This is a genomic window from Streptomyces sp. SPB162, from assembly GCF_029504575.1.
GTDB lineage: Bacteria > Actinomycetota > Actinomycetes > Streptomycetales > Streptomycetaceae > Actinacidiphila.
Window position 1 is genome coordinate 3,967,747 of the sequence record NZ_JAQFII010000001.1, and the last position, 114,724, is coordinate 4,082,470.

At 70.6% G+C, this 114,724-nt stretch carries 95 protein-coding genes, 3 tRNA genes and 9 pseudogenes (1 of these 107 cut by a window edge); 64 read left to right on the plus strand and 43 right to left on the minus strand.

Going from position 1 to position 114,724, the window contains the following annotated elements:
• Positions 1 to 73: 73 nt before the first annotated feature.
• From M2266_RS18065 to rpmH, 8 genes are all read right to left on the minus strand, one after another.
• Positions 74 to 1,168 carry a ParB/RepB/Spo0J family partition protein gene (locus M2266_RS18065; RefSeq protein ID WP_277439117.1) on the minus strand — a complete coding sequence of 365 codons (1,095 nt, stop codon included), beginning with the start codon at positions 1,166 to 1,168 and terminating at the stop codon, positions 74 to 76.
• Positions 1,165 to 2,214, minus strand: a complete 1,050-nt coding sequence (locus M2266_RS18070) for a ParA family protein (RefSeq protein WP_277439118.1) — start codon at positions 2,212 to 2,214, stop codon at positions 1,165 to 1,167. The genes M2266_RS18065 and M2266_RS18070 overlap by 4 nt, the downstream gene beginning before the upstream one ends.
• 243 nt (positions 2,215 to 2,457) lie before the next feature.
• On the minus strand, positions 2,458 to 3,231 hold the full coding sequence (rsmG, locus tag M2266_RS18075) for a 16S rRNA (guanine(527)-N(7))-methyltransferase RsmG (RefSeq protein WP_277439119.1): 774 nt from the start codon (positions 3,229 to 3,231) through the stop codon (positions 2,458 to 2,460).
• Positions 3,232 to 3,324: 93 nt separating this feature from the next.
• Positions 3,325 to 3,843, minus strand: a complete 519-nt coding sequence (locus M2266_RS18080; protein WP_277439120.1) for a R3H domain-containing nucleic acid-binding protein — start codon at positions 3,841 to 3,843, stop codon at positions 3,325 to 3,327.
• 26 nt (positions 3,844 to 3,869) lie between these two features.
• Positions 3,870 to 5,009: a membrane protein insertase YidC gene (gene yidC, locus M2266_RS18085; protein ID WP_277439121.1), complete on the minus strand. Its 1,140-nt coding sequence runs from the start codon at positions 5,007 to 5,009 to the stop codon at positions 3,870 to 3,872.
• Between the two features lie 3 nt (positions 5,010 to 5,012).
• Complete coding sequence (yidD, locus tag M2266_RS18090; protein WP_277439122.1) at positions 5,013 to 5,345, minus strand: membrane protein insertion efficiency factor YidD; 333 nt, start codon at positions 5,343 to 5,345, stop codon at positions 5,013 to 5,015.
• Positions 5,342 to 5,713 (minus strand): ribonuclease P protein component, encoded by a 372-nt coding sequence (rnpA, locus tag M2266_RS18095; RefSeq protein WP_277439123.1) that lies wholly within the window; start codon positions 5,711 to 5,713, stop codon positions 5,342 to 5,344. The genes yidD and rnpA overlap by 4 nt, the downstream gene beginning before the upstream one ends.
• A 19-nt stretch (positions 5,714 to 5,732) precedes the next feature.
• Positions 5,733 to 5,870 (minus strand): 50S ribosomal protein L34, encoded by a 138-nt coding sequence (gene rpmH, locus M2266_RS18100; RefSeq protein WP_138351176.1) that lies wholly within the window; start codon positions 5,868 to 5,870, stop codon positions 5,733 to 5,735.
• A 397-nt stretch (positions 5,871 to 6,267) separates the two neighbouring features.
• Between rpmH and dnaA the strand changes: the two genes are divergently transcribed.
• The 12 genes and pseudogenes from dnaA (at position 6,268) to M2266_RS18160 (ending at position 22,295) form a co-directional block, all read left to right on the plus strand.
• On the plus strand, positions 6,268 to 8,028 hold the full coding sequence (gene dnaA, locus M2266_RS18105) for a chromosomal replication initiator protein DnaA (RefSeq protein ID WP_277439124.1): 1,761 nt from the start codon (positions 6,268 to 6,270) through the stop codon (positions 8,026 to 8,028).
• An 878-nt stretch (positions 8,029 to 8,906) separates the two neighbouring features.
• On the plus strand, positions 8,907 to 10,037 hold the full coding sequence (gene dnaN, locus M2266_RS18110; RefSeq protein WP_138351178.1) for a DNA polymerase III subunit beta: 1,131 nt from the start codon (positions 8,907 to 8,909) through the stop codon (positions 10,035 to 10,037).
• Between the two features lie 86 nt (positions 10,038 to 10,123).
• Positions 10,124 to 11,002 carry a phosphogluconate dehydrogenase (NAD(+)-dependent, decarboxylating) gene (gene gnd, locus M2266_RS18115; protein ID WP_277439125.1) on the plus strand — a complete coding sequence of 293 codons (879 nt, stop codon included), beginning with the start codon at positions 10,124 to 10,126 and terminating at the stop codon, positions 11,000 to 11,002.
• A gap of 28 nt (positions 11,003 to 11,030) precedes the next feature.
• The gene (gene recF / locus M2266_RS18120) at positions 11,031 to 12,164 is read left to right on the plus strand and encodes a DNA replication/repair protein RecF (RefSeq protein WP_277439126.1); all 1,134 of its coding nucleotides are present in this window, start codon (positions 11,031 to 11,033) and stop codon (positions 12,162 to 12,164) included.
• Positions 12,161 to 12,799: a DciA family protein gene (locus M2266_RS18125; protein ID WP_277439127.1), complete on the plus strand. Its 639-nt coding sequence runs from the start codon at positions 12,161 to 12,163 to the stop codon at positions 12,797 to 12,799. The genes recF and M2266_RS18125 overlap by 4 nt, the downstream gene beginning before the upstream one ends.
• 257 nt (positions 12,800 to 13,056) lie before the next feature.
• Positions 13,057 to 15,090, plus strand: a complete 2,034-nt coding sequence (gyrB, locus tag M2266_RS18130; RefSeq protein ID WP_277439128.1) for a DNA topoisomerase (ATP-hydrolyzing) subunit B — start codon at positions 13,057 to 13,059, stop codon at positions 15,088 to 15,090.
• A gap of 41 nt (positions 15,091 to 15,131) precedes the next feature.
• Positions 15,132 to 17,717, plus strand: coding sequence for a DNA gyrase subunit A (gyrA, locus tag M2266_RS18135; protein ID WP_277439129.1), 2,586 nt, complete (start codon positions 15,132 to 15,134; stop codon positions 17,715 to 17,717).
• A 2-nt stretch (positions 17,718 to 17,719) separates the two neighbouring features.
• Positions 17,720 to 18,428, plus strand: a pseudogene (locus M2266_RS18140) (DUF3566 domain-containing protein).
• A gap of 62 nt (positions 18,429 to 18,490) precedes the next feature.
• Positions 18,491 to 18,564 (plus strand) — tRNA-Ile (locus tag M2266_RS18145).
• A 200-nt stretch (positions 18,565 to 18,764) separates the two neighbouring features.
• Entirely contained in the window at positions 18,765 to 18,905 is a 141-nt protein-coding gene (locus tag M2266_RS18150) for a DLW-39 family protein (protein WP_269280271.1), read from the plus strand.
• A 150-nt stretch (positions 18,906 to 19,055) separates the two neighbouring features.
• Positions 19,056 to 20,981, plus strand: a complete 1,926-nt coding sequence (locus tag M2266_RS18155) for a VWA domain-containing protein (RefSeq protein ID WP_277439130.1) — start codon at positions 19,056 to 19,058, stop codon at positions 20,979 to 20,981.
• A 582-nt stretch (positions 20,982 to 21,563) separates the two neighbouring features.
• Positions 21,564 to 22,295, plus strand: a complete 732-nt coding sequence (locus M2266_RS18160) for a hypothetical protein (protein WP_277439131.1) — start codon at positions 21,564 to 21,566, stop codon at positions 22,293 to 22,295.
• A 12-nt stretch (positions 22,296 to 22,307) separates the two neighbouring features.
• Here M2266_RS18160 and M2266_RS18165 read toward each other — a convergent pair whose 3' ends face one another.
• Together M2266_RS18165 and M2266_RS18170 are read right to left on the minus strand one after the other, a co-directional pair.
• Positions 22,308 to 23,561, minus strand: coding sequence for a serine/threonine-protein kinase (locus tag M2266_RS18165; RefSeq protein WP_277439132.1), 1,254 nt, complete (start codon positions 23,559 to 23,561; stop codon positions 22,308 to 22,310).
• Positions 23,562 to 23,590: 29 nt separating this feature from the next.
• Positions 23,591 to 24,142, minus strand: coding sequence for a DNA-binding protein (locus M2266_RS18170; RefSeq protein WP_277439133.1), 552 nt, complete (start codon positions 24,140 to 24,142; stop codon positions 23,591 to 23,593).
• Between the two features lie 100 nt (positions 24,143 to 24,242).
• Here M2266_RS18170 and M2266_RS18175 point away from each other — a divergent pair.
• The 3 genes from M2266_RS18175 (at position 24,243) to M2266_RS18185 (ending at position 29,367) form a co-directional block, all read left to right on the plus strand.
• Positions 24,243 to 24,315: transfer RNA gene (locus M2266_RS18175), tRNA-Ala, on the plus strand.
• 86 nt (positions 24,316 to 24,401) lie between these two features.
• Positions 24,402 to 27,716 carry a BTAD domain-containing putative transcriptional regulator gene (locus tag M2266_RS18180; protein ID WP_277439134.1) on the plus strand — a complete coding sequence of 1,105 codons (3,315 nt, stop codon included), beginning with the start codon at positions 24,402 to 24,404 and terminating at the stop codon, positions 27,714 to 27,716.
• A 46-nt stretch (positions 27,717 to 27,762) separates the two neighbouring features.
• Positions 27,763 to 29,367 (plus strand): MFS transporter, encoded by a 1,605-nt coding sequence (locus tag M2266_RS18185; protein ID WP_277439135.1) that lies wholly within the window; start codon positions 27,763 to 27,765, stop codon positions 29,365 to 29,367.
• A gap of 127 nt (positions 29,368 to 29,494) precedes the next feature.
• Here the strand turns inward: M2266_RS18185 and M2266_RS18190 are convergent, their stop codons facing one another.
• Complete coding sequence (locus M2266_RS18190; protein ID WP_277439136.1) at positions 29,495 to 30,238, minus strand: DUF5324 family protein; 744 nt, start codon at positions 30,236 to 30,238, stop codon at positions 29,495 to 29,497.
• A 238-nt stretch (positions 30,239 to 30,476) separates the two neighbouring features.
• Here M2266_RS18190 and M2266_RS18195 point away from each other — a divergent pair, with 238 nt between their 5' ends.
• Both M2266_RS18195 and M2266_RS18200 read left to right on the plus strand, forming a co-directional pair.
• Positions 30,477 to 31,010, plus strand: coding sequence for a peptidylprolyl isomerase (locus tag M2266_RS18195; RefSeq protein WP_277439137.1), 534 nt, complete (start codon positions 30,477 to 30,479; stop codon positions 31,008 to 31,010).
• An 84-nt stretch (positions 31,011 to 31,094) separates the two neighbouring features.
• Entirely contained in the window at positions 31,095 to 31,943 is an 849-nt protein-coding gene (locus M2266_RS18200; protein WP_277439138.1) for a rhomboid family intramembrane serine protease, read from the plus strand.
• A 265-nt stretch (positions 31,944 to 32,208) separates the two neighbouring features.
• Here the strand turns inward: M2266_RS18200 and crgA are convergent, their stop codons facing one another.
• Positions 32,209 to 32,463 carry a cell division protein CrgA gene (gene crgA / locus M2266_RS18205; protein ID WP_277439139.1) on the minus strand — a complete coding sequence of 85 codons (255 nt, stop codon included), beginning with the start codon at positions 32,461 to 32,463 and terminating at the stop codon, positions 32,209 to 32,211.
• A gap of 260 nt (positions 32,464 to 32,723) precedes the next feature.
• Between crgA and M2266_RS18210 the strand changes: the two genes are divergently transcribed.
• From M2266_RS18210 to M2266_RS18235, 6 genes are all read left to right on the plus strand, one after another.
• Positions 32,724 to 33,386 carry a DUF881 domain-containing protein gene (locus M2266_RS18210; protein WP_277441250.1) on the plus strand — a complete coding sequence of 221 codons (663 nt, stop codon included), beginning with the start codon at positions 32,724 to 32,726 and terminating at the stop codon, positions 33,384 to 33,386.
• Positions 33,387 to 33,453: 67 nt separating this feature from the next.
• Entirely contained in the window at positions 33,454 to 34,176 is a 723-nt protein-coding gene (locus M2266_RS18215; RefSeq protein ID WP_277439140.1) for a class E sortase, read from the plus strand.
• Between the two features lie 82 nt (positions 34,177 to 34,258).
• Positions 34,259 to 34,453 carry a hypothetical protein gene (locus M2266_RS18220; protein WP_138351195.1) on the plus strand — a complete coding sequence of 65 codons (195 nt, stop codon included), beginning with the start codon at positions 34,259 to 34,261 and terminating at the stop codon, positions 34,451 to 34,453.
• On the plus strand, positions 34,450 to 35,088 hold the full coding sequence (locus tag M2266_RS18225; protein WP_277439141.1) for an aminodeoxychorismate/anthranilate synthase component II: 639 nt from the start codon (positions 34,450 to 34,452) through the stop codon (positions 35,086 to 35,088). The genes M2266_RS18220 and M2266_RS18225 overlap by 4 nt, the downstream gene beginning before the upstream one ends.
• On the plus strand, positions 35,085 to 36,581 hold the full coding sequence (locus tag M2266_RS18230; RefSeq protein ID WP_277439142.1) for a class E sortase: 1,497 nt from the start codon (positions 35,085 to 35,087) through the stop codon (positions 36,579 to 36,581). Before M2266_RS18225 ends, M2266_RS18230 begins: the two co-directional genes overlap by 4 nt.
• A gap of 44 nt (positions 36,582 to 36,625) precedes the next feature.
• Complete coding sequence (locus M2266_RS18235) at positions 36,626 to 37,318, plus strand: class E sortase (protein ID WP_277439143.1); 693 nt, start codon at positions 36,626 to 36,628, stop codon at positions 37,316 to 37,318.
• 76 nt (positions 37,319 to 37,394) lie between these two features.
• On the opposite strand, the gene pknB is transcribed toward M2266_RS18235, so the two are convergent.
• The 6 genes from pknB to M2266_RS18265 form a co-directional block, all read right to left on the minus strand.
• The gene (gene pknB / locus M2266_RS18240) at positions 37,395 to 39,368 is read right to left on the minus strand and encodes a Stk1 family PASTA domain-containing Ser/Thr kinase (RefSeq protein ID WP_277439144.1); all 1,974 of its coding nucleotides are present in this window, start codon (positions 39,366 to 39,368) and stop codon (positions 37,395 to 37,397) included.
• 178 nt (positions 39,369 to 39,546) lie between these two features.
• The gene (locus tag M2266_RS18245; RefSeq protein ID WP_277439145.1) at positions 39,547 to 41,010 is read right to left on the minus strand and encodes a penicillin-binding protein 2; all 1,464 of its coding nucleotides are present in this window, start codon (positions 41,008 to 41,010) and stop codon (positions 39,547 to 39,549) included.
• Entirely contained in the window at positions 41,007 to 42,407 is a 1,401-nt protein-coding gene (locus tag M2266_RS18250) for an FtsW/RodA/SpoVE family cell cycle protein (protein ID WP_277439146.1), read from the minus strand. Before M2266_RS18250 ends, M2266_RS18245 begins: the two co-directional genes overlap by 4 nt.
• A gap of 22 nt (positions 42,408 to 42,429) precedes the next feature.
• Positions 42,430 to 43,941, minus strand: a complete 1,512-nt coding sequence (locus M2266_RS18255; protein WP_277441251.1) for a PP2C family serine/threonine-protein phosphatase — start codon at positions 43,939 to 43,941, stop codon at positions 42,430 to 42,432.
• A gap of 61 nt (positions 43,942 to 44,002) precedes the next feature.
• The gene (locus tag M2266_RS18260) at positions 44,003 to 44,518 is read right to left on the minus strand and encodes an FHA domain-containing protein (RefSeq protein WP_138351203.1); all 516 of its coding nucleotides are present in this window, start codon (positions 44,516 to 44,518) and stop codon (positions 44,003 to 44,005) included.
• Positions 44,519 to 44,528: 10 nt separating this feature from the next.
• On the minus strand, positions 44,529 to 45,398 hold the full coding sequence (locus tag M2266_RS18265; protein WP_277439147.1) for a DUF3662 and FHA domain-containing protein: 870 nt from the start codon (positions 45,396 to 45,398) through the stop codon (positions 44,529 to 44,531).
• 425 nt (positions 45,399 to 45,823) lie between these two features.
• Here M2266_RS18265 and M2266_RS18270 point away from each other — a divergent pair.
• From M2266_RS18270 to M2266_RS18300, 7 genes are all read left to right on the plus strand, one after another.
• Positions 45,824 to 45,906, plus strand: a tRNA-Leu gene (locus M2266_RS18270).
• A 792-nt stretch (positions 45,907 to 46,698) separates the two neighbouring features.
• Positions 46,699 to 47,187, plus strand: coding sequence for a hypothetical protein (locus M2266_RS18275; RefSeq protein ID WP_277439148.1), 489 nt, complete (start codon positions 46,699 to 46,701; stop codon positions 47,185 to 47,187).
• A complete protein-coding gene (locus M2266_RS18280) occupies positions 47,087 to 48,730 on the plus strand; it encodes a hypothetical protein (RefSeq protein WP_277439149.1) in 1,644 nt (547 codons plus the stop codon). The genes M2266_RS18275 and M2266_RS18280 overlap by 101 nt, the downstream gene beginning before the upstream one ends.
• Complete coding sequence (locus M2266_RS18285) at positions 48,720 to 49,751, plus strand: hypothetical protein (protein ID WP_277439150.1); 1,032 nt, start codon at positions 48,720 to 48,722, stop codon at positions 49,749 to 49,751. Before M2266_RS18280 ends, M2266_RS18285 begins: the two co-directional genes overlap by 11 nt.
• A gap of 145 nt (positions 49,752 to 49,896) precedes the next feature.
• Entirely contained in the window at positions 49,897 to 50,181 is a 285-nt protein-coding gene (locus M2266_RS18290) for a hypothetical protein (RefSeq protein ID WP_277439151.1), read from the plus strand.
• Between the two features lie 238 nt (positions 50,182 to 50,419).
• A complete protein-coding gene (locus M2266_RS18295; RefSeq protein ID WP_277439152.1) occupies positions 50,420 to 50,593 on the plus strand; it encodes a hypothetical protein in 174 nt (57 codons plus the stop codon).
• A gap of 178 nt (positions 50,594 to 50,771) precedes the next feature.
• Positions 50,772 to 52,007: a VCBS repeat-containing protein gene (locus M2266_RS18300; RefSeq protein WP_277439153.1), complete on the plus strand. Its 1,236-nt coding sequence runs from the start codon at positions 50,772 to 50,774 to the stop codon at positions 52,005 to 52,007.
• Positions 52,008 to 52,082: 75 nt separating this feature from the next.
• Here M2266_RS18300 and M2266_RS18305 read toward each other — a convergent pair whose 3' ends face one another.
• The 5 genes from M2266_RS18305 to M2266_RS18325 all read right to left on the minus strand — a co-directional run bounded on the left by M2266_RS18305 (position 52,083) and on the right by M2266_RS18325 (position 57,054).
• Complete coding sequence (locus M2266_RS18305; protein WP_277439154.1) at positions 52,083 to 52,847, minus strand: crotonase/enoyl-CoA hydratase family protein; 765 nt, start codon at positions 52,845 to 52,847, stop codon at positions 52,083 to 52,085.
• On the minus strand, positions 52,844 to 54,478 hold the full coding sequence (locus tag M2266_RS18310; RefSeq protein ID WP_277439155.1) for an acyl-CoA dehydrogenase family protein: 1,635 nt from the start codon (positions 54,476 to 54,478) through the stop codon (positions 52,844 to 52,846). The genes M2266_RS18305 and M2266_RS18310 overlap by 4 nt, the downstream gene beginning before the upstream one ends.
• On the minus strand, positions 54,462 to 55,073 hold the full coding sequence (locus M2266_RS18315) for a TetR/AcrR family transcriptional regulator (RefSeq protein ID WP_277439156.1): 612 nt from the start codon (positions 55,071 to 55,073) through the stop codon (positions 54,462 to 54,464). Before M2266_RS18315 ends, M2266_RS18310 begins: the two co-directional genes overlap by 17 nt.
• A 61-nt stretch (positions 55,074 to 55,134) precedes the next feature.
• Positions 55,135 to 56,481 carry a carotenoid oxygenase family protein gene (locus M2266_RS18320; RefSeq protein ID WP_277439157.1) on the minus strand — a complete coding sequence of 449 codons (1,347 nt, stop codon included), beginning with the start codon at positions 56,479 to 56,481 and terminating at the stop codon, positions 55,135 to 55,137.
• Positions 56,482 to 56,487: 6 nt separating this feature from the next.
• On the minus strand, positions 56,488 to 57,054 hold the full coding sequence (locus M2266_RS18325) for a hypothetical protein (protein ID WP_277439158.1): 567 nt from the start codon (positions 57,052 to 57,054) through the stop codon (positions 56,488 to 56,490).
• 105 nt (positions 57,055 to 57,159) lie between these two features.
• Between M2266_RS18325 and M2266_RS18330 the strand changes: the two genes are divergently transcribed.
• On the plus strand, positions 57,160 to 57,684 hold the full coding sequence (locus tag M2266_RS18330; RefSeq protein ID WP_277439159.1) for a PadR family transcriptional regulator: 525 nt from the start codon (positions 57,160 to 57,162) through the stop codon (positions 57,682 to 57,684).
• Positions 57,685 to 57,870: 186 nt separating this feature from the next.
• Positions 57,871 to 58,446, plus strand: a complete 576-nt coding sequence (locus M2266_RS18335; protein ID WP_138351212.1) for a TerD family protein — start codon at positions 57,871 to 57,873, stop codon at positions 58,444 to 58,446.
• 69 nt (positions 58,447 to 58,515) lie between these two features.
• On the opposite strand, the gene M2266_RS18340 is transcribed toward M2266_RS18335, so the two are convergent.
• A complete protein-coding gene (locus M2266_RS18340; RefSeq protein WP_277439160.1) occupies positions 58,516 to 59,976 on the minus strand; it encodes an MFS transporter in 1,461 nt (486 codons plus the stop codon).
• Between the two features lie 143 nt (positions 59,977 to 60,119).
• Between M2266_RS18340 and M2266_RS18345 the strand changes: the two genes are divergently transcribed.
• A complete protein-coding gene (locus M2266_RS18345) occupies positions 60,120 to 60,560 on the plus strand; it encodes a MarR family transcriptional regulator (protein WP_277441252.1) in 441 nt (146 codons plus the stop codon).
• A 29-nt stretch (positions 60,561 to 60,589) separates the two neighbouring features.
• Here the strand turns inward: M2266_RS18345 and M2266_RS18350 are convergent, their stop codons facing one another.
• On the minus strand, positions 60,590 to 61,237 hold the full coding sequence (locus M2266_RS18350) for an NAD(P)H-dependent oxidoreductase (protein ID WP_277439161.1): 648 nt from the start codon (positions 61,235 to 61,237) through the stop codon (positions 60,590 to 60,592).
• A 138-nt stretch (positions 61,238 to 61,375) separates the two neighbouring features.
• Between M2266_RS18350 and M2266_RS18355 the strand changes: the two genes are divergently transcribed.
• Positions 61,376 to 61,813, plus strand: a complete 438-nt coding sequence (locus M2266_RS18355; protein ID WP_277439162.1) for a helix-turn-helix domain-containing protein — start codon at positions 61,376 to 61,378, stop codon at positions 61,811 to 61,813.
• A 33-nt stretch (positions 61,814 to 61,846) separates the two neighbouring features.
• Here the strand turns inward: M2266_RS18355 and M2266_RS18360 are convergent, their stop codons facing one another.
• A complete protein-coding gene (locus M2266_RS18360) occupies positions 61,847 to 64,504 on the minus strand; it encodes a SpoIIE family protein phosphatase (protein WP_277439163.1) in 2,658 nt (885 codons plus the stop codon).
• A gap of 241 nt (positions 64,505 to 64,745) precedes the next feature.
• Here M2266_RS18360 and M2266_RS18365 point away from each other — a divergent pair, with 241 nt between their 5' ends.
• The 3 genes from M2266_RS18365 to M2266_RS18375 all read left to right on the plus strand — a co-directional run bounded on the left by M2266_RS18365 (position 64,746) and on the right by M2266_RS18375 (position 67,480).
• Positions 64,746 to 66,197 carry a DUF2252 domain-containing protein gene (locus tag M2266_RS18365; RefSeq protein WP_277439164.1) on the plus strand — a complete coding sequence of 484 codons (1,452 nt, stop codon included), beginning with the start codon at positions 64,746 to 64,748 and terminating at the stop codon, positions 66,195 to 66,197.
• 67 nt (positions 66,198 to 66,264) lie between these two features.
• Positions 66,265 to 67,059 carry a hypothetical protein gene (locus tag M2266_RS18370; protein WP_277439165.1) on the plus strand — a complete coding sequence of 265 codons (795 nt, stop codon included), beginning with the start codon at positions 66,265 to 66,267 and terminating at the stop codon, positions 67,057 to 67,059.
• Positions 67,060 to 67,147: 88 nt separating this feature from the next.
• Positions 67,148 to 67,480: a rhodanese-like domain-containing protein gene (locus M2266_RS18375; RefSeq protein ID WP_277439166.1), complete on the plus strand. Its 333-nt coding sequence runs from the start codon at positions 67,148 to 67,150 to the stop codon at positions 67,478 to 67,480.
• Positions 67,481 to 67,515: 35 nt separating this feature from the next.
• Here M2266_RS18375 and M2266_RS18380 read toward each other — a convergent pair whose 3' ends face one another.
• From M2266_RS18380 to paaA, 6 genes and pseudogenes are all read right to left on the minus strand, one after another.
• A complete protein-coding gene (locus M2266_RS18380) occupies positions 67,516 to 68,673 on the minus strand; it encodes an acyl-CoA dehydrogenase family protein (RefSeq protein WP_277441253.1) in 1,158 nt (385 codons plus the stop codon).
• A gap of 85 nt (positions 68,674 to 68,758) precedes the next feature.
• A pseudogene (locus tag M2266_RS18385) lies at positions 68,759 to 69,818 on the minus strand (2Fe-2S iron-sulfur cluster-binding protein).
• Positions 69,819 to 70,391: a 1,2-phenylacetyl-CoA epoxidase subunit PaaD gene (gene paaD, locus M2266_RS18390; RefSeq protein ID WP_277439167.1), complete on the minus strand. Its 573-nt coding sequence runs from the start codon at positions 70,389 to 70,391 to the stop codon at positions 69,819 to 69,821. It abuts the pseudogene before it with no gap.
• Positions 70,385 to 71,101 (minus strand): 1,2-phenylacetyl-CoA epoxidase subunit PaaC, encoded by a 717-nt coding sequence (gene paaC, locus M2266_RS18395; protein ID WP_277439168.1) that lies wholly within the window; start codon positions 71,099 to 71,101, stop codon positions 70,385 to 70,387. Before paaC ends, paaD begins: the two co-directional genes overlap by 7 nt.
• Complete coding sequence (gene paaB, locus M2266_RS18400) at positions 71,098 to 71,385, minus strand: 1,2-phenylacetyl-CoA epoxidase subunit PaaB (protein ID WP_277439169.1); 288 nt, start codon at positions 71,383 to 71,385, stop codon at positions 71,098 to 71,100. Before paaB ends, paaC begins: the two co-directional genes overlap by 4 nt.
• Entirely contained in the window at positions 71,385 to 72,359 is a 975-nt protein-coding gene (gene paaA, locus M2266_RS18405) for a 1,2-phenylacetyl-CoA epoxidase subunit PaaA (RefSeq protein ID WP_277439170.1), read from the minus strand. The genes paaB and paaA overlap by 1 nt, the downstream gene beginning before the upstream one ends.
• A gap of 190 nt (positions 72,360 to 72,549) precedes the next feature.
• Here paaA and M2266_RS18410 point away from each other — a divergent pair, with 190 nt between their 5' ends.
• Positions 72,550 to 73,377: a DUF5819 family protein gene (locus M2266_RS18410; protein ID WP_277439171.1), complete on the plus strand. Its 828-nt coding sequence runs from the start codon at positions 72,550 to 72,552 to the stop codon at positions 73,375 to 73,377.
• 14 nt (positions 73,378 to 73,391) lie between these two features.
• On the plus strand, positions 73,392 to 74,720 hold the full coding sequence (locus M2266_RS18415; RefSeq protein ID WP_277441254.1) for an HTTM domain-containing protein: 1,329 nt from the start codon (positions 73,392 to 73,394) through the stop codon (positions 74,718 to 74,720).
• Between the two features lie 213 nt (positions 74,721 to 74,933).
• On the opposite strand, the gene M2266_RS18420 is transcribed toward M2266_RS18415, so the two are convergent.
• Positions 74,934 to 75,707: an RNA methyltransferase gene (locus M2266_RS18420; RefSeq protein ID WP_277439172.1), complete on the minus strand. Its 774-nt coding sequence runs from the start codon at positions 75,705 to 75,707 to the stop codon at positions 74,934 to 74,936.
• Between the two features lie 145 nt (positions 75,708 to 75,852).
• Positions 75,853 to 77,530 (minus strand): annotated as a pseudogene (gene paaN, locus M2266_RS18425) (phenylacetic acid degradation protein PaaN).
• Positions 77,531 to 77,651: 121 nt separating this feature from the next.
• Here paaN and M2266_RS18430 point away from each other — a divergent pair.
• From M2266_RS18430 to M2266_RS18440, 3 genes and pseudogenes are all read left to right on the plus strand, one after another.
• Positions 77,652 to 79,182, plus strand: a pseudogene (locus M2266_RS18430) (3-hydroxyacyl-CoA dehydrogenase).
• Between the two features lie 2 nt (positions 79,183 to 79,184).
• Positions 79,185 to 79,787, plus strand: a complete 603-nt coding sequence (locus M2266_RS18435; RefSeq protein WP_277439173.1) for a TetR/AcrR family transcriptional regulator — start codon at positions 79,185 to 79,187, stop codon at positions 79,785 to 79,787.
• A gap of 77 nt (positions 79,788 to 79,864) precedes the next feature.
• Positions 79,865 to 80,617 carry a hypothetical protein gene (locus tag M2266_RS18440; RefSeq protein ID WP_277439174.1) on the plus strand — a complete coding sequence of 251 codons (753 nt, stop codon included), beginning with the start codon at positions 79,865 to 79,867 and terminating at the stop codon, positions 80,615 to 80,617.
• Between the two features lie 48 nt (positions 80,618 to 80,665).
• Here M2266_RS18440 and M2266_RS18445 read toward each other — a convergent pair whose 3' ends face one another.
• Positions 80,666 to 81,148: an Lrp/AsnC family transcriptional regulator gene (locus M2266_RS18445; RefSeq protein ID WP_277441255.1), complete on the minus strand. Its 483-nt coding sequence runs from the start codon at positions 81,146 to 81,148 to the stop codon at positions 80,666 to 80,668.
• Between the two features lie 161 nt (positions 81,149 to 81,309).
• Between M2266_RS18445 and pdhA (M2266_RS18450) the strand changes: the two genes are divergently transcribed.
• From pdhA (M2266_RS18450) to M2266_RS18505, 12 genes and pseudogenes are all read left to right on the plus strand, one after another.
• Positions 81,310 to 82,476, plus strand: coding sequence for a pyruvate dehydrogenase (acetyl-transferring) E1 component subunit alpha (gene pdhA, locus M2266_RS18450; RefSeq protein ID WP_277441256.1), 1,167 nt, complete (start codon positions 81,310 to 81,312; stop codon positions 82,474 to 82,476).
• Positions 82,473 to 83,495 (plus strand): alpha-ketoacid dehydrogenase subunit beta, encoded by a 1,023-nt coding sequence (locus M2266_RS18455; protein WP_277439175.1) that lies wholly within the window; start codon positions 82,473 to 82,475, stop codon positions 83,493 to 83,495. Before pdhA (M2266_RS18450) ends, M2266_RS18455 begins: the two co-directional genes overlap by 4 nt.
• Complete coding sequence (locus M2266_RS18460; RefSeq protein ID WP_277439176.1) at positions 83,495 to 84,865, plus strand: dihydrolipoamide acetyltransferase family protein; 1,371 nt, start codon at positions 83,495 to 83,497, stop codon at positions 84,863 to 84,865. Before M2266_RS18455 ends, M2266_RS18460 begins: the two co-directional genes overlap by 1 nt.
• Positions 84,866 to 84,936: 71 nt before the next feature.
• Positions 84,937 to 85,877 (plus strand): annotated as a pseudogene (locus M2266_RS18465) (NTP transferase domain-containing protein).
• Entirely contained in the window at positions 85,874 to 87,364 is a 1,491-nt protein-coding gene (locus M2266_RS18470; protein ID WP_277439177.1) for a molybdopterin molybdotransferase MoeA, read from the plus strand. The pseudogene M2266_RS18465 and the gene M2266_RS18470 overlap by 4 nt, the downstream one beginning before the upstream one ends.
• Positions 87,365 to 87,644: 280 nt before the next feature.
• Positions 87,645 to 88,649 carry a potassium channel family protein gene (locus M2266_RS18475; protein WP_277441257.1) on the plus strand — a complete coding sequence of 335 codons (1,005 nt, stop codon included), beginning with the start codon at positions 87,645 to 87,647 and terminating at the stop codon, positions 88,647 to 88,649.
• Positions 88,650 to 88,659: 10 nt separating this feature from the next.
• Positions 88,660 to 89,616 carry an NAD(P)H-quinone oxidoreductase gene (locus M2266_RS18480; protein ID WP_277439178.1) on the plus strand — a complete coding sequence of 319 codons (957 nt, stop codon included), beginning with the start codon at positions 88,660 to 88,662 and terminating at the stop codon, positions 89,614 to 89,616.
• Between the two features lie 778 nt (positions 89,617 to 90,394).
• On the plus strand, positions 90,395 to 90,583 hold the full coding sequence (locus tag M2266_RS18485) for a hypothetical protein (protein WP_277439179.1): 189 nt from the start codon (positions 90,395 to 90,397) through the stop codon (positions 90,581 to 90,583).
• A gap of 86 nt (positions 90,584 to 90,669) precedes the next feature.
• Entirely contained in the window at positions 90,670 to 91,350 is a 681-nt protein-coding gene (locus M2266_RS18490; protein ID WP_277439180.1) for a PadR family transcriptional regulator, read from the plus strand.
• A 94-nt stretch (positions 91,351 to 91,444) separates the two neighbouring features.
• Positions 91,445 to 92,183: pseudogene (locus tag M2266_RS18495) on the plus strand (ABC transporter ATP-binding protein).
• Positions 92,180 to 95,032, plus strand: a complete 2,853-nt coding sequence (locus tag M2266_RS18500) for an ABC transporter permease (RefSeq protein ID WP_277439181.1) — start codon at positions 92,180 to 92,182, stop codon at positions 95,030 to 95,032. The pseudogene M2266_RS18495 and the gene M2266_RS18500 overlap by 4 nt, the downstream one beginning before the upstream one ends.
• Positions 95,033 to 95,158: 126 nt before the next feature.
• Positions 95,159 to 95,704 carry a bacterial proteasome activator family protein gene (locus M2266_RS18505; RefSeq protein ID WP_277439182.1) on the plus strand — a complete coding sequence of 182 codons (546 nt, stop codon included), beginning with the start codon at positions 95,159 to 95,161 and terminating at the stop codon, positions 95,702 to 95,704.
• 76 nt (positions 95,705 to 95,780) lie between these two features.
• On the opposite strand, the gene M2266_RS18510 is transcribed toward M2266_RS18505, so the two are convergent.
• Positions 95,781 to 97,502 carry a protein kinase gene (locus M2266_RS18510; RefSeq protein WP_277439183.1) on the minus strand — a complete coding sequence of 574 codons (1,722 nt, stop codon included), beginning with the start codon at positions 97,500 to 97,502 and terminating at the stop codon, positions 95,781 to 95,783.
• 208 nt (positions 97,503 to 97,710) lie between these two features.
• Between M2266_RS18510 and M2266_RS18515 the strand changes: the two genes are divergently transcribed.
• Complete coding sequence (locus M2266_RS18515; protein WP_277439184.1) at positions 97,711 to 99,267, plus strand: protein kinase; 1,557 nt, start codon at positions 97,711 to 97,713, stop codon at positions 99,265 to 99,267.
• 38 nt (positions 99,268 to 99,305) lie between these two features.
• Here the strand turns inward: M2266_RS18515 and M2266_RS18520 are convergent.
• The 3 genes and pseudogenes from M2266_RS18520 to M2266_RS18530 form a co-directional block, all read right to left on the minus strand.
• Positions 99,306 to 100,344 (minus strand): annotated as a pseudogene (locus tag M2266_RS18520) (phosphotransferase).
• A 15-nt stretch (positions 100,345 to 100,359) separates the two neighbouring features.
• Positions 100,360 to 100,776 carry a pyridoxamine 5'-phosphate oxidase family protein gene (locus tag M2266_RS18525; protein WP_277439185.1) on the minus strand — a complete coding sequence of 139 codons (417 nt, stop codon included), beginning with the start codon at positions 100,774 to 100,776 and terminating at the stop codon, positions 100,360 to 100,362.
• Between the two features lie 72 nt (positions 100,777 to 100,848).
• Positions 100,849 to 101,515: pseudogene (locus tag M2266_RS18530) on the minus strand (response regulator transcription factor).
• A gap of 309 nt (positions 101,516 to 101,824) precedes the next feature.
• Between M2266_RS18530 and pdhA (M2266_RS18535) the strand changes: the two are divergent.
• The 6 genes from pdhA (M2266_RS18535) (at position 101,825) to M2266_RS18560 (ending at position 107,758) form a co-directional block, all read left to right on the plus strand.
• Positions 101,825 to 102,961 (plus strand): pyruvate dehydrogenase (acetyl-transferring) E1 component subunit alpha, encoded by a 1,137-nt coding sequence (gene pdhA, locus M2266_RS18535; RefSeq protein ID WP_277439186.1) that lies wholly within the window; start codon positions 101,825 to 101,827, stop codon positions 102,959 to 102,961.
• A gap of 2 nt (positions 102,962 to 102,963) precedes the next feature.
• Positions 102,964 to 103,944 (plus strand): alpha-ketoacid dehydrogenase subunit beta, encoded by a 981-nt coding sequence (locus tag M2266_RS18540; RefSeq protein WP_277439187.1) that lies wholly within the window; start codon positions 102,964 to 102,966, stop codon positions 103,942 to 103,944.
• A gap of 56 nt (positions 103,945 to 104,000) precedes the next feature.
• A complete protein-coding gene (locus M2266_RS18545) occupies positions 104,001 to 105,380 on the plus strand; it encodes a dihydrolipoamide acetyltransferase family protein (protein ID WP_277441258.1) in 1,380 nt (459 codons plus the stop codon).
• Between the two features lie 149 nt (positions 105,381 to 105,529).
• On the plus strand, positions 105,530 to 105,724 hold the full coding sequence (locus M2266_RS18550) for a hypothetical protein (RefSeq protein ID WP_269269094.1): 195 nt from the start codon (positions 105,530 to 105,532) through the stop codon (positions 105,722 to 105,724).
• Positions 105,725 to 105,806: 82 nt separating this feature from the next.
• On the plus strand, positions 105,807 to 106,475 hold the full coding sequence (locus M2266_RS18555; protein WP_277439188.1) for a GntR family transcriptional regulator: 669 nt from the start codon (positions 105,807 to 105,809) through the stop codon (positions 106,473 to 106,475).
• 2 nt (positions 106,476 to 106,477) lie between these two features.
• Positions 106,478 to 107,758 (plus strand): MFS transporter, encoded by a 1,281-nt coding sequence (locus M2266_RS18560; RefSeq protein WP_277439189.1) that lies wholly within the window; start codon positions 106,478 to 106,480, stop codon positions 107,756 to 107,758.
• Between the two features lie 13 nt (positions 107,759 to 107,771).
• Here the strand turns inward: M2266_RS18560 and M2266_RS18565 are convergent, their stop codons facing one another.
• Positions 107,772 to 108,596, minus strand: a complete 825-nt coding sequence (locus M2266_RS18565; protein WP_277439190.1) for a maleylpyruvate isomerase family mycothiol-dependent enzyme — start codon at positions 108,594 to 108,596, stop codon at positions 107,772 to 107,774.
• Positions 108,597 to 108,730: 134 nt separating this feature from the next.
• Here M2266_RS18565 and M2266_RS18570 point away from each other — a divergent pair, with 134 nt between their 5' ends.
• Positions 108,731 to 109,507, plus strand: a complete 777-nt coding sequence (locus M2266_RS18570) for a carbon-nitrogen family hydrolase (protein WP_277439191.1) — start codon at positions 108,731 to 108,733, stop codon at positions 109,505 to 109,507.
• Between the two features lie 35 nt (positions 109,508 to 109,542).
• Here the strand turns inward: M2266_RS18570 and M2266_RS18575 are convergent, their stop codons facing one another.
• The gene (locus M2266_RS18575) at positions 109,543 to 110,052 is read right to left on the minus strand and encodes an LURP-one-related family protein (protein ID WP_277439192.1); all 510 of its coding nucleotides are present in this window, start codon (positions 110,050 to 110,052) and stop codon (positions 109,543 to 109,545) included.
• A 39-nt stretch (positions 110,053 to 110,091) separates the two neighbouring features.
• On the opposite strand from M2266_RS18575, the pseudogene M2266_RS18580 reads away from it, so the two are divergent.
• Positions 110,092 to 111,916 (plus strand): annotated as a pseudogene (locus M2266_RS18580) (NHL domain-containing thioredoxin family protein).
• Between the two features lie 41 nt (positions 111,917 to 111,957).
• Here M2266_RS18580 and M2266_RS18585 read toward each other — a convergent pair.
• Both M2266_RS18585 and M2266_RS18590 read right to left on the minus strand, forming a co-directional pair.
• A complete protein-coding gene (locus tag M2266_RS18585) occupies positions 111,958 to 112,182 on the minus strand; it encodes a DUF6458 family protein (protein ID WP_277439193.1) in 225 nt (74 codons plus the stop codon).
• 124 nt (positions 112,183 to 112,306) lie between these two features.
• Positions 112,307 to 113,596, minus strand: coding sequence for a M18 family aminopeptidase (locus tag M2266_RS18590; protein ID WP_277439194.1), 1,290 nt, complete (start codon positions 113,594 to 113,596; stop codon positions 112,307 to 112,309).
• A 305-nt stretch (positions 113,597 to 113,901) separates the two neighbouring features.
• Here M2266_RS18590 and M2266_RS18595 point away from each other — a divergent pair, with 305 nt between their 5' ends.
• Positions 113,902 to 114,724 carry the 5' portion of a hypothetical protein gene (locus M2266_RS18595; protein ID WP_277439195.1) on the plus strand. Its footprint extends 143 nt past the window's final position, so the window shows 823 of its 966 coding nt (coding positions 1-823); it begins with the start codon at positions 113,902 to 113,904; its stop codon lies beyond the right edge, outside the window.

The window sequence follows — 114,724 nt, forward strand, 5'->3', positions numbered from 1 at the left end:
CCAGGACACTGAGCACAAGCAAAGAGCGGGTGGTGTTCCGGTCGGAACACCACCCGCTCCCCTGAGGCACGGACTATTCGACGTCGTCGTCGGGTTCGTCTTCGAGCTTGCTCTCCAGTACCTTGCCTTCGCCGGGGGCCATCGTCCCCAGGATCCGCTCCAGATCCTCTATCGAGGCGAACTCCACCACGATCTTTCCGCGCTTCTGCCCCAGGTCGACCTTCACCCTGGTGTCGAAACGGTCCGACAGCCGCGTCGCGAGGTTGGTCAGTGCCGGGGAGACCCGCCGTCCGGCCCGCGGACCCACGGCCTTCTTCGTGCTCTTCGGCTCCGCGTTCATCAGGGTCACGATCTCTTCGACCGCCCGCACCGACAGCCCCTCGGCCACGATGCGGTGCGCCAGCAGATCCTGATCCTCCCCGTCCTCCAGGGAGAGCAGAGCGCGTGCGTGCCCGAAGGAGATCACTCCGGCCGCGACCCGTCGCTGCACGGGCGCCGAGAGCTTCAGCAGGCGCAGCGTGTTGGAGACCTGCGAACGCGAACGTCCGATCCGGTCGGCCAACTGCTCATGCGTGCAGGCGAAGTCGCGCAGCAGCTGGTCGTAGGCCGCCGCCTCTTCCAACGGGTTCAGCTGGGCGCGGTGCAGGTTCTCCAGCAGCGCGTCCAGGAGGAGCTTCTCGTCCTCGGTGGCCCGGACGATCGCCGGGATGTTCGCCAGACCGGCTTCCCGGCAGGCTCGCCACCGGCGCTCGCCCATGATGAGCTCATAGCGCTCGGGCCCTGCCTGTCGCACGACGACCGGCTGGAGCAGGCCCACTTCCTTGATGGAAGTGATGAGCTCGTTCAGCGCGTCCTCGTCGAACACCTCACGGGGCTGACGAGAGTTCGGCGTGATCGAGTCGATCGGCAACTCGGCGAAGTACGCGCTCGGCGCCGCGGGCGCCTCGGCTGCCGGTGGATCAGGTTCGGTTTCACGTGAAACAGGGATGTCCACCACCGGCGGAGCATCATGGGTTCTGGGGTTCAGACCGGCGACCTTGGTGGCCGCCAGCATGCTGCGGTCCGCTGTCAGAAGCGGTACCGCCGACGGCGATGTACTCGCCGATGACGGCGCCGCTGGGATCAGCGCGCCTAGACCACGGCCGAGCCCTCTGCGTCGATCACTCACTGGATCCCCTCCGACATGCTGTGCTGATCGTGCTCATTGGTGCCCTCAGCGCCACGCAAGGCCATCTCGCGCGCCGCTTCGAGGTAGGACAGGGCCCCGCTGGATCCCGGGTCGTAGGTCAGCACGGTCTGGCCGTAGCTGGGTGCCTCCGAGATCCGGACCGAGCGGGGGATGCTCGTGCGCAGCACTTCCTTGCCGAAGTGGGTACGCACCTCGTCTGCGACCTGGGCGGCGAGCCTGGTCCGGCCGTCGTACATGGTCAACAGAATGGTTGAGACATGCAGCTTGGGATTGAGATGAGCGCGGACCAGATCCACGTTCTTGAGCAGCTGCCCCAAGCCTTCCAGCGCGTAATACTCGCACTGGATCGGGATGACCACCTCGGCGCCCGCCACCAGGGCGTTTACGGTGAGTAGTCCGAGCGAGGGCGGGCAGTCGATGAGAACGTAGTCCAGCGGCTGCTCATAGGCCTCGATGGCTCGCTGCAGCCGGCTTTCCCGCGCCACCAGGGAGACCAGCTCGATCTCCGCGCCGGCGAGGTCGATCGTGGCCGGAGCGCAGAACAACCCCTCGACGTCGAGGACTGGCTGGACGACCTCGGAGAGCGGTCGGCTCTCCACCAGGACGTCGTAGATCGACGGCACATCGGCATGGTGGTCGATGCCCAGCGCCGTGGAGGCGTTCCCCTGGGGATCGAGGTCGATCACCAGCACCCGCGCGCCGTGCAAGGCGAGCGAGGCGGCGAGATTGACCGTGGTCGTGGTCTTTCCGACCCCGCCCTTCTGATTGGCCACCACCATCACGCGGGTCTGAGCCGGCCGAGGGAGGCCCTCGCCGGCCCGACCGAGCGCTTCGACCGCCAACTGGGCGGCGCGACCGATGGGGGTGTCGTCCATCGGGGGCAATGTTTCACGTGAAACATCACCCCCGAATGATTCCGAACGGGGACCGGGGACCGGATCGGTCATCGGTCCCGCGATGTTGGCGTCGGACCGCACGGATTCACTCTCCTCGACTACAGGCTCGCAATGCACAGAGCCTGCCATGCTTTCGGGGTCATGAACCAGCGAGGCCCGACTGCCTGTGGATGAATCCACCTCATGGGCCGACTTCGGGGGCTTCTTGGCGCGCGCCTCAGCCGCCGCACGACCGCGGCTGAGGACTCCTGGGAGCAGGGAGCGACGTTTCACGTGGAACACGATGCACAGCGATGTGCCCGTTATCTCGGAGACACTCCGAATTATGTCGTTTTGGCCGTTTGTATGGAGTAGAACGCGCTGCGGCGAGCTTCAGTGCCGACGTCGGCCGGTGCTCTTGGCCGCCCGGCTCGCCCGCGCCGCCTTCGCACGGCGCGTAGCCGCCCGCACCCCGCCGGGGCTCTCCCCGACCACGACGCGCACCACCGTCGACAGCGGATCCACCACGCCGTCGCCCACCTGCACCACGGAGGTCTCCACCGCCCCGAGTCGGCCCAGCGCGGCCCGAGCCGCCTTCAGCTCCTCCTCGGCCGTGTCCCCCTTGAGAACGGTCATCTCGCCGTGCGGACGCAGCAGCGGAAGACCCCAGCCGGCCAGCCGCTCCAGCGGCGCCACCGCACGGGCCGTCACCACGTCCACCGGCGGGAGCTTGCCCACCATCTCCTCGGCGCGCCCCCGCACCACGGTGACGTTGGAGAGCGACAGCAGCTTGACGACCTCGTCCAGGAACGTGGTCCTTCGCAGCAGGGGCTCCAACAGCGTGATGTGCAGATCCGGCCGGGCCAGCGCCAGCGGAATGCCCGGCAGCCCCGCGCCGGAGCCAACGTCGCACACCGTCATGTCCCGCGGAATCACCTCGGAGAGCACCGCGCAGTTCAGCAGGTGCCGCTCCCACAGCCGCGGCACCTCACGAGGACCGATCAGACCCCGGCGCACCCCCGCGTCGGCCAGCAGCTCCGCATAGCGGACCGCATCGGCGAAACGCTCGCCGAACACTGCCTGCGCCTGCTCGGGCGGTGCGGGAAGTTCCGCCGCCGCCTCCGCTGCTGCCTCCGTCACGAGGACTGTCCTTTCCGTCGATCCCATCGCCGCACGCCGGCGACTCCAGGCTTACAAGGATCGGCCCCGTCCGCGAGCGAACGGGGCCGACTGAGCCGTACAGGGCCGTGCTCGGCCCGATCAGACCGGGAGCACGACCACCCGGCGCTCGGGCTCCTCGCCCTCGGACTCGCTACGCAGCCCGGCGGCCGCGACCGCGTCATGCACGACCTTGCGCTCGAACGGCGTCATCGGGTCGAGCTTCACCGGCTGCCCGGTGCCCTTCGCCTCGTCCGCCGCCTTGGCACCCAGCAGCGCCAGCTCGGTCCGCTTACGGGCCCGGAAGCCACCGATGTCCAGCATCAGCCGACTGCGGTCGCCGGTCTCCCGGTGCACCGCGAGCCGGGTCAGCTCCTGCAGCGCCTCAAGCACCTCGCCGTCCCGCCCGACCAGCTTGTTCAGGTCGCGGCTGTTGGAGTCGCCGACGATCGAGACAGCAGCTCGCTCGCCCTCGACATCCATGTCGATGTCCCCGTCGAGATCCGCGATGTCCAGCAGACCCTCCAGGTAGTCGGCGGCGATCTCGCCTTCCTGCTCGAGGCGGGACAGGCGATCGGCGGAGCCGCCGTCGGTCACAGTGGTGCTGTTGCCTTCCGTCACGGATGGGCTCCTCATCAGGTTCTGCACTACTTCTTGGACGGGTGCTTGGGGCGCTGCGGACCCTTGCGCTGTCCACCCTTGGACGTTCTGGGCGAGCCGGACGCGCCGGAACCGCCGGAGGACGGCTTGGCGTCCCCGGGCTCCTTCTTCGTCAGGCTGGGCTTGTCAGCCGCCTTGTCCGGAGCGGCCGCGACCGACGATCCCGACGTCGAGCCGGCGGTGCCGGTGGTCGTCGTGCGGCGCGCCTTGGTCTGCCGCTTCGGCTGCTGACGGTTGGCGCGGGCGACCTCGACGGCCTCCTTGGCCGCGATCTCCTCCGGCGGCTCCACCAGCTTGCCCTTGGCCCGCAGCCGGTCCTGGCGCTGCTGGAAGGCCAGGCTGCCCGGCGTCGGGTTCCGGCGGATGACGAACATCTGCTGGCCCATGGTCCACAGGTTGGTGGTGAGCCAGTAGACGAGGACACCGACGGGGAAGTTGACACCCATCACGGCGAACATGACCGGGAAGACGTACATCAGCATCTTCTGCTGCTGCATGAACGGCGTCTTCACCGTCATGTCGACGTTCTTCGTCATCAGCTGGCGCTGCGTGTAGAACTGCGACGCCGACATCATCACGATCATGATCGCGGTGACGACCCGGACGTCCGTGATGGAGGCACCGAGCGCCGCGACCTTGTCGGCGCTCTCGGTGAACTTGGCCGCCAGCGGAGCGCCGAAGATGTGCGCCTGCTTGGCGCTGTCCAGCAGCGGCTGGTTGATCGAGCCGATCGTGTGGCCGTTGGCGATGCTGCTCAGCACGCGGTACAGGGCGAAGAAGAACGGCGACTGCGCGATGATCGGCAGGCACGAGGAGAGCGGGTTGGTACCCGTCTCCTTGTACAGCTTCATCATCTCTTCGGACTGTCGCTGCTTGTCGCTCTTGTAGCGCTCCTGGATCGCCTTCATCTTCGGCTGGAGCGCCTGCATGTTGCGGGTCGACTTGATCTGCTTCACGAACAGCGGGATCAGACAGATCCGGATCAGGACCACGAGCGACACGATGGACAGGCCCCAGGCCCAACCACTGTCGGCGCCGAAGATCTTCCCGTACACCGAGTGGAACTGGACGATGATCCAGGAGACCGGTGTGGTGATAAAACTGAACAGATTCGAGATCGTGTCCACTAATCAGGCTCCTTGAGCATGGGGCGAGGTCTCTGCGGCCGGGCTGGTCTCAGCGACGGCGGAGGGACCGCCCTTGCTGTCGCGCAACGTGTTGCGCAGCCGATCGTGCCACGGGGGGCGTTTGCGTGGCGGAACGTGATCGACGCCGCCGGGCGACCACGGATTGCACCGCAGGATGCGCCAGGCGGTCAGTGCCGATCCCTTCACCGCTCCATGCACGTCGATGGCCTTGTACCCGTAGTGCGAGCACGAGGGGTAGTACCGGCAGACCGGGCCCAGCAACGGGCTGATGGTCCACTGGTACACCTTGATCAGTGCCAGCAGTGGGTACTTCATCGCGCAACCCCTCCCAGCAGCCGCTGCAGTGCGGCGTCCAGGTCGCGGGCCAGCTGTGCATGGTCAGCACCACCCGCTCCGGGCAGCGCTCGTACGACTACCAGGCTACCGGGGGGCAGCAGGGCGAGCCGCTCGCGTATGAGGTGCCGCAGCCTGCGCTTCACCAGGTTGCGCTGCACGGCGCCGCCGACTGCTTTGCTCACGACGAAACCCGCACGTGCCGGGGGAGCGTTCCCCCCCGGCCCGTGCGGGTCCATGGTCTCTGCTTGCAGATGGACAACCAGAAGCGGGCGACCCGCTCGGCGTCCTCGGCGTACCGCTGCCGCGAAGTCCTGGCGCCGCCTCAGCCGATTCTCGGTGGGCAGCACGGCATGTGACCTGTTGCGATCAGGCGGACAGGCGGGCGCGGCCCTTGACACGGCGCGTCGCCAGAATGGCGCGACCCGCACGCGTACGCATCCGCAGGCGGAAGCCGTGGGTCTTGGCGCGACGGCGGTTGTTCGGCTGGAAGGTGCGCTTGCTCACTCGGGGGCTCCAGGGAAAATCGGGTGAAGGCGGGACGTCGCCTGGCTGTCACCGTGCGCCCACGAGAAACTCGCGGACCATTTTGGTGCACCGCTTGACGATCTTCCAGGGGGTCCCGGTTGATCCTCGCCCATCGGTAGGCAGGCGGCAGCAGCCATCGACAACTCGACCTCGATACGGTACGTGCGGTTGACCCATCCGGTCAAACCGGGGTCACCTGGGGCGCCGTTTGTGCACAGGCTGTGGACAACGACTTGAACCACTGGGCCTGCGCTGACTACCGTGGCCGAACTCGGGCATCTACCGCACACCCGACCCGACATCCTTCCCGCCCGTCCCAAGAACCACACCTTCGTGGGATTCCTCGGCACCACCAGCGACTGAGAGAGCGTGCACTGTGGCTGACGTATCCGCCGATCTTGCCGCAGTGTGGCCACGCGTACTCCAGAAGATCCTGGCGGAGAGCGAGGACCTCAAGCCGAAGGACGCGGAGTGGCTCAAACGCACCCAGCCGCTCGCCCTCGTCGCGGGCACCGCGGTGCTGTCCGCTCCGAACGAGTTCGCCAAGAGTGTCCTCGAGGGGCGCCTGCTGCCCCTGATCACCGAAGTCCTGAGCGCACAGTTCGGGCACCCCGTCGGCATCGCCATCGCGGTCGCGTCCGGCAGCGACCAGGACGGTCCGGCGCCGGCCCAGCAGGAGCCGGTCCAGGAGCCCTCCCCGTACGGACAGCACCGGCGGGAGTACGACGAGTCCTACGACCGCCCGCAGGCCGAGCGCCCGTCCCATGACGACGGCCCCCGGATGCGTCGCGCCTACCCCGACCATCCGTCCGGGCGCCCCGGCGCCGACGAGTGGCCCCCCCGGCCCGCCGCCGACGACCCCTGGCAGCAGCCGCGGCTCGGCGGCTTCCAGGAACGCGACGGCTATCAGGGCGAGCGGGACCGCTACTCGACGGACCGCGACCGCGAGTCCTACGCTCCGGCGCCGCAGAGCGGCTACCGCTCCCCCCCGCCGGAGCGCGACCGGCACGACCCGGGCCGCCACGACTCGGGCCACCACCGCGACCAGGGCCGCCACGACCAGGCGCCCCCCGGCCGCGGCGGCCAGGGCAACCCCCCGAACGAGCCGACGGCCCGCCTGAACCCCAAGTACCTCTTCGACACCTTCGTCATCGGCTCGTCGAACCGGTTCGCGCACGCCGCGGCCGTGGCGGTCGCCGAGGCGCCGGCCAAGGCGTACAACCCGCTCTTCATCTACGGGGAGTCCGGGCTCGGCAAGACCCATCTCCTGCACGCCATCGGGCACTACGCGCGCAGCCTCTACCCCGGCACCCGGGTGCGGTACGTGAGCTCGGAGGAGTTCACCAACGAGTTCATCAACTCCATCCGCGACGGCAAGGGCGACACCTTCCGCAAGCGGTACCGCGAGATGGACATCCTGCTGGTCGACGACATTCAGTTCCTCGCGAGCAAGGAGTCGACGCAGGAGGAGTTCTTCCACACCTTCAACACCCTGCACAACGCGAACAAGCAGATCGTGCTCTCCTCCGACCGGCCGCCCAAGCAGCTGGTCACGCTGGAGGACCGGCTGCGCAACCGCTTCGAGTGGGGTCTGATCACGGACGTCCAGCCGCCCGAGCTGGAGACCCGGATCGCGATCCTGCGCAAGAAAGCGGTGCAGGAGCAGCTCAACGCCCCGCCCGAGGTGCTGGAGTTCATCGCCTCGCGCATCTCGCGGAACATCCGCGAGCTGGAGGGCGCGCTGATCCGCGTCACCGCGTTCGCGAGCCTGAACCGGCAGCCGGTCGACCTGCAGCTGACGGAGATCGTCCTCAAGGACCTGATCCCGGGCGGCGAGGACTCGGTGCCGGACATCACCGGGCCCGCGATCATGGCGGAGACCGCGGCGTACTTCGGCCTCGCCGTGGACGACCTGTGCGGATCCTCGCGCAGCCGGGTGCTGGTCACCGCCCGTCAGATCGCCATGTACCTGTGCCGCGAGCTGACGGACCTGTCGTTGCCGAAGATCGGCGCGCTGTTCGGCGGCCGCGACCACACGACGGTGATGCACGCGGACCGGAAGATCCGGGCGCTGATGGCCGAGCGGCGGTCCATCTACAACCAGGTGACCGAACTGACGAACCGCATCAAGAGCTGACGGTCCGCAGTCCCCGAACCGGCCCCGAACCGGCCCTGGAGCGACGCTGAACCGCCCTGAGCCGCCCTGAGCCGCCCTGAGCCAGTCGTGAATCCAGCCCTGAATCCGGTCCGAACGACGTCGAAAACACCGAGCGCCCCGAGAGTCGAACTCCCGGGGCGCTTCTTTTTGTTCGAATCCCGAGCCCTGACCGGGGCTTCTCCACAGGTGGGGCCCGAAACGGCCGTCCACACCCTGGGGACTGGGAAGTTGTCCCAACTCCCTCCACAGGCACGCCCGCTGCATACTCATCAGGCGAGGTCAGCAGCGTGTGGATTTGTGGGAAACCATTGTCCACACCCTGTGGACAAAAATTGTGGGCAACGGACGGTCCGGCAGTTGTCCACCGCCCGCCCACAGGCTGGAGAGGGTTGTGCACAGCTTCTCCACACGTTTGTCCACTGTTCGGCAACAAAATGGTGTCTGTCCCCGGGGAGAGTGAACCGCGTCACACCAGGGGGGTGGATTGGGCTGGGGAGAACCCGGGTATTTCTGGGGACAGTGCTGGGGAGAAGTGGGGGTCCCCTGTGTATGCGGTGTGCACAACTTCTGGCCGTCCACAGAAGCGGGTGGTTATGCACCGGCCCCGCCCACAGGCGCGGTGGATAAAAAACGTGCCCTGACCTGCGCAGGAACCACTTATCCACGGTATCCACAACACCTATTACTACGACTACACATAGATAACGGGGAAACTGCTCGGAAGCATGGGGTGTGCACAACTCGGGCCGGAGCCGCCCGACACCTCCGTGCCCGGCTTGACCTCAACCCGCACCGACTGTCTGCGCCGGCTGTCAGACTGTTCACCGACAGCCAGCAACAAGCAGGAGGCGGTTCCGGTGAAGATCCGGGTGGAGCGCGACGTACTTGCCGAGGCAGTGGCTTGGGCAGCCCGCAGCCTTCCGGCCCGTCCCCCGGTGCCGGTCCTCGCCGGGCTGCTGCTGAAGGCGGAGGAGGGCAGGCTCAGCCTCTCCGGCTTCGACTACGAGGTCTCGGCCCGGGTCGCGGTCGACGCCGAGGTCGAGGAGGACGGCACGGTCCTCGTCTCCGGCCGGCTGCTCGCCGACATCACGCGGGCACTTCCCAACAGGCCTGTGGAGATCTCCACCGAGGGCTCCCGGGTCACCGTGGTCTGCGGCAGCTCGCGATTCACCCTGCACACCCTGCCTGTGGAGGAGTACCCGGCGCTGCCCGCGATGCCGGTCGCGTCCGGCACGGTGCCCGGTGAGGTCTTCGCCGCCGCGGCCGCCCAGGTGGCCATCGCCGCCGGCCGCGACGACACCCTGCCGGTACTGACCGGCGTGCGGATCGAGATCGAGGGCGACACCGTCACCCTCGCCGCCACCGACCGCTACCGCTTCGCGGTCCGCGAGTTCATGTGGAAGCCCGAGCAGGCGGACATCTCCGCGGTCGCCCTGGTGCCCGCCAAGACTCTGCTGGACACCGCCAAGTCCCTGACCAGCGGAGACACCGTCTCCATCGCGCTGGCGGGCTCCGGCGCCGGTGAGGGCCTGATCGGTTTCGAGGGCGCCGGCCGCCGCACCACCACCCGGTTGCTCGAAGGCGACCTGCCGAAGTACCGCACGCTCTTCCCGACCGAGTTCGCCTCGGTCGCCGTCATCGAGACCGCGCCCTTCGTCGAGGCGGTCAAGCGTGTCGCGCTGGTCGCCGAGCGGAACACCCCGGTGCGGCTGAGTTTCGAGCAGGGCGTCCTCACCCTGGAAGCCGGCTCCAGCGACGACGCACAGGCTGTGGAGCGCGTCGACTCCAAGCTCGACGGCGACGACATCTCGATCGCCTTCAACCCGACGTTCCTGCTGGACGGGCTCAGCGCGATCGACTCGCCGGTCGCCCAGCTCTCCTTCACCACGTCCACCAAGCCCGCGCTGCTCAGCGGCCGCCCGGCCGTGGACGCGGAGGCGGACGACGCCTACAAGTACCTGATCATGCCGGTGCGCCTCTCCGGCTGACCGCCGGGCGTCTCCGGCTGCGCCGGTCGCGCGGGGCCGTCGTAGGCTCGGTCTAGGTCAGGCACGCTTCGAACGAAGGATCTGCGATGGAGCTCGGTCTCATCGGTCTCGGCAAGATGGGCGGCAACATGCGCGAGCGCATCCGCCGCGCGGGCCACACCGTCATCGGCTACGACCGGAACCCGGACGTAGCCGATGTCCACAGCCTCAAGGAGCTTGTGGACAGCCTCAAGGGTCCGCGGGTCGTGTGGGTGATGGTCCCGTCCGGCGCTGCCACCCAGTCGACCATCGACGAGCTCGGCGGCCTGCTCTCCCCCGGTGACATCGTCGTGGACGGCGGGAACTCCCGCTGGACCGACGACGAGAAGCACGGCGAGGAGCTGAAGGCCAAGGGCATCGGCTTCGTCGACTGCGGCGTCTCCGGCGGCGTCTGGGGCCTGGAGAACGGCTACGCGCTGATGTACGGCGGCTCCGCGGAGGACGTCGCCAAGGTGCAGCCGGTCTTCGACGCGCTCAAGCCGGAGGGCGAGTTCGGCTCGGTCCACGCGGGCAAGATCGGCGCCGGCCACTTCGCCAAGATGGTCCACAACGGCATCGAGTACGCCATGATGCAGGCCTATGCCGAGGGCTGGGAGCTGCTGGAGGCGGTGGACTCGGTCACCGACGTCCGCGAGGTCTTCCGCTCCTGGCAGGAGGGCACCGTCATCCGCTCCTGGCTGCTCGACCTGGCGGTCAACGCGCTGGACGACGACGAGCACCTGGAGAAGCTGCGCGGCTTCGCGCAGGACTCGGGCGAGGGCCGCTGGACGGTGGAGGCCGCGATCGACAACGCGGTGCCGCTGCCGGCGATCACCGCGTCGCTGTTCGCCCGTTTCGCGTCCCGTCAGGACGACTCCCCGCAGATGAAGATGATCGCCGCGCTGCGCAACCAGTTCGGCGGCCACGCGGTCGAGAACAAGAAGTAGTCATCACCGGGGAGGCCGGCGCACAGCCATGCACGTAGCGCACCTGTCGCTAGCCGACTTCCGCTCCTACGCCCGGGTCGAGGTACCGCTCGACCCGGGCGTCACCGCTTTCGTGGGCCCCAACGGGCAGGGCAAGACCAACCTCGTCGAGGCGGTCGGGTACCTGGCCACGCTGGGCAGCCACCGGGTGGCCTCCGACGCGCCGCTGGTGCGCTCGGGGGCGGAGCGTGCGGTGGTCAGGGCCCAGGTGGTGCAGGGCGACCGCCAGCAGCTCGTCGAGCTGGAGATCAATCCGGGCCGGGCGAACCGGGCCAGGATCAACCGTTCGAACCAGGTCCGGCCGCGCGACGTACTGGGAATCCTGCGGTCCGTGCTGTTCGCCCCCGAGGACCTCGCCCTGGTGAAGGGCGACCCCGGTGAGCGCCGCCGTTTCCTCGACGAGCTGCTCACCACCCGCACCCCCCGCCTGGCGGGTACCCGATCGGACTACGAGCGGGTGCTGAAACAGCGCAACACGCTGCTGAAGAGCGCGGCGATGGCCCGCAGGCACGGCGGCAAGGGCGGCGACCTGTCGACCCTGGACGTCTGGGACCAGCACCTGGCGGGTGTCGGCGCGGAGCTGCTCGCGCAGCGGCTGGACCTGACGGCCGCGCTGCAGCCGCTGGCGGACAAGGCGTACGAGCAGCTGGCTCCCGGGGGCGGCCCCGTCGCCCTGGAGTACCGCAGTTCGATCGGCGAACGGCTCGCCGGAGCGAGCGGCCGCGAAGAGCTGTCCGGGCTGCTGCTGGAGGCGCTGGGCGAGTCCCGCAAGCAGGAGATCGAACGGGGTGTGACGCTCGTCGGTCCGCACCGGGACGACCTGCTGCTGAATCTGGGCCGGCTGCCGGCGAAGGGGTACGCGAGCCACGGCGAGTCCTGGTCGTACGCGCTGGCGCTGCGCCTGGCGTCGTACGAGCTGTTGAGCGCGGACGGCAGGGAGCCGGTGCTGATCCTGGACGACGTCTTCGCGGAGCTCGACGCCAAGCGCCGCCGTCGGCTGGCCGAGCTGGTGGCGCCGGGCGAGCAGGTGCTGGTCACGGCGGCTGTGGAGGACGATGTGCCGGATCTGCTGGCCGGGGCGCGGTTCGCCGTCGAGCAGGGCGCCGCGGAGCGTGTGTCATGAGCGGGCAGCTGCCGGGCGGCCGGGGGGCGGGAAAGCCGGCCGCCTCGAAAACGTCGGGAGCGGTGCCGACCTCCCGGTCGTCGGACGCGTTGCCCGCCCCGGGGACCACAGGTGCGGGCGCCGCGGCGCCGGGGGACGGCCTGTCGGGCGTCGACCTGGCGCGGGTCGCGCTGCGCGCGGCCAAGGAGCAGGCGCGGGCGCGGGGTGCCGCGACGCAGCAGAAGAAGCAGGCGCGCCGCGGAGGCCTGCGCAGTGGTGCGCGCGCCGACGGCCGCGATCCGCTGCCGCTGGGTGCCGCGATCAGCCGGTTGATCACCGAGCGCGGCTGGGAGGCGCCGGCCGCGGTGGGCGGTGTCATGGGCCGCTGGCCGCAGATCGTGGGCGAGGACGTGGCGCAGCACTGCGAGCCGGCCAAGTACGACGAGGAGGAGTGCGTCCTGACGGTGCAGTGCGACTCCACGGCGTGGGCGACGCAGCTGCGGCTGCTGGCTCCGACGCTGGTGGCGCGGCTGAACAGCGATCTGGGCCACGGCACGGTGAAGTTGATCAAGGTGTTGGGGCCGATGGGGCCGCCGCGTACGTACGGCCGGCTGCGTGCGCCGGGCAGCAAGGGCCCGGGCGACACATACGGGTGAGGACCCTGCGTCTGCTGAGACCCTGCTCACCGTAATCGAGGGTTGACAGCCAGAAGCCCTGGACGCCTGTGTGAGCCGTTTCTGGCCCTGGTCCACGTGTAGGGAGTCGGGCGAGTGTGGTTCAGGTCGGCACGTGGGAACTCAGGTACCGCCAAAGCCCCATTCATGTCGGCGCTACCGGTAGACTGATACGTAAGCCGCCCAGTCGCGGTACATGTCGAACGACGCAGCCGATCCCGCTCGGCGGGAGACGGCTCGTGCTGTGCCAGAAAGGGCGCTTCGTGGCCGATTCCGGCAACCCCAACGAGAACTCCAGTCCGGTCTACGACGGCAGCGCGATCACCGTGCTCGAGGGCCTCGACGCGGTCCGTAAGCGTCCGGGCATGTACATCGGCTCCACCGGTGAGCGCGGCCTGCACCACCTGGTGCAAGAGGTGGTCGACAACTCGGTCGACGAGGCCCTCGCCGGGCACGCGGACACCATCGACGTGACGATCCTGGCCGACGGCGGCGTGCGCTGCGTCGACAACGGCCGCGGCATCCCCGTGGACATCGTCGCGTCCGAGGGCAAGCCCGCCATCGAGGTCGTCATGACCGTGCTGCACGCGGGCGGCAAGTTCGGCGGCGGCGGCTACGCCGTCTCCGGCGGTCTGCACGGCGTCGGCGTCTCGGTCGTCAACGCGCTGTCGACGAAGGTCACCGTCGAGGTCCACCGTGACGGTTTCCGCTGGACGCAGGACTACAAGCTGGGTGTTCCGACCGCTCCGCTGGCGAAGAACGAGGCGTCGTCCACCACCGGCACCACGGTGACGTTCTGGGCCGACCCGGACATCTTCGAGACCACCGAGTACTCCTTCGAGACGCTGTCGCGGCGGCTGCAGGAGATGGCCTTCCTCAACAAGGGCCTGACGATCACGCTGACCGACGAGCGCGAGTCGGCGAAGGCCACCGTCGGCGCCGAGGTGGTCGAGGAGGCGGAGGACGCCCCCCAGGTGCGCTCGGTGAAGTACTACTACCCGGGCGGCATCGTCGACTTCGTGAATCACCTCAACTCCCGCAAGGGCGAGCTGATTCACCCGACCGTGATCGACATCGAGGCGGAGGACAAGGAGCGGCTGCTCTCCGTCGAGGTCGCGATGCAGTGGAACACCCAGTACACCGAAGGTGTCTACAGCTTCGCGAACACGATCCACACCCATGAGGGCGGTACGCACGAGGAGGGCTTCCGTGCGGCGCTCACCGGGCTGGTGAACCGCTACGCGCGCGAGAAGAAGTTCCTCCGCGAGAAGGACGACAACCTCGCCGGCGAGGACATCCGCGAGGGTCTGACGGCGATCATCTCCGTCAAACTGGGCGAGCCCCAGTTCGAGGGCCAGACGAAGACCAAGCTGGGCAACACCGAGGCGAAGACCTTCGTGCAGAAGGCCGTGCACGAGCACCTCACGGACTGGCTGGACCGCAACCCGAACGAGGCCGCGGACATCATCCGCAAGTCGATCAACGCGGCCACCGCGCGGGTCGCGGCCCGCAAGGCGCGCGACCTGACCCGTCGCAAGGGGCTGCTGGAGAGCGCCTCGCTGCCGGGCAAGCTGAGCGACTGCCAGTCGAACGACCCGACGAAGTGCGAGATCTTCATCGTCGAGGGTGACTCGGCCGGTGGTTCCGCGAAGTCGGGCCGCAACCCGCAGTACCAGGCGATCCTCCCGATCCGCGGCAAGATCCTGAACGTCGAGAAGGCGCGGATCGACAAGATCCTGCAGAACACCGAGGTCCAGGCGCTGATCTCGGCGTTCGGCACCGGTGTGCACGAGGACTTCGACATCGCGAAGCTCCGCTATCACAAGATCATCTTGATGGCGGACGCCGACGTCGACGGACAGCACATCAACACCCTGCTGCTGACCTTCCTCTTCCGCTTCATGCGCCCGCTGGTCGAGGCCGGCCACGTCTACCTGTCCCGCCCGCCGCTCTACAAGATCAAGTGGAGCCGGGACGACTTCGGGTACGCGTACTCCGACCGCGAGCGCGACGCGATGATGGAGATCGGCCGCCAGCAGGGCAAGCGGGTCCGGGAAGACGCGATCCAGCGCTTCAAGGGCCTCGGCGAGATGAACGCCGAGGAGCTGCGGATCACCACCATGGACATCGACCACCGCGTGCTGGGCCAGGTCACCCTGGACGACGCCGCGCAGGCCGACGACCTGTTCTCGGTGCTGATGGGTGAGGACGTCGAGGCGCGGCGCTCGTTCATCCAGCGCAACGCCAAGGACGTCCGCTTCCTCGACATCTGAGTCGGCCCCACCGCCGCCGCCCGAAAGGACTTTGACCAGCAATGGCCGACGAGAATCCCCCTGTGACGCCCGACGACGAGGCGGCCGTGGCCGCCGAAGCCGAGACCTCCACCGTGCGCATCGAGCCGGTGGGCCTCGAAACGGAGATGCAGCGCAGCTATCTCGACTACGCGATGTCCGTCATCGTGTCGCGTGCGCTGCCCGACGTCCGTGACGGCCTCAAGCCGGTGCACCGCCGGGTGCTGTACGCGATGTACGACGGCGGCTACCGGCCCGAGAAGGGCTTCTACAAGTGCGCCCGCGTCGTCGGTGACGTCATGGGTACGTACCACCCGCACGGCGACTCCTCGATCTACGACGCCCTGGTCCGCCTCGCCCAGCACTGGTCGATGCGGATGCCGCTCGTGGACTCCAACGGCAACTTCGGTTCCCCGGGCAACGACCCGGCCGCCGCCATGCGGTACACCGAGTGCAAGATGATGCCGCTGTCGATGGAGATGGTCCGCGACATTGACGAGGACACCGTCAATTTCCAGGACAACTACGACGGCCGCAACCAGGAGCCGACGGTCCTTCCGGCGCGCTTCCCGAACCTGCTGGTCAACGGCTCGGCGGGGATCGCGGTCGGCATGGCCACCAACATCCCGCCGCACAACCTCCGCGAGGTCGCGGCGGGCGCGCAGTGGTACCTGGAGAACCCCGAGGCCTCGCACGAGGAGCTGCTGGACGCCCTCCTGGAGCGGATCAAGGGCCCGGACTTCCCGACCGGCGCGCTGGTCGTGGGCCGCAGCGGCATCGAGGACGCGTACCGCACGGGCCGCGGCTCGATCACGATGCGCGCGATCGTCAACGTCGAGGAGATCCAGAACCGCCAGTGCCTGGTGGTCACGGAGCTTCCGTACCAGGTGAACCCGGACAACCTCGCGCAGAAGATCGCCGACCTGGTGAAGGACGGCAAGGTCGCCGGCATCGCCGACGTCCGCGACGAGACGAGCTCGCGCACCGGGCAGCGCCTGGTCGTGGTGCTCAAGCGCGACGCGGTCGCCAAGGTCGTGCTGAACAACCTGTACAAGCACACCGACCTGCAGACCAACTTCGGCGCGAACATGCTGGCGCTGGTCGACGGGGTGCCGCGCACCCTGTCGATCGACGCGTTCATCCGGCACTGGGTGACGCACCAGGTCGAGGTCATCGTCCGCCGTACGCGCTTCCGGCTGCGCAAGGCCGAGGAGCGGGCGCACATCCTGCGCGGCCTGCTCAAGGCGCTGGACGCGATCGACGAGGTCATCGCGCTGATCCGGCGCAGCAACACGGTCGAGATCGCCCGCGAGGGCCTGATGGGCCTGCTGTCGATCGACGAGATCCAGGCGAACGCGATCCTGGAGATGCAGCTGCGGCGCCTCGCGGCCCTGGAGCGGCAGAAGATCGTCGCGGAGCACGACGAGCTGCAGGCCAAGATCAACGAGTACAACGCGATCCTGGCCTCGCCCGAGCGGCAGCGGCAGATCATCAGCGAGGAGCTGGCGGTCATCGTCGACAAGTTCGGCGACGACCGGCGCAGCAAGCTGATCCCCTTCGACGGTGACATGTCCATCGAGGACCTGATCGCCGAAGAGGACATCGTCGTCACGATCACGCACGGCGGCTACGTCAAGCGCACCAAGACCGAGGACTACCGGTCGCAGAAGCGCGGCGGCAAGGGCGTGCGGGGCGCGAAGCTGAAGCAGGACGACCTCGTCGACCACTTCTTCGTCTCCACCACGCACCACTGGCTGCTCTTCTTCACCAACAAGGGCCGGGTCTACCGGGCGAAGGCGTACGAGCTGCCGGACGCCGGGCGCGACGCCCGCGGCCAGCACGTCGCCAACCTGCTGGCGTTCCAGCCGGACGAGAAGATCGCCCAGATCCTGGCGATCCGGGACTACTCGGCCGTGCCGTACCTGGTGCTCGCCACCAGGGCGGGGCTGGTCAAGAAGACCGCGCTCAAGGACTACGACTCCCCGCGGGCCGGCGGCGTCATCGCCATCAACCTGCGCGAGGCCGAGGACGGCTCCGACGACGAGCTGATCGGCGCCGAGCTGGTGTCGGCGGAGGACGACCTGCTGCTGGTGAGCCGCAAGGCGCAGTGCATCCGGTTCACCGCCACGGACGACGCGCTGCGGCCGATGGGCCGTGCGACGTCGGGCGTGAAGGGCATGAGTTTCCGAGAGGGCGACGAACTGCTCTCGATGAATGTGGTCAGGCCGGGTACGTTCGTCTTCACCGCCACGGACGGCGGGTACGCCAAGCGCACCAAGGTGGACGAATACCGCGTCCAGGGGCGTGGCGGACTCGGCATCAAGGCGGCGAAGATCGTCGAGGACCGCGGTTCCCTCGTCGGGGCGCTGGTGGTCGAGGAGACGGATGAGATCCTCGCCATCACCCTCAGCGGCGGAGTGATTCGTACGCGGGTCAACGAAGTCAGGGAGACGGGCCGTGACACCATGGGCGTCCAACTGATCAACCTCGGCAAGCGGGATGCCGTAGTGGGCATCGCGCGCAACGCCGAGGCAGGTGCGGAGGCCGACGAGGTCGACGCCGAAGAGGCCGAGGGCGACGAGCCCGTGGCCGCTGAAATCGAGGAGTAACCGTGAGTGGAGTCACGGGCGCCGCTGCCGGCGGGACGACAGGTCCGGACCGGCCGCAGGCGGCCACCCAGGCCGGTGCCGGCGGCGATGCCCCTGGCTCCCCCACGAGCAACGGCCCGCAGCAGGGGGGATCCACCGTGACCGACACCCGTCCGCCGCATCGCGCGGGCCCGCTTCAAACCTATGGCGCGGGGGTTCCGGGCGCACCGGAGCAGCCGCCGCACCAGCCCGCGCAGGCCTATCAGCCGCCGCCGGCCGCCCAGGGGGCCGGTGCGGGGGCGCCGGCCGCCGCGGGAGTCCGCAGGCCGCGTCCTGCCGCCCGTACCGTGCCGCGGACGCGCAAGGGCGCGGCTGCGGGTGGCCAGGGCCGACCCGTGGTCGGTGATGAAGGTCAGCTTCCTGCTCTCCATCGCGCTGGGCGTGTGCACGATCGTGGCGGTGGCGGTGCTGTGGATGGTGCTGGACGCGATCGGCGTCTTCAGCACGGTCGGCAGCACGATCAGCGACGCGACGACGGCGGAGGGCGGCAGCAGCGGCGGTTTCGACCTGGTGTCCTTCCTGTCGCTCTCCCGCGTCCTGGTCATCACCACGGTCATCGCGGTGATCGACGTGGTCCTCGCGACCGCGCTGGCCACCCTCGGCGCCTTCATCTACAACATGTCCGCGGGCTTCGTCGGCGGCGTCGAGCTGACGCTCGCGGAGGACGAGTAACCGGGCGCCGGATACCGATTTTGGGACATGGCCTGTGGTGCGCTAATCTTTCGTTGCAGCGCGGGCCTATAGCTCAGACGGTTAGAGCGCTTCCCTGATAAGGAAGAGGCCACAGGTTCAAGTCCTGTTAGGCCCACCGCGTTGAACGGCCCGTACGGATCCTGATCCGTACGGGCCGTTTGCTGTTTCCGTGGGTTTCGGGCTCGGCGGGAGGCTGCCGGCGGGTGCCACCGGGTGCGGAAATCGGAGCGGGTGCAGGTCACCGTTCGGTATCGGTCGGTGTGTATAGTCGGGCGCGTCAGGGCTCTCCCAATCCAAGAAGGACGAGGTCGCGCGGTGAAGAAGTTTCTCCTGGTGGCACTGGCCGCCGTCGGCGGGCTCCTCGTGTACCGCCAGATCCAGGCGGACCGCGCCGAGCAGGATCTGTGGACGGAAGCGACCGACTCCGTACCGGCAGGTTCCGGCGCGAGCGTCTGAGACGCCGAAGTGCTCTGAGGCCCCGATCGCTTGTGCGGTCGGGGCCTCTCGCTGTTGCGGGACCGTGACGGGAAACGCCTTGAGTTTGCTCACGCAAATCAATACCTTCGCGGTAGCAAACAGAGACGGCCGGTCGAGGGGGAGCACAGCATGCAACGACCACAGTGGCGCGCGGCTGTCGGGGCGGTGGGCGGCGGAGTGCTGCTCACGGCCCTCGCGGCGCTCGGTGGGCCGGCGGCCGCGCGGGCGGCGGAACCGGCCGCGGACGACAGCCTGATCATGGTGCTGGACTCGTCCGGATCGATGGCGGGGCCCGACGGTTCGGGCAGCACCCGGATCGAGTCGGCCCGCAAGGCCGTCAGCACGGTCGTGGAGACCCTGCCGGACGGCCACCGGACCGGACTGCGGGTCTACGGCGCGGGCAAGCCGCACGGCTGCGACGACACCCAGCTCTCCCAGGCCGTCGTGCCGCTGGACCGGGACGCGATGAAACGGGCTGTGGCGGCCGTCCAGCCCAAGGGGGACACCCCGACCGCCCTGGCGCTGACCCGGGCCGCGGGCGACCTGCCCAAGGGCGGCCGGCGCACGATCCTGCTGATCTCCGACGGCGAGTCCAACTGCGGGGCGCCCAAGCCCTGCGAGGTGGCGGCCCAGCTGGCCGGGGACGGGATCGGGCTCCGGATCGACACCGTCGGCTTCCAGGTCAAGGGCGCCGCCCGCGAGGAACTGGAGTGCGTCGCCCGAGCCGGACACGGCGCGTACTACGACGCCCCCGACGCGGCGGCGCTCGCCCGGCAGCTGGTGCGCGCCTCGCAGCTCAGCGCCGACGGGTACCGCTTCGAGGGCACCCGCATCACGGGCGGCCCGACGGCGGCGCGGGCGGCCGGCATCGCGCCGGGGCAGTACCTGGACACCATCGGGTCCGGTGAGACCCGCTGGTACGCGGCCGGTCTGGACGCCACCTCGACCGCGGACCTCGCGGTGACCGCCGTTCCGCAGCCGGGCGTGAAGGTCGGATACGGCGACGGCATCGAGCTGAAGGCGGTGTCGGGCGGCCAGTACGCGTTCACCTGCGACACCGGCTCCGCGCACTTCGGGCAGGACGAGGGCGCGATGATCGTCAGTGCGGCGGTGAGCCGGGTGCCCACCGCCAAGGGCGACGGGAGCTGCGACAAAGCCGGCCGGTACCTGCTGTCGGTGCACCGCACGAGCGCGCCGGGCTCCGACCAGGGCCGGTGGCCCGTCGAGCTCCGGTACGGGAGCGAGCCGGCGCTCAAGGCGGGCACCACGCCCGCGGCCGCCGAGACCGCTTACGGCGACAAGCCCGCGCCGCTCGCCGGCGACCCGCGCGACATCACGGGCGGCACCGGCTTCAACGACGCGACCGCCCTCACCAAGGGCGTCTGGCGCGACAAGCTGCTGCCCGCGCAGACCCGTTTCTACAAGGTGCGGCTGGGCTGGGGACAACAGCTCGGCTACACGGCCGAGTTCGCCAACGAACCGGTGCTCGACGACGCGTCCGCGGCCTCGGTCTGGAGCTTCGTCGAGACGGGGACGTACGGGCCCGGCCGGCAGCCGGTGCGGGACGCCTCCGGCGGCGACGACCACCGCAGCTATACCGGGAAGCCCCTGTCCGTGGGGCTCGGCACGGTGCCGGTGACCTGGACCAACCGCTGGGTCCTCGGCGGCTCGGCCCCCGCGGTGCACAGCGCGGGGGACTACTACATCGCCGTGTCGCTCGGCCCGAGGGCCGCGCGGCTGGCGAAGAACGCGGCGGTCGGCGTCGTCCTGCGGGTCAACGTGACGGGGGACGAACTGGCCGGGCCGCAGTACCAGGCGCCGGCCCTGGCCAAGGGGCAGGCCAGGAACGACGGCGGCGACAACGGCGGGCAGGACGACGGCAAAGCCGGTGACAAGGGCGGCGATTCGGCCGCCGGCCGCGACAGCGGCGGCTCGAACGGGGGAGGATTCATGACCGGCAAGGACATGATCGCGGCAGGAGCGGGCGGGGCGGTCGCGCTCGCGGCCGTCGGCGGGGTGGCGCTCGTGCGCCGGACGAAGAGGGGCGGGGCGTGATGCGCGGACTGGTGGTGGCGGTCGCGGTGGCCGGCGTGACGCTCGCCGGGCTGCACGGCACGGCACTGGCGGACACCGCCGTGCCCGTGTGGCAGCCGCAGGGCACGCCGGTGACGGGCGCGGCGACGACGGCCGACGCCCAGGCGCTCACGGCGGGCGGTACCTACAAGGACACCCTCAAGGTGGGCGACACCAAGTACTACGGCGTGGACCTGGACGCGAAGTCCTCGGCGTACCTGTCGGCGTTCGCCGTTCCCGAACCGGGCGCCAAGGTGGCCTACGGGGACGGCATCGAGCTCAAGCTGCAGAGCGCCGACGGCACCGACTGCGACCGCTACGACGCGCACTTCGACAACGACGGGGCGGCGAGGCCGGTCGGCGGCTACACGGCGCGGACCATCGAGAAGGACGGGCGCTGCCAGGAGGCCAACCGCTACACCCTGAAGATCACGCGGGAGAGCGCCGGGACGTCGGACCCGGGCGAATGGCCCGTGGAGATCCGCTTCATGTCCGAGCCGGCCCTCAAGGCCGACGCCAAGCCCGCGCCCGCCTCCAGCGCCACGGAGGCGTCACCCACCCTCGGTGACCGGCACGCCGAAGCCCGCACAGGGCGGCACGAGCTTCGACAACGCGGCGGCCATCAAGAGCGGCATCTGGAACGACAAGGTGCTGCCCGGCGAGACCCGCTTCTACAAGGTGCCGGTGGACTGGGGTCAGCACGCGGTGCTCTTCGCGGACTTCGCGAACGCGCCCGCGGCCAAGGAGAACAGCTACCAGAGCGCCGGCGTACGGCTCGACGCGTACAACCCCGCCCGGGGCCACATCGACGACGACACGGAGTCGTACGCGGGCAAGCAGACGTCGATCACCGGCCAGACCGTACCGGTCTCGTACGCGAACCGGTTCGAGAGCGGCGGCAAGGTCTCGGCGACGCGGTTCGCCGGCTGGTACTACTTCGCGGTCAGCGTCCACCCGGGCGTCAAGAGCGTCGTGGACGGCCCGATCGGCGTCACCCTGCGGCTGGACGTCAAGGGCACGGCGGCCCCGTCGCCGGGGTACGACGGTGACGCGGGCAAGGCAGGGTTCGGCGTCGGAGGCGACGATCTGGCGCGGGCCGACGGCACGGCGACCGGCGGCACCTCGGACTCCACGCTGCGGATGGTGGCGTTCGCGGCGCTGGGGGCGGGCACGGTGCTCCTGCTGAGCCTGGGCGTGTGGGTGGTGACGGCGCGTCGCCGGTCCCGGGTCGCGGCTCCGCTGCCGCCGCAGGCGTCGCCGCCGCAGTCGGGGTACGGGCCACCGCCGGCTTGGTAGGCCGCGGCCCCCTCAGGCGGCCGCCAGGGCCCAGATGCCGACCGCGAAGCAGAGGGCGGCGGCGATGAGGATCGGGATCACCAGCTTGGCGGGTGGTCCCGGTCGTCGTGACGGGGGAAGCGGCGCGGTGTGTACTGCTGCCGTGTACGGGCGGGTGGGATCCGGCTGGTGGGGCGGGACCGTGGGCGCTTGTGGCTGGACCTCTGCCGGTGGCGCCGATGCGTACGGGTTGTGTTCGGCCGGCGGCGGGGTCTGGGTGCCCGTCTGGGGGTAGCCGTAGGCCGAGTGCTGCTGCGGGGCGTGCGCCGGGACCGGCGAGGCTGCCGGCTGGGGGGCCGGGAGGTGGAAGCTGCTGGTTTCCTCGGGGCGGGTCCTGCGGGCCTTCCGGCGGGGGCCCTGGGCGTCGAAGCCCTCCGGGAGGGGGCCGATCTGGTCGAAGACCTCGACCGGTTCGTCGTCCAGGCCGGGAACCGGAAGGAGTTCGACCGCGGCGGACAGCGCCTTGCGGGCGCCGGTGGCCGTGCGGAAGCGGGCGTCCGGGTCGGGTTGCAGCAGGTTGCCTATGACCTGCCACATCGACTCCGGCACACCCCGCGGGGCGCGCGGGACGCCCTCGTTCAGGTAGCGCTCGAAGATCGCCTGGGCGTCCGGCTTCTGCCCGCTGAGCAGATAGAGGGCGACGAGGCCGACCGCGTACAGGTCGGCCGGGAAGTCGGGCTCGGCGCCCAGCATCTGCTCGGGCGCGAAGTAACCCGGTGTGCCGACGACGTAGTCGACCTCGGTCAGCCGCGGCTCGCCCTTGCGCATGGCGATGCCGAAGTCCGACAGCCGCAGGTGCGGCTGGCCGGTGCCGGTGGCCTCCAGCAGGACGTTGGCGGGCTTGATGTCGCGGTGCACGACCCCTTCGGCGTGGACGGCCGTCAGCCCGGACAGCAGCTGGTCGAGCAGCGCGCACACGAAGTGCGGGGGCAGTGGCCCGTAGTCGCCGATCAGGTGGGAGAGCGATCCACCGCGGACCAGGTCCATGGTGAACAGGACCTTGTCGTCGTCGGCGGCCCAACTGGCGGGCGCGAGGACGTGCGGATGGTCGATCCGCATCGCCTGCTCGCGGACGAAGCGGAGCAGCGCGTGCGCGTCGCTCTGCTGGAGGACCTTCGCCGCGACGTACCGTCCCCGCCGGTGGTCCCAGGAGCGCCAGACCGCGCCCGAGCCGCCCCGTCCGATCGGGTCCACCAGCTCGTACCGGCCTGCGAAGACCTCACCCATGGACTGCGACCCGCCCCCCGCTGTTGCGTTCAGTCTTGGTGCGCCTCGTAGTGGGTGATCGCTTCCGCGGTCCGCCCGGCGCCGTACACATGAAGGAACTCTGCCAGTTGTGGATGGCTGGAGGCGAGGGTGTCCGCCGCTTCCGCAATCTCTTCGGCGGACGCGACGGCCCGCAGCAGCGACTGGATGTCCCGCACGACGTGCCGGGCGGAGCCTGCGGCGGATCCCGACGAGGAGCTGTGGGTGGTGCCGGTGAGGACGGAGGAGCCGGACGACTGCCGGATGTCGTCCATCCGCGAGGTCGCCTCGGAGGACGTCACGCTGCCGTCCGCGACATGCCCGGCGAGATCCTGGAGTGCCTGCAGGCGCTGGACGACCGCCGGGTTGCCGATCTTCGCGCGCTGACCGCTCATCAGCTGCGACAGCATCGGCGCGGAGAGCCCCAGCACGCCCGCCAGGCGCGCCTGGTTCAACCCGAGATCGCCGATGAGGCGCCGGAAGAGGTCGCCGAGCGGCTCGCCGTACCAGGTGCGCTGCAGCTCCTGCGCGCGGCTGGCGGCGTCGTGCGGGGAGGGGTCCATACGCACTCCTGTTTGCGGCCGTGAATCCTGCAAAGCATCCTACGGACCGCGATACCGGGTCGGGGTCACGTCCCGGAACAGGTACGCTGTTCTGCGAAGCGGGGCCTTAGCTCAGTTGGTAGAGCGCTGCCTTTGCAAGGCAGATGTCAGGAGTTCGAATCTCCTAGGCTCCACAGTGTCGATCAGCGCGGGACCGTTCACGGTCCCGCGCTGATTTGCGTATCGGATCACTGGCCGGTGCTGCACAATCGGGGGCGTGATGTTCGGCATCCTTGGCGCGACGCAGGTCTCGGACGTGGACGGTGGCGCGGTCGTGCTGGGTGGGCCGCGGCGGCGGGGGCTGCTGGCGATGCTGCTGCTCGACGCCGGCCGGGTGGTGACGCCCGAACGGCTGATCGATGGCCTGTACGGGGAGGAACCGCCGGCCGGGGTGGCGAACGCCCTGCAGTCGCAGGTGTCGCGCCTGCGCCACGTTCTGCGGCAGCCGATCGAGTTCGGTCCCGCGGGATACCGGCTGGTGATCGACCCCGACGACGTGGACGCGCACCGTTTCGAGCGGCTCAGCTCGGAGGGGCGTGAGGCGCTGGCCGCGGGTGATCCCGCACGCGCCGCCGAACTGCTGCGGGAGGCGCTGGAGCTGTGGCGCGGGCCCGCGCTGGCCGATGTGGGGGACGCGCCGTTCGCGCGGTCGCAGGTGACGCGTCTGGAGGAGCTGCGGGTCTCGGCCGCGGAGGACCGGATGGAGGCCGAACTGACGCTCGGCGGCCACCGGGAGCTGGTCGCCGGGCTGCGGGAGCTCGTCGACGCGCACCCGTTGCGTGAGCGGCTGCGCGGCCAGCTGATGCGGGCCCTGTACGGCAGCGGGCGGCAGAGCGAGGCCCTGGAGGCGTACGAGGCGGCCCGCAGTGAACTCGCCGACACGCTGGGGGCGGACCCCGGGCCTGAGCTGGCCGCCGTTCACCTGGCGGTTCTGCGCGCCGATCCGGAGCTCACGACCGCCTCCCACGCGCATGTTCCACGTGGAACATCGCCCAGGACACCGGCGCCGGTGCCCGCCCGACCGCGCTTCGCGCTGCCCGCGCAGCTCACCAGCTTCGTCGGCCGCGACGAGGAGCTGGACCGGATCGGCACGCAGCTGTCCGAGGGGCGGCTCGTCACCCTCATCGGCCCCGGCGGAGCCGGCAAGACCCGGATCGCGGTCGAGGCCGCTGGGCGGTACAGCGGCGAGGCCTGCTTCGTCGAGCTGGCGGGACTCACCGACGCCGCCGAGGTGCCGCACGCGATCCAGGGCGCGCTCGGACTGCGCGAGGCCGGGGTGATGCCCGGCGCCGGTCCCGCTCCCGATCCGGTCGCCCGCGTGACCGCGGCCCTGGCCGACCGCCCGCTCCTGCTTGTGCTGGACAACTGCGAGCATGTCGTCGGCGAGATCGCCGGGCTCGTCGGCCGACTGCTCGGGGACTGCGGACGACTGCGCGTACTGGCCACCACCCGCGAGCCGCTGGGGATCCCCGGCGAGACGCTCTGCCCGATCCCTCCGCTGCGGCTCCCGCCGCCCGGCACGGACCCGGTCCGTGCGCTCGCCTTTCCCGCGGTGCGGCTGTTCACCGAGCGGGCTGTCGCCGTGCAGCCCGATTTCGAGCTGGCGGCCGATCTGGACGCGGTCCTGCGGGTGTGCACGGCCCTCGACGGACTGCCGCTGGCCATCGAACTGGCCGCCGCCCGCCTGCGCTCGATGTCCGCGTCCGAGATCGCCTCCCGGCTCGGCGCGCGGTCCGCGGCGCCCGAGCGGGGCGAGTACGGGCCCGGGATCCGGCCGGACGAACGGTTCCGGCTGCTGTCACGGGGCAGCCGTACCGCCCAGCCCCGGCAGAAGACGCTGCGCGGGGTCGTCGACTGGAGCTGGGACCTGCTCACGGAGCCCGAACGGGCCGTCCTGCGCCGCGTCTCGGTCTTCGCCGGCGGCTGGACGCTGGAAGCGGCCGAATCCGTCTGCGCTGACCGCGAGGAGGACGAGGGAGCCACCCGGGAAGCCGGGGTCGACGCGTTCGACGTGCTCGATCTGATCGACTCCCTCGTCGACAAGTCCCTGGTCGTCGCCCACCGTCCTGAGGGCGCCGACGGGGTCCGTTACCGGATGCTGGAGACGATCCGCGCCTACGGGGCCGAGCGGCTCGCGGAAGCCGGTGAGACGGCGGTCCTGCGCCGCGCCCACGCCCGGTACTTCCTCGGCGTGGTCGACGCGGCGGAGCCGCATCTGCGGCGCGCGGAGCAGCTCGACTGGCTGCGGCGGCTCTCCGTCGACCAGGACAACCTGCACACCGCGCTGCGCCGCCGGGTGGAGGAGGGCGACGTCACGACGGCGCTGCGGCTGCTGGCCCCGCTGTCGACGTACTGGCTGCTGCGCGGTGTGCGCCTGGAGGGCGCGGGTCCCGCCCGTGCCCTGCTGGACATCACCGGGCCGCAGCCGCCCGAGGGGCTGGACGAGGAGTACGTGCTGTGCGTGCTCGCCGCGGCCAACGGCCGGTCGGACCACCACGACCTGACCGCGCACACGGCCGCCGCCGAGGCGGTCATGGCGAGCCTCGACTACCTGCCGCGGCGCTTCCCCACCCTCACCGTCATCTGGGCGATGGCCATGGGCGCGCCCACCAGCGACGCCGCGGAGCTGATCGAGCGCACCCTGGACGATCCCGGCGGCGAGCCGTGGTCCAGGGCGCTGCTGCACCTGGGACAGGGCTACGCGCACTGGATGGTCAACGGCGACACCACGCAGGCGGAACGGGAGTTCACCGCCGGGCTCGAAGGGTTCCGGGCGCTCGGCGACCGCTGGGCGATGGCCAACGCGCTGGACGTGCTGGCGCAGCTCGCCGACTGGCAGGGCGATCACGAGCGCGCCGCCGCGCTGACCGACGAGGCGCTCGGCTACGTCGAACCGCTCGGGGCGATCGAGGACATGGCGCAGCTGCTGTGCCGGCGGGCCGAACGCAGCGCCCGCGACGGGGACACCGAGGCGGCCCGCGCCGACTACGCGCGGGTGGTCGAACTGTCCGCTCGGGCGGGTGCGCCCGACTGCATGGCGCTGGCCCACCTCGGGCTGGGCGAGATCGCCAGGATGCGCGGTGAGCCGGCCGCCGCCCGCGCACTGTACGAGCTGGCCCTCGGCGAGAGCGGCCTCGGCTGGGCGGTTGTCGACATGAACCGTCCGCTGATCCTCATCGGGCTGGCCCGTGTCGCCGAGGCCGAGGGGGATGTGGAACGGGCCCGCGGCTACTACCGCCAGGTCCCCGAGGCCGAGTTGGTGAGCCGCAACGGCCCGGTCGCCGCGAGCTTCGCCGAGGCGCTGGCCGGTCTGGCGCTGCTGGACGGCGGGCCCGAGCGGGCCGCGCTGCTCCTCGGCACTGCCCGGACGCTGCGCGGAGCCGAGGTGCCGCCCGACCGGGACACGGCCAGGGTCATCGCCGCCGCCCGCGCCGCGCTCGGCGACGACGCCTTCGCCGCCGCGCACGCCCGGGGCGTCGCGCTCACCCGGGACGAGACCGTCGTGGCGCTGACCGGCTTCGGGGTCGCTCGGTAAGCGAACGGTCAGTGCCCGGTCAGAGCGCCTTGCGACAGTCACCGGCATGACGAAGAACCCGAAGACGGCGCGGACCGCGCGGACGGCCACCACGACTCCCTCGAACCCCCGGCGCTGGGCGGTACTGGCGATCTGCTGCGTGGCGGCGGCGCTGCTCGGCATCGACACCAGCGTGCTCAACTACGCGATCCCCTCGCTCGTCACCGACCTCCAGCCGTCCGGCACCGAGATCCTGTGGATCGCGGACATCTACGGATTCGCCCTCGGCGGCCTGCTGGTGGTGATGGGCAACCTCGGTGACCGGATGGGCCGCAAGAAACTGCTGCTGCTGGGCGCGGGCGCCTTCGGGGTGGCCTCGGTCCTCACCGCGTACGCCACCAGCCCGGAGATGCTCATCGGGGCCCGCGCGCTGCTGGGGGTGGCCGGGGCGACGATCATGCCGTCGACGCTCTCGATCGTCCGCAACGTCTTCACCGACCCCCGCGAGCGCACCACGGCCGTGGGCGTCTCCGGCGGGGTCGGGGCGGGCAGTTTCGCCCTCGGACCGGTCGTCGGCGGCGCGCTGCTGGACCACTTCTGGTGGGGCTCGGTCTTCCTGATCAACGTCCCGATCCTGCTGGCGCTCGTGATCGCCGGGGCGATCGTGCTCCCCGAGTCCCGCAACCCGAACCCGGGACGGTTGGACTGGATCAGCGTCCCGCTCTCGATCGTCGGTCTGCTGGGGGTCATCTTCGCCATCAAGACGGCCGCCCGTGACGGTGTGCACGAGCCCTCGGTGTGGATCGCCGCCGCGGTCGGCGTCGTCTGCCTGATCGTCTTCGCCCGGCGCCAGACCCGTATCGCGGCACCGCTGCTGGACGTCAAGCTCTTCCGTAACCCGGCCTTCACCGGCTCCATCAGCGCCAATCTGGTCGCCATCTTCGCCTCGGCCTCGCTCTCGCTGGCCTTCTCGCTCTACTTCCAGGTCGTCCGCGGGTGGTCCCCGCTGATGGCGGGCCTGGCACTGCTCCCCGGCCCGCTGTCCGCCGCCTTCGCCGCTCCGCTCTCCTCCGCGCTGGTGCCCAGGATCGGCCGGGCCAGGGTGGTGGCCCTGGGGCTGGGCCTGATGTCGGTCAGCATGGTCGGACTGGGCCTGGTCACCCCGAACTCCAGCTACTGGCTGCTGCTGCCCGCGCTGATCGTCAACGGGGTGGGCATCGTCCTGACCTTCACCGTCACCTCCGACACGGTCCTGGCGAGCGTGCCGAAGGAGCGGGCGGGCGCCGCGGCGGCCATCTCCGAGACGGCGATGGAGCTCGGCGGGGCGCTGGGCATCGCGGTTCTCGGATCGGTGCTGACCAGCGTGTACCGCAGCGGGCTCGACCTGCCGGCGGGTCTTCCGGCCGGTGCGGCCGAGGCCGCCCGGGAGTCCGTCGGCGGTGCGGTCGGGTCCGGCGCGCAGCTGTCCGGCCCGATGGGGCGGCAGGTGGCCGAGACGGCGAACGAGGCCTTCACGCACGGCATGCACGTCACGACCCTGGCGGGCGCCGTGCTGATCGCCGTCGCGGCGGTGGCCGCGCTCTACACCCTGCGAGGCGTCCCCGCGGTGATCGACGAACCGGCCGACGCGGAGGGTTCGGAAGCCGACGCCAAGGAGCTGGTCGGGCGCTGACCCGCCCCGCGCGCAGGTCGGAGGGCGGGAGACCCTTTCGGTCTCCCGCCCTCCGACCTATGACGCGTACGCGCTGTTCGACGGGGAATCCAGGACCGCGGCTATCGACTGCCGACCCGGTCCGGGATCAGGACTCGTTGCCGCGTTCCGGGCGTTCCACACGGTCCGCCTCGGCCTGCTTCGCCTGCACCTCGGGGTCGAGGGGCTCGACGGGCGAGCCGTCGACGACATCGACCACGTCGAGCGGGTCGGCGCCGTTCGTGCGGTCCGTGCCGACGACGGTCGGAGCGCTGCCGTTGAGCGTGGCGCGGTCCGCGACCTCGGTCGGGGCGGCGGGCTCGACCAGCCAGTCAGGGTTGGTCTGCTTGCTCCACCACTTCCACGCGGCGAATCCCGCCCCGCTGATGATGCCGATCAGGGCGAGGCGCTTGGCCGCCTTGCCCGCCCTGGCGCGGCGCCGGTGCTTCTTGCCCAGCTTGTTGATCTCGGCGACCGACACCTTGCCCTGCAGCGCTGCCAGCGCGGCCGCGCCACGTGCCACGGCCTCGTCGCGGGCGGGACCCGCGGCGGCACGGGTGACCTCCACCGCGTGTCCGACCCTGGGGGCGGCGTACTCGTTGGCCTGCCGTGCGGTCAACGCGGCCTTGACGGCCGCGGTGTCCACGGCCGAAGCGACCTTGGGCGGTAGTGCGGCATGTGCCTTGTGCGCGGCTGTCGCGACTCGTGGCGTCAACCAGATCCGGGCTTCGTCCGCGTAGTGCGCGGCGCTGTCCTTGGCGGTGACAGCGTATGGAGCGACCACCTCAGCGGCGTGCTGCATGCTGTCCTTGGTCTGCCCGGCTGCGTTGCGCACGCTGTCGATGCGGGTCACAGGAACCTCCTCCTCGGTGGCGTACGGTTTTCGCCTGTCCACCCGATTTGAAATCATGCCTGTCTACGGCCAGTCCGGCATGTGCGACCGGGCATATGGGTCATGGCGGGACACACGAGAGCTTAGACAGACGATGCCACGATGCGGGCCGCGACGCGATGGGGCCGGGCAAGCCGACGGTCGGTCCTCGTCCGTGCGAGGATTTGTCCCTGTCAGTGAAGACCAGGAAAGGCAGATCGTGGCCGAGCAGCTCTACGCGACCTTGAAGACCAACCACGGGGACATCGAGATCCGGCTGCTGCCGAACCACGCGCCGAAGACGGTGAAGAACTTCGTGGAGCTCGCCGAGGGCACGCGGGAGTGGACCGACCCGAAGACCGGCAAGCCGACCAACGCGAAGCTGTACGACGGAACCGTGTTCCACCGTGTGATGAGCGGCTTCATGATCCAGGGCGGCGACCCGCTGGGCAACGGCACCGGCGGCCCCGGCTACGAGTTCGCGGACGAGTTCCACCCCGACCTCGTCTTCGACCGGCCCTACCTGATGGCGATGGCCAACGCCGGCCCGGGCACCAACGGCTCCCAGTTCTTCATCACGGTCTCCCCGACCACGTGGCTGAACCGCAAGCACAGCATCTTCGGCGAGGTCGTCGACGTGGCCGGCCGGAAGGTCGTGGACTCGATCATCTCCACCCCGACCAACCCGCGCACCGACCGTCCGGTCGAGGACGTCGTGATCGAGTCGGTCGTGATCGAGACCCGCGAGGGCTGATCGCGCCGTACTCTTCGGGAACACCGCGCCCTGCCCGTCCGTATGGAGGGGCAGGGCGACGCGCGTCCCCAGGAAGAGGCCCTCATGGACCAGGCGGTCTGCTGCTACCGGCACCCCGATCGCGAGACCGGCATCCGCTGCACCCGGTGCAACCGGCCGATCTGCCCGGAATGCATGGTCAGCGCCTCGGTGGGCTACCAGTGCCCGGAGTGCCTGGGCGAGGCCCGGCGGACGACGCCGACGCCGCGCACGGTCGCCGGCGGCGCCGTTGCCACCGACCCGCACCTGGTCACGAAGATCCTCATTGGACTCAACCTGGCGGTCTTCCTGCTGGTGCAGGTGATCGGCGACCGGCTGGCGGGCGATCTGTCGCTGTACGCGTACTGCGACCCCGTCGTGCGGCAGTACTGCATCGGCGTCTCCGAGGGCCCCGACCAGTGGTACCGCCTGATCAGCTCGGTCTTCGCGCACCAGGAGTACTGGCACATCGGCTTCAACATGCTGACGCTGTGGTGGATCGGCGCCCCGCTGGAGGCCACGCTCGGCCGGGCCCGCTACCTGGCGCTGTATCTGATCTCGGGGCTGGGCGGCAGCGCTCTGGTCCTGGTGCTCGCTCCGTACCCGGGCGCACTGGGCGCCTCTGGGGCGATCTTCGGCCTCTTCGGGGCCACCGCCGTCTTCATGCGGCGCAGCCGTATGGACATGCGACCGATCCTGGTCCTGCTCGGGCTGAACCTGTTCTTCAGTTTCACCTGGTCGAACGTGAGCTGGCAGGGCCACCTCGGCGGCCTGGCGGCCGGCACGGTGATCGCGATCGGGCTGGCGTACGCGCCGCGCGAGCGCCGCGATCTGGTGCAGTGGGGGACCTGTGCGGCGGTGCTGGCGGTCGCGCTCGCGGCCAGCTGGATCGCCGTGGCGCAGATAACCGCCTGAGGGGCGTTACCACTGGCGTTGATCAGACGTTATCCACAGCGAGTACCCGGTCCTGTGCACCCTGTGGGGAACGCGTGTGCGTGCGGTCACCGCACCGTGTTTTCCCTGCAAGATCAACGAAAGACCGGTGGCCGACGCATCGGCCACCGGTCACACCGGCGTCAACCTCGTAGAGGTTATCCACAGATCTTCCGACCTTTTCCCCACTGTGGATAACTGTGTGGACAACCCTGGGGAGAAGCGCTCGGACCAGCTCGGAAGCCGGTTACTTCCACTGCGTGGACACGACGAATCCACCCGCGATGAAGCCGAAGCCCACCACGATGTTCCAGTTCCCCAGCGCGTCGATCGGCAGGCTGCCCTGCGTGACGTAGAAGAGGACGATCCAGGCCAGGCCGATGACGAAGAACGCCAGCATCAGGGGCGCGACCCAGTTGAAGCCGGACCTGAGCTTTATCGACTGCGTCTTCTCCGGCGGCGGAGTGAAGTCGGCCTTCTTGCGGATCCGTGACTTCGGCACGAGGAACTCTCCTGTCGATGCGCTGCGTAACCGCGCGGGGATGTCGGGGATGTGATGCTGGCCGGGCGGGTGGGGGCACCACCGCGGACGGGCGTCCGTTAGCGTAGTGCTTCCTCGGGTGTGAAGGAGACAAGGGTACGGTGACCGATTCCGGCGACGCGTCCCACTCCCGTCCTTCTCCCTTCCGTCCTTCCACCCGCACCGTAGTCCTGCGGACGCTCAGTGCGGGAGTCTTCGCGCTCGCCGGTCTGATCTTCTGGATGAGCTTCGACACGGCCAAGGGCGTCAACATCCGCAGCGACGACCCGCTGCCCAAGCTCTCGGACAACGTGCGCAAGCAGAGCGGGCGGAACCAGGAGCTGGAGAACCAGCTCACCGGCGTCCGGAGCGACGTCGACTCCCTCACCCGCCGCGGCGCCGGCGCCGGCGACGCGACCCGCAAGCAGCTCGACCAGCTCGAGGAAGAAGCCGGTACGAAGGCGCTGACCGGCCCGGCGCTCAATGTCACCCTCAACGACGCCCCGCCGAACGCCACCCCGCTCGTCCCCGGCGTGCCCGACCCGCAACCCAATGACCTGGTCATCCACCAGCAGGACCTGCAGGCCGTGGTCAACGCGCTGTGGGAGGGCGGGGCGGTGGGCATCCGGGTCATGGACCAGCGGCTGATCTCCACCAGCGCCGTCCGCTGCGTCGGCAACACCCTGATCCTGCAGGGCCGGGTCTACTCCCCGCCGTACAGAATCACCGCTGTGGGTGACCAGAAGAAGCTGCGTGCGGCCATCGACCGGAACGCGACCATCCAGAACTACCTCCAGTACGTCAACGCCTACGGGCTCGGCTGGAAAGTGGACGCGGACAACCGGGTGACTCTTCCCGGCTACTCCGGCACAGTGGATCTCCACTACGCGAAGCCCGTCTCCTGACCGGTCCCTGACCGTCCGCGGGACCGGCCCGCGTTACCGGTTGCGGGGCGAGGGGCGAGGGGCGCCGATGACGATCCGGCTGGTCGTGCGGACGCTGAGCGAAGTCTGTGTCACGGCCGGCGCGCTGATCGTGCTCTTTGTCGTCTACCTCCTGTTCTGGACCGGGGTGCGCGCCGACAGCGCGATGAACGGCGAGATCGACCGGCTGCAGAACACCTGGGCCACCGGATCGCTCGCCCCCGCCGGCCCGTCCCCCGCCCCGACCGCGTCCGCGCCGGGCGGTACCCCGGCCACCGCTCCCCCCGCGCCCGCCCCGTACAAGGACGGCACGTCGTTCGCCGTCATGTACATCCCGCGGCTCGGCTCCGGCTGGCACAAGCCGGTGCTGCAGGGCACCGGCACCGGCGTGCTGAAGAAGGGGCTCGGGCACTACCCGGGCACCGCCCGGCTCGGGGCGACCGGCAACTTCGCGGTGGCCGGCCACCGGCGCACCTACGGTGATCCCTTCAAGGACTTCCCGAAGCTGCGCAAGGGCGACCGCGTCTACCTCTTCGACGGCGCGTCCTGGTTCACGTACGTGCTGGACCGCGCCCCCTTCCGTACCGTTCCCACCGACACCGGCGTCATCGACCCGGTGCCGAAGGAGTCCGGTTGGACGACGGCGGGTCGCTACCTGACGCTGACGACCTGCGATCCGGAGTGGGGCCACAGCCACCGCCTCATCGCCTGGGCGCACCTGGAGACGGTGAGCCCCGCCGAGCAGGGCGAGCCGGAGGGTTTGTCCGGGTAGCCGGAGGGTTTGCCCGGGTAGGCCGACGGTCCCGTCGATCTCCCCTTACTCTGTTCCGGAGAACCGGGAAGGAAGGCAGCGCATGTACGGCTGGATCTGGCGGCATCTGCCGGGCAACGTGTGGCTCAGAGCGCTGATCTCGCTCGTGCTCGCACTGGCCGTCGTCTACGTCCTCTTCCAGTACGTCTTCCCGTGGGCCGAGCCGCTGCTGCCGTTCAACGACGTGACAGTGGACAACGGCATGAACGCGACGAACGGGATGGCCGCCGTCCGATGACCGCTCGCATCCTCGTGGTGGACAACTACGACAGCTTCGTCTTCAACCTGGTCCAGTACCTCTACCAACTCGGTGCCGAGTGCGAGGTGCTCCGCAACGACGAGGTCGAGCTCGCGCACGCGCAGGACGGCTTCGACGGGGTGCTGCTCTCCCCCGGTCCCGGCGCGCCGGAGCAGGCCGGGGTCTGTATCGACATGGTCCGGCACTGCGCGGAGACCGGGGTGCCGGTCTTCGGCGTCTGCCTCGGGCTGCAGTCCATGGCCGTCGCCTACGGAGGCGTGGTCGGCCGGGCGCCCGAGCTGCTGCACGGCAAGACCTCGCTCGTGACGCACACCGGTACCGGTGTGTTCGCCGGCCTGCCGACGCCCTTCACGGCGACCAGGTACCACTCGCTGGCGGTGGAACGGGACACCGTACCGCCGGAGTTCGAGGTCACGGCCTGGACGGACAGCGGCATCGTCATGGGGCTGCGGCACCGTGACGCGGCTGTCGAGGGCGTGCAGTTCCACCCCGAGTCGGTGCTCACCGAATGGGGTCATCTGATGCTCGCCAACTGGCTGGTGGCGTGCGGGGACGAAGGCGCCCCCGGCCGTTCGACGGGGCTGGCGCCCGTGGTCGGCAGGGCCGGGGCGTGACCGGGCTCCGCCCGGACGAGCCCCCGTCCTACGAGGACACGGGCCAGTTCGCGGTGGCGGTCGGACAGCTCGCGGACCCGCTCAGCGACCCCCTTCCGGGCCGGACTCCGGTGCCGCCACCGCCGTCGGCACCGTCGGGGCCGCAGGCGCCGTCCGGGCGGGAGGCGCCGCCTGAGGCCGCCGAGGCCACGTCGGACCCGGGCGAGGAGGTCATCGGCTCCCCCTGGTTCCGCCCGCACGACATGCCGCAGTCGGAGCACGGGGCGCCCGGGGCGCCCGAGCAGTCGGCGGCCGCGCCGCGGCCGGGGTTCGCGCCGCCGTACGAGCCGCAGTTCCAGCCGTCGACGGCGCCCGCGTACGACGCGGGATACGCCGGCACGTACGAGGCGAGCTACCGGGGCGGCTACGACGCCGGGACCACCGCGCCGCCCGAACCCGCACGCGAACCCGCACCCGAACCCGCGCCCGTGCCGCCCCCCAGGGTCCGGCGCAGGGGCGTACCCGGCGAGACCGCGCAGTTCCCGGCCGTGCGCCTGGACCGGACGCCGGACGAGTCCGTCGGGACCGGGGAACACGTCGCGGAGGAGCCCGCCGTCACGGAGGCGGCCGCTCCGGCGCCCGGTGGCCGTGCCGAGCGCCGTAGAGCGGCCAAGCAGGGCGCTGGGCACCGCGCCCGGGGCCGGACCGGCCCTGGGGCCCCGACGGGCCCCGGAGCCGCCCAGGCGGCCCCAGGGGTCCCGGTGGCCCCGGCCGTGCCCATGACCCGTCTGGAGGCCAGACGGGCGGAGCGGGCGGCCAAGGACAGCCCGGCGGTGATCCTCAGCCGGGTGATCGGCGAGGTCTTCATATCGGTCGGCGTCCTGATGCTCCTCTTCGTCACGTACCAGCTCTGGTGGACCAACATCCGTGCCCATCAGCAGGCCAGCGGCGCGACCCATGCCCTGCAGAACCAGTGGGACAAGGACAAGAGCGACCAGAAGAACGTCGACGACCGGGCGGCCGGCGCGTTCTCCCCCGGGCAGGGCTTCGCGATCATGTACATCCCGAAGCTGGACGTGAAGGCCCCGATCGCCGAGGGCGTCTCCAAGCACAGCGTCCTGGACAAGGGCATGATCGGCCACTACACCGGTGCGATGAAGACGGCGATGCCGTGGGACAAGCAGGGCAACTTCGCGCTCGCGGCCCACCGCAACACCCACGGAGAACCGTTCCGCTACATCAACAAGCTGGTGCCGGGCGACAAGATCGTGGTCGAGACCGAGAGCACGTACTACACGTACGAGATGACGAGCGTGCTCCCGAGCACCTCCCCCTCGAACGTCAAGGTGATCCAACCGGTCCCGCCGGGCTCCGGATTCACCAAGCCGGGCCGCTACATCACCCTCACGACGTGCACCCCGGAGTTCACCAGCACGTACCGGATGATCGTCTGGGGCAAGATGGTCGAGGAACGGCCGCGCAGCCAGGGCAAGCCCGCGGCGCTGCCCGACTGACCGGCCCCGGGCCGGACAACGGACTGCCACAGAACGGAACAGCGGTGACGACGACCAATCGCGGCGGGCGGAGCCCGGTCGCGGCCATCATCAGTGTGATCGGTGAACTGCTGATCACCGCGGGGCTGGTGCTCGCCCTGTTCGTCGTCTACTCGCTGTGGTGGACGAACGTGATAGCCGATCGCCACGCGAAGAAGGACAGCGAGAAGGTCCGCAAGGGCTGGGCCGCCACCGGTCCCCGCGGCCTCGACACCAAGGACGGCATCGGCTTCCTGCACGTCCCCGCGATGGGCAGGAACTTCGAGGTCCTGGTCAAGAAGGGCACCGACACCGACACCCTCAACGAGGGCGTCGCCGGTTATTACGACCAGCCCGTCAAGTCCGCCATGCCGTGGGACAAGCAGGGCAACTTCACGCTGGCCGCCCACCGCGACGGCCACGGCGCCAAGTTCCACAACATAGACAAGCTCAAGAACGGCGATCCGGTCGTCTTCGAGGACAAGGACACCTGGTACGTCTACAAGGTCTACTCGGTCCTCGACGAGACCTCGAAGTACAACGTCGACGTCATCGACCAGGTCCCGAAGGAATCCGGCAAGAAGAAGCCGGGCCGCTACATCACCCTCACGACCTGCACCCCCGTCTACACCTCGCGCTACCGCTACGTCGTCTGGGCAGAACTCACCCGCACCGAAAAGGTCGACCCGAACCGCACGCCGCCGGCCGAACTGGGCTGAATATCCCCCGGGCCACGGACGCGACGTCCGTGGCCCCTTTCGTCGTGCTGCCGCTCCTGGTGGAGGGCGGTCCGTATCAGCCGAAGTTGTTGTTGCCGTTGCCACCGAAGGTGGTGAGGGTGATCACTTGGCTGGCGGGGTCAACGCCGGTCTGCGGCTGCGGATCCTGGCCTGTGATGCGGGCCTTGTCGTCCTGCGAGCTGCCCGGGGCGAACTGGATGTTGTTGAAGCCTTGTTGCTGCAACAACTCCCTGGCCTGCTTGACCGTCTTGAACATGACGTTGGGTACAGGCGTCTGCGCCGGCGCCGGCGGCTGACCCGTCGACACGGTCAGGTTGATCTGTGTGTCCTTGCTCTGCTGGCTGAAAGCCGCCGGGTTCTGATCGATGACGTTGTTCGCCGGATCGGTGGAAGGCTGATCCTTCTTGGTGACGTTCGTGAAACCCAGATCGTTCAGTTTCTGCTTTGCGGCCTCGAACTGCAGACCCTTCAAATTAGGCACTTCGATCTTTTCGGGCTTCTTGGCCACGGTCAGTGTGATCACCGTGTCCTTCGGCTTGAGGGTGCCGCCCGCGGGGTCCTGCTTGAGGACCGTGCCGTCGTCCTTGGTGTTCGACGTCTCGGTCTCCTGCTTGACCTGGAATCCCTTGTCCTCCAGGGACTTCTTGGCGTCCTCGAACTTGTCGTTGACGACGTCCGGGACGGCGGTCGGGGCCACGCCCTTGGAGATGGAGACCGTGATCGTCTTGTCGGTCGCGAGCGAGTCGCCGGCCTTCGGCAGCTGGTCGCAGACCGTGTTCGCGGGCTGGGCCTCGCAGAACTTGGTCTCGCCCTTGACGACCTTGATGGTCGGATCGGCATTGGTGGCCGAGCTCTGGGCGTCGGCGAGGGACTTCCCGACGAGGTTCGGGGCCGTGAGGGTGTCCGGCGCGTTGTTGCCCTTGAACACCGCCTTGCCGAGGAAGATCGCGCCGACCAGGACGAGGATGCCGGCCAGTACCAGCAGCACCGTCGAGGTGTGGTTCTTCTTCTGCCGGCGGCGGTCGGGGCGGTCGTCGTAGCCGTAGCCGCCGTCGTCGTCGCGGACCGGGGGAAGCATGGAGGTCGCGGGGTTCTGCGCGGGCAGCGCCGTGGTCGCCGCGTTGTCCCCGTAGCCGCCGCCGTACCCGCCGTAGCCGACGGATCCCATGGCGGCGGTCGCCGCGATGGGCTGGCCGTCGAGGTACGACTCGATGTCCGCGCGCATCTCGTCGGCGGACTGGTAGCGGTAGTCCGGCTCCTTGGTCAGCGCCTTGAGGACGATGGCGTCCATCTCGGGCGTGATCTCGGGGTCGAAGTTCGACGGGGGCTGCGGGTCCTCGCGCACGTGCTGGTACGCCACCGCCACCGGGGAGTCGCCGACGAACGGCGGCCGCACGGTCAGCAGCTCGTAGAGCAGGCAGCCGGCCGAGTAGAGGTCGGAGCGGGCGTCGACCTGCTCGCCCTTGGCCTGCTCGGGGGAGAGGTACTGGGCCGTGCCGATGACGGCGGAGGTCTGCGTCATCGTCATGCCGGAATCGCCCATGGCGCGGGCGATGCCGAAGTCCATGACCTTGACCTGGCCGTTGCGCGTGAGCATCACGTTCGCGGGCTTGATGTCGCGGTGCACGATGCCGGCGCGGTGCGAGTACTCCAGGGCCTGCAGGATGCCGACGGTCATCTCCAGCGAGCGCTCGGGCAGTAGCTTGCGCCCGGAGTGCAGCAGTTCGCGGAGGGTGGAGCCGTCGACGTACTCCATGACGATGTACGGGATGGAGATACCGTCGACGTAGTCCTCGCCGGTGTCGTACACGGCGACGATCGACGGGTGGTTCAGGGAGGCGGCGGACTGGGCCTCACGGCGGAACCGGGCCTGGAAGGACGGATCGCGGGCAAGATCTACCCGGAGCGTCTTCACAGCGACGGAGCGGCCGAGCCGGGTGTCGTGGGCGAGGTACACCTCGGCCATGCCACCGCGGCCGAGCACCGAACCCAGCTCGTACCGGCCGCCGAGGCGACGCGGCTCTTCCATAGCTCTTGCCCTTCCCTTAACCGTGCCCTGTGGATGCTCGGGCATACGGTACCCGGCACGCTCGATGGATCCGGGACGTGACCGGGTCCCGATATCCGACCGGTATCGCCTGGTACGGCGATGGGGTGGTTATGGGGTGGAAACTGCCCGGGGAGTGACGTGTGTCACGCGTCCCACGTCACTTGTTCAGAACGGCCTCCATGACCTTCTTGGCGATCGGCGCGGCCAGGCCGCCACCGGAGATGTCGCCTCGGGAGGCGTCGGAGTCCTCCACGACGACGGCGACGGCGACCGGGGAGCCGTCGGCGGTCTTGGCGTAGGAGATGAACCAGGCGTAAGGGTTCTTGCTGTTGGCGACACCGTTCTGTGCGGTGCCGGTCTTGCCGCCGACCGTGACGCCGTCGATCTGCGCGTTGGTGCCGGTGCCTTCCTTGACCACGGTCTCCATCATCTGCTGGAGCTTCTGGGCGTTGGTCGGACTCAGCGGCTGCGAGAACGGCTCGGGCTTCGTCTGCTCGATCACGTTCAGGTTCGGCGCCTGCAGCTTGTCCACCATGTATGGCTGCATGAGCTTGCCGTCATTGGCGATGGCGGCGGCCACCATGGCCATCTGCAGCGGGGTGGCGGCGGTGTTGTACTGGCCGATCGCGGAGAGCGCGTTGGACGGCCTGTCCATGTCCTTGGAGTAGACGCTCGCGTCGGCGCGGACCGGCGTCATGATCTCCTGGTTGAAGCCGAACTTCTCGGCTTGCGCGCGCATCTTGTCCTTGCCGAGATCGTCCCCTATGTGACCGAAGACGGTGTTGCACGACACCTTGAGGGCCACCCGCAGCGAGGCGTTCTTGCAGGGCAGGTCGCCCTCGTTCTCCAGGAACTTCGAGCTCAGCGGCAGCTTCCAGGGAAGCGGCGAGTCGGTCGGCGCGTCGATGTCGGTGTACTTGCCGGTCTCCAGCGCCGCGGCGGCGGTGACGACCTTGAAGGTCGAGCCGGGCGGGTAGACCTGGCGCAGCGCCCGGTTGAGCATCGGCTCGTCGGGGTTGTTGGCCTTCTGGAGGGCGAGCCAGTTCTTCTGGTCCGTCTTCGTCGAGGAGCCGGCGAAGGACGACGGGTCGTACGAGGGCGTGCTGGCCAGGGCCAGGATCGCGCCGGTACGGGGGTCGAGCGCGGCGACCGCGCCCTTCTTTTTGCCGAGGCCGGTGAACGCGGCCAGCTGGGCCTTGGCGTTCAGGGTCGTGATGACCGTGCCGCCCTGCTTCTCCTTGCCGGTCAGCATGTCGATGGTGCGGTTGAAGAAGAGCCGGTCGTCGTTGCCGGTGAGGAACTTGTCGTAGACGCCTTCGAGGAACGTCGTCTGGTACGCCTGCGAGGCGTAGCCGGTGACGGGGGCCCACATGGGGCCGTCCTTGAAGGTCGCCTTGTACTTGAAGTCGCTGCCGGGCGTCTCGACGCTGCCGGTGAGGGACTTGCCGTCGACGATGATGTCGCCCCGCGGCTGGGCGAACTGGTTGATGCTCACCCGCCGGTTGTGCTTGTCGTTCGCCAGGGTGTCCCCCTGGACGAACTGCACGTAGTTGACGCGGATCAGCAGGGCGAGGACGAGCAGGCCGCAGAAGACCGCGACCCGTCGCAGGGGTTTGTTCACTGGGTGCGCACCACCTGGGTCGGTTCGGCATCGGTTGACGGGGCGGGGCTGGGTGCCGGGCGTCGCGCGGTGTCGCTGATGCGCAGCAGGATGGCGACGAGCGCCCAGTTCGCGATGACGGACGAACCGCCCTGCGCGAGGAACGGCAGCGTCATGCCGGTGAGCGGGATGAGGCCGGTGACACCGCCGGCGACCACGAAGACCTGCAGCGCGAAGGCTCCCGCCAGACCGACGGCGAGCAGCTTGCCGAACGGGTCGCGGGCGGCGAGGGCGGTGCGCAGGCCGCGTTCGATCAGCAGGCCGTAGAGCATGACGATCGCCATCACACCGGCCAGGCCGAGCTCCTCGCCGATGGTGGCGAGGATGTAGTCGCTCTTGGGGGCGATGCCGCCGATGAGGCGGGAGTAGCCCTGGCCGAGGCCGGAGCCGAACATCCCGCCGGAGCCGAAGGAGTACATGGCCTGCGCGGTCTCGGTGACGCCCCCGTTGGGGGCGAGGTCGAGGGGGTGCAGCCAGTCCTGGACGCGGGTCTGGACGTGGTGCTCGAAGGTGGCGACGGCGACGGCCCCGCCCGCGCTGAGCAGCAGGCCGAAGACGATCCAGCTGGTGCGCTCGGTGGCGACGTACAGCATGATCACGAAGAGGCCGAAGAAGAGCAGCGAGGTGCCCAGGTCGGTCTCGAAGACCAGGATGAGCAGGCTCAGCGCCCACAGCACCAGGATCGGCCCCAGGTCGCGCCCGCGGGGCAGGTACAGGCCCATGAACCGGCGGCTGGCGAGCGCGAGCGCGTCGCGCTTCACCATCAGGTACCCGGCGAAGAACACCGTGATGATGATCTTCGCGAACTCGGCCGGCTGGAGCGATCCGATGCCGGGCAGGGTGATCCAGATGCGGGCGCCGAAGCGGGCGGGGAAGAAGATCGGGGCGATCAGCAGGATCAGCGCCGCCACCATGGAGATGTACGTGTAGCGCTGCAGGATCCGGTGGTCCTTGAGGACGACCAGGACTCCGACGAAGAGCGCGACGCCCACCGCGGACCACATGAGCTGCTTGGGGGCCATGGCGCCGCCGAGGCTCGCCGTGGTGATCGACGGCTCCAGGTCGAGCCGCCAGATGAGGACCAGCCCGATGCCGTTGAGCAGCGTCGCGATCGGCAGCATCAGCGGGTCGGCGTACGGCGCGAACTTCCGCACGATGATGTGCGCGATGCCCGCGAGCAGGCCGAGGCCGAGGCCGTAGGCGAGCAGGCCGGCGGGGAGCGAGCCGTCCTTGGCCAGCCCGACGTTGGCGTACGCGAAGACCGGGATGAGGACCGCGAAGACGAGCAGCGCGAGCTCGGTGTTGCGCCGGCTGGGAGCGCCGACGGAAGAGATGGTGCTGGTGTTGCTGGCACTCATGAAGAGCTGCCCCCTCCTCGTACTACTGCTGGGTGCCGCACTGCGGGGCCAGCTTCTGTTCGTCGGGCGAGAGGGTGGGGCCAGGGGTCGGGACGGTGCCCGCCGGCTTGTTCAACTTGTCCTGGGCCGCCTTCGCGGCGGCCTTGGCCTTCGCCGCGGCGGTCTTGTTCGTCTCGACCTTCTTGCAGACGTCGGCCTGCTTGGCCAGGTCGTCGGCCTTGTCGGTGGCCTGGCCGAGACCGCTCATCGCGATCGTGGCCTCGACCTGGTCGCGCTGGTAGGCCGGCAGGTACTTGAGTTCGATCTCGGGGCGGTCCTGCTTGACCTTCGACAGGTTGATCCACGCGAGCTTCTGGTCGATGCCCTGGTAGACGGCGACGTGCTGGTCCTTGGCACCGACGTAGTACTGGGTCTGGGTCCAGCGGTATCCGGCGTACAGGCCGCCGCCGATGACGCCGAGGACGACGACCAGGATCACCGAGCGCTTGAGCCACTTGCGCTTCTTGACCGGCTTGTCCAGGTCCGCGTCGTCGAACGCTCCGAAGGAGCCCAGCGGCGCCGGTCCGGCGTTCGTCAGATCGCCGCTGCCGGGCGGGCCGAAGGAGCCCGCCGGGCCCGCCTGCTGCGTCTGCTGCTGGGACTGGGGGTTGCGGCCGAGCTCCGACGCGCGCCCGGCCGGGGTCTGCAGATGCCGCGGATCGGAGATCGGCAGCTGGCTGTCCGCGACGGCGCCCACCACGACGGGGGTGTCGTTCAGCTGTCCCGCCAGCGTGTCGCTGTCGTCCACGTCCAGGACGTCGGCGACGATGCAGGTGATGTTGTCGGGACCGCCACCGCGCAGCGCGAGCTGGATCAGCTCCTGCACGGTTTCGTTGGGTGCCTGGTACCCCGCGAGGGTGTCCTCGAGGGTCTGGTGGCTGACGACGCCCGACAGCCCGTCGGAGCAGATCAGATACCGGTCGCCGACCCGCACCTCGCGGATCGACAGGTCGGGCTCCACGTGCTCGCCACTGCCCAACGCGCGCATCAACAAGGAGCGTTGCGGGTGGGTGGTGGCCTCCTCCTCGGTGATCCGGCCCTCGTCGACGAGCCGCTGCACCCAGGTGTGGTCCTGCGTGATCTGCGTGAGCAGACCGTCGCGGAGCAGGTACGCGCGGGAGTCGCCCACATGGACGAGGCCCAGCCGCTGCCCGGTCCACAGCAGGGCGGTGAGCGTGGTGCCCATGCCCTCGAGCTGCGGGTCCTCCTCGACCATCACGCGCAGCTGGTCGTTGGCGCGCCGGACGGCGGTGCCCAGCGAGGTCAGGATGTCGGAACCGGGAATGTCGTCGTCGAGCGTGACGATGGTGGAGATCACCTCGGACGAGGCGACCTCACCGGCCGCCTGGCCGCCCATGCCGTCGGCGATCGCGAGCAGGCGCGGACCGGCGTAGCCGGAGTCCTCGTTGCCCTCCCGGATCATGCCCTTGTGCGAACCGGCGGCGAAACGCAGGCTCAGAGTCATGCGCACCTCGCCCGTCGGCTCCGGGTACATCCGCACGCTGCCCACCCTCTCGCTCGCTGGCTGTGCTCCCTGGGCTTGCCCATTGATGCGACTACTTCCGCAGCTCGATGACGGTCTTCCCGATGCGGATCGGCGCGCCGATCGGCACCGGGGTCGGCGTGGTCAGCCGATTCCGGTCCAGATAGGTGCCGTTGGTGGATCCGAGGTCCTCGACGATCCACTGACCGTCCCGGTCCGGGTAGATCCTGGCATGCCGACTGGACGCGTAGTCGTCGTCGAGCACGATTGTTGAGTCGTGCGCCCGGCCGAGCGTGATGGTCTGGCCCTGCAACGCGACCGTGGTGCCCGTCAGCGAGCCCTCGGCGACGACCAGCTTGGTCGGGGCGCCTCGGCGCTGTCGGTTGTTCTGCGGCTGTTGCCGCTGGTTCTGCGCCTGTTGTTGGCGCTGCTGCGGCGGGCGGGACTGATCAGCCCCGCGCCGTGCCGCGCGCTGGGTCACACGGGTCCCGAACAGGTCACTTCTGATGACCTGTACCGCGACGATGACGAACAGCCACAGTACGGCGAGGAAACCCAACCGCATGACCGTCAGGGTCAGCTCTGACATTGCCCCCGCTTCACCCTTCGGCTTGCCGGTACACGATGGTGGTGCTCCCGACGACGATGCGAGAGCCGTCGCGGAGCGTAGCGCGCTGGGTGTGCTGCCCGTCCACCACAATGCCGTTTGTTGATCCGAGGTCCTGGACCACGGAAGGCGATCCGACCCTGATTTCGCAGTGCCGGCGCGAGACGCCGGGGTCGTCGACCCTGACATCCGCCTCGGTACTCCGGCCGAGAACGAGCGTCGGCCGGGAAATCTGGTGCCGGTTGCCGTTGATCTCGATCCAGCGCCGCACCGCGCCGCCGGCAGGACCGCCGGAGGGCGATCCCGCGCCGGGCAGTCGCGTCACGGGCGCCGGTCCGCCGGTCCGACCGCCCGGGGGCAGTCCCGCCGGCATCGGAGGCGGTCCCGAGGGTCGGTACGGCGCCGCGGCGCGCGGCGGCTCGTACTGCTGCTTGGCGGGCTGCTGCTGCTGGGGAGCCTGCTGGTGGGGTTGCGGCTGCTGGGACTCGCTGGAGGCGAGCGTGCGGCTGCGCACCCGGTACAGGCCGGTGTCGAGGTCATCGGCCTTCTCCAGGTGGACCTTGATGCCGCCCATGAAGGTGTAGCGCTGCTGCTTGGCGTAGTCCTTCACCATGCCGGCCAGTTCCTCGCCGAGCTGCACGGAGTAGGGACTGAGCCGTTCGAAGTCGGGCGTGCTCAGCTCGACGATGAAGTCGTTGGGCACCACAGTGCGGTCGCGGTTCCAGATCGTGGCGTTGTTGTCGCACTCACGCTGGAGCGCGCCCGCGATCTCGACCGGCTGGACCTCGCTCTTGAACACCTTGGCGAAGGTGCCGTTCACAAAGCCCTCGAGACGCTGCTCGAAGCGCTTCATTACTCCCATGGGGCACCTCCCTCCTCGGGCTCTTCCGATACTGCTTACTGATCGTATCCACGCGCCGGGAAAACGGCTGGTTCCCCGATCCCGGAGGACGGGACAGTGTCAACCCTCACACGGTCCACTCGGATGGTAGATGCGGCTCCTGTCCAGTGTCCCGCAACCGGGGGCGCGGCCGTACAGCGCGGTGCTGTCGGGTGAACCCTGCCCGGTGGGGGCCGGGGTACACAGCGCGGACGGGCCCGGGCCGCGTCCGGGCGCCGGGCCCCGGGCCCGCGCCGCACCCGCCCTGGCGATGGCCCCCGGGGCGGGCGGAAACGGGTGTGATTCCACCCCGGGCGCCGTGCTAATCTTCTCGAGTCGGAAGGCGCTCCCGCACTGCCCGGACCAAGGTCCGGAAGGTGAAGGAGCATCGATCGGCGCCACTTATTGCGCGAGTGGCGGAACGGCAGACGCGCTGGCTTCAGGTGCCAGTGTCCTTCGGGACGTGGGGGTTCAAATCCCCCCTCGCGCACAGAGCAGTACCGGTGAACGGCCCCTTTGCAGTGACGAAAGTCGCTCCGGAGGGGCCGTTCTTCGTTGGAGCGGTGCGGAACACAGATGGCGGACGGCAGCGGTCCATTGCCACCAAGGCCCCCTCGTGCCCCGTGCGTCCCTTGGGTAGTGTCATGGTCATCTGAGAACGGGGTCCGCGGGCGGGGCGCATGGCGGAGGCGTCGATGAGTCTGGTTTGGCGGCGTCCGCCAAACGAACGGGAAGCCTGTTGATCATGCGCGTCCCCCGCGCGCCCGCCGGCGGCGTCGCGACGTCCGTCGTATGGGTGCCGGCGTCCTGCGGCGGTAGCGACTCCAAGGGTCCGGGCAAGATCGCCGGAGTGTCGACAAGCGCGCCGTCCGTGACCCCGTCCCCGACGGCGACCGTGTCGGGGCGGCCGACGGTCACCTTCCCGTCCTCCGCGAAGAAGGTCTTCGAGCGCCGCCGGACCGGCGATCGAAAAAGGGGCCGGCAGCCATGTGCTCTACAACACACAGCCCACCATGAACAAGCAGGGTGTGTGGCAGACCACGAACGTGCTCTCGGATCGAGGCGCGAAGCAGTGCCGGCCGCAACACGGACGGTGAGGGCGAGCGCGTTTCTGGCCTTCGGGTCTCGGCCGACTGCCGCACAAGCCGGCTGTGAATCGTCAACTGCTGCGCTCTCGTGCTGCCACTCAGCAATCACCACATGAACAGGACGGACATTTCGTTGGTACGGGGACGGCTTTATGAGTGAGTTCGCTGGAGTGGATCCGCATCGGGTGCGGTTGTTGGCAAATCGGCTGAAGGACCTCGCCGACGCTCTCGACCGGGAAGGGACAGCCATACGTGCGAACTTCTCCCGGTGGGACGGCACGTTGAATCTCGTGCAGCTCGCCCAGCAGGCCGCCGAGGTCCGCAAGAACGCGAAGGACATGTCCCTGCGCGCGGACCTGGCCGCGAACCTGCTCCGGCAGGGCAACATCTCGTTCTGCGGGGTGAAGGGCGACATGGTCAACGTCCCCTGGGACACGAAGGACATCAACACGGCCCAGGAAGCACAGGAGGAGGCGGCCGCTCTCAAGAAGGCGCTGGACAACCCGAAGGACCCCGCGTCACGGGCGACGATCACGGAGATCGCCCAGTCGATGGGCCGATCACCAGGACGATCCGGCTTATATGACCTCGCTCCTGATCCACGGTGGCGTCAACGACACCGTCAGGGCCGCCACCGCCCTCCACGCGCAGGACGGGACTCACGACGGGGTCGTCCTCAATAAGGACTCCGAAAAGCTCCTGGCCCAGTTCGGGCAGGCCACCAAGGTCATGAGCGATCTCGCGGTGCAGGGAAAGTACCCCCACCCGGCCCCCGACTACCTCGCCGCCCTGACCAGCCCACCCGGCGGCGACATGTGGTCCGTCGGCATGCTCTTCAAGTACGGCCCCAGCGGTGACACCTGGAACCCCAAGGTGCTCTCCGACGTCGGCGGCGCGATGCTCGACTGGCGCGCCAAGCAGTTGTCCGGGCGGACCAGCATGCGGCCCGACTACATGCCCCGGACCGGAAGTGCCGGCTACTACGGCTTCTACACGTCTCCGGGGATCAACAACTGGTACCAGTCCCTCGGCCTGGACCCCCGGTACACCGACCCGGACGGCGGTCCCGCCCTTGTGGCGGCGATCGAGGCCAACGACCCGTCGGTGGCGCTGATGAACCGCGTCGGCGAGAACGCCCAGGCTTCGCGCGCCCTCCTCACCCAGCCCGACGGCGCCGGCCTGCGGCACGCCGAGCAGTTGGTCGACTACCAGTGGCAGACGCCGGGCGCCCACGGACCGCACGACGAGTCCGATCCGATCCGCCGCGTCCTGACCCTCGCGGCCACCGACCGGAGCGCCGCCAACCAGGACCAGTCAGGCATCGCGGCCGACAACATCCTGACCGCCGCGGCCAAAGAGCAGGGCATCTTCGCTGGGCGCGACGACTCCGACAAGAAGGAGCAGTACCAGACCTACCCCCAGGGCACCGCGGTCGCGCTGGCCGCCATCACCGCTACCTGGGCCAAGGATCTCGGCGCGACCAGCCTGACGGCGACCGACGGTACGCACGGCTACGACCTACGCGACCACGTCCTGGTCTCCAACGCGACCGATCTGACCAAGGCCATGCAACTGTTCGCCAAGGACAACCCGGGCGCCGCAGCCATGTTCGACGTCACACTGCACGAGCAGGTTTCGGAGGCGGCGGGCAGTAAGGACGCCACCGATCAGCTCACCAACATGGGGAACTTGGCGGGACTGTTCACGAAGGCGAAGGTCGGAAACAAATACACCCAGGCGCAGCAGCTCGACGAGAAGCACAAGTTCAACACGTACTTGCTCACCACCGCCGGAAGCCTCTTCGGCTACATCCCCGCTCCCACGGCGGCGGCAGGAGAGACACTCTCGAAAGGCATGGAAGCCGCCGCGAAAGGTCTCAAGTACTCGCAGAACCTGGTCACTCTGGGCAGGACGGTCACTGCCCCGCAGACCGATCCTTTCTCCGTGGACAACGCCGGCAAGCAGGAGAAGGTCAACGAGGCTGAGGCCAAACAGGAGTACAGATCCTTCTCCGCGTCGATCGTCCAGGGACTGATCCGCTCGGGCCAGATACCGCCCCCGACAAATCGGCCCTGGTACAACGCGCAGACCGGAACCCTCGCTCCACATGCTGTCGACGACCCGGACTTCCAAGGTTGGTGGTCGAACACGCAGGGCCGGGCTGACTATCTGAACGACTTCAAAAGCGGCTTCGACACCGGCGAGGTATCACCCGATGGCAGGTAAGGCACGAACGCGCACCTTCACCGTTCCCCTTCTGGTCGCCTCGCTCGTGTTGCTGCTCGATGGCTGCACCGGGGGAGGCACCGCCCCCGCCGGCCCCAGCCTCCCCGACCCGGAGCCGGGCAAGGTGGCCTCCTTCGCTCTCGAAGGCCTCAGCACCGAATACGACCTCGGCGAGGCCGTCAGCAGCGGAACTGATGGCAGCTACGTGGCCTCGGACAGCTCCGGCAACGTCTACATGATGAATGGCAGCGACAGCCCCGCCGATGTCCTGCGCATGACGCCCCAAGGCCAGGTGACCCGCTTCGCGCGGATCGCATCCCTGAAATACGCCACCGGTATGGCGGCCACGCCGGACGGCGGACTGCTGCTCGGAATTACAGGCGGTCTGATCCGGGTGGACCGGCACGGCACCCCTACCCCTGCGCAGACCTCGCACCACTTCGACTCCCCGACCCCGATCGGGGCACGCCCGGACGGCTCGGTCATCGTCGTGGACGACGGCAGGGTCTGGTCGCTCAAGGGCGGCGGCGTGACCCTGCTCTACGGCAAGCCCGGGACAAGCGGCGGGCGCGGCACCGTCGACTCGTCGGGAACCGTCTACGTTCAGCCAGCCGCCGGTGACATGTTCGGCGACATGATTGTCCTACCGCTGGGCAAGGCACCGTATCGCCTGCGCATCTCCGGCAACCTGCCCGGCAGCAGCACACCGATCTCCGGACTGGTGCCGGCCACCCTGACCGCCGCTCGCGGCGGCGGGTTCTACGCGATGGTGACGAACGGCCCCCAGTCCCCGACGTATGCCGCATACGTGATCCGTGTGCGGGGGGCGACCGCGACAGCAGTGGCCAAGGGATCCTCCCAGGGCACTTGCGCGGTGGGAGAGCAGTACCCCGCCCTCGACAACCGCTGCACCATGCCGTGGTTCGTCACGCAAAGCGGCAACCGGGTGCTGGTCATCGGAAGCAACACGATGTCGGGCAAGTCGGTGCCCGCGCTCGCCATCCGCGCCGACACGACGTAATGCAGCGCCGCTCTTGCACGGCTCGGAGCGGCGGCCGGAAAGGGTGCCACCACTGCATCGTGTGCTGCGGCGTGGGCAAACCGAGGCAGCCGTGAACAACGTCTGTGGGAATTCACTGACGGATCCGAACGGAAAGGTAGGCGTCATGGGCGTGCCCGACGAAGACAAGCTCGGCAACCTCTGCCGACAGGACATGAACAGGATCGAGGTCTCGGCCACGAGCATCCGCACCGCGATCAAGCAGGTCAATGACCTAGTCGGTCGTGACACATGGGTCGGGCACGCGGCGGACGTCTGGGGAACCGACCTCCAGGGCCGGATGGGGGCGCTGGGCAGGCTCTTCAACTCTTTTCCCGCGGAAGAGAACCGCTTGGTCTCCGAAGCGCAGAAGAAACAGGCTCAGATGAGTTCCCCGAAACCCGGCGGCTGATTGCTCCCCGGGAGGGCGGCCGCGTGCGGCATATCAGGGAGGAGCACCTGGTTTCGTTGGCGGCCGCCGGGCGGTACCCGCCGGTTTCGCATGATGCGCGTCACCTCAGGGGCCTCTCGCGTCCCGAGAACCCCGTTGGCGTTGTCGGACCCCCCGCGTAGATTCATCGCCGGTGTCGTCAACGACGATCACCGAACGATCACACCGGCGCCTCGCGCCGGATCCCGAGGGGGGATTCATGACCGTGATCCATCGAAGGCTGCGCGGATGGCGGCGCGCCGCCGCCGTCGTGCCGGCCGCCGCGCTGCTCGCCGCGGCGGCCGCCGCGACACCGGCGGCCGCCCAGGACGCAGTGCCGGTGCCCGCTCCGAGCGGGCTCGCCAGCACGCCGGCCCCCGACGGGCGGGGGTGACGCCTGCGGGGCGACCGCGCCCTACGGCTACATCGGGAACACCGGCGTCACCTTTGACGCGAAGTCGAACGGCAACTCGTCGGTCTGGTACACCACCGAGTTCCTCGTCGAGCCGAGCGACGGCTCGACGCCGTACGACTACACACAGGCCGGCGGGTACGGCGGAGGCCCGCGCCGGATGCAGCTTCCGGCCGCCGACTTCACCGACGGGGTGACCTACACCTGGCGCGTCCGCGAGGCGGCGCCGGACGGTACGGCCTCCGACTGGTCGGCCGCGTGCCACTTCATCGCCGACCACACACCGCCCGCCTCGCCGGTCGTGAAGTCCAAGGTCTTCCCGCCTTACGGCTCCACGACTCCGGCGCCGCCGGTCCGCACCACGGGCGCCTTCGCCTTCCAGGTGTCGGGGCCGGCGGCGGCCGACGCCGTGCGGTTCGAGTACGCGCTGGACGGCGCCATACGCGGCCTCGGTGCCACATCGGTGCCGGTCGGCGCTGACGGCAGGGCGACGGTGAAGCTGACTCCCACCCAGTGGGGGACGAACTGGATCAATGTCCGGGTGGTGGACCGGGCGGGGAACGTATCGCAGGACACGCGGTACACCTTCATGGTTTCGTCCCTTGCCGAGCAGGACCACTTCGGCGACCTCAACGGCGACGCGCATCCCGACCTGCTGGCCGTCGGCGCGGACGGGAAGTTGTATGTCCTGTACGGGAAGGGCGACGGGACCCTGAGGAAGGCGGTGACGTACGCCGACTCCGGCGGCGCATGGGCACCCGGGGCCGTGGTGCGGAACGGGGACTTCAACTGGGACGGCTACCAGGACCTGCTCAGGGTGAGCGACACCGGGTACATGTCGGCCTACGGCAACAACGGTCTGGGTGACTTCAGCCAGTACTCGCAGAGCCTGGGCAAGTGGACCCGGGACGACGGCACCAGTTGGACAGCCGCCACGCAGCTTCTCCACGGCAGCGGGGAGGGCGATCTGCTCAGCGTGGAGAACGGCCAACTGCTGAAGTGGGAACCGGATTTCGGACCGATGATCCCCACCGTGCTGGCCACCGGCCTGGAGCACCGCACGGTCGTCACCCCCGGCGACGTGACGGGTGACGGTGTCGCCGACATCCTGTTCCGCGACGACGTCTCGGGCCTGCTCACCCTGGCGGCGGGCAACGCCGACGGAACGCTCGCCGACCCTGCGGCCTGGACCGCGTACGGCAGGGGCTTCACCGCCGCGGCCTACCCGCGGATCCTCAGCGCCGGGGACGCCGATGGTGACGGTGTCGCCGACCTCTACGCCGCCGACAAGCGGGGCGTGCTGAAGTTCTTCGCCGGACTGAAGGGCGGCGGCTTCGCGCCCGCCACGGGGGCGCACGGCGCTCTGGACTGGACGACCGTGGTCTCGGCCGACTGACCACAGCGTCTGACCGCGTGCAGCCGTCTGCCGCGCATCCTTCGGGGTGCGCGGCAGACGCGTTTTCCGGGTGCGTCAGATGGTGGTGAAGTCGCCGTGGCGGCCCAGGCCCGAGGTGAAGCGGCGGGCGCCTTCGGCCACTTCGGCGAGGGCGGCGGTGGCGTTGTGGAGTTCCCGGCGGAGGGCCTCGGGCTCGGTGCGGCCCGCCTGGGTGCGGGTGGACTCTCGGTCGGCGCGCATGCAGGCAGCGGGGTAGCGGGCGATGTCGGCGGCAAGCTCCCGGGCGGCGCGGAGGGCTTCGCCCGGGGGTACCAGGCGGTTGACGAGGCCGATGGTGTGGGCTTCGGCGGCGGGGACCGGGCGGCCGGTCAGGATCAGGTCCATCGCCCGGCTCTCGCCGATGAGGCGGGGCAGCCGTACGGTGCCGCCGTCGATCAGCGGAACGCCCCAGCGGCGGCAGAAGACGCCCAGGACGGCGTCCTCCTCGGCGACCCGCAGGTCGCACCAGAGGGCGAGTTCCAGGCCGCCCGCGACGGCGTGGCCGCTGATCGCGGCGATGACGGGCTTGGACAGCCGCAGCCGGGTGGGGCCCATCGGGCCGTCGCCGTCCTCGGCGACCCGGTTGCCGCGGTCGGTGCCGACGGCCTTGAGGTCCGCCCCGGCGCAGAAGGTGCCGCCGCGGCCCCACAGGACGGCGACAGCCGCGTCGGGGTCGGCGTCGAAGTCCCGGAAGGCCGCGGTGAGGGCGGCGGCGGTGGGGCCGTCCACGGCGTTGCGTGCCTCGGGGCGGTTCAGCACGACGGTGGTGACGGGGCCGTCTCGCTCGACGTGGACGGTCATACGGCGTGGCGGGCGCGGTCGATGAGGGGTGCGGTGTCGGTGCCCGCGGGAAGGGTGCCGAAGGCGCGGCCGTGGTCGCCGCCGAGCCGGGAGGCGCAGAACGCGTCGGCCGACGGGCTGCCGTACTGGACGAGCAGCGAGCCCTGCAGGACCAGCGCCATCGACTCCACGATGCGGCGGGTGCGGAATTCCAGGTCGGCGGGGTCGCCGAGCTCCTTCTTGAGCTCCGCCACGGACGCGTCCAGGCGCCGGTCGGCGCCCGCCGCCAGGTCGATCTCCGCGAAGAACGCCTCGACGGAGTCGGGCTGACGGGCCATCGCGCGCAGCGCGTCGAGCGCGGAGACGTTGCCCGAGCCTTCCCAGATCGACATCAGCGGAGCCTCGCGGTAGAGGCGGGGCATGCCCGACTCCTCGATGTAGCCGTTGCCGCCGAGGCATTCGAGGGCTTCCGCGGCGTGCGCGGGACCGCGTTTGCACACCCAGTACTTGGTGACGGCGAGCGCCAGCCGCCGGAAGGACTCCTCGGCGGCGTCACCGCGCGCCGCGCGGTCGGTGGCGCCGGCCAGCCGGATCGCGACGGTGGTGGCGGCCTCGGACTCGACGGCGAGGTCCGACAGGACGTTGCGCATCAGCGGTTGGTCGATGAGCGGTGCGCCGAAGGCCGTGCGGTGCGCGGTGTGGTGGACGGCCCGGATCAGCCCGGCGCGCATGCCGGTGGCGGCGCCCAGGACGCAGTCCAGGCGGGTCAGGTTGACCATGTCGATGATGGTCCTGACCCCGCGGCCCTCCTCACCGACGAGGTAGCCGACGGCGCCCTCGTACTCGATCTCGGCGGAGGCGTTGGAACGGTTGCCGAGCTTGTCCTTGAGGCGCTGCAGGTGGATGCGGTTGCGGGTGCCATCGGGCAGGACCCGAGGCAGCAGGAAGCAGGAGAGGCCGCCGGGGGCCTGTGCGAGGGTCAGGAACAGGTCCGACATGGGCGCGGACGTGAACCACTTGTGACCGGTCAGCGCGTAGGTGCCCTCCTCGCCGCCGACCGGGACGGCCCGGGTGGTGTTGGTGCGGACGTCGGAGCCGCCCTGCTTCTCGGTCATCGACATGCCGGCGATGAGGCCCCGCTTGCCGGCCGGGGCGCGCAGCCCGTAGTCGTACTCGCGGGCGGCGAGCAGCGGCTCGTACGCGGCGGCGAGCGCGGGGTTGGCGCGTAGGGCGGGAATGGCGGCGTACGTCATGGAGATCGGGCAGATGTGGCCCGGCTCGACCTGGCCCCACACGTAGAGCTGTGCGGCACGGGCGACGTGGGCGCCGGGGCGGTGGTCGCGCCAGGGCGCCGCGTGCAGGCCGTTGCTGACGGCGGTGTCCATCAGTTCGTGCCAGGCGGGGTGGAACTCGACCTCGTCGATGCGGTTGCCGAACCGGTCGTGGGTGCGCAGCACCGGTTCGTTCTCGTTGGCCGACCGGCCCAGTTCCTGGACGCGTTCGGTGCCCGCGAGCGTGCCCAGGGCGTGCAGCGAGTCCTCGGACCAGCCGGCCCCCTGACGGTGCAGGCCCTCGATGAGGGCGGGGTCGGCGGCGACGTCGTGGCCGGTCAGGGGCGGTGCTTGGTTGGTGACCTCATGAGTCTGCGGCATTGCGTCCTCCCAGAGCGCGTAGGGCGAAGGAGACCAGGGCGGGGATCAGGTCGTCGGGTGCGCCGCCGTCCGCGAGGGGCCCGACGAGGGCTTCGCCGACGGCTCCCACCAGGGCGGCGGCGGTGAGGTTGGGGTCCTGGGCCGGCAACCGTCCGGAGGCGACGCCGGTGGCGATCTGTTCCGCGATCACATCGCGGAACGCGCGGCGGAAGACGAGGCGCTCGGCGTCGACGGCGGCGTCGACCGGCTCGGCGAGCAGGGCGTAGGCCAGGCGCGGTGACTTCAGCGCCCGCCCCGCGAAGGTCTCCACGACGGCGGCGACCCGGTCGTGCGGGTCCGCGGGCCGGTGGGCGGCGGCCCGCACGGCTTCGACCTCCCGGCCGCAGACCACGCGGAACAGCTCCGCGACGAGCTCGGCCTTGCTGGGGAAGGAGCGGTACACGCTGCCGGCCGCGATACCGGCCCGTTCGGCGACCGCGGCCACCGAGCAGGCGGCGTATCCGCGTTCGGCGAGCAGCTCCACCGCTCCTTGGAGCACGGCGTCACGCTGGGCGTCGAGGCGCGCCTGGATGGTGGGGGTCCTGCGATAGGGCATACGTAGAAGTGAAGCAGTGATTCAGTTCTTCAACAAGAGTCGGGCCCGGGGCACGCGCCGCTCACTGGTCGGCGAGCCAGTTGCCGTGGAATCCGTAGGGCACCCGCTGGGGCAGGTGGATGGTCGCGACCGGCGGTGCGGCGAGGTGCTCGGCGTCCAGGACGACCAGGTCGCTGGTGTCGGTGCCGGCGTCGTACACGTAGGTGAGCAGCCAGCCGGGGCCGCCCGCGACATCGTCGGCCGGGGCGAAGGCGGCTTCGCCGGGGGTGCGGCCGGGGGCGAACTCATGGCTGGTGACGCCGCCGGTCCGCAGGTCGTAGCGGAGCAGGGCGCCGGCCACCGGTCCACGTCCCAGGCCCTCGGCGGTGGTGGTGTGGCCGAACCGGGCCTGCAGACCGGCGAGCCGGTCGTCGATCCGGGGGAACTCGCACGGCCGGTCGTCGATCTGCTCCTCGGCGACGGTGCCCGTCACGAGGTCCAGCGTCCAGCGCCACAAGGTGGCGGGCTGGTGGGCCAGGTCCGGTGCGTAGTGGTGCGGATAGCGCGTGACGTGCAGGACGATCCGGTCGCCGTCGTCCTCGTCGTACGCGTTGAGGCCGTGGAAGACGTAGCAGGGGTCGATCGGCAGCCAGCGGACGGCGCCGTAGGGATCGTCCCGCCGCAGCACGCCGAGCCGGGCGCCGTACGCGGGGTCCCACTGGTACGGCATGCCGCCGCCGGGGCGGGTGGCCTCCTGGATGTTGAAGACGACGGGCAGGTCCATGAACACCACGTGCGAGGCGGTGAGGTGGAAGTCGTGCATCATCGTGTGCGCCGGCACGTCCACCGGGCGGCTGACGACCAGCTCGCCGGAGGCATCGGCCCGGTGGTAGGTGAGGTACGGCGCGGTGAGGCCGCCGTACCCGAAGAAGTGCAGCTCCCCGGTGGTCGGGCAGGTCTTGGGGTGGGCGGTCATCGGGGTGTCGAGCCGGCCGCCGAAATCGTGCGGGCCCACGGTCTCCAGCTCATGGCCGGGACGGCAGTCGATCTCGTACGGGAACGAGGCCTCGACGAGGGCGAGGGTGCGGCCCGCGTGCCGGACGACGTGGGTGTTGGCGGGGCCGGCTGTCAGGTCGAGATTGCCCTGGTCGTCGTAGATCCGGGCGCCGCGGGTGAAGGTCGAGGTGCGGACCCAGCGGTTGCGGTACGAGGTGGCGCGGCCGCCCTCCAGGCGGACGCCGTGCACCATTCCGGCGCCGAAGAACCAGTGCGGGGAGGCGGCGTCCTGCGGGTTGGGGCCGTTGCGCAGGTACCAGCCGGTCAGCTCGGGCGGGATCGATCCGGTGACCGGCAGGTCGTAGGCGGTGAGCTCCTCCGCGACCGGGGCGAAGTTGCCCGCCAGGTGCGGGGCGGCGGACTGCTGGGACATGCGGGATCAGCCTTCCTGCGCGCCGGGCGCGGAGAGGCGGGCGCGGACGCGGTCCGGGTAGCGGGCGGTGAAGAGCGCGGGGAGCACGAAGCCGGCGACCTGGATCGGGATCGAGACGCCGCTGCCCAGGTCCGCGTGGTAGACGGGGACCAGCACGGCGGCGGTGACGGTGAAGGCCGCGGCCCAGACAGCGGTGATCACCACGTTGATGCGGCGGAAGACCGGGCTGTTCCAGACCTCGGGCGGCGCCTGGCGCTTCGCGATGCCGATGGTGAAGGGGCGGCGGACGGCGAGGGTCGCCCAGGCGGTGACGGCCAGCCAGCCGAGCGACAGCGCGCCGCTGTAGTCCTCCAGGCCGGAGTCCGGATTGGCGAAGGCGACCACGGTCAGGACCGCGAAGAAGGCGATGGTGCTGAACTCCAGAATCTGGGAATCGGCGGCGACGCCGGCCTTGCGGTCCTGGATCAGCAGCCAGATGCCGAGAACGAGACCCGTGAGGGCCCCCCACTGCCAACCGGCCGCGGAGACGGCGGCGAAGGCGATCCAGGGGATGAAGCCGCGCAGGTAGTTCATGACAGGCCTTCCAGTGGTCCGGGTGTCCGGCGTTCCATTTCCGACGTGTCAAAAGTAGAACGTCCAGCGTTGACGTGTCAAGAGTGGAATGTAAGGATGGAACGTATGAGCCTCCGCCACGCACTCCTGGGCCTCCTGGTCGAACGTCCGGCCAGTGGCTACGACCTGATGAAGCTGTTCGAGACCTCCCTCGCCAATGTCTGGCCCGCGACCCAGAGCCAGGTCTACGGCGAGCTGGGCCGTCTCGCCGATACGGGCCTGCTGGAAGTGGCCGCGGAAGGACCGCGCGGCCGCAAGGAGTACGCCCTCACCGACGAAGGCCTCGCCGAGCTGCGCCGCTGGCTCACCGAGACGGAGCCCGAACGCGTACGCCGCAGCGAGACGTTGCTGCGGGTCTTCTTCCTCGGCGTCCTCACTCCGGTGGAGGCGTGCGCGTACCTCGGGAACGAGGCCACCCGCGCGGCCGATCACCGCGCCTCCCTGAAGGAGCTCGAGGCGGCGGTGCACTGGGGGGACGACCAGCCCTCCGTCTACGGCCGGCTGGCCCTGGAGTACGGGCTGCGCTTCACCGCCATGCAGGAGGAGTGGGCCCACTGGGCCGCGGACCAGGTCGTCGGCCGCCCGCGCTGAGCCGTTGCCGGCCGCGCGGTCGGGTTCCCGTCGTCGGTCGGCCGAGTGGCGGAGCGGCCGGTGCCGTCCAGCCGCGCAAGGGTGGCAGGCCGACGGGAACCGGGGCAGGGTGGTTTCCGTTGGAGCTATTGGGCAAAGGAATCGTCAAGCGGCGCGGCCCGCGCCGGATTGAGCAGGGAGTCCATCATGGGTGTCAGTCTCTCCAAGGGCGGCAATGTCTCGCTGACGAAGGAGGCCCCCGGTCTGACGGCGGTCACCGTCGGCCTGGGCTGGGACGTGCGCACGACGACCGGCACGGACTTCGACCTGGACGCGAGCGCGCTGCTGGTCGACACGACCGGCAAGGTCGTCTCGGACAAGCACTTCATCTTCTTCAACAACCTCAAGAGCCCGGATGGCTCGGTCGAGCACACCGGTGACAACCTCACCGGTGAGGGCGAGGGCGACGATGAGGCCGTCAAGGTGAGCCTCGCGACCGTTCCGCCCGAGGTCGACAAGATCGTGTTCCCGGTCTCGATCTATGAGGGCGAGAGCCGTCAGCAGAGCTTCGGCCAGGTCCGCAACGCGTTCATCCGTGTGGTGAACCAGGCGGACAACAACGAACTGGCCCGCTACGACCTCACCGAGGACGCCTCGACCGAGACCGCGATGGTCTTCGGCGAGCTGTACCGCAACGGCGCGGAGTGGAAGTTCCGTGCCGTCGGCCAGGGTTACGCCTCGGGGCTGCGCGGCATCGCGCAGGACTTCGGCGTCAACCTCTGACCTGCGTCGCGACAGCGAAGGGCCGCGCGACGACTGTCGCGCGGCCCTTCCGCGTTCGCGGTGGACCCGTCACGCGGGCTGGTCGGCGGGCGCGTTGACGGCGGCCGGCCCGGAAGCCGCGACCTGCGGCCGGGTGTGGCGGGCCGGAATGAAGGCCGCGATCAGCAGGGCGGCGAGGCCGGCCCCGCACGCGATCGCGAACGCGGCCCGGAAAGCGTTCAGCGTGGGCAGCGGCACGCCCCCGAACGGCTGCGTCATGTGGGCGAGCACCACGCCGATGACCGCACTGGAGACCGAGGTGCCGATGGACCGCATCAGGGTGTTGAGGCCATTGGCCGCAGCTGTCTCCGACAGCGGTACGGCGCCCATGATCAGCGCGGGCATGGCCGCGTAGGCGAGCGCGATGCCGGTGCCGATGACCGCCGAGATCAGGACCACCTCCCAGACCGCGTCCATCAGGAACAGCCCCATGGCGTAACCGGCGGCCACGACCGTCACGCCCAGCATCAGCGAGGTTTTCGGGCCGCGGGCGGCCGAGAGCCGCGCGGACAGCGGCGAGACCACGATCATCACCAGCCCGCCGGGGGCCAGGCACAGCCCGGCCGCGACCATCGACTGGCCGAGCCCGTAACCGGTCGCCTCGGGCAACTGCAGGAGCTGCGGAAGCACGATCGACATCGCGAAGAGGGCGAACCCGACCAGGACCGACGCGAGGTTGGTGAGCAGCACCTGGGGGCGGGCGGTGGTCCGCAGATCCACCAGGGGCGCGGTCGTCCGCAGCTCGAAGGTGCCCCACCCGAGCAGGATCAGGACGGACGCGGCGAGCAGTCCGAGGGTGGTGCCGCTGCCCCAGCCCCAGTCACCGCCCTTGGACACGGCCAGCAGCAGGCAGACCAGGCCGGCCGAGAGCCCGACGGCGCCGGGGAAGTCGAAGCGCGCGGGGGTGCGCACCGGCGACTCGGGGACCAGGAAGAAGATGAGCGCGGCGGCGGCGACCCCGAGCCCGGCGGAGCACAGGAACAGGGAGTGCCAGTCGAAGTGCTGCGCGATCACCGCGGCACCCGGCATGCCGAGCGCCCCGCCGATGCCGAGCGAGGAGCTCATCAGGGCCATCGCCGAGCCCATCCGCTCCTTGGCCAGCTCGTCACGCATGATGCTGATGCCGAGCGGGATGACGCCCATCGCACCGCCCTGGAAGGCCCGCCCGATCACCATCGGGAGCAGCGAGGTGGAGAAAGCGCAGATCAGCGAGCCGATGATCAGCAGGCCGAGGCTGACCAGCAGGATGCGCCGCTTGCCGTACATGTCGCCGAGTCGGCCCATCACGGGGGTGGCGACCGCGCCGGCCAGCAGGGTGGCCGTGATCACCCATGAGGCGTCGGAGGCGGAAGCGTGCAGCAGTGAGGGGAGTTCGGGGATCAGGGGGACCACGAGGGTCTGCATGACCGCCACGACGATGCCCGCGAACGCGAGCACCACGACGATGGAGCCGCCCCGGTCGCGAGCCGCTGGATCGGATATTTCGGGCACGTGTACCGCCTCCGGGTGAAGTTGTTGATGTGCACGATACACATGATGTGTATCGTGCACATTGCGTACCTTGGGAGTACGCGCGGCGCGCAGGACGCGGTGACATAGGAGGCAGTGTGCTGGAGCGACTCGAACGGGAGTTGATGCTTGTCGCCCGGCACCAGGTGATGGCCCGCCGGGACCCGCCGGGCGGGCGGCTGGAGAAGTCCGCCTACCTGCTGCTGACCAGGATCGAGGCGGACGGCGCGATGTCCATCGGGCAGCTCGCGGAGGCGTTCGGCCTCGACGCCTCGACCGTCAACCGGCAGACGGCCGCGCTGCTGCGGGCCGGGCTGGCGGAGCGCGTCGCCGATCCGGACGGCGGAATGGCCCGGAAACTGCGGATCACCGGCGAGGGCAAGGACCGCCTCGCGGTGGACCGGACCGCTCATCTGGAAGGCCTGGGCCGGGTGCTCGCGGCCTGGACGCCCCGGGAGATCGAGCAGTTCGAGAACGTTCTCGCCCGGTTCAACCGCAGTATCGAGACGCTGGAGGGACGCGAATGGCCCCGCCCGGAATCGGGCGGGGCCACCGAGGCGACGTAAAGCGTCGTAGTCGACCTGGAGGCGTAGCCTCAGGCCGCGACCCGGCCGGCCAGGGCCTTGGCCTTGGCGACCGCTTCCTCGTGGGCGCGGGCGCGGGACGCGTCGGCCAGGTCCCGCAGGTCCGCCATCTCCGGCTTGACGTGGGCGAGCGTCAGCTCGGGCACGATGAAGTCGACTTCGACACCGAGCATGCCGGTGAGGACCTTCTCCAGGTAGTTCGAGGCGAACTCGAAGCTCTCCCTCGGGGTCCCCGCTGCGTACGAGCCGCCGCGGGCGGTCACGACCGTGACCGGGGTGCCGGCCACCGAGGAACCCTCGCCGGCGGTGCGGCCGATGATGATGACCTGGTCCAGCCACGCCTTGAGGCTGGAGGGGATCGTGAAGTTGTACATCGGGGTGCCGATCAGCACCGCGTCGGCCTGCTCCAGCTCCCCGGCGAGCGTCTCGCGCAGCGCGTGGGCGGCCCGCTGCTCGGGGGTGTGGTCGGCCGCCGGGACGAAGGACGCGGTGATGGCGTCGGCGGTCAGATGGGGGATCGGATCGGCCGCCAGGTCGCGGTAGAGCACGGTGCCGTCCGGGTGCTGGGCCTCCCATTCCTTGCGGAAGGTCGCGCCGACCTCCCGTGAGACGGAGCCCTCGTGGAAGGCGGAGGAGTCGATGTGCAGCAGGGTGGGCATGGAAATGCCTCCACTTTCGGAAGACGGTGTGAGCGCCGCGCCGCGTGGAGAGACGTGGCGCTCTTTCGTGCGTAGCTATTGATAACACCGTAGCTTACTTTTCTGCAGTAGCAAGAGGGGCGGCAGTAGGCTGTACCCATGCAACGGGGAGAGCAGGCGCGGGCGGAGACAGGAGAGCGGGCGTGTACGGGCGTCGACGTCGCGCTCACACGCGTCTTCGAACTGCTGGGGAAACGGTGGACCGGGCTGATCGTGGCCGTCCTCACCCAGCGCGCGGCGTACTACTCCGATCTGCGGCGATCCCTCCCCAAGATCAGCGAGCGCATGCTCTCCGACCGGCTGAGCGAGCTGGTGGACGCCGGGCTGGTCGTCCGGGAGGTCGACGAGGGCCCGCCGCTGCGCGTGACCTACCGGCTCACCGAAGCCGGCCTGGGCCTCGGCCCGGCCCTCAACGAGCTGGGCCTGTGGGCCGAGACATACCTGTTGGGCGGCATCGACGAGGCAGGCTTGCTGGACGGGCCGTGCGCGGGCGAACACTCGAGCCCGTCCCCGGAGCAGCAACCCGGGATCTGCTGACCCTCCCGGCAGAGCCGGGCGAGGGCCGAGGGGTCAGCTGGAGTCCTGACCCGGTAGCGGGAGTTCGAACCAGACGACCTTGCCGACCGCCTTGCGGCTCGTCCCCCAGCGGCGTGACAGGTGCGAAACGAGGGCGAGGCCGCGCCCTTCCTCGTCGTCCGCGTCGGCCCGCCGCAACTGCGGCAGGTTGTGGTCGTCGTCGCTGACCTCGACCAGGAGCTTGCCGACGTTCATCAGGCGCAGCTGGACGTCACGCGACGCCGCCCGCAGGGCATTGGTGACCAGCTCGCTGACCAGCAGTTCCGTGACGTCCGACAGCCGTTCGAGACCCCAGATGCCGAGCTGCCGCCGGGTGAGCTCCCGCGCGGTGCGGACCTCCGCGACATCCATGCCCAGCTTCCACTGCGCGACGTCCTCGGAGGCGATGCCCTCGAACCGGGCGACGAGCAGGGCGACGTCGTCCCGCCGGTCCTCGGAGTGCAGCCGGCTGAGGATCTGCGCGCACACGTCCTCCGGGGTCTGCTGCGGCTCGATGACGTTGGCACACAGGGCGGCCAGCCCCGCGTCTATCCCCTGGCCGCGGACCTCGACCAGACCGTCGGTGCACAGCACCAGCCAGCTGCCGTCCGGCACCGGGATCTCGACGGTCTCGAACGGCACACCGCCGACGCCGATCGGCGCGCCCTTCGGGATCTGCAACAGCTCGCTGACCCCGTCATGACGGGCCAGGACGGGCGGGATGTGGCCGGCGTTGGCGAGCGTCAGATTGCGGTGGATCGGGTCGTAGACCGCGTAGACGCAGGTGGCGAGGTGCTCGGGGCCCAGCCGGTGCGCCAGGTTGTCGAGGTGTCGCAGCAGCTGCGCCGGCGGCAGGTCGAGGGCGGCCATGGTGATGACGGACGTACGGAACTGGCCCATGACGGCCGCGCTGATCAGTCCGTGCCCCATCACATCGCCGACGATGAGCGCGACCCGGCCGCCGGGGAGTTGGATCGCGTCGAACCAGTCGCCGCCGACCTGCGCCTGGCGGTCGCCCGGCATGTAGTGGTGCGCGATACGGACGCCGGGGATCCTGGGCGGACGCGTCGGCATCATGCTGCGCTGCAGCGTCGCGGCGGCGCGGGACTCGAAGCGGTGCAGCCGGGCGTTGTCGAGGTGGACGGCGCCGCGGGTGACGATCTCGCCCGCGGTCGCGGCGTCCTTGGCGTCGAACGGGCGCCGGTTCGGTTGGCGCAGGAAGCACATCCGGCCGAGGACCGTACCGCGCGCGGTGAGCGGGACCACGACCAGGGAACGGCCGGGCAGCAAGGGGCCGAGGGCCGGAACGCCCAGGTCGTGGGCGAGGTCGTGGGCGAGCGCCGGCTCGATGACGGGGACGAGCATCGGCTCGTTGAGGCGGGGGGTGACGTCGTCGGCGGAGAGGGTGATCAACTCGCCCTCCGGGACGGCGCTGTCCCACGCGCCCGGGGGCCCGTGCAGCGCGACCGCGACCCGGCGGAGCAGGACGGTGTCGGCCGGGCGGTCGTCCTTCGGCGGCTCGTTCTCGGAGAACAGCTGGTCGACGATGAGGATCGCTGCGAAGTCCGCGAAACGCGGGACGGTCACGGCGCACAACTCGCGTGCGGTGGTGTCGAGATCGAGGGTGCTGCCGACCTTGGTGCCGGTCTCGCGGAGTAACGCGAGCTGCTCGTCGAGCACATGGCCGGGGGCGGGGGCGGCGAAGACCGGTACGGAGGGGACGGCGGTCAGGCCGTCGGCTCCGATGCGTACCCCGCCCGCCCTGCCCGCGGCGGCGTTGACGGCTGCCCTCGCGTCGACGGACGCTTCGGAGCCCGAACGCGGACCCGGGAGCAGCTCACGGCGGTTGGTCCGAGTCGGCCGCAGGGTTCCGCCGTCGGCCTCGTACTCCCTGGGCAGGACCGGGAGTTCCGTACTGCCGTCCACGCGCAGCACGGGGTAGCCGAGCGGTACGACCTGCCGCATGATCCGTTCGAGGCGGCCCGTGCTCACCCGGGGCAGGACGATGCCCAGGCGGGTGGTCAGCTGTCGGGCGTGCGCCAGGTCGGGCACGGGCGCGAGCTGGGCGGAGACCGCGATGCCCTCGCGGGGCTCGCGCGCCGGTTGCTCCGCGGCGTACGGCAGCAGGCGGTCGCCGACGGCGATGCGCAGCGCACCGGTACGCAACGGCTTGGCGTTGGCGGCGATGGCCAGCAGGCTGCGGCCGGCGGGCTCCATGATCCGGTACGTCCACCAGAGCACGTCGCGAACGGTGCCGTCCCGGTCGGTGGTGTCGATCGAGCCGGCCCAGGCGGGGTGTGTGAGGTCGTCCAGCAGGTCGAGGGTGTCCTGGTGCGGAGCGCCGGAGGCGGTCAGCAACCCGGAGGCACGATGACCGAAAACGCCCTCCCAGCGGTGGCCGAAGAGCTCCTCGGCGCCGCGGTTCCAGTAGGAGACGCGGCCGTCGGGGTCCACGCAGATGACAGCGAGCCGCAGGAGCGCTGCCACGCCGCTGACCGCCAGAGGCGCTGCCGCAGAGCCGGTGCCGTCCACGTCGCTGGTGTCGGCCTTGGTTTCGGCACCGGACCTGGTGTCGTCGCCGGTCTCGGTGCTCGTACCGGTCTTCGTGCCGGTGCCGGTGCTGGTGCCGGTTACGGTACGGCTGCCGTTTCCGGAGGAAAAGTCGGCGGACACGTCCCTCTCCGTCTGAGCTTCCGCGCCGGTGACCGGAGCCTTGAACGGGCCTCTGGCCGAATCGGCGGACTGGGAAAGCCGGGTCATCTCGTTCAACGTCGTGCACCTGCGGTGCGGCGCTGAGTAGGGTCTCGGCTCAAGGCAAGCACGAAACTTCGGGCGAGGTCGACCAAATGGCCAGATTGCCCCCAGCGCGGGGTAAGTGGCCCCGGTGGGCCGGCCCGCTGAGGGGGGAGAGCACATGAGCGAGTTGAGGGTGCCGCGGACCACGGGTTTCGCGCGCTGGCCGCACGAGGCCACGGCGAAGACGGCGGGCAAGGCGCTGCGGGGCCGGGTGCCCCGATCGGCACACGACCAGCTGCCGGACGACAAGGACCGGCCCGGCCCGCTGGGGGCGCTGGAGGCGTCGAACTCCGGCCGGATCGAAGCACTGATACCCCTGCGCGTGGGACGGATGGCGGCGAGCCCGTTCTCCTTCCTGCGCGGCTCCGCCGGGCTGATGGCGGCCGATCTCGTCGACACACCGGTGACCGGCGTCGGCGCCCAGATCTGCGGTGACGCGCACGCGGCGAACTTCGGCCTCTACGGAGACGCGCGCGGCGGACTGGTCATGGACATCAACGACTTCGACGAGACGCTGATCGGCCCGTGGGAATGGGACGTGAAGCGGCTCGCGGCCTCCCTGGTGCTCGCCGGGCGGGAGGCGGGCGCGTCCGAGGACGTCTGCCGGTCGGCGGCCCATGACGCGGTCGGCGCGTACCGGCGCACCATGCGGCTGCTCGCCAAGCTGCCGGTGCTGGACGCGTGGAACGCCATCGCACACGAGGAGCTGGTCGCGCACGCGGACGCGCGCGATCTGCTGGGCACGCTGGACCAGGTGTCGGCCAAGGCACGGAAGAACACCAGCGGGAAGTTCGTCGCGCGGTCGACGGAGCCGTTGAAGGACGGCGGACGGCGCTTCGTCGACGCGCTGCCCGTGCTGCGGCGGGTGCCGGACGCGGAGGCGGCGGCGGTCGCCGGAGCGCTGGACGGTTATCTGCGGACGGTGTCGGAGGACCTGCTGCCGCTGCTGGCGCGCTACGCGGTGCACGACGTGGCGTTCCGGGTGGTGGGGACGGGGAGCGTGGGAACCAGGTCCTACGTGGTGCTGCTGCTCGACCACCTGGGGGAGCCGCTGGTGCTGCAGGTGAAGGAGGCGCGGGCGTCCGCGCTGCGGCCGTACGTGGAGAAGGCCGGGTTCGCCGGTGCGGACGCGGTAGCCGCGTCGGCGTCGGCGTCCTCGGCTTCGTCCTCGTCCTCGTCCGATACGCACGACGCGCACGAGGGTCGACGGGTGGTGCTCGGACAGAAGCGGATGCAGGTGGTCAGCGACATCCTGCTGGGCTGGACGACCGTAAACGACCTGCCCTACCAGGTGCGCCAGTTCCGCAACCGGAAGGGGAGCGTGGATCCGGCGTCATTGGAGGCGGGGCTGATCGACGACTACGCGCGGATGACGGGGGCGCTGCTGGCGCGGGCGCACTCGCACAGCGCGGATCCGCGGCTGATCGCCGGGTACTGCGGCAAGAACGAGGAGCTCGACACGGCGATCACCTCCTTCGCGGTGGCGTACGCGGACCGCACGGAGGCCGATCACGCGGAGCTGCTCGGGGCGATCAGGACGGGGAAGATCGAGGCGGAACTCGGCATTTAGGACCGTCGGCGTGGCCTCGGTACCGGGCCGCGGGACGGGGGGCCGCCGGAATCCGTACGCTGTGCGGGTGACGAACCCGGAAGCGGAACAGGTGGATCAAGCGGCCTCCCAGCGGTTGGCGAAGGCGGTGCGCGCCGCTGAGCAGGCGCTCATCGAGTTCGAGATCGCGGTGGAGACCTTCCGGGTCGAGGTGGACAACTTCTCCCGGCTGCATCACCAGCGGCTCGGCCCGATGTATGCCCGGCTGGACGAGCTGGACGCCCTGATCGCGGAGGCGGTTGCGGCGAACAGCGGCGACCGCGCCGACATCGAGCGGGCCTGGGAGGCGCGCGCCCTCGTCATGCCCATGCCGGGCATAGAGGAGCTCTTCGAGGGGATGCTCGGCTCGGACGGGGTCCGGCCGGTCGAGGACCCGAACCCTCCGCGCCGGGTACGGCCCGGCAAGGAGGCGCAGCGGCTCTACCGCGAGCTGGCCCGCAAGGCGCACCCGGACCTGGCGCAGGACGAGGCGGAGAAGGAGCGTCGCAGCGTCTTCATCGCACGGGTCAACGAGGCCTACGCCGACGCCGACGAGGACCGGCTGCGCGAGCTGGGGGCGGAGTGGGAGGCCGGGCCGGTGCTCGAGGAGGAGCTTCCCACCGAGGCCGAGGTGCTCTACGCCCGGCTGGAGTGGCTGGCCGAACGCAAGGAGGCGCTGTCCGTGATCGCCACGGATCTGGACGGCAGCGCCATCGGGCAGATGATGAAGCTGTCCCCCGACGATCCGGACGGGCTGCTCAACGAGATCGCCGAGCAGCTGCTGGAACAGGTGGGGGCGCGCGAGGCGCGGCTCGCGGAGCTGGTCCGGCCCGCCGAGGGCTGAGGTAGTTTTCTCAGGTCCGTCGTGTCGCGAACCGAGCCCGAGCCGGGCTGAGCGGCGCCGAGCCCGTTGTGCCGAGGAGGCCCTTCCCATGTTCAACTCCCAGCTGCCCGCGGTCGACGCCGCCGGCGTTCCCGCCGACGGCATCCTGCTGGACGTCCGGGAGAACGACGAATGGGCGGCCGGTCACGCGCAGCAGGCGCTGCACATCCCCATGGGGGAGGTCGTGAGCCGGATCGCGGAGGTGCCGGACGGCGGCACAGTGCATGTGATCTGCCGGGTCGGGGGACGATCCGCGCAGGTCGCGCAGTACCTGATCGCCCAGGGCGTCGACGCGGTGAACGTGGACGGCGGCATGCTCGGCTGGGAAGCGGCCGGACGGCCGGTCGTGACGGACGGCGACGGCCCGGCCTTCGTGCTGTAGTCACGGGGCGCTGCTGTCGGGCGTGACGACGCGGCCTAGCCGAGCGGGTGGGCGGCGATCAGGTCGCCCAGGACCTCCTCGTGGGCGGCGGCGGGACCGAGCGACAGCTCCAGTTGCTTGGCCCAGGCGTGGTAGCGGTGCAGGGCGTAGTCGGTGTCCGCGCCGAAGCCGCCGTGCAGGTGCTGCGCGGTCTGGACGACCCGCCGTACGCCGTCCGACGCCCAGATCTTCGCGACCGCGACGTCTCCGGTGAGGGGCAGTGCGCCCGGGGTGCCGGTGCTCAGCCGCCAGGCGGCCTGCCAGAGGGTGGCCTCCATCGCCCGCAGGTCGATGTAGCGGTCGGCGGACTGCACCGCGACCGCCTGGAAGGTCGCGATGGGGTGCCCGAACTGCTCCCGCTTGCTCGCGTAGGCGCTGGTCATGCCGAGGACCGCTTCGCCGAGGCCGAGCGCGAGCGCGCAGGTGCCGGTGGCGAGCACATTGCGCAGCCACTCCCAGGCGCCGTCCGCGGTGATGACGTCGTCGGCCGGGATTTGTACGCCGTCGAACGTGATCTCGGCGAACCGCTCACCGCTGGTGGAGATCTGCTCGGCGAGCGTGACCCCCTCGTGCTGCCGGGGGACCACCGCGATGACCGGCCGGCCCTCGGTCGTGTGGGCCGGCACCAGGACGTGGTCGGCCTGCTGTGCCCACGGGACGGCCGTCTGCACCCCGTCGAGCAGCCAGGGGCCGGTGTCCGCTGCCGCGCTCCCCTGTCCCCCCTGACATGCCTGGACGGCGAGCTCGGCCCCGTCGTGGCCGGTGCGGCCGTTGGCGGCGACGGTGAGGACGAGCCCGCCGCTGCCCGCCGCCGGGAGCAGTCGGGCGCGGAGCGCTTCGGACCCATGGGTCTGTACGGCCAGTCCGGCGGCGTACGTCTCCAGCAGCGGCACCCGGGCGAGCACCTTGCCGGCCTCACGCAGCACGAGGCACAGCGCTGTCGGGTCGAGGCCGGCGCCGCCGTAGTTCCCGGCCAGGGCGAGGCTGAGCAGATCGCTCTCCGCGAGCTTGCGCCACAGGGCGCGGTCGAAGTCCTCGGCGACGGCCCCGTGGGTCAGTGCGGGGCTGGCGACCGAATCCGGCGCGACTCCGGAGAACACGGCCCGCGCCGCCTCGACCGCCGCCAGTTGCTCCTCGGTGAAGCTGAAGTCCACTGCTACCCCTCCCACCGCCACGGTCTCCTGACAGTGCGTCAGGGTAGAACACGTTCTAGTGAGAGGGAATAGCGGGGGAGCGCCGTTACGCGTCGAAGTCCAGCTCCACCCGATCGGTGAGCGGGTGCGACTGGCAGGCCAGTACATACCCGGCGTCCGTCTCGTCCGGCTCCAGCGCGAAGTTCCTGTCCATCCGCACCTCGCCCGACACCAGCCGGGCCCGGCAGGTCCCGCACACCCCGCCCTTGCAGGCGTACGGCGCGTCCGACCGGTTGCGCAGCACCGTCTCCAGGACGGATTCACCGCCCTCGGACGGCCAGCTCCCCCCGCGTCCGTCGAGCGTCGCGGCGACCATGCTGCCGACCGGGGCCGGGGTTCGGGCGGGGGCCGGTCACCGGGCCGTCCTCCTCCACGTGGAAGATCTCCTGGTGGATCCGGGAACGGTCCACCCCCAGTCCGCGCAGCGCCTGCTCGGCCCCCCGCACCAGCCCGAAGGGACCGCACAGGTACCAGCCGTCCACCGCGGCCACCGGCAGCAGCGCGGGCAGCAGGGCGGTCAGCCGCTCCTGGTCCAGCCGGCCGGACGGCAGCCCGGCCTGCTGGTCCTCACGGGACAGCACGTTCACCAGTTGGAGCCGGTCGGGGTAGCGGTCCTTGAGGTCGGCGATCTCCTCCAGGAACATCGTCGACGCGGCGCTCCGGTCGCTGCGCACCAGGCAGAAACGGGCCGCGGGCTCCCGCCCGAGGACGGTGGCGATGTGGGAGAGCACCGGGGTGATGCCGCTGCCGCCGACCACGGCCGCGAAGTAGCCCGGGCGCGGGTCGAGGACGAAGCGGCCCGTCGGCGGCATGACGTCCACCAGGTCGCCCACCGCCAGCTCCTTGTGGGCGAACACCGAGAACTCGCCGCCCTCGACCAGCCGCACGCCGACCCGCAGGCTCTCCGGGCCCTCGGGGCCGGGAGCCGGGTCGCAGACCGAGTACGTCCGGCGGATCTCGGAGCCGTCCACGAACCGGCGCACCGCGAGGTGCTGGCCCGCCGCGAAGCGGTACGTCTCACGCAGGGGGGCGGGCACGTCGAACGTCACGGTCACCGAATCGTCCGTGAGCCGCTCGATCCCGGTGACCCGGAGCGGATGGAACATTCACAACTCCTTGAAGTGGTCGAACGGTTCGCGGCAGCTCTCGCAACGGCGCAGGGACTTGCACGCGGTGGAGGAGAACCGGCTCAGCACGGTGGTGTCCACCGAGCCGCAGTGCGGGCAGCGCACCGACAGGGCGACCGGGACCGGGCCACCGCCGCCGAGCGGGCGCGGGGGCGCTATGCCGTGCTCGGCGAGCTTGCGGCGCCCCTCGGCGCTGATCGCGTCGGTCGACCAGGCCGGCGCCAGCACCGTATGGACGGACACCTCGGTCATCCCGCGGTCGCGCAGGACCTGGGTGATGTCGGTGACCATCGTGTCGATGGCCGGACAGCCGGTGTAGGTCGGCGTCAGCCGCACCTCGACCCGGCCGGGGCCGAGCAGCCGCACACCGCGCAGCACACCCAGCTCGGCGAGCGAGAGCACCGGCAGCTCGGGGTCGGGAACCGAGCCCGCGAGCCGCAGCAGCTCCTCCTCCAGCACGCCCTCCGGCGTGACCGCGGACGCCTCGTCCGCCGTCTCCTCGGTCCCGGCGCCGGCCCCAGCGGCGCCGGCCACCACGCCGCGGGTCACCATGTCGCACCCGGGTGGGCACGGTGCAGGTGCTGCATTTCGGCGAGCATCCGGCCGAACGCCTCGGTGTGTATGCCCTGCCGGCCGGCGCCCGCCGACCAGGCCGTCACGTCGGGGCCCTCCGGCATCGTCAGCGTGGCCTGACGGACGACGGCCGAGACCCGCTCCAGCCAGGGCTCGCGCAGCGCGCCGAGGTCGGTGTCCAGGCCCTCCACGGGCTGGAACAGTTCGCCGGTGTACCGCCACAGGGCGTCCAGACCCTGCTGCATCCGCGCGTGGCTCTCGGCGGTGCCGTCGCCGAGCCGCAGCGTCCACTGCCGGGCGTGGTCGTGGTGGTAGGCGACTTCCTTCACCGCCTTCGCGGCCAGCGGCGCCAGCTCGCTGTCGCCCCGGGCCAGCTCCGTGTAGAGCAGTTCCTGGTACGTCGAGAAGTACAGCTGGCGGGCGATGGTGTGGGCGAAGTCGCCGTTCGGCTGCTCGACCAGCTGGACGTTGCGGAAGTCGCGTTCCTCCCGGCCGAAGGCCAGCTCGTCCTCGTCGCCGACGAGGGAGAGCAGCACCCGGGCCTGGCCCAGCAGGTCCAGCGCGATGTTGGCGAGCGCGACGTCCTCTTCGAGGACCGGCGCGTGCCCGGCCCACTCCCCCAGCCGCTGGGCGAGCACCAGGGCGTCGTCACCGAGGGGCAGCGCCGTGCCGACGAGTACCGGGTTCACAGGTGCCGCACCCCTTCCGGGATCTTGTAGAACGTCGGGTGCCGGTAGGGCTTGTCCCCGGCCGGCTCGAAGAACGAGTCCTTCTCGTCCGGCGACGAGGCGGTGATCTGCGTGGACGGCACCACCCAGATCGACACGCCTTCCGCCCGCCGGGTGTAGAGGTCGCGTGCGTTGCGCAGCGCCATCTCCGCGTCGGGCGCGTGGAGGCTGCCCGCGTGGCTGTGGCTGAGTCCGCGCCGGCTGCGGACGAAGACCTCCCACAGCGGCCAGTCAGTGGCGGTCATCAGCGCACCTCTCCGTGCTCGGTTCCCTGCTTGGCCGCGTATGCCGTGGCCGCTTCCCTGACCCAGGCGCCCTGCTCGTGGGCGGTGCGGCGCTGGGTTATGCGCTGTTCGTTGCACGGCCCGTTGCCGCGCAGCACCTCGTGGAACTCGGTCCAGTCGATCTCCCCGAAGTCATGGGCGCCCCGCTCCTCGTTCCACCGCAGCGCGGGGTCTGGGAGGGTGAGCCCGAGGACCTCGGCCTGCGGGACGCATATGTCGACGAAGCGCTGCCGCAGCTCGTCGTTGGAATGCCGCTTGATCTTCCAGGCCATGGACTGCTCGGAGTGCCCCGATTCGGTGTCCGGCGGGCCGAACATCATCAGCGACGGCCACCACCAGCGGTTCACCGCGTCCTGCGCCATGGCGTGCTGCGCTTCGGTGCCCTGGCTGAGCGCCAGCAGCAGCTCGTACCCCTGCCGCTGGTGGAAGGACTCCTCCTTGCAGATCCGCACCATGGCCCGGGCGTAGGGCCCGTACGAGCAGCGGCACAGCGGCACCTGGTTGGTGATCGCGGCGCCGTCCACCAGCCAGCCGACCGCTCCGACATCGGCCCAGGTCAAGGTGGGGTAATTGAAGATCGACGAGTATCGCTGGCGGCCGGCGTGCAGCTTGTCGAGCAGCTCGTCACGGCTGACGCCGAGGGTTTCCGCGGCGCTGTACAGGTACAGCCCGTGTCCGGCCTCGTCCTGCACCTTGGCCATCAGGATCGCCTTGCGGCGCAGCGAGGGGGCTCGGCTTATCCAGTTGGCCTCGGGCTGCATACCGATGATCTCGGAATGCGCGTGCTGGGCCATTTGGCGGATAAGCGTCGCGCGGTACGCGTCGGGCATCCAGTCGCGCGGCTCGATCCGGGAGTCTTCGGCGAGTGCCGACTCGAAAGCGGCGAGGAGACCGGCGTGCGGTGCCGCCTCCTCGACCGTGGCTGCCGTGGTCATGTGTGCCCCCTACGTTGTCCCGCTCCGGCTCAACCGACCGACCGATCGTTCGGTTCAATGGTCGGCTGAGCGCCCTGGGGTGTCAAGGCCACTCTCGGCGGCTGTGGATAACCCAGTACGGTCACCGATGTCGCGAGGGCATGAGTAGCGTTCCGTGCGGAAGCGGAGCGCCGTGAGGAACGGGGAGACCATGGAGCCACCTGAAAGGCCGGAACCGGAAACGGGACCGGACGCGGGTCCGGGCGACGCCGCCCGTCCACCGGTGGGGGCCCCGGGCGGCGCGGGAGCCGGACACGGTCCCCCGTCCTGGGCGGCCGCCGAGGACGGGACGGAGACAGGCGCGGACGCGGACGAGGTGTCCGGAGAGCCGGAGTCCGCCGAGACGTGGCAGCTGCCGTCCCTGTCCACCGGATCCTGGGTCGTGGTCTCACTCGCCGTCGCGGCGGTCGCGGTCGGCGTCGTCTTCCACCTCGCGATGGTGTTCCTGCACGTCGCGCCGTCGAACACGGCCAGCAAGGAGTACCGGTCGACGGTCGACACCTACGTCTACCCCGAGTTCGAGCAGAACTGGAAGCTCTTCGCGCCCGACCCGCTCCAGCAGAACATCCACGTGCAGGCCCGCGCCCAGGTACGCGGCCCGGACGGACGGCTGGAGACGACCGAATGGGTCGACCTCACCGCGATCGACCTGACCGGCATCCAGCACACCGTCGCCCCCAGCCACACACGGCAGAACGAGCTGCGCCGCGCCTGGAGCTTCTACACCTCCGCGCACGGCGACAACAACACACCCAGCGGAGTGCGCGGCCACCTCAGCCAGGAGTACGTGCAGCGGATCGTGGAGAGCCGCTTCGGCCCGAAGCTGAACGGCGGCGACGTTGTCCGCGTGCAGGCGCGCTCCGCGACCACATCGGTCGCCCCGCCCGCGTGGAGCGACGCGAAGCCCAGCACCGGGACGCAGTACCAGGAGACGCTCTGGTGGCCGGTGGCCACCCCCGGACAGGAGAACGCCTCGTGAGCGCTCGCAAGGATCTGCCGCCGTCCCCCTTCGCGGGGCTCGGAAGCGCGCTCGACAGCGGGCTGACCCGTGGTCTGGCCCGGGTCACCACCAGCGCGGTAGGGCCGTACCAGAGCGCCGTCGTCCGGATCGGCTTCTCCCTGACCTGGCTGCTCTTCCTGCTGCGCGAATGGCCGCACCGGGCCGAGCTGTACGGTCCCGACGGCGTGTGGACGTGGGGCATGGCCCAGCGGCTGATGGCCGACACCGAGACGGGCACCCCGTTCAGCGTGCTGATGTGGACCGACAGCCAGCTCTGGTTCGAGTTCGTCTACGCGGTCTCGATCATCGCGAGCCTGCTGCTGCTCCTCGGCTGGCGGACCCGCACGTCCTCGCTGCTGTTCATGGTCGGTGTGCTGTCGCTGCAGAACCGCAGCATCTTCATGGGCGACGGCGGCGACAACGTCATCCACCTGATGGCGATCTACCTGGTGCTGACCCGTTGCGGCCAGGTCTGGTCCTTCGACAAGCGGCGCGCCGATCGGATCGCGACCCCGGGCCGGCCCGCGACCGGGGACCGGGACCTGCCCGGCGTGGTCCTGTGGTCGGTGGCCGGCGCCGTGCTCGTCCTCGTCACGCTGCTGGGGAAGCTCGACCTGCTCTGGGGGTCGATCTTCTGGGGTTTCTGGCTGGCGCAGGCGGCCTGGTGGGCGGCGCGGCGCCACGCTCCCGGCGAGCCCCGCAAGGTGCTGGACATCCTCGCCAACCTCGTCCACAACGGCGGCATGCTCGTGATCGTCGTCGAGGTCTGCCTGATCTACGCGACGGCCGGCTGGTACAAGATCCAGGGATCCCGCTGGCAGGACGGCACCGCGCTGTACTACCCGCTGCACCTGGACGACTTCACCCCTTGGCCCGCACTCTCGCACGCCCTCGCCGGTGCCGGCCTCATCGTCATGGCGATCACCTACGGCACGGTGATCGTGCAGGTCGCCTTCCCCTTCACGCTCTTCAACCGCCGGGTGAAGAACGTGCTGCTCATCGCGATGATCATCGAGCACGCGTCGATCGCGATCGTGCTCGGCCTGCCGTTCTTCTCCCTCGCGATGATCGCCGCCGACGCCGTCTTCCTGCCGACGAACTTCCTGCGCTGGGCGGGCAGCCGGATCGCCGGCCTCGTGCCGGGCGGTGCGGGCGGCCAGGCCGGTCCCCGTTCCGGCGACCCGCGTGACCAGGACCGGGATCAGGACGAGAGCCAGAACACGGACCGGGTACGGGAGCTGGGTACGACGATCGGGCGGCCCGCCACCGAGCCGCAACTGGCCCAGGGCGAACCCGGAGCGGGAGACGGCTCGCGCGTCTGAAGCAGTCCGTGTCCAGGCCGTGTCTGACACATCCCGCCTGGCCCGGGACGCCTGGCACGCGCGCTCTCCCCCAGCTACCGCTGGGAGGGGCCCCAGTTGTCGGGCCCGCCCCGGTACGTCCAGTACAGGGGCGACCCTCCGCCGTGCGATCGCACGCACCAGACGCCCCGGGCCCCGCCCTCCGGGCGGACGCCGGTATGTGTCAGACACGGCCTAGAGGAGTCCGGTGCCGGGCGCGGGCAGCCAGTGGTAGAGCGCCATCGCCACCGTGGTGGCCAGGTTGAAGCTGGAGACGTGCGGGCGCATGGGCACTGCGATCAGTTCGGTCGCCCGCCCGCGCAGCTCCGGCGAGATGCCGTGCCGCTCCGAGCCGAACGCGAGCAGCGCGTCGTCCGGGATCACCGTGGACCGGATGTCCTCCCCCTCCGGATCCAGGACGTAGAGCGGCCCGGGCGGCAGGTCGGCGAGGTCCAGCCGCTCGACCGCGGTGGCGAAGTGCAGACCCGCGCTCGCGCGCACCACGTTCGGGTGCCAGGGGTCGATGTCTCCGGTGGTGACCACACCGGTCGCACCGAATCCGGCGGCGAGCCTGATCACCGCCCCGATGTTGCCGAGGTTCCGGGGGTTGTCCAGGATGACGACGGGTGAGCGCCGGGGCGCGGCGTTCAGGGCGTCGAGGTGGGAGCCGGCGCTGGGCCTGACGGCGAGCGCGGCCACACCCGTCGGGTGGATGCGCGGCAGCAGCTCCCGCAGCACCTGCCCGGGAACCTCGACGAGGAGCCCGCGGAGCCGCTCGGTCAGATCGTCCGCGAGCTCCTCGGCGAGCGCCAGGGCGGCGCTGCGGTCACTGGTCAGCGCCAGCCGCACGTCGGCGCCGAAGCGCAGCGCGTGCTTGAGGGCATGGAAGCCGTCGAGCAGAACGGCGCCGGGAGCCGCCTCGCGCCACTGCAGTGCCGCTCGCCCGGCCTCGTCTTCCGCTTCCGTCATGGCCTCAGCGTACGGCGCCGGAAGGGCCGCCCCACCAGGGCGCTGAGCCGGCCTGGACCATGCTGAGCGGGCGGGGTAGCCCCGTCCGGAGTGACAGGGCAACTCGGGACGGGGCTGGACTGGGGCCGACGCGGACAGACCCGCGCTACACGGGCCTGCGCACCTCGATGACGCGGAAGCGGCCGGCCACGAACGCCCCGTCGCACAGCGCGGCGTTGGCCGCCGGGTTGCCACCGGAACCATGGAAGTCGGAGAAGGCCGACGTCTGGTTGACGTACACCCCGCCGGTCAGGTTCAAGGAGAGCTGGGCGCACTCCTCCCAGCACGCCTCCTCCAGCAGCCGCTCCACCTCGGCAGAGGTGGTGTAACCGCCGACCGTCATGGCGCCCTTCTCCCGGACCGTACGGCGCAGCAGCTCGACCGCGTCGGCCGTGGAGTCGACGGCGACGGCGAACGACACCGGTCCGAAGCACTCCGTCAGATACGCGGCCTGGGCGTCGGGCTTGGCCCCGTCCAGCTTCACCAGCACCGGGGTGCGGACCGTCGCTTCCGGGAAGTCCGGGTGCGTGACGGCCCGGGAGGCGAGGGCCACCTCGCCGATCGAGGGCGCCGCCTCCAGCCGTGCCTTCACATCGGGGTTGACCAGCGCGCCCAGCAGCGCGTTGGCCCGGTTGTCGTCACCGAGCAGCCCTTCGACCGATGCGGCCAGTTCGGCCACCACCTGGTCGTACGACCGGTGGCCCGCGTCGGTGGTGATGCCGTCACGGGGGATGAGCAGGTTCTGCGGGGTGGTGCACATCTGGCCGCTGTACAGGGAGAGCGAGAAGGCCAGGTTGCCGAGCATCCCCTTGTAGTCGTCCGTCGAGTCGATGACGACGGTGTTGACGCCGGCCTTCTCGGTGTAGACCTGCGCCTGGCGGGCGTTGGTCTCCAGCCAGTCGCCGAAGGCGGTGGAGCCGGTGTAGTCGATGATGCGGATCTCGGGTCGGACGGCCAGCGTCTTGGCCAGCCCCTCGCCGGGCCGCTCGGCGGCCAACGCGACCAGGTTGGGGTCGAAGCCCGCCTCGGCCAGCACCTCGCGGGCGACCGCGACGGTCAGCGCGAGCGGCAGTACGGCACGGGGGTGCGGCTTGACCAGCACGGGGTTGCCGGTCGCCAGGGAGGCGAAGATGCCCGGGTAGCCGTTCCACGTCGGGAAGGTGTTGCAGCCGATCACCAGGGCGACACCGCGGGGGACGGTCGTGAAGGTCTTCCTCAGCCGCAGCGGGTCCCGCTTGCCCTGCGGTTTGACCCACTCGGCCGAATCCGGGGTGCGGACCTGCTCGGCGTACGCGTACGTCACGGCCTCCAGGGCCGCGGTCCTGCGCATGGGGTCCGCCGGCCTGGAACGCCATCGTGAAGGCCTGGCCCGAGGTGTGCATCACCGCGTGGGCGAACTCGTTGGTCCTGGCGTTGATCCGCGCCAGGATCTCCAGGCACACCATCGCCCGCAGCTCCGGACCGGCGTCCCGCCACGCGGGGACGCCCGCCCGCATCGCCGGCAACAGCACCTCGATGTCCGGGTGCGGGTACTCGACCCCGAGCTCGATCCCGTAGGGCGAGGTCTCGCGTCCGGACCAGTCGTCGGTGCCGGGCTGGTCGAGCGCGAAGCGCTGCCCGAGCAGCGCCTCGAACGCGTTTTTGCCCTCGGCCCCGTCTCCGTAGGCCTTCGGGTGTTCGGGGTAGGGCGACCAGAACTCGCGGGTCCTGATTGCCTCGAGTGCCTTGTCGAGAGTGCCGCGATGCCGTTCGATCAACGGGACAGCGGTGAGATCGGCGGCCATGGGGACCAACTCCTCGTCGAGCTGGGCTGGGTAGGGGAACACCGCTAGATTAACCGAATGTTCGGTCGGTTCAAGAGGGCGGCCGGAGCTGTGGACAACTTGGCGAGGAGCCGTCGGCATCATGATCGCGCTTGATCGAACCCGCACCGTCGCCGTCATCGGCGCCGGCACGATGGGCCAGGGAATCGCCCAGGTCGCACTGGTCGCCGGCCATCGCGTGCGGCTCTACGACGCCGCTCCCGGCAGCGCCGAGCGCGGTGCGGCCGCCGTTGCCACCCGTCTCGCCCGGCTGGCCGAAAAGGGCCGGATGGACGCGGCCGAACGGGATGCCGCGCTGGCCCGGCTCGCTCCCGCCGCGACCCTCGGCGAACTCGCGGACGCCGCGCTCGTCATCGAGGCGATCATCGAAGACCTGTCCGCCAAGCAGCGGCTCTTCGCCGAGTTGGAGGACATCGTCGAGGCGACGTGCCTGCTCGCCACCAATACCTCCTCGCTCTCGGTGACCGCCGTCGCCGGTGCCCTGCGCCTCCCCCGGCCGCTTCGTCGGCCTGCACTTCTTCAACCCGGCGCCGCTCCTCCCCCTCGTGGAGGTCGTCTCCGCCGCCACCACCGACGAGGACACCGCGGCCACCGCGTACGCGACCGCCGCCGCCTGGGGCAAGACCCCGGTGCGCTGCACCGACACCCCGGGCTTCATCGTGAACCGGATCGCCCGCCCGTACTACGCCGAGGCCTTCCGCCTCCACGAGGAGGGCGTGGCCGACCCCGCCACCATCGACGCGGTCCTGCGCGAGTGCGGCGGGTTCGCGATGGGCCCGTTCGAGCTGACCGACCTGATCGGCCAGGACGTGAACGAGGCGGTCACCCGCTCCGTCTGGGAGTCGTTCTTCCACGACCCCAAGTTCACGCCGTCGCTCGCCCAGCGCCGCCTCGTCGAATCCGGACTGCTCGGCCGGAAGTCGGGGCGCGGCTGGTTCCGGTACGGGGATGAGGAGGACCGCCCGCTCCCGGCGACGGCGCCGCCCGCGCCCGCGCCGGAGCGGGTGACGGTCTACGGGGAGCTGGGGCCGGCGGCGGAACTCGTCACCCTCATGGTGGAGGCGGGCATCCACGTCGAGGAGAAAGATCTGCGTTTCGGCGGCGATTCCGGGGCGATCCTGATCGGTGAGAACGCCTGCCTGTTGCACGCGGACGACTCCTACGTCACCAGTCAACCCGACGACATCGGCATCATCCACTTCGACCTCGCGCTGGACTACCGGGCCGCCACCCGAATTGCCCTGGCGCCCGAAGACAGCGCGCGGCCCGAAGCCGTTCAGGCGGCTGTCGGCCTGTTCCAGGCGCTGGGCAAACAGGTCAGCGTGATCGCGGACGTTCCCGGCATGATCGTCGCCCGCACGGTGGCGATGCTGGTGGACCTCGCCGCCGACGCGGTGGGCAAGGGTGTCGCCTCGCCCGCCGACATCGACACCGCGATGCGGCTCGGTGTGAACTATCCGCTCGGTCCGCTGGAGTGGGGAGACCGCCTCGGGGTGGACTGGGTGTGCGGGGTCCTGGCCGAGCTGCACGGAGCAAGCCCCGGCGGCCGCTACGCTCCGTCATCGCTCCTACGCCGCCGTCTGGGCACTCCAGAGAAGCTGCTTAGATCGTGACCATGGCCGAGCCCCCCAGTCCCCGCGTCAAACGGGACACGTACACCCCCGACACGCTGCTCGCCGTCGCCGTCGAGGTGTTCAACGACCGCGGTTACGACGGCACCTCGATGGAGGACCTCTCCCGCGCGGCCGGAATCTCCAAGTCCTCGATCTACCACCATGTGCGCGGCAAGGAGGAGCTGCTCCACCGCGCCGTCGGGCGGGCGCTGGACGGTCTGTTCGGCATTCTGGAGGAGCCGCGGGCACGGCAGGGGCGGGCCATCGAGCGGTTGGAGTACGTCACCCGGCGTACCGCCGAGGTGCTCATGGAGGAGCTGCCCTACGTCACCCTGCTGCTGCGGGTGCGCGGGAACACCAGCACCGAGCGCTGGGCGATGGAGCGGCGCCGGGAGTTCGACCAGCGGGTGTCCGACCTGCTGAAGGCCGCCGCGAGCGAGGGCGATCTCCGCTCCGACATGGACATCCGGCTGGCGACGCGGCTGCTCTTCGGCATGATCAACTCCATCGTGGAGTGGTACCGGCCCGAGGCGAAGGGCGCGATCGACGGCGAACACGTCGCGGACGCCGCGGTGCGCCTCGCTTTCGAGGGGCTGCGCACGTAGCCGAGCGCCGCGCGCGGAGCCGAACCGTGAGGTCCAGACCATTGACCTCCGGGCCGGGCCGCCGACACCATCCAGCCATGTACGCAGCTGGACGTATCCGGATCCTCCGCGCGGTCTCCGCCGTGGCCCTCGCCACCGCGCTCCCCCTGTTCCTGACGTCCTGCGGCGACGGCGGCGGGGCGACGGCGGAGTCGTCCGCGACCGCCCCGGTGAAGACGTTCGATTGTCTGACCGAAGCCCAGGCCAAGGCAGGCTCGATCACGTTCAAGGACACCGGCGGCAACGCGGTGGACGGCTATCTTGCAGGCGCCGGAACCACCGGGATCGTGCTCGCGCACCAGGCGGACGGCAATGTCTGCCAGTGGGTGCCCAAGGCGCTCGAGCTGGCCGGGAGCGGCTATCGGGTGCTGGCGATCGACTCCAACGGCGACGAGCCGCCCGAGGTCGTCGCGGGCGCCCAGCTGCTTCGCAGCAAGGGGGCGAAGAAACTGGTGCTCATGGGCGCCTCGAAGGGCGGCACTTCGGTGCTGGCCGCCGCCGCGAAAGTGGCGCCGGCGCCGGACGCGGTCGTCTCGCTCTCCGCGCCCGAGCGATACGGGCAGATGGACGCGGCGGCCGCCGTCCCGGGACTGACCGCGCCGATCCTCTACATGGCGGCGGACGGGGACACCGCGTTCGCCGACTCCACCAAGGCCCTCAGCAAGGCCTCGGTGAAGGCCGCGGAGAACTCCCTGTACATCGTGACCGGGGCGAACCACGGGGTGTCGATGCTCGACGACGCAGGGAACTGGGCGAAGGTCACCGCGTTCCTGAAGAAGTACGGCGGCTGAGGGAGTACCTCAGGGGACACGGCGGTCCAGGGTGCGACCCCGTTCGGCTCAGTCGTCGACGACGAGGTCCGTCTCCTCGAAGACCAGGAGCGTCCGGCTGCTGAGGACCTCCGGTATGGCCTGGATGCGGGTCAGCACGAGCTCGCGGAGGCTGCGGTTGTCCGCGGTGTGTACCAGCATCAAAACGTCGAAATCACCACTCACCAGGGCAATGTGGGCTACACCCGGAAGAGTGAGAAGTGTTTCCCGGACCGTCCGCCACGAGTTCTGAACGATCTTCAGGGTGATGTACGCCGACGCGCCCTGCCCGGCGCGTTCGTGGTCCACCCGCGCGGTGAATCCGCGGATGACGCCGTCCTCGATGAGGCGGTTGATCCGGGCGTAGGCGTTCGCCCGCGAAACGTGCACGCGCTCGGCCACAGAACGGATCGAGGCCCTTCCGTCCTCCTGCAGCAGTCGCAGAATCGTCCGGTCGATGGCATCGAGGGGGCGACTGTGCGGATCGGGCTCGGCCATCTGTTCTCGCGGCATGCCCCCGGACCTCCTTACCATGGACGGACTGGCTCCATTCCAGGCTGTGCAGAACCGTTTGTCCACAGGCTGAACGTACCTGTGGCCAAAATGCCTCCGACAACCGAACAATCGGTTGGGAGGACGTGATCCGTCCTCCAACCTACGAGGAGGTGCTCGCGATGACCGTCATGGACCAGAAACCCGCCCCTGGCCACAGGCATGGGGGACCCCAGCGCCCCCCCATCGACGCCACGCCGCTGCTGCCCGAGACGGAGCCGTTCCGGCTGCTGGGCACCCCCGACGCCGCCAAGCTCGACCCGGCGCTCCTCACCGAGCTCTACGGCCAGCTCGTGCGCGGCCGCAGATACAACCGGCAGGCCACCGCGCTGACCCGGCAGGGCCGGCTGGCCGTCTACCCCTCCAGTACAGGTCAGGAGGCGTGCGAGGTTGCCGCCGCGCTGGCGCTGCGCCCCCAGGACTGGCTCTTCCCGAGCTACCGCGACACTCTCGCCGTCATCGCCCGCGGCGTGGACCCCGTCGAGGCGCTCACCCTGCTGCGCGGCGACTGGCACACCGGCTACGACCCGCGCGAACACCACGTGGCACCGCTCAGCACCCCGCTGGCCACCCAGCTGCCGCACGCGGTCGGCCTCGCGCACGCCGCCCGCCTCAAGGGCGACGACGTCGTCGCGCTCGCCATGGTCGGCGACGGCGGCACCAGCGAGGGCGATTTCCACGAGGCGCTGAACTTCGCGGCTGTCTGGAACGCGCCGGTCGTCTTCCTCGTGCAGAACAACGGCTTCGCCATCTCCGTGCCGCTCGACAAGCAGAGCGCCGCCCCCTCGCTCGCCCACAAGGCGGTCGGTTACGGCATGCCGGGCCGGCTTGTGGACGGGAACGACGCCGCCGCCGTGCACCAGGTGCTCACCGAGGCCGTGGACCGGGCCCGCGCGGGACGGGGACCGACCCTCCTCGAGGCGATCACGTACCGCATGGAGGCGCACACCAACGCGGACGACGCCACCCGCTACCGGGACGACTCGGAGGTCGAGGCCTGGCGCGCACACGACCCGATCGTCCTGCTGGAGCGGGAGCTGAACGAGCGCGGGCTGCTCGACGACACGATGCGGCACGTCGCCGAGGAGGCCGCCGAGAAGATGGCCGCGGACCTGCGCGAGCGGATGAACGCGGAGCCGCTGCTGGACCCGATGGACCTCTTCACCCACGTCTACGCCGAGCCGACCCCCCAACTGCGGGAGCAGGCGGCCATGCTGCGCGCCGAACTCGACGCCGAACTCGACGGCGGGCAGACCGACCACACCGAGCACGCCGGAGCCGGTTCATGAGCACAGCGACCGCCCCCGCCCCCGTCACCGCGCGCAAGCCCGCCACCATGGCGCAGGCGCTCAACCGGGCACTGCGGGACGCCATGGCCGCGGATCCGGCCGTGCACGTGCTCGGTGAGGACGTCGGCGCTCTCGGCGGCGTCTTCCGGATCACGGACGGCCTCACCAAGGAGTTCGGCGAGACCCGCTGTACGGACACGCCGCTCGCCGAGGCGGGAATCCTCGGCACCGCCGTCGGCATGGCGATGTACGGGCTGCGGCCGGTCGTCGAGATGCAGTTCGACGCCTTCGCCTACCCCTCCTTCGAGCAGCTGATCAGCCATGTGGCCAAGATGCGCAACCGCACCCGCGGGGCGGTGCCGCTGCCGATCACGATCCGGGTGCCCTACGGCGGCGGCATCGGCGGTGTGGAGCACCACAGCGACTCCTCGGAGGCCTACTACCTGCACACGCCGGGCCTGCACGTGGTCACCCCGGCGACGGTCGGGGACGCTTACGGGCTGCTGCGGGCGGCCATCGCCTCAGACGATCCGGTGGTCTTCCTGGAGCCGAAGCGGCTCTACTGGTCGAAGGACGACTGGAACCCCGATGAGCCCGCCGCGGTGGAGCCGATAGGACGCGCCGTCGTGCGGCGCCCGGGGCGCAGCGCCACCCTCATCACGTACGGACCCTCGCTGCCGGTCTGCCTCGAAGCGGCGGAAGCGGCGCGCGAGGAAGGCTGGGACCTCGAGGTCCTGGACCTGCGCAGCCTGGTCCCCTTCGACGACGAGACGGTCGCGGCGGCGGTGCGCAGGACGGGCCGGGCGGTCGTCGTGCACGAGTCCGCCGGGTTCGGCGGTGCGGGAGCGGAGATCGCGGCCCGGGTCACCGAGCGCTGCTTCCACCACCTCGAAGCCCCGGTCCTGCGGGTCGCAGGCTTTGACATCCCGTATCCGCCACCGATGCTGGAGCGGCACCACCTGCCCAGCGTGGACCGGATCCTGGACGCGGTCGGCCGGCTCCAGTGGGAGGCGCGCTGATGGCCGTCGTGAAGGAGTTCACCCTCCCCGACCTGGGAGAAGGGCTGACCGAGGCGGAGATCGTCCGCTGGCTGGTGCAGGTCGGCGAGGTCGTCGCCATCGACCAGCCGGTCGTCGAGGTCGAGACGGCGAAGGCCGTGGTCGAAGTCCCGTGCCCCTACGGCGGGGTCGTCACCGCCCGGTACGGAGCGGAAGGTGAATCGCTGGCCGTGGGCCGTCCCCTGATCACGGTGGCGGTCGGACCCGCGATGGGTTCCGGCGCGTCCGGCGGAAGTTCCGGCAGTGCCGCCGGTGGCGGCGCATCCGAGGGTTCGGGCAACGTCCTGGTCGGCTACGGCACGACCGCGCCGGGTGCGCGCCGCCGCCGCGTCCGGCCGGCGGCAGCCGCCGTCGCGGTGGCACCCGCAGCGCAGCCCGCACCCGCACCCACCCCCGCACCCGTCTCCGCAGCCATCCGGGAGACGTCGTCTGTCGACGGGCCCGTGGCGGTCATCTCGCCGCTGGTGCGGCGGATCGCCCGGGAGCACCGGCTCGACCTGCGGTCGCTGACGGGCTCGGGCCCCGACGGACTGATCCTGCGCGCCGATGTGGAGCGGGCGGTCGCCGCGAACGGTTCGGGCGAGGCAGTGGCACCGGTCCTGACAGCACCGGCGTCGACGGCCGGGCCGGCCGCCGACGCGGCGGGGGAGCGCGTGCCGTTGCGGGGGATCCGGGGAGCGGTGGCCGAGAAGCTCAGCCGCAGCCGCCGGGAGATACCCGACGCCACCTGCTGGGTGGACGCCGACGCGACGGAGCTGCTCGCGGCCAGGGCGGCCATGAACGCGGGCGGCGGCCCGAAGGTGTCCGTGCTCGCGCTGCTCGCGCGGATCTGTACGGCGGCACTGGCGCGGTATCCGGAGCTCAACGCCACCGTCGACACCGAGCGAAACGAGATCGTGCGGCTGCCGGCCGTGCACATCGGCTTCGCCGCGCAGACGGAACGCGGGCTGATGGTCCCGGTCGTCAAGGACGCCCAGGCGCGGACCACCACGGGCCTGTCGGCAGAGATGACCCGTCTCACCGAGGCGGCCCGCACCGGCCGTCTCACGCCCGCGGACCTCACCGGTGGCACGTTCACCCTCAACAACTACGGAGTGTTCGGTGTCGACGGCTCGACGCCGATCATCAACCACCCCGAGGCCGCGATGCTCGGAGTCGGCCGTATAGCCGCCAAACCCTGGGTCCACCAGGGTGAGCTGGCCGTACGCCAGATCGTCCAGCTGTCGTTCACGTTCGACCACCGGGTCTGCGACGGCGGTACGGCGGGCGGCTTCCTGCGGTTCGTCGCCGACTGCGTGGAACAGCCGGCGGTGCTGCTCGCCGCCGTCTGAGCCGAGGGGCCCGACCTCGGCTCAGGGCGGTGCGGAACCGACGGTCAGGGCCTCACGGCATACTGCGCGGCATGAGTGCACATGACGCCGTGGTGCTGGCGGGTGGCGCCGCCAGGCGCCTGGGCGGGGCGGACAAGCCGGGGCTGGAGGTCGCGGGGCGGCCGCTGCTCGACCGGGTGCTGGAAGCCTGCGAGGGCGCTGTCGACACGGTCGTCGTCGGTCCGCGCAGGCCCACCGGGCGGCCGGTGCTGTGGGCCAGGGAGGAGCCGCCGGGCGGCGGACCGCTGCCCGCCCTCGCCGCCGGTCTGACGCGGGCCGGCTCGGACACGGTGCTGGTGTTCGCCGCCGACATGCCGTTCCTGACGCGGGCGACGGCGGACGCCCTGCGGGAGGCGCTGCGGCGCGCGGCGGACGTGGACGGCGTGGTGCTGACCGATCCGTCCGGCCGGGACCAGCCGCTGGCCGCGGCCTACCGTACGGAGGCCCTGCGCCGGGGGCTGGCGCTGATCGCCACCGAGCACGGCACGCTCGCCGGACTGCCGCTGCGCCTGCTCGCCGAGGAGCTGCGACTGCACCGGCTGCCGGACCCCTCGGGTTCGGATTCCTTCGACTGCGACACCTGGGACGACATCGCCGTCGCACGGGCGCGACTGGAGCAGGGGTGAGCCTGCGCGGCGAAGGGCCGCGCATCGGGGACGATGGGCGTGTGTTGGATGAATGGATCGCCGCAGCCAAGGCCGAACTGGGGATCGAGCTCGAGGTCGACACCACAGTCCTCCTCGACCTCGCCCGTGATGCCGCGCATGGTGTCGCCCGCCCCGCCGCACCGCTGACCACCTTCCTGGTCGGCTATGCCGCCGCCCAGTCCGGTGGCGGCCCCGAGAAAGTGCGCGACGCCGCCCGCAAGGCGGCGGAACTCGCCGAACGCTGGTCCGCCGAGGCCGCACAGGCTGCCGCGGCCTCCCCGGGCAGCGATACCGGCCCTTCCGAAGCAGGGAGCCCGGCCGGATGACGGAGCAGGAGGCGGCCGCCCTCAACGCGATGGGCGAGGCCCTGATGCTCGCCAACGACGGCCGGACCGCCCACCCGAACGCGGCCGGGCTCGGCGACCGTTCCCACCCCCACCTGGGCCCCGACCGAACCCCCAGCCTCGATCCTCTCGCCACCGCGGGGCTCGACGCCGACAGCGTGCGATCCTCCGAACCCGGAACCGGGCACCGGTCCGAGCCCGGAGCCGAGGCCGGGACCGAAGCCGGAACCCGGTCCGGCACCGAGCGCGGAGCCGGAACCGAGCCCCCGCCCCGCCACCACGACCGCACGTGGCCCGAGGCCCGCAGGGCCGCGCGCGCCGCGGGCCGGCGACTGCCCGCCGTCAACCGGCCGCTCGCCGAAGCACTCGGCCACGCGCTCGCAGCCCCGCTCACCGCGCTGACCGATCTGCCGTCCTTCGACACCTCGGCGATGGACGGCTGGGCCGTGGCGGGCCCCGGCCCCTGGCGACTGGAGAGCCGGCAACTCCTCGCCGGCCAGCGGCCGGGCGTGGCGCTGCTCGACGGTCACGCCATCGTGATCGCGACCGGCGCGGCGCTCCCGCCCGGCGCCACCGCGATCATCCGCAACGAGCACGGCCGGACCGAACGGCGTACCGACGGCGAGCTGCTGTACGCCACCCGCGGCGCGCCCACCCCCGGCCAGGACGTACGCCCGCGCGCCCAGGAGTGCCGAGGGGGAGACGAACTGCTCTCCCCCGGCGTCGTCGTCACCCCCGCCGTGCTGGGTCTGGCGGCGGCCGCCGGGTACGACGAGCTGCGCGTCATCACCCGCCCCCGGGTGGAGGTGCTGATCCTCGGCGACGAGCTGCTCGACCGCGGGCTCCCCCACGCCGGATTCGTCCGCGACGCCCTCGGCCCGATGCTGACGCCGTGGCTCGAGGCGCTCGGCGCCGAGGTGACCGGCACCCGGCGCGTCGTCGACGAGGTCGGCGCCCTCACGACCGCGATCGGCGGGACCACCGCCGACCTGCTGGTCACCACCGGCGGGACGGCGGGCGGCCCGGTCGACCACGTCCACCCCGTCCTGCACACGCTGGGCGCGAAGCTGCTCGTCGACGGGGTCGCCGTACGCCCCGGCCACCCCATGCTGCTGGCCGAACTCCCCGGCGGCGGCCACCTCGTGGGGCTGCCGGGCAATCCGCTGGCGGCGGTCTCCGGCGTCATGACCCTCGTCGCTCCCCTGCTGCGCATGCTCGCGGGCCGTCCGGTGCCGGCCCCGTACACCGCGGCGCTCACGGCCGACGTGCCCGGTCATCCGACCGACACCCGGCTGGTGCCGGTCGTCTTCGACGACGAGTCGGCCGTCGTCCCGCTGCGCTTCCACGGCCCCGCCATGCTGCGGGGTCTGGCCACCGCCGACGGGTTGGCGGTCATCCCGCCCGGCGGCGCGGTGGCCGGACAGGAGACGGCGGTGCTCGACCTCGGATGGGGGACCGCGGGTTGCTGATAGCGCCCCGACACCCACCCGAACGACGCGAGCCACGAGGTGAAGCCCGGTGAAACTGCCCCGCCACGACGCCGCCGCGGGCCGGGCGGACAGTGACCCGGACACCGATGACGCCACCCGTCACGCCACCCATGACCCCACCCATGACCCCACCGGTGAGTCCACGGGTGAGTCCACGGGTGACCCCGCCCACGACCCGGCCGACGACCACGGCCGGACCGCCCACCCCGGCGCTCATCGCGCCGACCACGACAGCCCGGGGAGCCTCGCCTACCGGGTGATGTTCCCCCGGGCGGCCACGGGGCCGCTGCTCCAGGTCTCGCGCCGGCTGGCGATGGCGCTGCTCGTGCTGCTCGCCACGGTCCTCATCGTCTACCTGGACCGTGGCGGGTACCACGACAACGCGGACGACGCCGTCTCGTTGCTCGACTCGCTCTACTACGCGACGGTCACGCTCTCGACGACCGGCTACGGCGACATCGTCCCGTACAGCGTCTCCGCGCGGCTGTGCAACGTCTTCCTGGTGACGCCGCTGCGCGTCATCTTCCTGATCATTCTGGTCGGCACGACCCTCGAAGTGCTCACCGAGCGCACCCGCGAGCAATGGCGGCTCAAACGCTGGAGGTCCACTTTGCGCGACCACACCGTCATCGTCGGATACGGCACCAAGGGCCGGTCCGCCGCGCGGACGCTGCTCGGCCGGGGGATTCCCATCGAGAAGATCGTGATCGTCGATCCCAGCCCCAAGGTCGTCCAGGCGGCCACCGCCGAAGGGTTCGTCGGGGTGGTGGGCGACGCGACGCGCAATGACGTGCTGCTGCGCGCCGAGATCGAGCGCGCCAAGGAGATCGTGATCGCGGCACAGCGCGACGACACCGCCGTGCTGGTCACCCTGACCGCACGGCAGCTCAACAAGCGGGCCAACATCGTCGCCTCGGTGCGCGAGGAGGAGAACGCCCCGCTGCTGCGCCAGTCCGGCGCCAACGCGGTGATCACGAGCTCCAGCGCCGCGGGCCGGCTGCTCGGCCTGTCGATGCTCAGCCCCAGCGTGGGACGGGTGATGGACGACCTGATCACGTACGGCAGCGGGCTCGACCTCATCGAGCGGCCGGTCACCAAGGCCGAGGTGGGCAGGGCGCCGCGGGACGTGTCCGATCTCGTCGTCTCCATCAAGCGCGGCGCCCGGCTGCTGAGTTTCGACGACCCGGAAGCGGGCACGCTGCAGTTCGCCGATCGCCTGATCGCCATCCATCGCGCAGGACCTGACCTGCCGTCCGGAGAGTAGCCTCGCGACCATGTATGCGATCACCATCCCCGAAGCCGGCGGACCCGAGGCGCTCGTCTGGGCCGAGGTCCCGGATCCCGTACCCGCCGCGGGCGAGGTCCTGGTCGAGGTCGTGGCCGGCGCCGTCAACCGTGCCGATCTGCTGCAGCGCCAGGGCTTCTACGACCCGCCGCCCGGCTCGTCCCCCTATCCGGGCCTGGAGTGTTCCGGCCGGATCACCGAGCTCGGCCCCGGCGTCTCCGGTTGGGCGGTCGGCGACGAGGTGTGCGCGCTGCTCGCGGGCGGCGGTTACGCGCAGAAGGTCGCCGTGCCGGCCGGGCAGTTGCTGCCGGTGCCCAAGGGCGTTGACCTGGTGGCCGCGGCCGCGCTGCCCGAGGTCGCCTGCACCGTGTGGTCCAACGTCTTCATGGTCGCCCACCTGCGCCCTGCCGAGACGCTGCTGGTCCACGGCGGTTCGAGCGGTATCGGCACCATGGCGATCCAGCTCGCGAAGGCGGTCGGCGCCAAGGTCGCGGTGACGGCCGGCAGCGCGGAGAAGCTGGAGGCCTGCCGGGAACTGGGCGCGGACATCCTGATCAACTACCGCGAACAGGACTTCGCGGAGCTGGTCACGGCCGACGTGATCCTCGACATCATGGGCGCGAAGTACCTCGAACGGAACGTGGACGCGCTGGCGGTCAACGGCCGGCTCGTCATCATCGGGCTGCAGGGTGGCGCCAAGGGCGAGTTGAACCTCGCCAAGATGCTGTCCAAGCGGGCCGCGGTGGCCGCGACCTCGCTTCGCGGACGCCCGCTGGGCGAGAAGGCGGCCATCGTGGCGGCAGTGCGGGAGCACGTCTGGCCCCTGCTGGAGGCCGGTACGGTGCGGCCGGTCGTCGACCGCACGGTCCCGATGGCCGACGCCGCCGAGGCCCACCGGATCGTCGAGGGCAGTACGCACGTCGGGAAGGTCGTCCTGACGGTCTGAGGTCGGCCGCCCGACGGCCCGCCCCCTCTGACGCCCTGACGCCCTGACGCCTGACGCCTGGACCCCTGGCGCCCGCCCGAGATGCCGCGATTGACGCCCTGTGTGAGGCTTTGTTCCACGGTGGAGTCGGTGGCTGAGAGGGGCGGGCGTCTTGCGTTCGGCACCCGGAGGGCGAGTCGCGGCGGCAGCCGCGCTGACCGGAGCGCTCCTGCTCCTGCCGGCCGGATGCGGGCGCGTGGCGCAGGGCCCCGCGACGGTGGCGGCCGGTGTCGCGTTCGTGACGCTGCCCACCGCGCAACCCGTGATGCCCCGGATGCCGAGGCTGCCCCGGATACCCCAGCCCCTGGAACAACGGCAGCAGCCCAAGCGGCCGAAGTCACCCGTGCCGCCCAAGCCGACGCGTCCCCCCATACCCGACGTTCCGGCGTCGCCTGGGCGGCCGACGGGACCGGGTAGGCCGTCGCAGCCGCCTACATCGGAGCCGCCGAAACCCGGCACGCCGAAGCCCACCACGCCGACGCCTTCGAAGCCGAAGCCGAAGCCGAAGCCAGGCGGGCACGGATGGTCGGACCCGGACTCCCCGGACTCCCCGGACTCCCAGGTCTCCCCGGACTCCCCCGACTCACCGGACACCTCGGACGTCCCCGACCCCGACCCCGAGGATGACCTGATCGCGGCGGAGAACCCGCCTCCGGATGAGGACGGACCGGAGAGCGTGAGTGGCAGCGAGGAGTATGAACCCGCGCGCCCCCAGCCCTCCTCTTCCACCGCGGCCGCCGTGCCGCTTCCGAAGCAGCCGAGGCCGCCGACGGCACCGGTTCCGGCGCCTCCGACCGGGGCTCCCGCAACCGGCCAGGACGCCGGGGAGTCCGTCGTCCGCGCGGTGAGCGTGCTGCCGCTCGGCGCGGGTCTCGCGCTGGTGGGGCTCGGCCTCGGCTTCCTGGGACTGCGCCTCCGCAGGTCCTGATCGACCGGCCGTCCCGGTCCCCTCGCCTTCTCGTCCTTACCGCCCGTCCTTGCTCTCCGTGACCATACTCGGTATACATACTCAGTATGTCGATCCGTCACGGCCTTCTGGCCCTCCTCGATCGCGGTCCCCGCTACGGGTTCCAGCTGCGCACCGAGTTCGAGTCCCGTACCGGTTCCACCTGGCCGTTGAACGTCGGCCAGGTCTACACGACCCTCAACCGGCTGGAGCGCGACGGCCTGGTCGTGCCGGCGGGGGAGGACGACGGCGGACACGCGCTGTACGCCATCACGGATGAGGGACGCACCGAACTGCGCACCTGGTTCTCCACACCGGTGGATCGGGCCAACCCGCCCCGCAACGAGTTGGCGATCAAGCTCGCGATGGCCGTGGGCTCATCCGACATCGACATCCGTGCCGTCATCCAGGCGCAGCGCCACCACACCCTCCAGGCTCTGCAGGACTACACCCGGTTGAAGGCCCAGGCGCTCGTCGCCCTGGAGCAGGACCAGGACCGTGACGATGTCGCGTGGCTGCTCGTCATCGAACAGCTGATCTTCCAGGCGGAGGCCGAAGCCCGCTGGCTGGACCACGCGGAGACCCGGCTCGTACGGCTCGCCGACGCGGTGGCCGCCGACAAAGGCGGCGCCGACCTGAAGGACCGGAAGCCGGATCCGCTGCAGGAGAAGCCGGGTGCGAAGCCGGACGCGGCGCAGGAGCGGGGACTGCGTGGGGCGCTGGCGCGCTCGCGCCCCGGCCGCCGCTGAAAGACCGATCCGATCCGACCCGACCCGCGCTCCACCCCACGCGACGCACACCAGACCCGACCGACTCAAGACTTGATCACAGGGGGATCGACCCATGTCTGCCCAAGAGCATCAGCCCGTCCTGCAGTTGCAGGAGCTGACCCGAGTTCATGGCAGCGGCACCACGGAGGTGCACGCCCTGCGCGGCATCGACCTATCCGTCTTCCCGGGTGAACTCGTCGCCGTCATGGGGCCGTCCGGCTCCGGCAAGTCCACGCTGCTGACGATCGCGGGCGGACTCGACCTCCCCACCTCGGGCCGGGTGCTCGTCGAGGGCACCGATCTCACCACCGCGAACCGCAAGCAGATGGCCGCGCTGCGCCGCCGCAGCATCGGGTACGTCTTCCAGGACTACAACCTCATCCCGGCGCTGACCGCCGTCGAGAACGTCGCCCTGCCCCGTGAGCTCGACGGCACCTCCGCCCGCAAGGGCCCGCCGCGAGGCGCTGGCTTCGCTGCAGGAGATGGACCTCGACCACCTTGCCGACCGCTTCCCTGACGAGATGTCCGGCGGTCAGCAGCAGCGGGTCGCCATCGCCCGGGCGCTGGTCGGCGACCGCCGGCTGGTCCTGGCCGACGAGCCGACGGGTGCGCTGGACTCCGAGACCGGCGAGTCGGTGCTCGCGCTGCTGCGGGCCCGCTGCGACGCGGGCGCCGCCGGCGTCCTGGTCACCCACGAGCCGCGGTTCGCGGCCTGGGCGGACCGCGTGGTGTTCCTGCGGGACGGTTCCGTCGTCGACACGACGCTGCGCTCGTCGGCCGAGTCGCTGCTCACCGGCGGTGTGGCGCAGTGAACGGCTGGCTCCATTCCTGGCGTGCCGCGGTGCGCATCGCACGGCGCGACGCCTGGCGCTTCAAGGGACGCAGCATCCTCGTCCTCGCCATGATCGCGCTGCCGATCGTGGGCGTGAGCGCCGCGGACATCACCATCCGCAGCTCCCAGCTGTCCACCGAGCAGTCGCTGGCCCGCGACATCGGCGCCGCCGACGCCCGGCTCACCGACGCCGGTTACGACGGCCAGCCGGTCTATCAGGCGCCGGACGGCAAGAACACGGCGTTGACCAACGAGAACTCCGAGGGACACCTGGTGTCCGGCGGCAACGGCCCCGGCGTCGACATCCCGGCCGTCATCCCCGCCGGGGCGAAGACGTTGAAGGACTCCGTCGGCACGGGCAAGGTCCACACGAAGTACGGCCTGCTGAACGTCGACATCCGTGAGCTGAAGGCCTCCGACCCGGTGGCCGCCGGGATCATGGAGCTGGACCGCGGTCACTTCCCGGCCGCGCCGGACGAGGTCATCGCGACCAACGCGTTCCTCAAGTCGAGCGGGCTGCACGTCGGCTCGTCGGTCTCCGCCCGTGACCTGGCCACCAAGTACAAGATCGTCGGCGCCTACGACCTGCCCGATGACCTGAAGGTGTCGCAGATCAACGCCCTGCCGGACTCCTTCCTGGCACCGCTGGCCAAGGCTCTGAAGGCAGCCGGACGCGACGGGCCGGGCACCACGTCCACGTACCTCGTGGCCCTGGACGGTGGTTTCACGTGGAACATGGTGCAGGCCGTCAACGCCAAGAGCGTCGTCGTCCACTCCCGCGCCGTGTCGCTCGACCCGCCGGCCGCCTCCGAGGTGCCGCTGTACGTGAAGTACCCGGACTGGAACCGGAACTACGGCGGCAGCACCGCCGAGCGGGCCGCGCTGCTCGCCGTGGCCGCGACGATCGTCGGCCTGGCGATGCTGGAGATCTGCCTGCTCGCAGGCCCGGCCTTCGCCGTCGGCGCCCGCCGCTCGCGCCGCCAGCTCGGGCTGGTCGGAGCCAACGGCGGCGACCGCCGCCACATCCGCGCGATCGTGCTGTCGGGCGGTCTGGTGATCGGTGTGGTCGCCGCCGTCATCGGCACGGTGCTCGGCCTCGCGCTGACCTTCGCCCTCCGGGAGACGCTGGAGGAGTACGTCGGTGCGCGCTTCGGCGGCATCTCGCTGCGTCCGCTCGAACTCCTCGGTATCGGGCTGCTCGCGATCCTCACCGGCCTGCTGGCCGCCATCGTTCCGGCGATCGTCGCCTCCCGGCAGAGCGTGCTGGCCGCGCTGACCGGCCGCCGCGGCATCCGGCACGCCAACCGGGTACTGCCGGTACTCGGTCTCGCCGCCGTCTGCCTCGGCGTGGGGGTAGCGGTCTTCGGCTCGATGAAGACCGACAACGTGCTCGCGGTCGGCGGCGGCTCCGCCATCGCCGAACTCGGCATCGTCGCGCTGACCCCGACCCTCGTCGGGCTCTTCGGCCGGCTCGGCGGCTGGCTGCCGCTCTCCCCGCGGCTCGCCCTGCGGGACGCGGTGCGCAACCGGGGCCGTACGGCGCCTGCCGTGGCCGCCGTCCTCGCGGCCGTCGCGGGAACGGTCGCGGTGGCGACGTACACCGCCAGCAGCGACCTGGAAGCGCGCAACGGGTACGAGGCACAGGCGCCCTACGGTGTCGCGGCGGTCAGTATCGAGCGGGAGCAGGGCCGCGACCTGGACGCGGTCCGGGCGGCGGTCGAGAAGCGCTTCCCGGTCTCGTCCCGCGCGGACGTCTCCCGGGTGGTCGTCGGCAAGAAGTCCTGCGCGATGTACAGCAACACCCCCGGGTGCGGCCGGGCGGAGATGGTCCTTCCCCCGGCGAACGCGTGCCCCACGGACGGTTCGGACACCGAGACGAAGTACAGCGTCGCCGAGCGCCGGAAGCTGGCCAAGGACTGGCGCTGCGACCGCACGTTCCACTCCAGCGCCATCAGTACGGATGCCGATCTGCTGATCGGGGACGTCGGGCTGCTGCACGCGCTCGGCATCCACGACCCGGGGGCCGAGCAGGCGCTGGCGGCTCGCCACACGGTGCTCTTCGACAAGCACTACGTGGAGAAGAACCGGCTCACCTTCCGGATCGTCGAGGACTCATCGAAGCCGGTGGCCGAAGGCCAGGATCCCGTCGGACCGCTGAAGTCGTTCCCCACCTACGTGGCCAAGGACGGCACGCAGTCCTACGGTGTCCGGGCCATCATGACGCCCGCCACGGCGCAGGCCGCCGGGCTGCAGACCCTTCCCTTCGGTTCGTACTTCGTGAACGAGAAGATGCCTAGCGGCGAGCAGCGGCAGGCGCTGGACGACGATCTCGCCAAGCTGGGCGCCGATCCGGGCCTCCACGTGGAGCAGGGGTACGTCAGCGAAAACAACATCATCCTGCTGGCGCTGACCGTCTTCGCCGGCCTGGTCACCATCGGTGCCGCGGGCATCGCCACCGGCCTGGCCCAGGCGGACGCCGAGCCCGACCTGAAGACCCTGGCGGCGATCGGCGCGGATCCGCGGGTGCGCCGGACGCTGTCCGGCTTCCAGTGCGGGGTGGTGGCCGTGATGGGTGTCGTCCTCGGTTCGGCCGCGGGTGTCCTGCCCGCGATCGGGCTGCGCAAGGCCGAGGAACGGCAGCAGCTGAAGTTCTACCAGGACGCGCTGGACCGGGGCTGGGGCGGTATGAACGCACCTCCGCACATCCCGATCGTCGTTCCGTGGTCGACCCTGGCGGCCCTGCTCGTCGCCGTCCCGCTGGGCGCGGCGCTGCTGGCGGCGCTGGTGACCCGATCCCGGACCTCGCTGTCACGCCGCGAGGCGTCGTGACGGCACGTCCGGCCAGGACCCGCTCCTGACCGCTGGAATGGAGGAACGTATGCCCTCTGACGTGGTGGATCAGCCGCGTCAGGGGGCACACCTTCAGGAGAACACGGTGTGCGAGAGAATGGCGGCATGGAGATGCCGATGAACGAACGGTCGCAGGAGAGCCCGCAGGTCCTGATCGTGGGATCCGACGGAATGGCGCTCGGCGGCACCCCTGGCGGCGGCGATGAATCGCGCGAGGTTCCGGTGACAGACATGGTGGAACAGCCGGCGAAGGTCATGCGCATCGGCAGCATGATCAAGCAGCTTCTGGAAGAAGTGCGGCAGGCGCCGCTCGACGAGGCGAGCCGCGTGCGTCTCAAGGAGATCCACGCCAGTTCCGTGAAGGAACTGGAGGACGGTCTCGCCCCCGAACTGGTGGAGGAGCTGGAGCGGCTCTCCCTGCCTTTCAACGACGACTCGATCCCGACCGAGGCCGAGCTGCGCATCGCGCAGGCACAGCTGGTCGGCTGGCTGGAGGGCCTCTTCCACGGCATCCAGACGGCGCTGTTCGCCCAGCAGATGGCAGCGAGGGCCCAGCTGGAGCAGATGCGCCGTGCCCTCCCGCCGGGCGTGGGCGGGCACGAGGACGACGAGGGCGGCCACCCGAACGCCCGCTCCGGCCCGTACCTCTGACCGACGGCGAACGGCGAAGGGCCCGGCACACACCACGTGTGCCGGGCCCTTCGCGTTGCTCAGAGGTGCGGCCGGATCAGCCGGCGCCCTTGCCGGTCGAGACCCAGATGGTGATCTTGCTCGCGTCGTTCTTCTGCGTGACGTTGTAGTCCGCCAGCGCCTTGGGCGTCTGGTCGACGACAGCGCCCTTGCCCCACTGCTGCTCGTTCGTGTACTTCACCGTGTACTTCCACCCCGCGGCCTTCAGGCACGCCTCGACGGAATCCCGGTACTTGGTGTTGAACTGCGGGAACAGGACCACGTTCGGGTCCGTGTTGGTGAAGCCCTGGGTTGCCCCGGTGCACGCCGACGACTCCAGCGTCCGGGTCTTGTCACCCTCGACGATCCCGCCGTTGTTCGCCGCGGTCGTCGACGGGGAGGTCCCACCGCTGGAGGCCCCCGGCACGTACTGGCTGGACTGGTTGGTGGACGGGGAGACGTCGCTGCCCTTGCCGGCGGTGTCGTCCTTGCCGCCCTGGTTCCAGATGATCAGGCCGACGATCAGGGCGACGGCGACCACGGCCACCGTCGCGGCGATCAGGACGGTCCGGTTCGACCGGCCGCCGTTGCCCCCGCCGCCCGCGTGCCCGCCGGGAGCACCGTGCTGCATCGGGTACCCGGCCGTCGGAGCGGGTGTCTGGTACTGCGGCGCCTGCTGCTGGACCTGCTGCGGATAGCCGTACGCGGCCGGAGTGGCGGGCGCCGGGGTGCCGTAGGCGCTGTGCTGCGGCGCGGGCGCCTGGTACGGGCTGTGGACGTTCGGCGGCGGGGTGTGCAGACCGCCCGGGACGGGCGGGAAGACCGACGCGGAGACGCCCTCGCCGCGGCTGCCGGCGGGCGGGCCCCCGCCGATGATCAGCGGGGTGGTGCCGGCCTGCGTCGTGCGGCCGACCCGCTCCAGCTCGTCGTGCATGGCGTCCGCGGTCGGGAAGCGCTCCGCCGGGTTCTTCTTCAGGGCGCGCGCGATCAGCGCGTCGACCCCGGGGGTGATCGCCCGGTTGTACTGCGACGGTGCGGGCGGGATCTCCTGCACGTGCTGGTACGCCATGCCCAGCGGCGAGTCGGACTCGAACGGGATCCGGCCGGTCGTCAGCTCGAAGAGCATGCAGCCGACGGAGTACAGGTCGGACCGCTCGTCGACGCCGCGCCCCAGCGCCTGCTCGGGGGACAGGTACTGCGGGGTGCCGACGACCATGCCGGTCTGCGTCATCGACGTCACACCGGACTGCATGGCCCGGGCGATGCCGAAGTCCATGACCTTCACCACACCACGCTTGGTCACCATCACGTTACCGGGCTTGATGTCGCGGTGCACCAGGCCCATCTCGTGGCTGACCGCGAGCGCGGCCAGCACGTCTCCGGTGATCTTCAGCGCCTTCTCGGTGGGCATCGCGCCGTACTGCGCGACGTCCTCGGCCAGCACCACGTTGAGCGGCTTGCCCTCGACGTACTCCATGACGATGTACGGGACCATCGCGCCGTCGAGGGTGTCCTCGCCCGAGTCGAACACCGAGACGATGTTGGTGTGGTTCAGCTTGGCCACGGCCTGCGCCTCGCGGCGGAACCGCTCACGGAAGGACTGCTCGTTCCCCAGGCTCGTGTGCAGCGTCTTGACGGCGACCGGGCGGTCCAGCACCGTGTCGTGTCCCAGGTGCACCGAAGCCATGCCGCCCTCGCCGAGGAGATCGCGCAGAACGTAGCGACCGCCTCCGACCGAGCGACCCGCGTAATTGGGCTGCGCGCCGTCCCCGCTGCTCATCTGTACCGCTTCCCCCTAGAGAAGGCCCTCGCCCCGCGAGCTTGCCCGCCAAGTTTGGCTTATCGCGCGGGCACGTCAAGTTTGGTGACCATCTCGTCACCTGATGCGCATGGGGCCCATACACGAGCGGCCCGCCACCGTCCCCGGAGACGGTAGCGTGGCGGACCAGAAAACCTGTAAGGCGAGGAACAAGCGACGGCGAGGGCTGATGGTCGACCCCCATGAGACGACCGCAGGAACCGGAGCGTCCGATTCCCCCGAATTGTGGGGCGCGCAGGGGATGGTCGGTGACGGACGTTACCGGCTGACCCACCGGTTGGGACGCGGCGGAATGGCCGAGGTCTTCGCGGCCGAGGACGTACGGCTGGGACGCATCGTGGCGATCAAGCTGCTGCGCTCCGATCTGGCCGAGGATCCGGTCTCCAAAGCGCGCTTCACCCGCGAGGCACAGTCGGTCGCCGGGCTGAACCACCATGCCGTGGTCGCGGTGTACGACTCGGGCGAGGACCGCACCCCCACCGGGGCGGTCCCCTACATCGTCATGGAGCTGGTCGACGGGCACACCATCCGTGACCTGCTGACCGGCGCCGAGGCACCACCCATCGACCAGGCGCTGATCATCATCTCCGGTGTGCTGGAGGCACTCGCCTACAGCCACCAGCACGGCATCGTGCACCGTGACATCAAGCCGGCCAACGTCATCATCACCAACACCGGCGCCGTCAAGGTCATGGACTTCGGCATCGCCCGTGCGCTGCACGGCGCCGCCAGCACCATGACCCAGACCGGCATGGTCATGGGCACCCCGCAGTACCTCTCCCCCGAGCAGGCGCTCGGCAAGGCGGTCGACTACCGCTCCGACCTGTACGCGACCGGCTGCATGCTCTACGAGCTGCTGGCGCTGCGGCCGCCCTTCACCGGCGAGACGCCGCTGTCGGTGGTCTACCAGCACGTGCAGGACGAGCCGCAGGTGCCGTCAACGGTCAGCGACCGGGTGCCGCCGGAACTCGACGGCCTGGTGCTGCGGGCGCTGGCGAAGCACCCGGACGACCGGTTCCAGAGCGCCGAGGAGATGCGCGGCGTGGTGCAGTACGCGCTGCACATGCTGCAGGAGCAGGGCGGCTGGAACAACGTCTGGGACACCGGCGTCGTGCCGCACACGGCTCCGGTCGGCCCGCCGGCGGGCCAGGGCGGGAACCCCGGCACGATGGTCGGCCGGCAGGGCAACAGCACCACCGCGGAGTTCAGCCGTCCGGTGATGCTGGGCGCGGCGGGTGGCGGAGCGGACGAGACGCGCGGCTACCTCGAACCGCAGCACGGCCACGGCCGGGGCGGCAACAAGTGGCTCAAGCCGGTGCTCTTCGTGCTGGCCGCGGTGCTCGCCATATCGCTGGGCGTGTACTTCGCCGTCGGACAGGCGGGGAACAAGAACGACCCGGGCAAGGACGTGGTCTCGCCGAGCGCGCAGACCTCGCAGGGCCAGAGCTCCGCGCCGAGCCAGGACCCCTCCACGGACCCTGGCCCGACCGACGGGGGCGCCACGCAGGCGCCGCCGCCCACGTCGACCCACCGGCAGACGCACACCGCCTCTCCGACGCCCACGGAGAAGCCCACCGAGACGGGGACGCAGTCCCCGACCTCGACGCCGACCGAGACACCCTCGGACTCCCCGACGCCGACCCAGGACCCGACGACGCCTCCGCAGACGTCGACGCCCACCGGCGGCGCCACCGGCGGCAACAACGAGGGCAAGCCCAAGCCCTGACGGCGACACGTCCACCGGCTGACCGGCCCACCGGCCGGTCAGCCGGTGAACGCCTCGCTGACGGCCTCGTACTCGCGCGTCCACCAGACGGCGAGCGCCGAGGACGCCGGGAAGAGGGGGTCGGAGCGCCTGTCGCGCTCCTGGTAGCGCCAGCAGAGCATCCAGAAGTCGTTCAGGCGCTCCCACCAGACCCGGTGCACGGCCGCGGCCAGTTCCGGGCGGGTCACGCCCGCCGCGAGCCGGTAGGCGCGCGCGTAGGGCCGCACCTTCGCCAGGTCCAGCTGCCCGTCGCCCCGGCCGGACGAAGAAGATCGCGGCGGCCCGTACCGCCTCCTCCGCACGCGGCTGCACGCCCAGGCGGTCCCAGTCCACGATGGCGACGGGTTCGTCACCGCGGTAGAGCAGGTTCAGCGGGTGGAAGTCGCCGTGCACCCAGCCGGTGGCGGGCGCGTCCGGCGGGGGCGGTTTTCGATGGGCGTGCCGCTCCAGCAGGGTCCGGCGTTCCAGTAACCGGTGCTCGGCCAGCTCGTCGAAGGTCTCGCGCGGCTCGTGCGCGTGGGCCAGCTCCAGCAGCTCGTCGATGAGCGCGTACGTCCGCGCGGGGTCGGCGCTGGGGTGCGGGATCCGGACCGTGTCCGGCGGGGGCTGGACGCGGGCCAGGCCCGCGTGCACATGGCCGAGGAGCGCGCCGAGCCGCCGGGACTGGGCGGCCGTCAGCTCGGTGCCCTCCCGGTGGTGACCCTCGACCCACGGGTAGAGGGCGTAGCAGCGCCCGCCGACGACCGCGACGGTCCGGCCGTCCGTGTCGGCGAGTGGCGGGGCGACGGGCAACCCCAGGCCGTCCAGGAGCAGTGTCGCGCGGTGCTGGCGGGCGATGACGGCGGCGTCCGCGGTGTCCGGCGCGAGGTAGTGCTTGAGGAAGAACCTGCCGCGGGTGGTGATCAGCCGGTAGCCGCGGTTCAGCAGTCCCTGGGGGACCGGATCGCAGGTCAGCGGGGTGCCGGCGCCCTCGTAGCGGCGCAGCAGGGTGCCGAGCGTGCCTTCGGCGAGCAGCTCCGTCGCCGCCGTGCACGTCACTCGGACAAGCGTAGATCACCCGGCGTGCGGCTCCGGCCACTGTGCGACGCCCCTGGCGAACTGCACGTCCACGAAGGCGGGGTCGATCCGCAGGTGAACGGGTTCGAAGGCGGGTTCGTCCACGAACGAGGGAAGCGGTCCGAACATATCGTCGGGGTCCTCCGGCGCCGTCACGACGCGGGCGGTGCCCGTGAGGTGCACGGCCCAGACGGAGTCCGCGGCCGCGTGCAGGTTGTCGGTCTGGTAGCCGACGACGGAGCCGTCGCAGGCGCCGTGGACGCCCCAGCCGCGGTGGACGCGGATCAGCACGTGGTCGTCCACCACGGCGTGCCGGGCGACGGCGATGTACGGCATGGCATGGCGCGTCAGGGCCAGGCGTCCATAGCGAACGGCGGCCACCAGCGCCATCGCGCGTCGTTCGTGGGGGGACATCCCTCCACTGTGGAGTCCGGAGGGTGAGCCGAAACAGGGCCCCCGGGCCCGTTCAGGGGGGTCCAAGGACCCTCAGCGGTGCTGGTTCTCCTCCGCCTGCATCCGGGCGACGTAGGCGGCCGCCTGGGTCCTGCGCTCCATGCCGAGCTTGGCGAGCAGCGAGGAGACGTAGTTCTTGACGGTCTTCTCGGCGAGGTGCAGCCGCTCGCCGATCTGCCGGTTGGTGAGGCCCTCGCCGATCAGGTTCAGGATCTTCCTCTCCTGCTCGGTCAACCCGGCGAGCCCGGGCGTCGCCCTTGTCCGCGCCGAGCCGCAGCCGCTCCAGCACCCGGGCGGTCGCCACCGGGTCCAGCAGCGACTTCCCCGCGGCGACGTCACGGACGGCGCTGAGCAGGTCCGTCCCCCGGATGGCCTTGAGGACGTAACCCGCCGCGCCGGCCATGATCGCGTCGAAGAGCGCCTCGTCGTCGGCGAACGACGTCAGCATCAGGCACTTGATGTCCGGGTCGTTCGACCGGATCTCCCGGCAGACCTCGACGCCGCTGCCGTCGGGCAGCCGGACGTCCAGAACGGCGACGTCAGGGTGGGTGGCGGGGATCCGGACCAGGGCCTCGGCGGCCGTGCCGGCCTCGCCGACGACCTCGATGTCGGTCTCCACGGAGAGCAGCTCATGGACCCCTCGGCGGACCACTTCGTGGTCATCGAGGAGGAATACACTGATTTTTCCGTCTTCGGACACGAATCGAGCATCCCACACGATTCGATCTCCAGACCTCTTACGCCATTTCGATCGGCGAGATACCGTTCCTCTGTCCCGGTGGCCTGCGACAACGCCTATTTACTAGGTAATCCAAGCAAAACCGCAGGTAGGACGCCTTCGCGCGATGGCGGATGTAGTAGGTAACGTCTTTCTTGCAGGCCACTTTGCCGGGGCACTGTCACGCCTGGCTCGGCCATGCCGCACATACCCCGTGCGCCGCGTCGAACCAGGTGAGCCGCAACTGGCCTCCCGGCGGATCCCGGGGGCCGGACAGACGGAGGAGCGAACGTGAGCGTGAAGAGCACTGCCGCGCGGAGAACCACCCGCGGCGGCGCGAAGCGCCGTGGGGGCGAGCCCGAGCTCGTACAGCTGTTGACCCCCGAGGGCAAGCGCGTCGAGCACAGCGAGTACTCCATCGACCTGACCCCGGACGAGCTGCGTGGCCTGTACCGCGACATGGTGCTGACCCGCCGCTTCGACGCCGAGGCGATCACCCTGCAGCGGCAGGGAGAGCTGGGCCTGTGGGCCTCGCTCCTCGGCCAGGAGGCGGCACAGATCGGATCGGGCCGGGCCACCCGACCGGACGACTACGTGTTCCCCACCTACCGCGAACACGGTGTCGCCTGGACCCGTGACGTGGACCCGTTGAACCTGCTGGGCATGTTCCGCGGGGTCAACCACGGCGGATGGGACCCCAACGAGAACAACTTCCACCTCTACACGATCGTCATCGGCTCGCAGACCCTGCACGCGACCGGTTACGCGATGGGTATCGCCAAGGACGGCGCGGACTCCGCCGTCATCGCCTACTTCGGCGACGGTGCCTCCAGCCAGGGCGATGTCGCGGAGGCCTTCACCTTCGCGGCCGTCTACAACGCCCCCGTGGTGTTCTTCTGCCAGAACAACCAGTGGGCGATCTCCGAGCCGACCGAGAAGCAGAGCCGGGTGCCGATCTACCAGCGCTCGGCCGGTTTCGGCTTCCCGGGCGTCCGGGTCGACGGCAACGACGTGCTGGCCGTGCTGGCCGTCACCAAGGCCGCCCTGGAGCGGGCCCGCACCGGCCAGGGGCCGATGCTCGTGGAGGCGTTCACCTACCGGATGGGCGCGCACACCACGACCGACGACCCCACCCGCTACCGCGCCGACGAGGAGCGCGAGCAGTGGGAGGCGAAGGACCCGATCCTGCGGCTGAGGACGTACCTGGAGGCCGAGGGCCTGGCCGACGAGGAGTACTACGCCTCGATCGACCAGGAGAGCGACGCGCTCGCCAAGCGGGTGCGGGACGGCGTGCGCACCATGCCGAACCCCGACACCATGGCGATCTTCGAGAACGTCTACGCGGACGGGCACGCGCTCGTCGACGAGGAGCGCGCGCAGTTCGCCGAGTACCTCGCGTCGTTCGCCGACGAGACTGAGGGGCACTGACCATGACCACGACCACGTTGACCATGGCCAAGGCCCTCAACGAGGCGCTGCGCCAGGCGCTGGACACCGACCCCAAGGTCCTGCTCATGGGCGAGGACATCGGGAAGCTCGGCGGCGTCTTCCGCATCACCGACGGTCTGCAGAAGGACTTCGGCGAGGAGCGGGTCATCGACACCCCGCTGGCCGAGTCCGGCATCGTCGGTACCGCGATCGGCCTGGCACTGCGCGGTTACCGCCCGGTCGTCGAGATCCAGTTCGACGGCTTCGTCTTCCCGGCGTACGACCAGATCGTCACGCAGCTCGCCAAGATGCACGCGCGGGCCCTGGGCAAGGTCAAGATGCCCGTCGTCATCCGCATCCCGTACGCGGGCGGCATCGGCGCGGTCGAGCACCACAGCGAGTCCCCGGAGACGCTCTTCGCGCACATCCCGGGCCTCAAGGTGGTCTCGCCCTCCAACCCGCAGGACGCCTACTGGATGCTCCGGCAGGCCATCGACTGCGACGACCCGGTGATCTTCTTCGAGCCGAAGCGCCGCTACTGGGACAAGGGCGAGGTCGACACCGAGGCCATTCCGGGCCCGCTGCACAAGGCCCGGGTGGCCAGCGCGGGCACGGATCTCACCCTGGCGGCGTACGGCCCCATGGTGAAGGTCTGCCTGGAGGCGGCCGCGGCCGCCGCCAAGGAGGGTCGTAGCCTGGAAGTGGTGGACCTGCGGTCCTTGTCGCCGATGGACTTCGACACGATCCAGGCGTCGGTCGAGAAGACCCGCCGGCTGGTGATCGTGCACGAGGCTCCCGTCTTCCTGGGAACCGGCGCGGAGATCGCCGCCCGGATCACCGAGCGGTGCTTCTACCACCTCGAGGCTCCCGTGCTGAGGGTCGGCGGCTTCCACGCCCCGTACCCGCCGGCCCGGCTCGAGGAGGAGTACCTGCCCGGCCTGGACCGCGTACTCGACGCCGTCGACCGCGCGCTGGCGTACTGAGAGGCGAGGAGAGCGTGACTGTGACCGACATTGCGCAGCGCTTCCGCGAGTTCAAGATGCCCGATGTGGGCGAGGGACTCACCGAGGCCGAGATCCTCAAGTGGTACGTCAAGCCGGGTGACACCGTCACCGACGGGCAGGTCGTGTGCGAGGTCGAGACGGCGAAGGCGGCCGTCGAGCTGCCGATCCCGTTCGACGGCGTCGTGCACGAGATCCGTTTCCCCGAGGGGGAGACGGTTGACGTGGGCACCGCCATCATCTCGGTGGACACCACCCCGGGCGCCCCGGACGAGGTGCCCGCCACGGCGGCCGTCCCGGCTTCGGCCGCGCCGGCCGAAGCGGCACCCGAGCCGCCCGCCGAGCCGGCGAAGCGGCAGGCGGTGCTGGTGGGCTACGGCGTCTCCGAGGCGTCGACCGTCCGCCGGGCGCGCCGGACGCAGGGCACGGTCCCCGACCGGCCCAAGGGCCGGCCTGCGGCCGAGGTGAACGGGCACGGCGCGAGCACGTCCAACGGCTTCAACGCGCCCGCCGGGGACCGGCCACTGGCCAAGCCGCCGGTGCGCAAGCTCGCGAAGGACCTCGGCATCGATCTGAGCGCCGTCGTCCCGAGCGGCCCCGACGGGACCGTCACCCGCGAGGACGTGCACGCGGCGCTCGCGCTCGCGTCGTCCGAGCCCGTCATGGACGTGGCGCCCGCCGCTCCCGTCGCCCCGGAGACGGTCGCGGAGTCCGGTGTCCGGGAGACCCGTACACCGATCAAGGGCGTCCGCAAGGCCACCGCTCAGGCGATGGTCGCGAGCGCCTTCACCGCGCCGCACGTCACGGAGTTCGTGACGTTCGACATCACGCGGACGATGAAGCTGGTCCAGGAGCTCAAGCTGGACCCGGCGTTCGCCGGCCGCAAGGTCAGCCCGCTGCTGCTGGTGGCCAAGGCGCTGCTGGTGGCGATCCGGCGCAACCCCGAGGTCAACGCGACCTGGGACGAGGCCGGCCAGGAGATCGTCCGCAAGGAGTACGTGAACCTGGGCATCGCGGCGGCGACCCCGCGCGGGCTGATCGTGCCGAACATCAAGGACGCGCACGCGAAGACGCTGCCCGAACTGGCCACCGCGCTCGGTGAGCTGGTGGCGACCGCGCGGGAGGGCAAGACCTCTCCCGCGCAGATGCAGGGCGGCACGGTGACCATCACCAACGTCGGCGTCTTCGGCGTCGACACCGGTACGCCGATCCTCAACCCGGGGGAGTCCGCGATCCTCGCCTTCGGTGCGGTCAAGGACATGCCATGGGTCCACAAGGGCAAGGTGAAGGTCCGCAAGGTCACCACGCTGGCCCTGTCGTTCGACCACCGGGTGGTCGACGGCGAGCTGGGCTCGAAGGTGCTCGCGGATGTCGCGGCGCTGCTGGAGCAGCCGAAGCGGCTCCTGACCTGGGCGTAGCCCAGCACCGCAGGCCGGCGTCACACGAAAGAGGCTCGGACGCACAAACGTCCGGGCCTCTTTGGCGTGTCCGGCGACCATGAAACGCCTGATCTATGGCGATATACAGGGAGAGGCCCAGATTTCAGACATTCAGCCCGGAGGACGCCGTGGCCGTATCCGTATCCGCGATCCTGCTTCTCCTCATCATGGCGGTCGTCTTCCTGCGCAGCGGATCGCTCAAGGTCTCGCACGCCCTGGTCTGCGTCTTCCTCGGCTTCTACCTCGCGGGCTCCAGCGTCGCCCCGACCATCCAGAACGGGCTCACGGCGACGGCGAACGTGGTGAGCAGCCTGCACCCCTGACGAGCCGTTCCCGGCGCTGACCGGTCCGTATCGCGGACGCCCGTTCCTCGCGGATACGTGATGTATCTATGATGCGTGCATCATGATTCCCGCCCCCACACTGGCCTCCGCCGCCAAGTCGCCGCCCGCCGCCGAGCGGGTCTACGTCCACGTCAAGCAGGGTGTCCTCGACCGCAGTTACGAGGGCGGCACCCTGCTCACCGAAGGCGATCTCGCCGAGGCCGTCGGGGTCTCCCGCACGCCGGTGCGCGAGGCACTGCTCCGCCTGGAGGCGGAGGGGCTGCTCAAGCTCTACCCCAAGAAGGGCGCGCTGGTCCTGCCGGTCTCCGTGCAGGAGATCGCCGATGTCGTCGAGACCCGGCTGCTCGTCGAGCAGCACGCGGTCGCCAAGCTGGTGCCCGCCGCGCCGCCCGCGCTGCTGGCCCGGCTGGAGGAACTGCTCGCCGAGCAGCAGGGCCACGCCGACGCCGGCGACCTCGCGGCGTTCGCGGTCGCCGACCGCTGCTTCCATGCCGAGATCGTCCGCGCGGCGGGCAACCGCATCCTCGCCCACCTCTACGACCAGCTGCGCGACCGGCAGTTGCGGATGGGCGTCGCCACGATGCACGCCGAACCCAGCCGCGTCGCCAAGAACCTGGTGGAGCACGGCGAGATCCTCGCGGCGCTCAGGGACGGTGACGGCGTCCGCGCCGCCGCCCTGGTGCACCGGCACGTCTCGTGGGTGAAGGTCATGGCGCGGGGGGACGCGTGAGCATGAACGGCGAACCGCCCGGCGGCAGGCGGGCCGCCACCGTGTGGGGCATCGGCACCCTCGTCTACATGGTCGCCGTGGTGCACCGCACCAGCCTCGGCGTGGCCGGGATCGACGCCGCGGAGCGCTTCCACATCGGTGCCTCCGCGCTCTCCACCTTCTCGATCCTCCAGGTGCTCGTCTACGCCGGGCTGCAGATACCGGTCGGGCTGATGGTCGACCGGCTCGGCACCAAGAAGGTGCTGACCATCGGCATCGTGCTGTTCACCGCGGGGCAGCTCGCGTTCGCGCTGTCGCACTCGTACGGGATGGCGCTGGCCGCCCGCGCGGTGCTCGGCTGCGGTGACGCGATGACGTTCGTCAGCGTGCTGCGGCTGGGCTCCCGCTGGTTCCCGGCCCGCCGGGGTCCGATGATCGCGCAGGCCGCCGCGCTCTTCGGCGTCGCGGGCAACCTGATCAGCACGGTCGCGCTCTCCCGCATCCTGCACTCGGCCGGCTGGACCGCCACGTTCACCGGCACGGCGGTCGGCGGCGCCTTCGTGCTCGTCCTGGTGCTGCTGTTCCTCAAGGACCACCCCGACGGCTACGAGCCCGCCCCCACCGAGCACGCCGGCCTGGGCTACGTGCGCCACCAGATCGCCTCCGCCTGGCGGGAGCCCGGCACCCGGCTCGGCATGTGGGTGCACTTCACGACGCAGTTCTCCGGAATGGTCTTCCTGCTGCTGTGGGGGCTGCCGTACCTGGTGGAGGACCAGGGCCTGTCACGCGGGGCGGCCGGCTCGATGCTGACCCTCGTGGTGCTCGCCAACATGGTGTTCGGCACGCTCTTCGGCCAGCTGATCGCCCGTCACCACGGCGCCCGGATGCCGATCACGCTCACCGCGATCGGGGCGAGCACCGTCGCCTGGGCGACCGTCCTGTCCTGGCCCGGCGGCCACGTCCCGCTGTGGATGCTGATCTGCCTGTGCGTCGCACTCGGCGCCTGCGGCCCCGCGTCGATGATCGGCTTCGACTTCGCGCGCCCGGCCAACCCTCCGGAACGTTTCGGCACCGCCTCCGGCATCGTCAACGTGGGTGGCTTCACCGCCTCGATGATCACTCTGCTGGCGATCGGCGTGCTGCTGGACGCGACGGGTGACAACTACCGGATCGCCTGGTGCAGCGTTTTCGTGCTCCAGGCGATCGGCACCGTCCAGATCCTGCGACTGCGCGGCCGCGCGACCCGGCTGGAGAAGGACCGGATCGCGGTCAGCCGCGTCGAGAGCGTGCATGTGCCGGTGTAGCGGGAGCCGGCGGCTACGGGGTGAGGGCGATGTGCGCCAGGATCGCGTTCGCGAGCTGCTGGTCGCCCTCCACCTTCACCCGGTCCGCGACGGCCGCCGGGCGCACCCGGCCGCAGACCAGCCGCAGGAACGTCTCCCAGTCGGTGCTGAAGGTGACGGCGGGGCCCAGCGAGACCGCGGAGTCGATCGTGCCGCGCCCGTCCTGGTCGACCCGGACCGTCCGCATGAACTCCAGCGGGCCGTGGATGTCGAAGACCACCGCGGACCCGGGGGGCGCGCCGGCGTCCTTGGCGATCACCTTCGGCAGCGCGCGGAGCAGGAAGTCCCGCGCGTACACCGCGGCGGGCGACGCCAGGTTGCCCGGCGTGCCGAGCGCCCGGCGCAGGTCCTGCTCATGGACCCAGACGTCGAAGGTCCGCATCCACAGCAGGTGTTCCAGGGTCATCTCCTGGCCCATCGGACCGCGCATGGTCTGCTCGGGACCGCGCGACTCGTTCCGCAGCTGGCGGGAGCGCCGGATGATCGTGTACTCGAGCTCGGAGGTCATCTCCGGGGCTGTGTGGTGGCGCCGGGTGTCCACCGGCACCTCGATGTAGCGGGCGAACTCGCTGGTGATGTGCCGAAGATCACTCGGGAGGGTGTGGATCGGGCGGGGATCCCCGAGCATCTCGCACTCGTAGCCGATGACGTGGGACACGACGTCGCGCACCGACCAGTACGGGCACTCGGTCCGCCGGTTCCATTCACCCTCGACGAGGGGGGCGACCAGTTCGTTGATGGATTCTATGGAGTGGGTCCAGGCGTCGATGTACGGCTGGATCTTACTGTGGACGGTCACGGGACCCCTCGACGGATCGATGCGCGGTCGTGGTGGTGTGCGCCTAAGTTACGCTCCGCGCGGGTACCCACGCAGTGCTTTCGAGTGACGATGGTAGGCCCGACTTGACGACCAAACGTATGGGCGGTGGGTGTATGCGCGCTTCTTTGCTGCAGATCGACGTCGACCTGGAGGAAACGGTCGCCGACCGGCGTGACCGGGTGGCCGCGCTGGTGCGCGCGCAGGCCGGTGCGGATCTGGTCGTCCTGCCCGAACTGTGGCCGGTCGGCGCCTTCGCGTCGGACACCTTCGCGACGGAGGCGGAGCCGCTCGACGGGCCGACGGCCGACGCGATGTCAGCCGCGGCGCGGGACGCGGGAGTCTGGCTGCACGCGGGTTCGATCGTCGAGCGTGACCCTGATGGCCCGCTCTACAACACCTCGCTGGTCTTCGATCCCGACGGGGAGCTGCGGCACACCTACCGCAAGATCCACCGCTTCGGCTTCGACCGGGGCGAGGCCGCGCTGATGGCGCCCGGCGAGGAGATCGTCACGGTCGCGCTCCCGGACACCGTCCTGGGCCTGGCGACCTGTTACGACCTGCGCTTCCCCGAGCAGTTCCGGCTGCTCGTCGACGCCGGCGCGCAGTTCCTCGTGATCCCGGCCGGCTGGCCGGCGAAGCGGCGGGAGCACTGGCGGCTGCTCGCGCGGGCCCGCGCGGTCGAGTCCCAGACCTACGTCCTGGCCTGCGGCACGGCCGGCACCCACGCGGGAGTCGAGCTCGCCGGCCACAGCATGGTCGTCGACCCGTGGGGCGATGTCCTCGCGGAAGCCGGCACCGGTGAGGAAGTCCTCACCGTCGACCTCGACCCCGCCCTCGTCACGAAGACCCGGCACGACTTCCCGGTCCTGCGGGATCGCCGCCTCGGCTGAGCGGACGGCTGAGCCGGCCGGGCGCCCCGGACGGCTCAGTCGTCGTGCTTGTCGTGCTCCTCGTGCTCCTTGTCGACCAGCCGGTCCACGCACACCGCGATGGCGATGAGCATGCCCGCGTCCGCGTCCTCGCGTTCCACGTCGATCGCGTACGTGTCGCGCATTCGGAACCACTTGCGGGAGATCCGCGCGAGGCGCTCCCCCTCGTACTCGATGTCGAACTCCTTGTCGACGATGTCCCCGCGGACCTCCAGTTCCTCCCCTGAGGCCAGCTCCGCCCGGAACACGTCCCGCAGCAGCGTCAGCCGCTTCTTTCTGACGGTCACCAGCACGTTCCCGCCGCGCTCCACGGTCATGGTGTCCCGCAGGCTCACCAGCTTCTTCCGGATCACCGCGACCTCCGCCCCCCGGGCGTCCCGCAGCTCCAGCGTCTCCCGGACCCGCATGACCTTCCCGTCGACGTAGAACGCCCGGTCACCGCGCTCGTCCTCGATCCAGTAGTCGTCACCGATCGCGAACAGCTTCTCCCGCACGAGGTATTTCATGGAGGAATGTCTACCCGTTGAGTGCTGTTGGATGGGGGTATGACTGCACGTGCGCGCGTTCGAGCCCCGGAACTCATCGGCAAGGGCGGCTGGCTCAACACCGGTGGCCGCCCCCTGACCCTCACGGACTTGCGCGGACGCGTGGTCATTCTCGATTTTTGGACCTTCTGCTGTGTGAACTGCCTGCATGTGCTCGACGAGCTGCGGGAGCTGGAGGAGAAGCACCGGGACACCGTCGTGATCATCGGGGTGCACTCGCCGAAGTTCGTGCACGAGGCGGAGCACCAGGCGGTCGTGGACGCGGTGGAGCGGTACCAGGTGCACCACCCGGTGCTCGACGACCCGGAGCTGGGCACCTGGAAGCAGTACGCGGTGCGGGCGTGGCCGACGCTGGTGGTGATCGACCCCGAGGGGTACGTCGTCGCGCAGCACGCGGGCGAGGGGCACGCGCACGCGCTGGAGGCGCTGGTCACGGAGCTGGAGGCGGAGCACGGCGCCAAGGGGACGCTGCGGCGGGGCGACGGTCCCTACGTGGCGCCGGAGCCGGTGGCGACGCACCTGCGGTTCCCGGGGAAGGCACTGGCGCTGGCCGACGGCGGGTTCCTCGTCTCGGACACGACCCGGCACCAGCTCGTGGAGCTGGCGGCGGACGGCGAGAGCGTCGTGCGGCGGATCGGCGACGGGGAGCGCGGGCTGGTGGACGGTGGGCCCGACGTGGCCCGGTTCAGCGAGCCGCAGGGGCTGGCGCTGCTGCCGGACGGTTCGGTCGTCGTGGCGGACACGGTCAACCACGCGCTGCGGCGGCTGGACACCGCGACCGGCGCCGTGACGACGCTCGCCGGGACCGGTGGCCAGTGGTGGCAGGGGTTCCCGACGGCGGGTCCCGCCCGTGAGGTGGCGCTGTCGTCGCCGTGGGACGTCGCCTGGTTCGCCGGCCGGCTGTGGATCGCGATGGCGGGCGTGCATCAACTGTGGGCGTACGACCCGGTGGCGGAGACCGTCGGGGTTCGCGGCCGGCACGACCAACGAGGGGCTGGTCGACGGGCCCGCCGACGAGGCGTGGTTCGCGCAGCCGTCGGGCCTGGCGGCGGCCGGGGACCGGTTGTGGGTCGCGGACTCGGAGACGTCGGCGGTGCGCTACGTCGAGAGCGACGGCGATGGGTTCGTGGTGCGGACGGCGGTCGGGACCGGGCTCTTCGACTTCGGTCACCGGGACGGCGCCGCGGAACAGGCGCTGCTGCAGCACCCGTTGGGCGTCACCGCGCTGCCCGACGGATCGGTCGCGATCAGCGACACGTACAACAACGCGCTGCGCCGCTTCGACCCGGAGACCGGCGAGGTGACGACGCTCGCGACCGATCTGCGCGAGCCGTCGGACGCGGTGCTGGTGGGTGAGGACGTCGTGGTGGTCGAGTCCGCGCGGCACCGGCTCACCCGGCTGCGGCTGCCCGAGGAGGCGGTGCGGGTGGAGTCGGCCGCGCACCGGACGCGGCGCCCGGCGACCGAGGTGGCGGCGGGGCCGTTCCGTCTGGACGTGGTCTTCACCGCGCCCGCCGGCCAGAAGAGCGACGAGCGCTACGGCCCCTCGACGCGGCTGCTGGTCAGCTCGACCCCGCCGGAACTCCTGCTGGGGGGCGAGGGGAAGGGCACGGACCTGGGACGGGACCTGGTGCTGAACCCCGAGGTCACCGAGGGGGTGCTGCATGTGTCGGCGATGGCCGCCTCATGCGACGACGACCCGGACAACGAGTTCCCGGCCTGCCACATGCACCAGCAGGACTGGGGCGTCCCGGTCCTGCTGGCCGCCGGCGGTACGGGCCGGCTGGCGCTGGTGTTGGCGGGGATGGACGAGCCGGCCGAGTGAAGCGACGGCTCACCGGGGCCGGGACACGGCCCCGGTGAACGTCACTCGTAGTAGCGACGCTCCTCGACCACCGGCTCCACGCCGCCCCGGACGGTCTCCAGCCGACGACGCTTGAAGATGCTGATGTAGGCCGCGACGCCGATCGCCCCGACGGCCATCATGATCAGGCCCACCAGGTCGAGGTTGACGCCCGACATGTGCCAGTCGGTCGCGAAAGTGAGGATCGCGCCGACCGCGATCAGTGCGATGCAGCCGCCGATTCCCATGGTGTCCGCCTCCGTCGTCCATTGGCCGTTCCGGTTGGTTCTGGAGGGGCGTCTACCCCCGACCGGAACGGCCATGCGTGACTGCGGAGTTGGTGCCCCCGGGGCGGGCGCCGCGCGCCGGGTCTCAGCTCTCGATGAAGGACTTCAGCGCGCTCGCCAGCAGGTACGGGTCGTCCGCGCCGCTCAACTCGCGGGCGGAGTGCATCGACAGGATGGGCACGCCGACGTCGACGGTGGTGATGCCGTGCCGGGCCGCGGTGATCGGGCCGATCGTCGTGCCGCACGGCATCGCGTTGTTCGACACGAAGTGCTGGAACGGCACCCCGACCCGCTCACAGGCGGCGGTGAAGATGCCGCGCCCCGAACCGTCGGTGGCGTAGCGCTGGTTGACGTTGGTCTTCAGGATCGGACCGCCGTTGGCACGCGGGTGGTGCGTGGGGTCGTGCCGCTCGACGTAGTTGGGGTGCACCGCGTGCCCGGAGTCGGACGAGACGCAGACCGTGCCGGCCAGCGCGCGCTGCCGGTGCTCGTAGTCGCCGCCGCGCGCGTGCACGGAGCGTTCCAACACGTTGCCGAGCAGGGGGCCCTGCGCGCCGGTGTCGGACTCGCTGCCGTTCTCCTCGTGGTCGAACGCCGCGAGGACGGGGATGTACGCGAGGTCCTGCCCGGCGACGGCCGCCAGCGCCGCCGTGGCGGCGTGCACGGACAGCAGGTTGTCCATCCGGGGCGAGGCCAGCAGTTCGCGGTCGCGGCCCAGGTAGGCGGGCGGCTGCACGTCGTGCGCCATGACGTCCCAGCCGACGACGTCGGAACCGGCCACCCCGGCCTCGTCCGCGAGGAAGTCGATCAGGTCGCCGTCACTCGCCTTGCCGAGGCCCCAGACGGGCTGCATGTGCCGCTGCTTGTCCAGCGCGAGGCCGTTGTCGTTGACCCCGCGGTCCAGGTGGATGGCGAGTTGCGGGACGCGCAGCAGCGGGCGGTCGACGCTGACCAGCCGGGACGTGCCGTCGCGCAGCGTCAGCCGGCCGGAGAGCCCGAGGTCCCGGTCGAGCCAGCTGTTCAGCAGCGGTCCGCCGTAGAGCTCCACGGCGATCTGCCGCCAGCCGGCCGTGCCCATGTCAGGGCGGGGCTTCACCCGCAGGTTCGGTGAGTCGGTGTGCGCGCCCATGATGCGGAACGGGGTCTCCGGCCGTGCGCCCTCGGGGACGTACCAGGCGATGATCGCGCCGCCGCGCAGCACGTACCTGCCCCCCGCCGCACCGTCCCAGGAGTCGGTCTCCTGGACCTGCCGGAACCCGGCCTTCTCCAGCCGTTCCGCGGCGCTGGCCACGGCGTGGTAGGGCGACGGGCTGGCCTGCACAAAGGCCATCAGGTCATCGGTGTGGGTGCGCGTGAAGTGAGGGTGGACGCTCATGGAGCCAGCATAGAAGTCCCCATCGGCGGGGCGCGTCCGGCGGGGTGTGCGGTGCGCTTCTCAGGGGCCCCTACCGGCGGAACGCCCGGATCCGGCGCCTTTCGGGTCGTCGCACCGCCGCCCAAGTGCGGGCTGTCCGTCGGCTGTTGCCTTCCTGTGACGGAATCGGGTGGGTGGCGTCGCACATGATCCATAAGTTCAGTTCTGCAGCCGAAACTCCTTGGTCCCCACACGAAGGTGAAGAGCGGCACATCGCACCACCCACCTTTCACCGCCCTTTCGGGCAGATCAGGGGTTCCGACACCATGTCCGTACGCTTCGCACGCCGCCGTACCGCCCTCCGCGCCGCTCTCACCGCCGCCGCGGTCACCGGCGCCGTCCTCGTCCCGGCCGCCGGCGCCTTCGCCGACTCGGCCCAGCCGACCGCCAAGCCGACCGCGACGAAGCCGGTTCCTTCGCAGGCTCCGGACGCGGTGAAGGGCTGCACGGTCACCAAGACCATCAAGTCGGTCTTCGCCGGCTGGACGGTCGAGCTCAGCAACGGCCCGGCCGGCCCGAAGGCGGTCCTGAGGGACGAGAAGGGCAAGACGGTCTCGGTGGTGGACACGAAGGTCGAGACCGACGAGAAGTACGGTCTGAAGATCGTCGACTCCGAGGGGCTCTCGCCGGTCTTCGAGGACCGCAACCAGGGCGGTGCCATGCCGTGGCGCAAGACCGCCTTCCCGAAGCCCCCGAAGGGCTGTGTCGGTCAGCCCGGTGTGCCCGGAACGGTGACCCAGCACGGTTGCACGGTCACCAAGACGATTCAGGCGGTCTTCGGCGGCTGGACGGTCGACCTCAGCAACGGTCCTTCCGGTCCGAAGGCGGTCATGAAGGACCAGAAGGGCAAGTCCGTTGAGACGGTGGACAGGAACCACGTCACCAGCAACTCCATGCGGATCATCGGTGCCGGGGGCACCTCGCCGCGCTTCGAGCAGAACAATCAGGGCGGCGGCCACCCGTGGACCAAGGCCGCTTTCCCCGCGCTCCCCAAGAGCTGCGTGAAGACCACCACCACGGGCACGACCACCACGGGCACGACCACCAACACCACCTCCGGTGGCCAGACCAAGACCCTTCCCAAGGGCA

What these genes read in the sequence shown, in the direction of transcription:
- M2266_RS18070 (WP_277439118.1), bottom strand. Translation starts at nt 2,214, where the DNA reads ATGGCAGGCTCTGTGCATTGCGAGCCTGTAGTCGAGGAGAGTGAATCC.
- rsmG (WP_277439119.1), bottom strand. Translation starts at nt 3,231, where the DNA reads ATGGGATCGACGGAAAGGACAGTCCTCGTGACGGAGGCAGCAGCGGAG.
- yidD (WP_277439122.1), bottom strand. Translation starts at nt 5,345, where the DNA reads ATGAAGTACCCACTGCTGGCACTGATCAAGGTGTACCAGTGGACCATC.
- gnd (WP_277439125.1), top strand. Translation starts at nt 10,124, where the DNA reads ATGGAGCTCGGTCTCATCGGTCTCGGCAAGATGGGCGGCAACATGCGC.
- recF (WP_277439126.1), top strand. Translation starts at nt 11,031, where the DNA reads ATGCACGTAGCGCACCTGTCGCTAGCCGACTTCCGCTCCTACGCCCGG.
- M2266_RS18125 (WP_277439127.1), top strand. Translation starts at nt 12,161, where the DNA reads ATGAGCGGGCAGCTGCCGGGCGGCCGGGGGGCGGGAAAGCCGGCCGCC.
- gyrA (WP_277439129.1), top strand. Translation starts at nt 15,132, where the DNA reads ATGGCCGACGAGAATCCCCCTGTGACGCCCGACGACGAGGCGGCCGTG.
- M2266_RS18155 (WP_277439130.1), top strand. Translation starts at nt 19,056, where the DNA reads ATGCAACGACCACAGTGGCGCGCGGCTGTCGGGGCGGTGGGCGGCGGA.
- M2266_RS18165 (WP_277439132.1), bottom strand. Translation starts at nt 23,561, where the DNA reads ATGGGTGAGGTCTTCGCAGGCCGGTACGAGCTGGTGGACCCGATCGGA.
- M2266_RS18170 (WP_277439133.1), bottom strand. Translation starts at nt 24,142, where the DNA reads ATGGACCCCTCCCCGCACGACGCCGCCAGCCGCGCGCAGGAGCTGCAG.
- M2266_RS18180 (WP_277439134.1), top strand. Translation starts at nt 24,402, where the DNA reads ATGTTCGGCATCCTTGGCGCGACGCAGGTCTCGGACGTGGACGGTGGC.
- M2266_RS18185 (WP_277439135.1), top strand. Translation starts at nt 27,763, where the DNA reads ATGACGAAGAACCCGAAGACGGCGCGGACCGCGCGGACGGCCACCACG.
- M2266_RS18200 (WP_277439138.1), top strand. Translation starts at nt 31,095, where the DNA reads ATGGACCAGGCGGTCTGCTGCTACCGGCACCCCGATCGCGAGACCGGC.
- M2266_RS18210 (WP_277441250.1), top strand. Translation starts at nt 32,724, where the DNA reads ATGAGCTTCGACACGGCCAAGGGCGTCAACATCCGCAGCGACGACCCG.
- M2266_RS18215 (WP_277439140.1), top strand. Translation starts at nt 33,454, where the DNA reads ATGACGATCCGGCTGGTCGTGCGGACGCTGAGCGAAGTCTGTGTCACG.
- M2266_RS18220 (WP_138351195.1), top strand. Translation starts at nt 34,259, where the DNA reads ATGTACGGCTGGATCTGGCGGCATCTGCCGGGCAACGTGTGGCTCAGA.
- M2266_RS18225 (WP_277439141.1), top strand. Translation starts at nt 34,450, where the DNA reads ATGACCGCTCGCATCCTCGTGGTGGACAACTACGACAGCTTCGTCTTC.
- pknB (WP_277439144.1), bottom strand. Translation starts at nt 39,368, where the DNA reads ATGGAAGAGCCGCGTCGCCTCGGCGGCCGGTACGAGCTGGGTTCGGTG.
- M2266_RS18250 (WP_277439146.1), bottom strand. Translation starts at nt 42,407, where the DNA reads ATGAGTGCCAGCAACACCAGCACCATCTCTTCCGTCGGCGCTCCCAGC.
- M2266_RS18255 (WP_277441251.1), bottom strand. Translation starts at nt 43,941, where the DNA reads ATGTACCCGGAGCCGACGGGCGAGGTGCGCATGACTCTGAGCCTGCGT.
- M2266_RS18260 (WP_138351203.1), bottom strand. Translation starts at nt 44,518, where the DNA reads ATGTCAGAGCTGACCCTGACGGTCATGCGGTTGGGTTTCCTCGCCGTA.
- M2266_RS18265 (WP_277439147.1), bottom strand. Translation starts at nt 45,398, where the DNA reads ATGGGAGTAATGAAGCGCTTCGAGCAGCGTCTCGAGGGCTTTGTGAAC.
- M2266_RS18280 (WP_277439149.1), top strand. Translation starts at nt 47,087, where the DNA reads ATGACCTCGCTCCTGATCCACGGTGGCGTCAACGACACCGTCAGGGCC.
- M2266_RS18285 (WP_277439150.1), top strand. Translation starts at nt 48,720, where the DNA reads ATGGCAGGTAAGGCACGAACGCGCACCTTCACCGTTCCCCTTCTGGTC.
- M2266_RS18290 (WP_277439151.1), top strand. Translation starts at nt 49,897, where the DNA reads ATGGGCGTGCCCGACGAAGACAAGCTCGGCAACCTCTGCCGACAGGAC.
- M2266_RS18295 (WP_277439152.1), top strand. Translation starts at nt 50,420, where the DNA reads ATGACCGTGATCCATCGAAGGCTGCGCGGATGGCGGCGCGCCGCCGCC.
- M2266_RS18300 (WP_277439153.1), top strand. Translation starts at nt 50,772, where the DNA reads ATGCAGCTTCCGGCCGCCGACTTCACCGACGGGGTGACCTACACCTGG.
- M2266_RS18305 (WP_277439154.1), bottom strand. Translation starts at nt 52,847, where the DNA reads ATGACCGTCCACGTCGAGCGAGACGGCCCCGTCACCACCGTCGTGCTG.
- M2266_RS18310 (WP_277439155.1), bottom strand. Translation starts at nt 54,478, where the DNA reads ATGCCGCAGACTCATGAGGTCACCAACCAAGCACCGCCCCTGACCGGC.
- M2266_RS18315 (WP_277439156.1), bottom strand. Translation starts at nt 55,073, where the DNA reads ATGCCCTATCGCAGGACCCCCACCATCCAGGCGCGCCTCGACGCCCAG.
- M2266_RS18320 (WP_277439157.1), bottom strand. Translation starts at nt 56,481, where the DNA reads ATGTCCCAGCAGTCCGCCGCCCCGCACCTGGCGGGCAACTTCGCCCCG.
- M2266_RS18325 (WP_277439158.1), bottom strand. Translation starts at nt 57,054, where the DNA reads ATGAACTACCTGCGCGGCTTCATCCCCTGGATCGCCTTCGCCGCCGTC.
- M2266_RS18330 (WP_277439159.1), top strand. Translation starts at nt 57,160, where the DNA reads ATGAGCCTCCGCCACGCACTCCTGGGCCTCCTGGTCGAACGTCCGGCC.
- M2266_RS18335 (WP_138351212.1), top strand. Translation starts at nt 57,871, where the DNA reads ATGGGTGTCAGTCTCTCCAAGGGCGGCAATGTCTCGCTGACGAAGGAG.
- M2266_RS18345 (WP_277441252.1), top strand. Translation starts at nt 60,120, where the DNA reads ATGCTTGTCGCCCGGCACCAGGTGATGGCCCGCCGGGACCCGCCGGGC.
- M2266_RS18350 (WP_277439161.1), bottom strand. Translation starts at nt 61,237, where the DNA reads ATGCCCACCCTGCTGCACATCGACTCCTCCGCCTTCCACGAGGGCTCC.
- M2266_RS18355 (WP_277439162.1), top strand. Translation starts at nt 61,376, where the DNA reads ATGCAACGGGGAGAGCAGGCGCGGGCGGAGACAGGAGAGCGGGCGTGT.
- M2266_RS18365 (WP_277439164.1), top strand. Translation starts at nt 64,746, where the DNA reads ATGAGCGAGTTGAGGGTGCCGCGGACCACGGGTTTCGCGCGCTGGCCG.
- M2266_RS18375 (WP_277439166.1), top strand. Translation starts at nt 67,148, where the DNA reads ATGTTCAACTCCCAGCTGCCCGCGGTCGACGCCGCCGGCGTTCCCGCC.
- paaD (WP_277439167.1), bottom strand. Translation starts at nt 70,391, where the DNA reads ATGGTGACCCGCGGCGTGGTGGCCGGCGCCGCTGGGGCCGGCGCCGGG.
- paaB (WP_277439169.1), bottom strand. Translation starts at nt 71,385, where the DNA reads ATGACCGCCACTGACTGGCCGCTGTGGGAGGTCTTCGTCCGCAGCCGG.
- paaA (WP_277439170.1), bottom strand. Translation starts at nt 72,359, where the DNA reads ATGACCACGGCAGCCACGGTCGAGGAGGCGGCACCGCACGCCGGTCTC.
- M2266_RS18410 (WP_277439171.1), top strand. Translation starts at nt 72,550, where the DNA reads ATGGAGCCACCTGAAAGGCCGGAACCGGAAACGGGACCGGACGCGGGT.
- M2266_RS18420 (WP_277439172.1), bottom strand. Translation starts at nt 75,707, where the DNA reads ATGACGGAAGCGGAAGACGAGGCCGGGCGAGCGGCACTGCAGTGGCGC.
- M2266_RS18435 (WP_277439173.1), top strand. Translation starts at nt 79,185, where the DNA reads ATGGCCGAGCCCCCCAGTCCCCGCGTCAAACGGGACACGTACACCCCC.
- M2266_RS18440 (WP_277439174.1), top strand. Translation starts at nt 79,865, where the DNA reads ATGTACGCAGCTGGACGTATCCGGATCCTCCGCGCGGTCTCCGCCGTG.
- M2266_RS18445 (WP_277441255.1), bottom strand. Translation starts at nt 81,148, where the DNA reads ATGCCGCGAGAACAGATGGCCGAGCCCGATCCGCACAGTCGCCCCCTC.
- pdhA (WP_277441256.1), top strand. Translation starts at nt 81,310, where the DNA reads ATGACCGTCATGGACCAGAAACCCGCCCCTGGCCACAGGCATGGGGGA.
- M2266_RS18455 (WP_277439175.1), top strand. Translation starts at nt 82,473, where the DNA reads ATGAGCACAGCGACCGCCCCCGCCCCCGTCACCGCGCGCAAGCCCGCC.
- M2266_RS18460 (WP_277439176.1), top strand. Translation starts at nt 83,495, where the DNA reads ATGGCCGTCGTGAAGGAGTTCACCCTCCCCGACCTGGGAGAAGGGCTG.
- M2266_RS18470 (WP_277439177.1), top strand. Translation starts at nt 85,874, where the DNA reads ATGACGGAGCAGGAGGCGGCCGCCCTCAACGCGATGGGCGAGGCCCTG.
- M2266_RS18475 (WP_277441257.1), top strand. Translation starts at nt 87,645, where the DNA reads ATGTTCCCCCGGGCGGCCACGGGGCCGCTGCTCCAGGTCTCGCGCCGG.
- M2266_RS18480 (WP_277439178.1), top strand. Translation starts at nt 88,660, where the DNA reads ATGTATGCGATCACCATCCCCGAAGCCGGCGGACCCGAGGCGCTCGTC.
- M2266_RS18490 (WP_277439180.1), top strand. Translation starts at nt 90,670, where the DNA reads ATGTCGATCCGTCACGGCCTTCTGGCCCTCCTCGATCGCGGTCCCCGC.
- M2266_RS18505 (WP_277439182.1), top strand. Translation starts at nt 95,159, where the DNA reads ATGGAGATGCCGATGAACGAACGGTCGCAGGAGAGCCCGCAGGTCCTG.
- M2266_RS18510 (WP_277439183.1), bottom strand. Translation starts at nt 97,502, where the DNA reads ATGAGCAGCGGGGACGGCGCGCAGCCCAATTACGCGGGTCGCTCGGTC.
- M2266_RS18515 (WP_277439184.1), top strand. Translation starts at nt 97,711, where the DNA reads ATGGTCGACCCCCATGAGACGACCGCAGGAACCGGAGCGTCCGATTCC.
- M2266_RS18525 (WP_277439185.1), bottom strand. Translation starts at nt 100,776, where the DNA reads ATGTCCCCCCACGAACGACGCGCGATGGCGCTGGTGGCCGCCGTTCGC.
- M2266_RS18540 (WP_277439187.1), top strand. Translation starts at nt 102,964, where the DNA reads ATGACCACGACCACGTTGACCATGGCCAAGGCCCTCAACGAGGCGCTG.
- M2266_RS18545 (WP_277441258.1), top strand. Translation starts at nt 104,001, where the DNA reads ATGCCCGATGTGGGCGAGGGACTCACCGAGGCCGAGATCCTCAAGTGG.
- M2266_RS18555 (WP_277439188.1), top strand. Translation starts at nt 105,807, where the DNA reads ATGATTCCCGCCCCCACACTGGCCTCCGCCGCCAAGTCGCCGCCCGCC.
- M2266_RS18560 (WP_277439189.1), top strand. Translation starts at nt 106,478, where the DNA reads ATGAACGGCGAACCGCCCGGCGGCAGGCGGGCCGCCACCGTGTGGGGC.
- M2266_RS18570 (WP_277439191.1), top strand. Translation starts at nt 108,731, where the DNA reads ATGCGCGCTTCTTTGCTGCAGATCGACGTCGACCTGGAGGAAACGGTC.
- M2266_RS18575 (WP_277439192.1), bottom strand. Translation starts at nt 110,052, where the DNA reads ATGAAATACCTCGTGCGGGAGAAGCTGTTCGCGATCGGTGACGACTAC.
- M2266_RS18585 (WP_277439193.1), bottom strand. Translation starts at nt 112,182, where the DNA reads ATGGGAATCGGCGGCTGCATCGCACTGATCGCGGTCGGCGCGATCCTC.
- M2266_RS18590 (WP_277439194.1), bottom strand. Translation starts at nt 113,596, where the DNA reads ATGAGCGTCCACCCTCACTTCACGCGCACCCACACCGATGACCTGATG.